The 114173-nt window shown below is 62.0% G+C and carries 104 protein-coding genes, 3 tRNA genes and 1 rRNA gene (2 of these 108 cut by a window edge); 41 read left to right on the forward strand and 67 right to left on the reverse strand.

Annotated features, from left to right (window positions below):
- Nucleotides 1-767: ribosomal RNA gene (locus NPS58_RS27595) — 16S ribosomal RNA — on the reverse strand (it extends 768 nt beyond the left edge of the window).
- 615 nt (nt 768-1382) lie between these two features.
- Between NPS58_RS27595 and rhtA the strand changes: the two genes are divergently transcribed.
- Both rhtA and NPS58_RS27605 read left to right on the forward strand, forming a co-directional pair.
- Entirely contained in the window at nt 1383-2270 is an 888-nt protein-coding gene (gene rhtA, locus NPS58_RS27600; RefSeq protein ID WP_274118371.1) for a threonine/homoserine exporter RhtA, read from the forward strand.
- Nucleotides 2271-2454: 184 nt separating this feature from the next.
- A complete protein-coding gene (locus NPS58_RS27605) occupies nt 2455-2736 on the forward strand; it encodes a hypothetical protein (RefSeq protein WP_274118372.1) in 282 nt (93 codons plus the stop codon).
- A 63-nt stretch (nt 2737-2799) separates the two neighbouring features.
- Here NPS58_RS27605 and NPS58_RS27610 read toward each other — a convergent pair whose 3' ends face one another.
- The gene (locus tag NPS58_RS27610; protein WP_274118373.1) at nt 2800-4608 is read right to left on the reverse strand and encodes an aminopeptidase P family protein; all 1809 of its coding nucleotides are present in this window, start codon (nt 4606-4608) and stop codon (nt 2800-2802) included.
- Nucleotides 4609-4807: 199 nt separating this feature from the next.
- Between NPS58_RS27610 and NPS58_RS27615 the strand changes: the two genes are divergently transcribed.
- Both NPS58_RS27615 and NPS58_RS27620 read left to right on the forward strand, forming a co-directional pair.
- A complete protein-coding gene (locus NPS58_RS27615) occupies nt 4808-5917 on the forward strand; it encodes a DUF3182 family protein (RefSeq protein ID WP_274118374.1) in 1110 nt (369 codons plus the stop codon).
- A complete protein-coding gene (locus tag NPS58_RS27620; protein ID WP_274118375.1) occupies nt 5904-6674 on the forward strand; it encodes an alpha/beta hydrolase family protein in 771 nt (256 codons plus the stop codon). Before NPS58_RS27615 ends, NPS58_RS27620 begins: the two co-directional genes overlap by 14 nt.
- Here the strand turns inward: NPS58_RS27620 and NPS58_RS27625 are convergent.
- From NPS58_RS27625 to NPS58_RS27635, 3 genes are all read right to left on the reverse strand, one after another.
- The gene (locus NPS58_RS27625; protein WP_274118376.1) at nt 6653-7030 is read right to left on the reverse strand and encodes an antibiotic biosynthesis monooxygenase; all 378 of its coding nucleotides are present in this window, start codon (nt 7028-7030) and stop codon (nt 6653-6655) included. The genes NPS58_RS27620 and NPS58_RS27625 overlap by 22 nt on opposite strands.
- Nucleotides 7031-7145: 115 nt before the next feature.
- Nucleotides 7146-8570, reverse strand: coding sequence for an FAD/NAD(P)-binding protein (locus NPS58_RS27630; protein WP_274118377.1), 1425 nt, complete (start codon nt 8568-8570; stop codon nt 7146-7148).
- 78 nt (nt 8571-8648) lie between these two features.
- Entirely contained in the window at nt 8649-9629 is a 981-nt protein-coding gene (locus NPS58_RS27635; protein WP_274118378.1) for a GlxA family transcriptional regulator, read from the reverse strand.
- Nucleotides 9630-9736: 107 nt separating this feature from the next.
- Here NPS58_RS27635 and NPS58_RS27640 point away from each other — a divergent pair, with 107 nt between their 5' ends.
- Nucleotides 9737-10294, forward strand: coding sequence for a cysteine hydrolase family protein (locus tag NPS58_RS27640; RefSeq protein ID WP_274118379.1), 558 nt, complete (start codon nt 9737-9739; stop codon nt 10292-10294).
- A 46-nt stretch (nt 10295-10340) separates the two neighbouring features.
- On the opposite strand, the gene NPS58_RS27645 is transcribed toward NPS58_RS27640, so the two are convergent.
- Nucleotides 10341-10904: a helix-turn-helix domain-containing protein gene (locus tag NPS58_RS27645; RefSeq protein ID WP_274118380.1), complete on the reverse strand. Its 564-nt coding sequence runs from the start codon at nt 10902-10904 to the stop codon at nt 10341-10343.
- 83 nt (nt 10905-10987) lie between these two features.
- On the opposite strand from NPS58_RS27645, the gene NPS58_RS27650 reads away from it, so the two are divergent.
- From NPS58_RS27650 to NPS58_RS27680, 7 genes are all read left to right on the forward strand, one after another.
- Nucleotides 10988-11935, forward strand: a complete 948-nt coding sequence (locus NPS58_RS27650; RefSeq protein ID WP_274118381.1) for a DMT family transporter — start codon at nt 10988-10990, stop codon at nt 11933-11935.
- A gap of 149 nt (nt 11936-12084) precedes the next feature.
- A complete protein-coding gene (locus NPS58_RS27655; RefSeq protein ID WP_274118382.1) occupies nt 12085-15000 on the forward strand; it encodes a monovalent cation/H+ antiporter subunit A in 2916 nt (971 codons plus the stop codon).
- Complete coding sequence (locus NPS58_RS27660) at nt 15000-15344, forward strand: Na+/H+ antiporter subunit C (protein WP_274118383.1); 345 nt, start codon at nt 15000-15002, stop codon at nt 15342-15344. The genes NPS58_RS27655 and NPS58_RS27660 overlap by 1 nt, the downstream gene beginning before the upstream one ends.
- Nucleotides 15341-17023 (forward strand): monovalent cation/H+ antiporter subunit D, encoded by a 1683-nt coding sequence (locus NPS58_RS27665; RefSeq protein ID WP_274118384.1) that lies wholly within the window; start codon nt 15341-15343, stop codon nt 17021-17023. Before NPS58_RS27660 ends, NPS58_RS27665 begins: the two co-directional genes overlap by 4 nt.
- Nucleotides 17020-17508, forward strand: a complete 489-nt coding sequence (locus NPS58_RS27670) for a Na+/H+ antiporter subunit E (protein WP_274118385.1) — start codon at nt 17020-17022, stop codon at nt 17506-17508. The genes NPS58_RS27665 and NPS58_RS27670 overlap by 4 nt, the downstream gene beginning before the upstream one ends.
- Nucleotides 17505-17783, forward strand: a complete 279-nt coding sequence (locus tag NPS58_RS27675; protein WP_028945266.1) for a K+/H+ antiporter subunit F — start codon at nt 17505-17507, stop codon at nt 17781-17783. Before NPS58_RS27670 ends, NPS58_RS27675 begins: the two co-directional genes overlap by 4 nt.
- Entirely contained in the window at nt 17780-18151 is a 372-nt protein-coding gene (locus NPS58_RS27680) for a Na+/H+ antiporter subunit G (protein WP_274118386.1), read from the forward strand. Before NPS58_RS27675 ends, NPS58_RS27680 begins: the two co-directional genes overlap by 4 nt.
- On the opposite strand, the gene NPS58_RS27685 is transcribed toward NPS58_RS27680, so the two are convergent.
- Together NPS58_RS27685 and NPS58_RS27690 are read right to left on the reverse strand one after the other, a co-directional pair.
- Nucleotides 18148-18354: a hypothetical protein gene (locus NPS58_RS27685; protein WP_274118387.1), complete on the reverse strand. Its 207-nt coding sequence runs from the start codon at nt 18352-18354 to the stop codon at nt 18148-18150. The two genes, NPS58_RS27680 and NPS58_RS27685, sit on opposite strands and share 4 nt — an antisense overlap.
- Nucleotides 18351-18821 carry a hypothetical protein gene (locus tag NPS58_RS27690; protein ID WP_274118388.1) on the reverse strand — a complete coding sequence of 157 codons (471 nt, stop codon included), beginning with the start codon at nt 18819-18821 and terminating at the stop codon, nt 18351-18353. Before NPS58_RS27690 ends, NPS58_RS27685 begins: the two co-directional genes overlap by 4 nt.
- Before the next feature lie 316 nt (nt 18822-19137).
- Here NPS58_RS27690 and NPS58_RS27695 point away from each other — a divergent pair, with 316 nt between their 5' ends.
- Nucleotides 19138-19344 carry a hypothetical protein gene (locus NPS58_RS27695; RefSeq protein WP_274118389.1) on the forward strand — a complete coding sequence of 69 codons (207 nt, stop codon included), beginning with the start codon at nt 19138-19140 and terminating at the stop codon, nt 19342-19344.
- Between the two features lie 12 nt (nt 19345-19356).
- On the opposite strand, the gene NPS58_RS27700 is transcribed toward NPS58_RS27695, so the two are convergent.
- The 15 genes from NPS58_RS27700 to NPS58_RS27770 form a co-directional block, all read right to left on the reverse strand.
- Nucleotides 19357-19572 (reverse strand): hypothetical protein, encoded by a 216-nt coding sequence (locus NPS58_RS27700; protein WP_274118390.1) that lies wholly within the window; start codon nt 19570-19572, stop codon nt 19357-19359.
- Nucleotides 19573-19687: 115 nt separating this feature from the next.
- Nucleotides 19688-21316: a methyl-accepting chemotaxis protein gene (locus NPS58_RS27705; RefSeq protein WP_425313155.1), complete on the reverse strand. Its 1629-nt coding sequence runs from the start codon at nt 21314-21316 to the stop codon at nt 19688-19690.
- Between the two features lie 145 nt (nt 21317-21461).
- Nucleotides 21462-21866, reverse strand: coding sequence for a TraR/DksA family transcriptional regulator (locus tag NPS58_RS27710; protein WP_028945272.1), 405 nt, complete (start codon nt 21864-21866; stop codon nt 21462-21464).
- A gap of 306 nt (nt 21867-22172) precedes the next feature.
- The gene (locus NPS58_RS27715) at nt 22173-23840 is read right to left on the reverse strand and encodes a PAS domain-containing hybrid sensor histidine kinase/response regulator (protein ID WP_274118392.1); all 1668 of its coding nucleotides are present in this window, start codon (nt 23838-23840) and stop codon (nt 22173-22175) included.
- Nucleotides 23824-24987: an alcohol dehydrogenase-like regulatory protein ErcA gene (ercA, locus tag NPS58_RS27720; protein WP_274118393.1), complete on the reverse strand. Its 1164-nt coding sequence runs from the start codon at nt 24985-24987 to the stop codon at nt 23824-23826. Before ercA ends, NPS58_RS27715 begins: the two co-directional genes overlap by 17 nt.
- Before the next feature lie 127 nt (nt 24988-25114).
- A complete protein-coding gene (pqqA, locus tag NPS58_RS27725) occupies nt 25115-25186 on the reverse strand; it encodes a pyrroloquinoline quinone precursor peptide PqqA (RefSeq protein WP_009394664.1) in 72 nt (23 codons plus the stop codon).
- Between the two features lie 110 nt (nt 25187-25296).
- Nucleotides 25297-26817 (reverse strand): acetaldehyde dehydrogenase ExaC, encoded by a 1521-nt coding sequence (exaC, locus tag NPS58_RS27730; protein ID WP_274118394.1) that lies wholly within the window; start codon nt 26815-26817, stop codon nt 25297-25299.
- A gap of 169 nt (nt 26818-26986) precedes the next feature.
- Nucleotides 26987-31558, reverse strand: coding sequence for a dermonecrotic toxin domain-containing protein (locus NPS58_RS27735; protein ID WP_274118395.1), 4572 nt, complete (start codon nt 31556-31558; stop codon nt 26987-26989).
- A 78-nt stretch (nt 31559-31636) separates the two neighbouring features.
- Nucleotides 31637-32410, reverse strand: a complete 774-nt coding sequence (locus NPS58_RS27740; protein WP_123568331.1) for an enoyl-CoA hydratase — start codon at nt 32408-32410, stop codon at nt 31637-31639.
- Nucleotides 32411-32424: 14 nt separating this feature from the next.
- The gene (locus NPS58_RS27745) at nt 32425-33552 is read right to left on the reverse strand and encodes an acyl-CoA dehydrogenase (RefSeq protein WP_274118396.1); all 1128 of its coding nucleotides are present in this window, start codon (nt 33550-33552) and stop codon (nt 32425-32427) included.
- 8 nt (nt 33553-33560) lie between these two features.
- On the reverse strand, nt 33561-34754 hold the full coding sequence (locus NPS58_RS27750; RefSeq protein ID WP_274118397.1) for an acetyl-CoA C-acyltransferase: 1194 nt from the start codon (nt 34752-34754) through the stop codon (nt 33561-33563).
- 20 nt (nt 34755-34774) lie between these two features.
- Nucleotides 34775-35542, reverse strand: coding sequence for an SDR family NAD(P)-dependent oxidoreductase (locus tag NPS58_RS27755; RefSeq protein ID WP_274118398.1), 768 nt, complete (start codon nt 35540-35542; stop codon nt 34775-34777).
- 12 nt (nt 35543-35554) lie between these two features.
- Nucleotides 35555-37207, reverse strand: coding sequence for an acyl-CoA synthetase (locus NPS58_RS27760; RefSeq protein ID WP_274118399.1), 1653 nt, complete (start codon nt 37205-37207; stop codon nt 35555-35557).
- A gap of 90 nt (nt 37208-37297) precedes the next feature.
- Entirely contained in the window at nt 37298-38338 is a 1041-nt protein-coding gene (locus NPS58_RS27765; RefSeq protein ID WP_274118400.1) for an AraC family transcriptional regulator, read from the reverse strand.
- A gap of 74 nt (nt 38339-38412) precedes the next feature.
- Nucleotides 38413-39276, reverse strand: a complete 864-nt coding sequence (locus NPS58_RS27770; RefSeq protein ID WP_274118401.1) for a LysR substrate-binding domain-containing protein — start codon at nt 39274-39276, stop codon at nt 38413-38415.
- A 112-nt stretch (nt 39277-39388) separates the two neighbouring features.
- Between NPS58_RS27770 and NPS58_RS27775 the strand changes: the two genes are divergently transcribed.
- The gene (locus NPS58_RS27775; protein ID WP_274118402.1) at nt 39389-40495 is read left to right on the forward strand and encodes a 2-aminoethylphosphonate--pyruvate transaminase; all 1107 of its coding nucleotides are present in this window, start codon (nt 39389-39391) and stop codon (nt 40493-40495) included.
- Between the two features lie 51 nt (nt 40496-40546).
- Complete coding sequence (phnX, locus tag NPS58_RS27780) at nt 40547-41374, forward strand: phosphonoacetaldehyde hydrolase (protein WP_274118403.1); 828 nt, start codon at nt 40547-40549, stop codon at nt 41372-41374.
- 86 nt (nt 41375-41460) lie between these two features.
- Here phnX and NPS58_RS27785 read toward each other — a convergent pair whose 3' ends face one another.
- Nucleotides 41461-42015, reverse strand: coding sequence for an NADPH-dependent FMN reductase (locus NPS58_RS27785; protein ID WP_274118404.1), 555 nt, complete (start codon nt 42013-42015; stop codon nt 41461-41463).
- A 150-nt stretch (nt 42016-42165) separates the two neighbouring features.
- Here NPS58_RS27785 and NPS58_RS27790 point away from each other — a divergent pair, with 150 nt between their 5' ends.
- Nucleotides 42166-42384, forward strand: coding sequence for a hypothetical protein (locus NPS58_RS27790; RefSeq protein ID WP_274118405.1), 219 nt, complete (start codon nt 42166-42168; stop codon nt 42382-42384).
- A gap of 6 nt (nt 42385-42390) precedes the next feature.
- On the opposite strand, the gene NPS58_RS27795 is transcribed toward NPS58_RS27790, so the two are convergent.
- The 4 genes from NPS58_RS27795 to NPS58_RS27810 form a co-directional block, all read right to left on the reverse strand.
- Complete coding sequence (locus NPS58_RS27795) at nt 42391-44646, reverse strand: arginine/lysine/ornithine decarboxylase (protein WP_274118406.1); 2256 nt, start codon at nt 44644-44646, stop codon at nt 42391-42393.
- Nucleotides 44647-44722: 76 nt separating this feature from the next.
- Nucleotides 44723-45466: a DNA polymerase III subunit epsilon gene (dnaQ, locus tag NPS58_RS27800; protein WP_274118568.1), complete on the reverse strand. Its 744-nt coding sequence runs from the start codon at nt 45464-45466 to the stop codon at nt 44723-44725.
- Between the two features lie 82 nt (nt 45467-45548).
- Nucleotides 45549-45992 carry a ribonuclease HI gene (gene rnhA / locus NPS58_RS27805; RefSeq protein ID WP_028945291.1) on the reverse strand — a complete coding sequence of 148 codons (444 nt, stop codon included), beginning with the start codon at nt 45990-45992 and terminating at the stop codon, nt 45549-45551.
- A gap of 48 nt (nt 45993-46040) precedes the next feature.
- Nucleotides 46041-46799, reverse strand: a complete 759-nt coding sequence (locus NPS58_RS27810) for a methyltransferase domain-containing protein (RefSeq protein WP_274118407.1) — start codon at nt 46797-46799, stop codon at nt 46041-46043.
- A 78-nt stretch (nt 46800-46877) separates the two neighbouring features.
- Here NPS58_RS27810 and gloB point away from each other — a divergent pair, with 78 nt between their 5' ends.
- The 7 genes from gloB to NPS58_RS27845 all read left to right on the forward strand — a co-directional run bounded on the left by gloB (nt 46878) and on the right by NPS58_RS27845 (nt 56706).
- Complete coding sequence (gene gloB, locus NPS58_RS27815) at nt 46878-47657, forward strand: hydroxyacylglutathione hydrolase (protein WP_274118408.1); 780 nt, start codon at nt 46878-46880, stop codon at nt 47655-47657.
- A gap of 99 nt (nt 47658-47756) precedes the next feature.
- Complete coding sequence (locus tag NPS58_RS27820; RefSeq protein ID WP_274118409.1) at nt 47757-49175, forward strand: lytic transglycosylase domain-containing protein; 1419 nt, start codon at nt 47757-47759, stop codon at nt 49173-49175.
- 122 nt (nt 49176-49297) lie between these two features.
- A complete protein-coding gene (locus NPS58_RS27825) occupies nt 49298-51130 on the forward strand; it encodes an extracellular solute-binding protein (RefSeq protein ID WP_274118410.1) in 1833 nt (610 codons plus the stop codon).
- Nucleotides 51127-52980: an extracellular solute-binding protein gene (locus NPS58_RS27830; RefSeq protein WP_274118411.1), complete on the forward strand. Its 1854-nt coding sequence runs from the start codon at nt 51127-51129 to the stop codon at nt 52978-52980. The genes NPS58_RS27825 and NPS58_RS27830 overlap by 4 nt, the downstream gene beginning before the upstream one ends.
- A gap of 1 nt (nt 52981) precedes the next feature.
- Nucleotides 52982-54055 (forward strand): microcin C ABC transporter permease YejB, encoded by a 1074-nt coding sequence (locus NPS58_RS27835; RefSeq protein ID WP_274118412.1) that lies wholly within the window; start codon nt 52982-52984, stop codon nt 54053-54055.
- Between the two features lies 1 nt (nt 54056).
- Nucleotides 54057-55076, forward strand: coding sequence for an ABC transporter permease (locus tag NPS58_RS27840; RefSeq protein WP_274118413.1), 1020 nt, complete (start codon nt 54057-54059; stop codon nt 55074-55076).
- A 1-nt stretch (nt 55077) separates the two neighbouring features.
- A complete protein-coding gene (locus NPS58_RS27845) occupies nt 55078-56706 on the forward strand; it encodes an ABC transporter ATP-binding protein (RefSeq protein WP_274118414.1) in 1629 nt (542 codons plus the stop codon).
- 88 nt (nt 56707-56794) lie between these two features.
- Here the strand turns inward: NPS58_RS27845 and NPS58_RS27850 are convergent, their stop codons facing one another.
- The 7 genes from NPS58_RS27850 to NPS58_RS27880 all read right to left on the reverse strand — a co-directional run bounded on the left by NPS58_RS27850 (nt 56795) and on the right by NPS58_RS27880 (nt 65833).
- Nucleotides 56795-58666 carry a SurA N-terminal domain-containing protein gene (locus tag NPS58_RS27850; RefSeq protein ID WP_274118415.1) on the reverse strand — a complete coding sequence of 624 codons (1872 nt, stop codon included), beginning with the start codon at nt 58664-58666 and terminating at the stop codon, nt 56795-56797.
- A gap of 197 nt (nt 58667-58863) precedes the next feature.
- The gene (locus NPS58_RS27855; RefSeq protein ID WP_010224366.1) at nt 58864-59136 is read right to left on the reverse strand and encodes an HU family DNA-binding protein; all 273 of its coding nucleotides are present in this window, start codon (nt 59134-59136) and stop codon (nt 58864-58866) included.
- A 147-nt stretch (nt 59137-59283) separates the two neighbouring features.
- Complete coding sequence (gene lon, locus NPS58_RS27860) at nt 59284-61680, reverse strand: endopeptidase La (protein ID WP_274118416.1); 2397 nt, start codon at nt 61678-61680, stop codon at nt 59284-59286.
- A gap of 150 nt (nt 61681-61830) precedes the next feature.
- Nucleotides 61831-63114 carry an ATP-dependent Clp protease ATP-binding subunit ClpX gene (clpX, locus tag NPS58_RS27865; RefSeq protein ID WP_028945302.1) on the reverse strand — a complete coding sequence of 428 codons (1284 nt, stop codon included), beginning with the start codon at nt 63112-63114 and terminating at the stop codon, nt 61831-61833.
- Nucleotides 63115-63220: 106 nt separating this feature from the next.
- Nucleotides 63221-63862: an ATP-dependent Clp endopeptidase proteolytic subunit ClpP gene (clpP, locus tag NPS58_RS27870; RefSeq protein ID WP_274118417.1), complete on the reverse strand. Its 642-nt coding sequence runs from the start codon at nt 63860-63862 to the stop codon at nt 63221-63223.
- A 91-nt stretch (nt 63863-63953) separates the two neighbouring features.
- Nucleotides 63954-65264: a trigger factor gene (gene tig / locus NPS58_RS27875; RefSeq protein ID WP_274118418.1), complete on the reverse strand. Its 1311-nt coding sequence runs from the start codon at nt 65262-65264 to the stop codon at nt 63954-63956.
- Between the two features lie 266 nt (nt 65265-65530).
- Complete coding sequence (locus NPS58_RS27880; protein WP_274118419.1) at nt 65531-65833, reverse strand: DUF6388 family protein; 303 nt, start codon at nt 65831-65833, stop codon at nt 65531-65533.
- 189 nt (nt 65834-66022) lie between these two features.
- On the opposite strand from NPS58_RS27880, the gene NPS58_RS27885 reads away from it, so the two are divergent.
- Together NPS58_RS27885 and NPS58_RS27890 are read left to right on the forward strand one after the other, a co-directional pair.
- Complete coding sequence (locus NPS58_RS27885) at nt 66023-66538, forward strand: sigma-70 family RNA polymerase sigma factor (RefSeq protein ID WP_274118420.1); 516 nt, start codon at nt 66023-66025, stop codon at nt 66536-66538.
- Nucleotides 66535-67488, forward strand: coding sequence for a FecR domain-containing protein (locus tag NPS58_RS27890; protein ID WP_274118421.1), 954 nt, complete (start codon nt 66535-66537; stop codon nt 67486-67488). The genes NPS58_RS27885 and NPS58_RS27890 overlap by 4 nt, the downstream gene beginning before the upstream one ends.
- A gap of 13 nt (nt 67489-67501) precedes the next feature.
- Here the strand turns inward: NPS58_RS27890 and NPS58_RS27895 are convergent, their stop codons facing one another.
- The 10 genes from NPS58_RS27895 to NPS58_RS27940 form a co-directional block, all read right to left on the reverse strand.
- Nucleotides 67502-68269, reverse strand: coding sequence for an ATP-binding cassette domain-containing protein (locus NPS58_RS27895; RefSeq protein ID WP_274118422.1), 768 nt, complete (start codon nt 68267-68269; stop codon nt 67502-67504).
- Between the two features lies 1 nt (nt 68270).
- Nucleotides 68271-69281 carry a FecCD family ABC transporter permease gene (locus NPS58_RS27900; protein ID WP_274118423.1) on the reverse strand — a complete coding sequence of 337 codons (1011 nt, stop codon included), beginning with the start codon at nt 69279-69281 and terminating at the stop codon, nt 68271-68273.
- Nucleotides 69278-70111, reverse strand: a complete 834-nt coding sequence (locus NPS58_RS27905; protein ID WP_274118424.1) for a heme/hemin ABC transporter substrate-binding protein — start codon at nt 70109-70111, stop codon at nt 69278-69280. The genes NPS58_RS27900 and NPS58_RS27905 overlap by 4 nt, the downstream gene beginning before the upstream one ends.
- Complete coding sequence (locus tag NPS58_RS27910; protein ID WP_274118425.1) at nt 70108-71052, reverse strand: ChuX/HutX family heme-like substrate-binding protein; 945 nt, start codon at nt 71050-71052, stop codon at nt 70108-70110. Before NPS58_RS27910 ends, NPS58_RS27905 begins: the two co-directional genes overlap by 4 nt.
- Nucleotides 71053-71078: 26 nt before the next feature.
- On the reverse strand, nt 71079-72011 hold the full coding sequence (locus tag NPS58_RS27915; RefSeq protein WP_274118426.1) for a ChaN family lipoprotein: 933 nt from the start codon (nt 72009-72011) through the stop codon (nt 71079-71081).
- Between the two features lie 24 nt (nt 72012-72035).
- Nucleotides 72036-74447 carry a TonB-dependent receptor gene (locus tag NPS58_RS27920; protein WP_274118427.1) on the reverse strand — a complete coding sequence of 804 codons (2412 nt, stop codon included), beginning with the start codon at nt 74445-74447 and terminating at the stop codon, nt 72036-72038.
- A gap of 117 nt (nt 74448-74564) precedes the next feature.
- Nucleotides 74565-75194, reverse strand: coding sequence for a class I SAM-dependent methyltransferase (locus NPS58_RS27925; RefSeq protein ID WP_274118428.1), 630 nt, complete (start codon nt 75192-75194; stop codon nt 74565-74567).
- Nucleotides 75195-75364: 170 nt separating this feature from the next.
- Nucleotides 75365-75449, reverse strand: a tRNA-Leu gene (locus NPS58_RS27930).
- Between the two features lie 54 nt (nt 75450-75503).
- Nucleotides 75504-75579: transfer RNA gene (locus tag NPS58_RS27935), tRNA-His, on the reverse strand.
- A gap of 41 nt (nt 75580-75620) precedes the next feature.
- A tRNA-Arg gene (locus NPS58_RS27940) sits at nt 75621-75697 on the reverse strand.
- Nucleotides 75698-75982: 285 nt separating this feature from the next.
- On the opposite strand from NPS58_RS27940, the gene folD reads away from it, so the two are divergent.
- Nucleotides 75983-76837, forward strand: a complete 855-nt coding sequence (gene folD, locus NPS58_RS27945; protein ID WP_274118429.1) for a bifunctional methylenetetrahydrofolate dehydrogenase/methenyltetrahydrofolate cyclohydrolase FolD — start codon at nt 75983-75985, stop codon at nt 76835-76837.
- Between the two features lie 102 nt (nt 76838-76939).
- Here the strand turns inward: folD and NPS58_RS27950 are convergent, their stop codons facing one another.
- Genes NPS58_RS27950 through NPS58_RS27975 form a run of 6 tightly spaced genes read right to left on the reverse strand, consistent with a single transcriptional unit; the run spans nt 76940 to nt 82878 of the window.
- Nucleotides 76940-78679, reverse strand: a complete 1740-nt coding sequence (locus tag NPS58_RS27950) for an ABC transporter substrate-binding protein (RefSeq protein ID WP_274118430.1) — start codon at nt 78677-78679, stop codon at nt 76940-76942.
- 50 nt (nt 78680-78729) lie between these two features.
- A complete protein-coding gene (locus NPS58_RS27955; RefSeq protein ID WP_274118431.1) occupies nt 78730-79002 on the reverse strand; it encodes a DUF2160 domain-containing protein in 273 nt (90 codons plus the stop codon).
- A gap of 11 nt (nt 79003-79013) precedes the next feature.
- Nucleotides 79014-79814: a carbohydrate ABC transporter permease gene (locus tag NPS58_RS27960; RefSeq protein WP_274118432.1), complete on the reverse strand. Its 801-nt coding sequence runs from the start codon at nt 79812-79814 to the stop codon at nt 79014-79016.
- 12 nt (nt 79815-79826) lie between these two features.
- Nucleotides 79827-80690, reverse strand: coding sequence for a carbohydrate ABC transporter permease (locus tag NPS58_RS27965; protein WP_274118433.1), 864 nt, complete (start codon nt 80688-80690; stop codon nt 79827-79829).
- Entirely contained in the window at nt 80687-81784 is a 1098-nt protein-coding gene (locus tag NPS58_RS27970; RefSeq protein WP_274118434.1) for an ABC transporter ATP-binding protein, read from the reverse strand. The genes NPS58_RS27965 and NPS58_RS27970 overlap by 4 nt, the downstream gene beginning before the upstream one ends.
- A complete protein-coding gene (locus NPS58_RS27975; protein ID WP_274118435.1) occupies nt 81784-82878 on the reverse strand; it encodes an ABC transporter ATP-binding protein in 1095 nt (364 codons plus the stop codon). Before NPS58_RS27975 ends, NPS58_RS27970 begins: the two co-directional genes overlap by 1 nt.
- 266 nt (nt 82879-83144) lie before the next feature.
- On the opposite strand from NPS58_RS27975, the gene NPS58_RS27980 reads away from it, so the two are divergent.
- The 8 genes from NPS58_RS27980 to NPS58_RS28015 all read left to right on the forward strand — a co-directional run bounded on the left by NPS58_RS27980 (nt 83145) and on the right by NPS58_RS28015 (nt 90971).
- Entirely contained in the window at nt 83145-84935 is a 1791-nt protein-coding gene (locus tag NPS58_RS27980; RefSeq protein ID WP_274118436.1) for a sigma-54-dependent Fis family transcriptional regulator, read from the forward strand.
- A gap of 156 nt (nt 84936-85091) precedes the next feature.
- A complete protein-coding gene (gene ctlX / locus NPS58_RS27985) occupies nt 85092-86009 on the forward strand; it encodes a citrulline utilization hydrolase CtlX (protein ID WP_274118437.1) in 918 nt (305 codons plus the stop codon).
- A gap of 20 nt (nt 86010-86029) precedes the next feature.
- Nucleotides 86030-87076 (forward strand): ornithine cyclodeaminase, encoded by a 1047-nt coding sequence (locus NPS58_RS27990; RefSeq protein WP_274118438.1) that lies wholly within the window; start codon nt 86030-86032, stop codon nt 87074-87076.
- Between the two features lie 248 nt (nt 87077-87324).
- On the forward strand, nt 87325-88104 hold the full coding sequence (locus tag NPS58_RS27995; protein WP_274118439.1) for an ABC transporter substrate-binding protein: 780 nt from the start codon (nt 87325-87327) through the stop codon (nt 88102-88104).
- A 72-nt stretch (nt 88105-88176) separates the two neighbouring features.
- Nucleotides 88177-88902 carry an ABC transporter permease gene (locus NPS58_RS28000; protein ID WP_274118440.1) on the forward strand — a complete coding sequence of 242 codons (726 nt, stop codon included), beginning with the start codon at nt 88177-88179 and terminating at the stop codon, nt 88900-88902.
- Complete coding sequence (locus NPS58_RS28005; protein ID WP_274118441.1) at nt 88899-89612, forward strand: ABC transporter permease; 714 nt, start codon at nt 88899-88901, stop codon at nt 89610-89612. The genes NPS58_RS28000 and NPS58_RS28005 overlap by 4 nt, the downstream gene beginning before the upstream one ends.
- 3 nt (nt 89613-89615) lie before the next feature.
- The gene (locus tag NPS58_RS28010; protein WP_274118442.1) at nt 89616-90464 is read left to right on the forward strand and encodes an ABC transporter ATP-binding protein; all 849 of its coding nucleotides are present in this window, start codon (nt 89616-89618) and stop codon (nt 90462-90464) included.
- 12 nt (nt 90465-90476) lie between these two features.
- Nucleotides 90477-90971 (forward strand): Lrp/AsnC family transcriptional regulator, encoded by a 495-nt coding sequence (locus NPS58_RS28015; RefSeq protein WP_274118443.1) that lies wholly within the window; start codon nt 90477-90479, stop codon nt 90969-90971.
- A 12-nt stretch (nt 90972-90983) separates the two neighbouring features.
- Here NPS58_RS28015 and NPS58_RS28020 read toward each other — a convergent pair whose 3' ends face one another.
- The 7 genes from NPS58_RS28020 to NPS58_RS28050 form a co-directional block, all read right to left on the reverse strand.
- The gene (locus NPS58_RS28020) at nt 90984-92036 is read right to left on the reverse strand and encodes an AI-2E family transporter (RefSeq protein WP_274118444.1); all 1053 of its coding nucleotides are present in this window, start codon (nt 92034-92036) and stop codon (nt 90984-90986) included.
- Between the two features lie 11 nt (nt 92037-92047).
- On the reverse strand, nt 92048-92842 hold the full coding sequence (locus NPS58_RS28025; protein WP_274118445.1) for a DUF4892 domain-containing protein: 795 nt from the start codon (nt 92840-92842) through the stop codon (nt 92048-92050).
- Nucleotides 92843-92957: 115 nt separating this feature from the next.
- Entirely contained in the window at nt 92958-93812 is an 855-nt protein-coding gene (locus NPS58_RS28030; RefSeq protein ID WP_274118446.1) for an alpha/beta hydrolase, read from the reverse strand.
- On the reverse strand, nt 93809-94603 hold the full coding sequence (locus tag NPS58_RS28035) for an alpha/beta fold hydrolase (protein ID WP_274118447.1): 795 nt from the start codon (nt 94601-94603) through the stop codon (nt 93809-93811). The genes NPS58_RS28030 and NPS58_RS28035 overlap by 4 nt, the downstream gene beginning before the upstream one ends.
- A gap of 141 nt (nt 94604-94744) precedes the next feature.
- A complete protein-coding gene (gene sixA, locus NPS58_RS28040; protein WP_274118448.1) occupies nt 94745-95200 on the reverse strand; it encodes a phosphohistidine phosphatase SixA in 456 nt (151 codons plus the stop codon).
- Nucleotides 95197-95544 carry a DUF4389 domain-containing protein gene (locus NPS58_RS28045; RefSeq protein WP_274118449.1) on the reverse strand — a complete coding sequence of 116 codons (348 nt, stop codon included), beginning with the start codon at nt 95542-95544 and terminating at the stop codon, nt 95197-95199. The genes sixA and NPS58_RS28045 overlap by 4 nt, the downstream gene beginning before the upstream one ends.
- Nucleotides 95545-95559: 15 nt before the next feature.
- Nucleotides 95560-96585 carry an NAD(P)H-dependent glycerol-3-phosphate dehydrogenase gene (locus NPS58_RS28050; protein ID WP_274118450.1) on the reverse strand — a complete coding sequence of 342 codons (1026 nt, stop codon included), beginning with the start codon at nt 96583-96585 and terminating at the stop codon, nt 95560-95562.
- Nucleotides 96586-96757: 172 nt separating this feature from the next.
- On the opposite strand from NPS58_RS28050, the gene NPS58_RS28055 reads away from it, so the two are divergent.
- The 5 genes from NPS58_RS28055 to fabB all read left to right on the forward strand — a co-directional run bounded on the left by NPS58_RS28055 (nt 96758) and on the right by fabB (nt 103649).
- A complete protein-coding gene (locus NPS58_RS28055) occupies nt 96758-98869 on the forward strand; it encodes a TonB-dependent receptor plug domain-containing protein (protein ID WP_274118451.1) in 2112 nt (703 codons plus the stop codon).
- Entirely contained in the window at nt 98869-99768 is a 900-nt protein-coding gene (locus NPS58_RS28060) for an ABC transporter substrate-binding protein (RefSeq protein WP_274118452.1), read from the forward strand. The genes NPS58_RS28055 and NPS58_RS28060 overlap by 1 nt, the downstream gene beginning before the upstream one ends.
- The gene (locus tag NPS58_RS28065) at nt 99765-101690 is read left to right on the forward strand and encodes a response regulator (RefSeq protein WP_274118453.1); all 1926 of its coding nucleotides are present in this window, start codon (nt 99765-99767) and stop codon (nt 101688-101690) included. The genes NPS58_RS28060 and NPS58_RS28065 overlap by 4 nt, the downstream gene beginning before the upstream one ends.
- A 211-nt stretch (nt 101691-101901) precedes the next feature.
- Nucleotides 101902-102417: a 3-hydroxyacyl-[acyl-carrier-protein] dehydratase FabA gene (gene fabA / locus NPS58_RS28070; protein WP_028945338.1), complete on the forward strand. Its 516-nt coding sequence runs from the start codon at nt 101902-101904 to the stop codon at nt 102415-102417.
- A gap of 11 nt (nt 102418-102428) precedes the next feature.
- Nucleotides 102429-103649, forward strand: coding sequence for a beta-ketoacyl-ACP synthase I (gene fabB, locus NPS58_RS28075; protein WP_274118454.1), 1221 nt, complete (start codon nt 102429-102431; stop codon nt 103647-103649).
- Between the two features lie 103 nt (nt 103650-103752).
- Here the strand turns inward: fabB and NPS58_RS28080 are convergent, their stop codons facing one another.
- The 3 genes from NPS58_RS28080 to NPS58_RS28090 all read right to left on the reverse strand — a co-directional run bounded on the left by NPS58_RS28080 (nt 103753) and on the right by NPS58_RS28090 (nt 107056).
- Nucleotides 103753-105378 carry a methyl-accepting chemotaxis protein gene (locus NPS58_RS28080; RefSeq protein ID WP_274118455.1) on the reverse strand — a complete coding sequence of 542 codons (1626 nt, stop codon included), beginning with the start codon at nt 105376-105378 and terminating at the stop codon, nt 103753-103755.
- Between the two features lie 139 nt (nt 105379-105517).
- Nucleotides 105518-105982 carry a DUF3859 domain-containing protein gene (locus NPS58_RS28085; RefSeq protein ID WP_274118456.1) on the reverse strand — a complete coding sequence of 155 codons (465 nt, stop codon included), beginning with the start codon at nt 105980-105982 and terminating at the stop codon, nt 105518-105520.
- Nucleotides 105983-106048: 66 nt separating this feature from the next.
- Nucleotides 106049-107056, reverse strand: a complete 1008-nt coding sequence (locus tag NPS58_RS28090; protein ID WP_274118457.1) for an amidohydrolase family protein — start codon at nt 107054-107056, stop codon at nt 106049-106051.
- A gap of 115 nt (nt 107057-107171) precedes the next feature.
- Between NPS58_RS28090 and NPS58_RS28095 the strand changes: the two genes are divergently transcribed.
- Entirely contained in the window at nt 107172-108032 is an 861-nt protein-coding gene (locus NPS58_RS28095) for a pirin family protein (RefSeq protein ID WP_274118458.1), read from the forward strand.
- A gap of 51 nt (nt 108033-108083) precedes the next feature.
- Here NPS58_RS28095 and NPS58_RS28100 read toward each other — a convergent pair whose 3' ends face one another.
- The 4 genes from NPS58_RS28100 to NPS58_RS28115 all read right to left on the reverse strand — a co-directional run bounded on the left by NPS58_RS28100 (nt 108084) and on the right by NPS58_RS28115 (nt 111806).
- A complete protein-coding gene (locus tag NPS58_RS28100) occupies nt 108084-108809 on the reverse strand; it encodes a dienelactone hydrolase family protein (RefSeq protein WP_274118459.1) in 726 nt (241 codons plus the stop codon).
- Nucleotides 108810-108867: 58 nt separating this feature from the next.
- A complete protein-coding gene (htpG, locus tag NPS58_RS28105) occupies nt 108868-110772 on the reverse strand; it encodes a molecular chaperone HtpG (RefSeq protein WP_274118460.1) in 1905 nt (634 codons plus the stop codon).
- 105 nt (nt 110773-110877) lie between these two features.
- Nucleotides 110878-111339 (reverse strand): PaaI family thioesterase, encoded by a 462-nt coding sequence (locus NPS58_RS28110; RefSeq protein ID WP_274118461.1) that lies wholly within the window; start codon nt 111337-111339, stop codon nt 110878-110880.
- Entirely contained in the window at nt 111336-111806 is a 471-nt protein-coding gene (locus NPS58_RS28115) for a PaaI family thioesterase (protein WP_274118462.1), read from the reverse strand. The genes NPS58_RS28110 and NPS58_RS28115 overlap by 4 nt, the downstream gene beginning before the upstream one ends.
- A 155-nt stretch (nt 111807-111961) precedes the next feature.
- Between NPS58_RS28115 and NPS58_RS28120 the strand changes: the two genes are divergently transcribed.
- Nucleotides 111962-112231 carry a hypothetical protein gene (locus tag NPS58_RS28120; protein WP_274118463.1) on the forward strand — a complete coding sequence of 90 codons (270 nt, stop codon included), beginning with the start codon at nt 111962-111964 and terminating at the stop codon, nt 112229-112231.
- 71 nt (nt 112232-112302) lie between these two features.
- Here the strand turns inward: NPS58_RS28120 and NPS58_RS28125 are convergent, their stop codons facing one another.
- Nucleotides 112303-113046, reverse strand: a complete 744-nt coding sequence (locus NPS58_RS28125; RefSeq protein WP_274118464.1) for a DUF599 domain-containing protein — start codon at nt 113044-113046, stop codon at nt 112303-112305.
- 189 nt (nt 113047-113235) lie between these two features.
- On the reverse strand, nt 113236-114173 hold the 3' portion of the coding sequence (brnQ, locus tag NPS58_RS28130; RefSeq protein WP_274118465.1) for a branched-chain amino acid transport system II carrier protein. 376 nt of this gene lie beyond the right edge of the window; only the last 938 of its 1314 coding nucleotides appear in the window; its start codon lies beyond the right edge, outside the window; its stop codon occupies nt 113236-113238.

Here is a 114173-nt window from a genome sequence, read left to right on the forward strand (position 1 = left end):
CCACGCTTTCGCACCTCAGTGTCAGTATGAGCCCAGGTGGTCGCCTTCGCCACTGGTGTTCCTTCCTATATCTACGCATTTCACCGCTACACAGGAAATTCCACCACCCTCTGCCCTACTCTAGCTCGCCAGTTTTGGATGCAGTTCCCAGGTTGAGCCCGGGGATTTCACATCCAACTTAACGAACCACCTACGCGCGCTTTACGCCCAGTAATTCCGATTAACGCTTGCACCCTCTGTATTACCGCGGCTGCTGGCACAGAGTTAGCCGGTGCTTATTCTGTCGGTAACGTCAAAACACTAACGTATTAGGTTAATGCCCTTCCTCCCAACTTAAAGTGCTTTACAATCCGAAGACCTTCTTCACACACGCGGCATGGCTGGATCAGGCTTTCGCCCATTGTCCAATATTCCCCACTGCTGCCTCCGTAGGAGTCTGGACCGTGTCTCAGTTCCAGTGTGACTGATCATCCTCTCAGACCAGTTACGGATCGTCGCCTTGGTGAGCCATTACCTCACCAACTAGCTAATCCGACCTAGGCTCATCTGATAGCGCAAGGCCCGAAGGTCCCCTGCTTTCTCCCGTAGGACGTATGCGGTATTAGCGTTCCTTTCGAAACGTTGTCCCCCACTACCAGGCAGATTCCTAGGTATTACTCACCCGTCCGCCGCTGAATCAAGGAGCAAGCTCCCGTCATCCGCTCGACTTGCATGTGTTAGGCCTGCCGCCAGCGTTCAATCTGAGCCATGATCAAACTCTTCAGTTCAATACTGCTTGGGTTTTGAGAAAACCCTAAACTTGGCTCAGCAATCTCAAATGACTTATTCGAAGTCTTTCGACTTCTCGTGTAGCCACTTGTGATGCTGATAATCTTTTTGACTATCAGTCTGAGCTCACAAGCACCCACACGAATTGCTTGATTCGATTGTTAAAGAGCGTTGGCCGAAGTCTTTCGCTTCAACCGAGGCGCGCATTCTACGCTTTCCTCAGAGTGTGTCAAGCGTTTATTTTGAAGTTTTTTAGCAAAAGCCTTTCAACTTCAACCGCTTAACTCGCTGCGATCTCTCGTCAGCGGGAGGCGAATTCTACAGCGTTTCAATTCGCTGTCAACCACCTTTTCACCGCTGCCGACCTTTCGATCGAAGCCCCTCCAGCACCACCTGAAACCGCTAACTCTTTGAAACTCAAGAAGTTTTCGGTTCCGACTACGCCGGAAGTGGGGCGAATTATAGAGAAACTAAATGGCGCGTCAAGGATTAATTGCAAAGCCGGCAAATAAAAGAAAAATGCGCACTATATTGCTCACAGCTACCACATTAAGCATCATAAGCCTGGCCTCGACCTTGTGCGCCCTTCTACTAATAAGGAATACCCACCCTCGATGAACGCCCAACCCCGCAGCCTGGCCGCCACGCTGTTCCCCATCGGCCTGCTGCTGATCGCCATGGCCTCTATACAGTCCGGCGCATCCCTGGCCAAGAGCATGTTCCCGATCGTAGGCGCACAAGGCACCACGACCCTGCGCTTGATCTTCGCCAGCGTCATCATGCTGTTGCTCCTGCGTCCGTGGCGCGCGCGCCTGACCGCCAGCACCCTGCGCACTGTCATCATCTATGGCATGGCCCTGGGTGGCATGAACTTCCTCTTCTATATGTCGTTGCGCACGGTGCCTCTGGGCATTGCCGTCGCACTCGAATTCACAGGCCCCCTCGCCGTCGCGCTCTACGCCTCGCGCCGGGCCGTCGACTTTCTCTGGATCGGGCTTGCCGTAATCGGCCTGCTACTGTTGATCCCCATCGGCCAGACGGGCAGCGGTATCGACCTGGTCGGTGCCGGCTACGCCTTGGGGGCTGGTGTGTGTTGGGCGCTGTACATTCTGTATGGCCAAAAGGCAGGCGCCGAAAACGGTATCCAGACAGCCGCCCTGGGAGTGATGATCGCTGCGCTCTTTGTCGCCCCGATCGGCATCGCCCACGCTGGCAGCGCCTTGCTCACGCCGGCCCTGCTACCTATCGCCCTGGGTGTGGCGATATTGTCCACGGCCCTGCCCTACAGCCTCGAGATGGTCGCCCTTACGCGCATGCCCGCCAGGACCTTCGGCACTTTGATGAGTATCGAACCCGCCTTCGGTGCGCTTTCTGGGCTACTGTTCCTGGGCGAGGTGTTGACTACAGCGCAATGGCTGGCCATTGCCGCCATCATTACTGCATCAGTAGGCGCTACGCTGTCGATGCGCAAAGAAACGCCGGCACTGGTCGCCGCCGACTGATTTGAGAAATATTTGCATTTAAATCGGAACGGAACATTGTGCCACGCCGCCTGCGTCTTTAAGCTGTCATCTTACGTCAACCTTGAAGCTATCTAATTGACAAGACATGGACGCAATCGAGCATCAGGAAGACGCTACACGCATTAGACCCGGGCGATAGATCCGGTACGTATTAAGGACGGGAATGAAACGAATTTTGCTCATCCTGGCTATGTTGGCCATTGCCGGGTGTGCGGCGACTGCAAAAACCGAAGTCAAGCGCGGCAAGAAGGGCCTGCACATCAATTGCTCAGGCCTGTCGTCGTCCTGGGACAAGTGCTATAGCAAAGCGACGGTGGCCTGCGGGGAAAAAGGCTACAAAGTCATCGCGCGCTCAGGTGAAGACGATGCCGAGCCCGGCGACTATCTCTTCGGGCTCAATCCCGCTGGCTACACCAGTCGCAGCATGATCGTGATCTGCAAATAAGCCCTGTTCATAAAAAACGGCAGCCCCCAGGCTGCCGTTTTCATTTATAGAACGCGCTCGTGCTCAGAGCGCTTGGGTGCGTACCTGCAACCACTGCAGGGCGCTACCGTCGAGCAACGGCGCCAGGCGCTCGCGCACCTGCTGGTGATAGTCATTTAGCCAACTGCGCTCCTGCTCGCTCAGCAGCTCTGGCAGCAAGCAGCGCGTATCAATCGGGCATAGCGTGAGGGTTTCGAACTCAAGGAAATCACCAAACTCGCTACGCCCCAGCTCACGGTTGAACACCAGGTTCTCGATTCGAACGCCCCACCGCCCTGGACGATAGGTGCCCGGCTCGATCGAGGTAATCATCCCCGCCTGCATGGCGGTCTGGGGCGCCGGGTTGGCTTGATACGCGATGACTTGCGGCCCTTCATGCACATTCATGAAGTAACCGACCCCATGCCCGGTTCCGTGCCCATAATCGACCTGGTCAGCCCAGATCGGCGCCCGTGCGATGGCATCGAGCAATGGCGAAAGAATGCCACGCGGAAAGCGAGCCCGCGACAACGCGATCACACCCTTGAGCACCCGCGTACAATCCTGCTTCTGCTCAAAGCTGGGCGTGCCCACCGGCACCATGCGGGTGATGTCTGTCGTACCGCCGAGATACTGCCCGCCCGAGTCGATCAGCAGCAGCCCATCACCCTCGATAGACGCATGCGACGCTTCGGTGGCGCGATAGTGTGGCATGGCGCCATTGGCGTTGAACGCAGCGATGGTCGAGAAGCTCAGCGAAACGAAGCCCGGACGGCGGGCTCGGGCTGCACTGAGCCGCTCATCGACCGTCAACTCAGTGACCGGCTCGCGTCCAAGTGCCGACTCCAGCCAGGCAAAAAACTCGCACAGTGCGGCGCCGTCCTGCTCCATTACCCTGCGAATATGCAGCACATCCTCTGCGCTTTTCCGTGACTTGGCCAAGGTCGTCGGGTTGGGTCCCTCGACCAGTTGCACTTCTGGTTGCAACTGGCCGATCAAGCCACAGGTGACCCGCGCCGGATCGACCAGCAATCGGCTACCCGGCGCAATTGCGGCGAGGCCCGCCTGGATAGCGTCGTAGTCACGTACTTCTATACCGTCGAGTTCCAATACCTGCCTTAGTTGCGATTCGAGCTTGCCCGGTGCAACGAACAGGATCGCCTGCTCCTCGCTGACCAACGCGAAGGCCACGAACACCGGGTTGTAAGAGACATCACTACCACGCAGGTTGAACAACCAGGCAATGTCGTCAAGCGTCGCAATAAAGTGCCAGCCAGCGCCGCGCTCGCGCATTGCCTCGCGCAGCTGGGCAAGCTTCTGACCACGTGTCACGGTCGCTTCGGGAGGCAAGTGCTGATACACCGGGCAATTTGGCAGTGCTGGACGATCGCGCCATACCTGGGCGAGCAGATCCTGGTCGGTCAACAAGCGTGCACTACGAGCAGCGAGGCGATCTTCAAGCTGGCGCGCCGACGCCAGCGCCATCACGGCACCATCCACCGCCACCACCCCTGCCTCCGGGGTCTGCTCGGCCAGCCAGTCCAGCGGCCCCGGACTGCCGGGTCGCAGCTTCATCAATTCGATAGTGCTACCGGCAAGCTCTCGCTCCGCCTGCTCCCAATAACGGCTGTCAGCCCAGAGTCCGGCGAAATCTGCGGTTACGACCAAGGTACCCACCGAGCCGTGGAAACCGGAAAGCCACTGCCTGCCCTGCCAATATTCCGGCAGGTACTCGGAGAGGTGCGGGTCTGCCGAAGGTACCAACAGAGCAAAAATGCCTTGCCGGTCAATCAACTGGCGAATAGCTGCCAGGCGTGCGGTAACCGCTTCCTGCGTTGAAGACTGAGTATTCATGCTGACTCCTGCTACCACGGCATCCGATGTTTTAGGCGCAGATAATGGAACAGCCTTCAGTCCCCGGCAACCGCCCGGCAGGATTGATCCCTTCTTCCGTCGATCCTGCGCAGTGAACTTCCAGGCCCCTGAGCCTTCACAACTCTTAGAGCCCTTCACAAGCAAACCCTGCAAGCGCCTAGCTGCCGAGGATGCATCCATGCCCCGTTCGACCGATCTGAAACAAGGTGTCGTACTACTCGACACCCGCGAGCACACCCCGGAACACGAACACAGCGTGCACCTCAAGCTTGCCGAGCGTCTGGCGCAATTGCTCCAGACCCAGGTCGTTACTCCCAGCCGGCCGCCTACGCTACGTGACAACTTTTATTACCTGCCCACCGAAACCCTCGTCGACCCGGCGCACTGCCGGGCGCTGGGAATTAGCTCGACCGCGGACTTGTTCGGTGGCGTGGTGAGCCATCCGTACATGGCAACCAAGGCGATTTCTCATCCGCTACCGGCCAATGCCCGCTTCCCCCTCGGCTGGACCGACGACTTTGCCCGCCAGGCCAGCGACGCCTTGCTGCGCGGCTACACCGTCTTCAGCGTGGAGGACGCTACCCAGGCGGCGGCGCTGTTACTGCGCGAGGGCCCGCTGCGGATCAAGCCCGTACGCGCCACGGCGGGGCGAGGTCAAACGGTGGTCACCTCAATGCATGAGGTTGAACAAGCGCTGCAAGGCCTGGACAGACAGGAGCTTGCACTCTGGGGCTTGACCCTGGAGGAGAACCTGACCCAGGTACAGACCTTCAGCGTCGGCCAGGCGCTGGTTGCCGGGATCCTGTGCAGCTATTACGGCACCCAACAACTGACACGCGACCACGACGGCGAAGAAATCTATGGCGGCTCGGACCTGGTTCTGGTGCGTGGCGACTACGACACGTTGCTGCAATTGGAACTCGAGGATCACCTGCGCCTGGCCATCACCCAGGCCAGAACCTACGAGTTGGCAGCCTTCCACACCCTTCCAGGGTTCATGGCCTCACGGCGCAACTACGACGTCGCACTCGGCCTCAACGACCAAGGCAAAGCGCGCAGTGGCGTACTCGAACAATCCTGGCGCATTGGAGGCGCAAGCAGTGCCGAGGTCCTGGCGCTGCAGGCATTTGCTGCGGATCCGGCACTCACACGTATCCGCGCCTCCACCCATGAAGCATTCGACACGCCTGAGCTGCCCGCCGATGCGACCATCTTCTATCAGGGGGACGACAGTGAAATCGGAAGAATCTGCAAGTACGCACGGATCCGCGACTATGACCATCCATAGTGAGCCGATCGAAATCCGGGTCGATGACGAGAGCATTGCCGGCACCATCGTCAGCCCCGGCGACAAGATACCCGGCATTCTCTTTGTCCACGGCTGGGGCGGCAGCCAGCAGCGTGACCTGGCGCGGGCCAAACAGATAACCGGCCTGGGTTGTGTGTGCATGACCTTCGACTTGCGCGGTCATGAGAAGACCGAAAGTCAGCGCCTGAGCGTCACCCGTGAACAGAACCTGGCAGACCTGGTGGCCGCTTACGACCGCCTGGTCAGCCACCCTGCGGTCGACACCAGCGCTATCGCCGTGATCGGCAGCAGCTACGGGGGCTACCTGGCGACCCTGCTGACCGCCTTGCGGCCGGTCAAGTGGCTGGCCATGCGCGTGCCAGCGCTGTACTGGGACGATGAATGGACAATGCCCAAGCAGGGCCTTGATCGCAAGCGCCTGACCGATTACCGCCGCCAGCCCTTGGGCCCGGCCGATAATCGTGCGCTGGGAGCTTGCGCCGAATTTGCCGGTGACGTGCTGCTGGTCGAATCAGAACAGGACGACTATGTGCCCCACAGCACGCTGATGAGCTACCGCTCGGCGTTCGTCAGTGCCCATTCCCTGACACACCGGATCGTCGACGGCGCCGACCATGCGCTCTCCAGTGACCGCAGCCAGAAAGCCTACAGCTCAATCCTCACGGCCTGGATCAGCGAAATGGTCATCGGTGCCCGCCTCGACCATTACCCGCATCATTCACCCTGGTACTCCTGAGGCGGCAACGGGCAATGCAAGCCGTCCGAGGTGCTGCGCACCAGGCTGCTGAATGTCTGGAAGGCAGCAAAGTTGACACCTTTGGCCTGGTGCTGGCGGATCAGTTGCAGGAACGGCTCCTGCTCGAAGCTGCTGGTCGCCGCCTCCCAGGCATTGCGAGACTGCCATTGCAGGTATTGCAGTACACGGCTGCCATCATCGCTGGCCTGGACGCTCGCACCCATCAACCCCGAATGCCTCGACGCCAACATCTCGCTGCGCTCAACCAACGCCTGGACCAAGGCGTGCTGGCAAGCGGGCATCACCTCGAACTCGATCATCTGGGTAAAGCACAAGCGACGCTCTGAAACCATCATGGGCACCTCTCCCTGCCAGTAAACTTGCGATGCAACGGCACGCAGGGTAAAACCTCGAGTTAACTCAAGGTCAAGAAGTTTCTCAGTGCCTGGAGCCCGGCCCGGATACCGCCGTTCAGCCCTGAACGGCGGCCAGGCGCAAGGCCAGGGCCTTGGCCTGCAAGGCAACATCGGTTACCGCGGTGCTTTCCCACCACATCCCGCGCAGCGGCGGGCCCAATGCAAACAGCCGATCGCTGAAGTGGCCGTCGGCCTGCTGCACGGCCCCGCCAGCGTCGGAGGCGATCCCCAGGGCCAATGGCCCCGATCGAACCAGCCGACGCTGCAGCAGTTGCCGGGGCAAGGCACGATCCACCCGCCGCCAGTCGTACTCGATGCCGCTGGAGTTGATCAATGCCGCGCCTTCAATCTCCCTGATCGTCGACTGGCCACGAAACCGCACGGCAATGGTCGGCGACACGCCAGGCGCCGATATCACGCGCTGAAGCGAGGCGGCATGAACCTGCAAGCGGCCCTCTTGCAACAAACGCTGCAACAACGCCTCTCCCTGGGGTGGAGAGCGATGGTGATGACTTTCCCACCACGGGCGCACATGGCGCACGAACTGTCGGCGCTGGCGGTCACTGGCCTGGCTCCAGAGCCTTGCTATGTGCACTCGCACCGTGTCCAGCGGCGCCTGCCAGTCAATGCCCTGCGCCTGTGCCTGTCGGCATTCGGCGCGCAACACACGCAGTAATTGCAGCGGGCTGCGCACATCGGGATCGGTGGCGAGAAAGTCGTTCCAGGCGGGTGGCTGGCGTCGCACCTGAGGCAACAGCCCATGCCGGGAGAACACCTCGATGGGCCCCCGGTGCCCCGCCACATCGAGAGAGACCAGTGCATCGACCATGGTCAGGCCAGAACCGATGATCAACACCCGCCCCTGCGGGTCGAGCTTGCCCATGGCCGTGACATCCCAAGGGTCCACCGAAGCTGCGTTGAAACTGTCGTCATCGATCCGCGCCGTACGGGCCGCCGCGAACATGCCGGTGGCCAGCACGGCGCGGGCGCCACGCAAGGATCTGCCATCGGCCAAGGTGACAACGACGCCCTGCTCTTCCATCTGCAGGTCGATCGCCTCGGCCTTTACATGCTCAAGCCACGACCCATGCCGCTCAGCCCACGCCTGGGCTTCGGCCAAGCGCTGGCGTGCATAACAGCCGAACAACCCCCGCGGTGGGAACAGCTCGGCTACTGGCACTTCCTGCTGGGCAGCTTCGGGCCACCCTCCGGCGGCGATGTGTTGCTCAAGCCATTGGGTGAGATCGTCGGCGTTGTCCGGATCGACGCTCATCCGCGCAGCATTGCCGTTAAGGGTGTGGCCCAACTGAGTGGCGCTGTAGGCCTCACCGCGGCCCAGCTCGGGGCGCGGCTCGATGACCATCACCCGGCGGCGGCCAGGTTGACGCAGCAATTGCGCGCCCAGCAGGGCGCCACTGAGTCCACCGCCAATGATCAGCACGTCGACGCTCGAGGGTTCGGGTTGCTGGGGTGCACTCATGGGCATCTCCGTCTGGTTTGCCGGCAATAATAAGCAGGCGAATCCGGAAAAAGCAGCCACACCGGTACCAAAGTAGGATCAGCCAGTGTTACCCGCCATCTGGCGGCGGTAGTCGCTGGGAGCAACACCTGTGACCTTGAAGAACACTTTTCGAAAGGCACCCGGGTCCTGGTAGCCCACCCCCCAGGCGATCTGATCGATGCTGCGGTTGGTGAACTCGAGCATTCGGCAGGCACGACCAACGCGCACTTGTTGGCAGTACTCGGTGGGTTTCAACCCCGTGGCACTGCGAAACCGGCGCAGAAAAGTACGGGATTCCAATCCGGCGCAATCGGCCATCGCGGCAAGGTTCACATCCCGCGCCCCACTGCTTTGCAGCCAATGCTGGACCTTGAGCACCGCTTCGTCACCATGATCCAGGCGCGGTGCAAACACGCTCCCCGGCCGCTTTGCCGCGGGAACGCGCTCCACCGCCAGGAAGCGCGCGGTCTCCGCTGCCAGCGTTTCGCCCAGGTGGCGCTCGATCAGTTTCAACCCCAGGTCGGTCCAGGCCATTAGGCCAGCCGAGGTGATGATGTCGCCATCGTCGAGCAACGGCAGGTTGGCCTCCACCTTGACCTTGGGGAAACGCTCAGCCAGGGATTGGGCGAAATTCCAGTGTGTGGTGGCTGCCCGGCCATCCAGCAGGCCACTGGCAGCGATGAAAAACACACCGACACACACCGAGACCAGCAACACGCCACTACCGTGCCAGTTACGCAGGTCCTGGCAATAGCATTCGAGTAGCTCCGGCGACGGCGCCTGGGTCAGGCTTGGTGGAATGATCATCACACGAGGGGCACAGGGGCCGCCGGGATGGCTGTCGAATGACACCGCCAGCTGTCGTCCCTCGCCCTCACTCCAATGGGTGACACGCAGTATCGGCCGCTCCAGGGCGCCCAGGTCATGGCGCAGGCGAGTGGCCACGGCAAACAGGTCGGTCAGCCCATGCACCGCTGCCATCTGTGCGCCGGGATAGACCAGCAAGCCGATCTCCAGCACATCGCCCCCTTTAGCCATTGTCAGTTTTTCCCGCCAAATTGTCGTTCGCGCCAATCCGCAAGCGCACCGCTCAAGCCTATAACTATCACCTCGACGCAACCACTCCCCCACACGAGGCTTTTGCAATGAGCAAGCACGCACTGATCGTCATTGATATTCAGAACGACTACTTTCCGGGCGGCAAATGGGCCCTGGATGGCGCGGACTCAGCCGCTGACAATGCCGCGAGAATCCTCGCGGCCGCGCGCGCCAAGGGCGACCTGGTAGTGCATGTACGCCATGAGTTCGAGTCCAGCGACGCGCCGTTCTTCACCCCGGGTTCCGAAGGCGCCCAGATCCACCCCAAGGCGGCAGCCCTGCCGGGCGAACCGGTGGTGCTCAAGCACAAGGTCAATGCTTTCCTCGACACCAACCTCAAATCGCTGCTGGACCAGCACGAGACCGAGGCGGTGACTGTCATCGGCAGCATGAGCCATATGTGCATCGATGCCGCCACCCGCGCCGCCGCCGACTTCGGCTATGCCACCACGGTGATCCATGACGCCTGCGCCACCCGCTCGCAAGCGTTCAACGGCGTGACCACCCCGGCCGCCCAGGTCCATGCCACCTACATGGCCTCGTTGGCATTCGGCTATGCCCAAGTGGTTTCAACCCAGGACTACCTGGCAAGCAATACTCGATAACCTGAGCGCTCTGGCCCGCTCCTGTGGGAGCGGGCTTGTCCAGCGATCAAATCACCACATTGCGCACGAATCGCGTCGCAACATCGTCCTCGTTGCAGTACGCATGCACTCGATTGCTGGCATAACTGAAAAAATCCCCCGCCTGAAGCACATGGCGCTGATCTTCGATGATCAGAGTCAGGTAACCTTCAAACACATACAGCTGCTCACTCCAGCCATCGGCATCGGCTTCACACTGATAGGTCTCACCTGGCTCGAGGCGCCACTCCCACAGCTCCACCTCCCGGCTGGCCAGCGAACTCGCCAGCAGTACGGCCTTGCTTCCAGGGTGAACGCCGGTCCAGGCAAGCTCGTTGATTCGACTCGGGTCGCGGTTGTCCGGGGCCTGGATCAAGTCGGTAAAGGCAACATCGAGCGCCTCGGCAATACGATCCAGGGTCGTCAGGCTGACGTTCTTCTCGCCCGCCTCGATGGCCACCAGCATGCGTCGGCTGACCCCGGATTTTTCTGCCAGGGCACTCTGGCTGAGCTCGGCGGCATGACGCAGGCGGCGGATGTTCTGGCTGACGTGTTGCAGCACCGAGGCGCGCTGGCTGGAATCTTTGTGCACTATATTGCTCACTGATGGGATTTGCGCAGTATACTGCCCACTTCGCCGCAATTGTGCGTCGCTCCTCTTCCGTGTGCAAGGCCATGACCCCGACCAACACTCCCGAACGCCCTTCCGTTTCCTTCCGGCTGAGCAAGGCCGAACTGGTCCTGGTGTTTATCACCATGCTCTGGGGCGGTACATTTTTGCTGGTGCACAACGTCATGACGGTGAGTGGGCCGATGTTCTTCGTCGGCCTGCGCTTTGCCTTTGCCGCGGCATTCGTCGGCCTGGTGTCGGCTCGTGCCCTGTCGGGACTCACCGCGACCGAACTCAAGGCCGGCGTGCTGATCGGTGTCTCGATCATGCTGGGGTACGGTTTGCAAACCTATGGACTGCAGACCATCAGCAGCAGCCAGTCAGCATTCATCACTGCGCTGTACGTGCCGTTCGTGCCCTTGCTGCAATGGCTGGTGCTGGGCCGCCGCCCTGGCCTGATGCCGACGCTTGGGATCGGCCTGGCATTTTTCGGCCTGATGTTGCTGGCCGGGCCTGAAGGTGGCTCGCTGCACATGAGTGCAGGCGAGATTGCCACCCTGGTCAGTGCGGTGGCCATCGCCGCGGAAATCATTCTGATCAGCCGCTACGCCGGCAAAGTCGATGTGCGCAGGGTGACCGTGGTTCAACTGGCGACCGCCTCGGCGTTGTCGTTCCTGATGGTCGTCCCCACCCAGGAGCCAATACCGGATTTCTCCTGGCTGCTGTTGCTCAGCGCCCTTGGCCTGGGCGCGATGAGCGCGGTGATCCAGGTCGCGATGAACTGGGCCCAGAAGTCGGTTTCGCCAACCCGGGCCACCTTGATCTACGCCGGGGAACCGGTATGGGCCGGTGTGGTCGGGCGCATTGCCGGCGAACGCCTGCCGGGCATTGCCCTGGTCGGCGGCCTGTTGATCGTGATTGCGGTGATCGTCAGCGAGCTGAAAATCAAGCGCCGAGCGCCGGAACCCGCGGTGCACGAAAGCACGGGCCATGAACAAGAAGCCGGCCGCTAGTTGGCAAAACCGGTCTATCCTTTGAAAAAAACTGTTATAAAAAAATCGTTTAATACGCCGTGTTTGTAGGATTCTGGCACAGCTTCTGTGTTGGTGATCGACAAAGCGCCACGTATGATCCGTAACAAACTCCTGCAGATTAGAAATCTATGTCCTTGATAGTGCTACTGCTTCTGCCGTTCGTCGGCAGCTGCCTGGCGGCTGTCTTGCCGCACAACGCACGTAACAGCGAGTCGCTGCTGGCGGGCCTCGTCGCCCTGGTCGGCACCGTCCAGGTCGCCTTGTTGTATCCGCAGATCGCCCACGGGGGCGTGATACGCGAAGAATTCCTGTGGTTGCCGAGCCTTGGCCTGAACCTGGTCCTGCGCATGGACGGCTTCGCCTGGCTGTTCTCCCTGCTGGTGCTGGGCATCGGCACCCTGGTGTCGCTGTATGCGCGCTACTACATGTCGCCGCAGGATCCGGTGCCGCGCTTCTTCGCCTTCTTCCTGGCCTTCATGGGCGCAATGCTCGGCCTGGTGATCTCCGGCAACCTGATCCAGATCGTGTTCTTCTGGGAACTGACCAGCCTGTTCTCGTTCCTGCTGATTGGCTATTGGCACCACCGCGCCGATGCCCGTCGTGGCGCCTACATGGCCCTGATGGTCACCGGTGCCGGTGGCTTGTGCCTGCTGGCGGGGGTACTGCTGCTCGGCCATGTGGTCGGCAGCTACGACCTGGACAAGGTCCTCGCTGCCGGCGAGCAGATTCGTAGCCACGCCTTGTATCCCGTCCTGCTTCCCTTGATTCTCCTCGGCGCCCTGACCAAGAGCGCACAGTTTCCCTTCCATTTCTGGCTGCCCCATGCCATGGCGGCGCCGACGCCGGTCTCGGCCTATCTGCACTCGGCCACCATGGTCAAGGCCGGGGTGTTTCTACTCGCGCGCCTGTGGCCGGTACTCTCCGGCAGTGAAGAGTGGTTCTGGATCGTCGGTGGCGCCGGTGCCTGTACCCTGCTGCTCGGGGCTTTCGCCGCCATGTTCCAGAATGACCTCAAGGGTCTGCTGGCCTACTCCACCATCAGCCACCTGGGCCTGATCACCCTGCTGCTGGGACTGAACAGCCCGCTGGCAGCCGTCGCGGCGGTGTTCCACATTCTCAACCATGCCACCTTCAAGGCCTCGCTGTTCATGGCCGCCGGCATCATCGACCATGAAAGCGGTACCCGTGACATTCGCCGCCTCAGCGGCCTGTTCCGGCTGATCCCGTTCACCGCGACCCTGGCCATGGTGGCCAGTGCATCCATGGCCGGGGTACCGCTGATGAACGGTTTCCTGTCCAAGGAAATGTTCTTCGCCGAAACCGTGTTCATCACCTCCAGCGCCTGGATCGAAACGGCCCTGCCGGTCATCGCCACCCTGGCCGGGACCTTCAGCGTGGCCTATGCCTTGCGCTTTACCGTCGATGTCTTCTTCGGCCCGCCCGCTACCGACCTGCCCCACACCCCGCACGAACCGCCGCGCTGGATGCGTGCCCCGGTTGAATTGCTGGTGTTGACCTGCCTGGTGGTGGGCATGTTCCCTGCCCAATCGGTGGGACCACTGCTTGCCGCCGCGGCCCTGCCGGTGGTGGGTGGCACCTTGCCGGAGTACAGCCTGGCCATCTGGCATGGCTGGAATGCACCACTGATCATGAGCCTGATCGCCATGAGTGGCGGTGTGCTGCTCTACCTGTTGCTGCGCAACCAGCTCAAGCTCGGACGTTTCCCTCAACCGCCATTGATCGAACGTTTCAACGGCAAGCGCCTGTTCGAGCATGGCCAGGTGCTGCTGATGCGCATGGCGCGGCGCATCGAGCGCACCCTGACCACCCGACGCCTGCAAAAGCAGCTGTTCATGCTGGTGCTGGCCGCCCTGCTGGCCGGCCTGCTGCCGATGCTGCAGAGCGGGCTGAGCTGGGGCGATCGTCCGAAAATCCCGGGTTCCGGCGTGTTCGTCATGCTCTGGCTGATCGCCATTGCCTGCGCCCTGGGCGCGGCCTGGCAAGCCAAGTACCACCGTCTGGCGGCACTGACCATGGTCAGCGTCTGCGGCCTGATGACCTGCATCACCTTCGTCTGGTTCTCGGCACCCGACCTGGCACTCACCCAACTGGTGGTCGAAGTGGTCACCACCGTCCTGATCCTGCTCGGCCTGCGCTGGCTGCCCCGGCGTATCGAGGGTGTTTCGCCCTTGCCTGGCAGCCAGGAGCGGGCGCGCCTGCGGCGCCTGCGCGACCTCATCCTCGCGGTGATGGTCGGTGCCGGGATGGCATTGCTGTCCTACGCGATGCTGACCCGGCCGACCCCCAACATCATCTCGTCGTTCTACCTGAGCCGGGCACTGCCTGAAGGGGGTGGCTCGAATGTGGTCAACGTCATGCTGGTGGACTTCCGCGGCTTCGACACCCTCGGCGAGGTGACCGTACTGGTGGCAGTGGCCCTGGCCGTATTCGCCCTGTTGCGTCGCTTCCGCCCGCCCCGCGAAAGCATGCAGTTGCCTGCCCAGCAACGTCTGCTGGCACCCGACGTAGTCACCGACCTGGTCAACCCGCGCCAGGCTGCCGACACGGCCCTGGGCTTCATGATGGTGCCGGCTGTGCTTGTACGCCTGCTGCTGCCGATCGCCCTGGTGGTATCGATGTATCTGTTCATGCGCGGGCACAACCAGCCTGGCGGCGGCTTCGTCGCCGGCCTGGTGATGTCGGTCGCCTTCATCCTCCAATACATGGTCGCCGGTACCCAGTGGGTCGAGGCGCAAATGAGCTTGCGTCCGCTGCGTTGGATGGGGATGGGCCTGCTGTGCGCCACCCTCACCGGCGGCGGCGCGATGCTGCTTGGCTACCCTTTCCTGACCACCCATACCGTCCACCTGCACCTGCCGCTGCTGGGTGATATCCATGTGGCCAGTGCGTTGTTCTTCGATATCGGCATCTTCACCGTGGTGGTCGGCTCGACCCTGTTGATCCTCACTGCCCTGGCCCACCAGTCGGTACGTGGACACCGCCCCGCCAGCCAGCCCAAAGCCACTCAGACAGGAGCCGCCTGATGGAAGAAGTCATCGCAATCGCCATTGGTGTGCTTGCCGCCTCCGGAGTCTGGTTGATCCTGCGGCCACGGACGTTCCAGGTGGTGATGGGGCTGTGCCTGCTGTCCTATGGCGTCAACCTGTTCATCTTCAGCATGGGTAGCCTGTTCATCGGCAAGGAACCGATCATCAAGGATGGCGTGCCCCAGGACCTGCTCCACTACACCGATCCGCTGCCCCAGGCCCTGGTACTCACCGCCATCGTCATCAGCTTCGCCATGACCGCACTGTTCCTGGTAGTGCTCCTGGCGTCGCGCGGGCTGACCGGCACCGACCACGTCGATGGCCGGGAGTCCAACGAATGAGTTTCATGAACCAACTGATCATCGCCCCTATCCTGCTGCCGTTGCTGACGGCAGCATTGATGCTGCTGCTGGGCGAGAAGCGCCGTCCACTCAAGGCCCGTCTCAACCTGTTCTCCAGCCTGCTGGGGCTGGCGATCTCGATCACCTTGCTGCTCTGGGTCCAGGGTCAGGGCCAGGCCAGCTCCATCGGGGTCTACTTGCCCGGCAACTGGCCGGCGCCGTTTGGCATCGTGCTGGTAGTCGACCGTCTATCTGCACTGATGCTGGTGCTGACCGGGATCGTCGGGGTCAGCGCCCTGCTGTTTGCCATGGCCCGCTGGGACGGCGCCGGGGCCAGCTTCCACGCCTTGTTCCAGATCCAGCTGATGGGCCTGTACGGCGCCTTCCTGACCGCCGACCTGTTCAACCTGTTCGTGTTCTTCGAAGTCCTGCTGGCGGCGTCCTATGGCCTGCTGCTGCATGGTTCGGGACGGGCACGGGTCAAGGCTGGCCTGCATTATATCGCCATAAACCTGTTCGCCTCGTCGCTGTTCCTGGTTGGCGCAGCCATGCTCTACGGCGTCACCGGCACCCTGAACATGGCCGACCTGGCCGTAAAAATCCCGCTGGTGCCCGAAGCCGATCGCGGCTTGTTGCATGCAGGCGCGGCGATTCTGGCCACCGCCTTCCTGGCCAAGGCGGGAATCTGGCCGTTGAACTTCTGGCTGGTGCCGGCCTATTCCGCCGCCAGCGCTCCCGTGGCCGCATTGTTTGCGATCATGACCAAGGTAGGCATCTATACCGTGCTTCGCCTGTGGACCTTGCTGTTTTCCGGGCAGGCCGGCGCCTCGGCCTTCTTCGGTGGCGAGTGGCTGATCTATGGTGGCCTGGCAACCCTGGCCTGTGCCGCGGTGTCGATCCTCGCTGCCCAGCGCCTGGAACGTATGGCCAGCCTGAGCATCCTGGTATCGGCAGGCACCCTGATGGCGGCCATCGGCTTCGGCCAAGTGGCGCTGACCGCAGGCGCCCTGTTCTACCTGGTGAGCTCCACCCTGGCGCTGTGCACCCTGTTCCTGCTGGCGGAACTGATCGAGCGCTCCCGCTCGGCCAACGAGCTGCCACTCGATGACGACGATTGCCACCCTTCGCCGCTGGAGTCGTTGCATCCCCCCAAGGGCATCAACCTCGATGACGAGCAGAAGGCCGTGATCGGCCAAGTGATCCCCTGGACCATGGCCTTCCTCGGTTTGAGCTTCATCGCTTGTGCGCTGTTGATCATCGGCATGCCACCCCTCTCGGGCTTCATCGGCAAGGTCAACCTGATCGCTGCGCTGTTCAACCCCCAAGGGCTGGGTGTTGCCCCCGAGCAAGCGCTTTCGGTACAGGGCTGGACCCTGGTCGCGCTGCTGGTGCTCTCGGGGCTGGCGTCGCTGATCGCCATGACGCGGGTTGGCATCCAACGCTTCTGGACCCCTCAGGAACGCCCTTCACCCCTATTGCGGCGCTTCGAGTGCATCCCCATCGTTGCTTTGCTCGGCCTGTGCATTGCCTTGAGCGTGCGTGCAGAGCCCCTGCTGCGCTACACCCAGGACACCGCCGCCAGCCTGCAGGACCCAGGGCAATACATCAGCGCCGTATTCGGCACCCGGGCGATCCCCGGACCGACCACCCAGGCCACCAGCGTACAGGTGCAACCATGAAGCGCCTGTTCCCTGCCCCCCTGCTGTCGTTGTCGTTGTGGCTGCTGTGGCTGGTCCTGAACGTCTCGGTAAGCCCCGGCAACCTGTTGCTGGGGGCCTTGCTGGGGTTTTTCGCGCCCATTCTGATGGCACCGCTGCGGCCCTTGTCGGCGCGCATCCGCCACCCCGGGACTATTGTGCGCCTGATCGTGCGAGTCGGCCTCGACGTGCTCATCTCCAATCTTCAGGTTGCCAAGGGCGTCTGGACGGCCAAGCGCTGCCCGCCTCGCTCGCGTTTCGTCCACATCCCACTGGAGCTGCGCGATGCTCACGGCCTGGCGGCGCTGTCGATGATCACCACCGTGGTCCCAGGCACCATCTGGTCGGAGCTGGCACTCGACCGCAGCGTCCTGCTGTTGCATGTGTTCGACCTGGAAGACGAAGCGCAGTTTATCGAGCACTTCAAACACACCTATGAACGCCCGCTGATGGAGATCTTCGAATGACAGGCCTGCTTGCCAACGCCATTCTCGCCAGCCTGTTCATTTTTGCACTGGCCATGGCCCTGACCCTGTTCCGACTGTTTCGCGGCCCATCGGCCCAGGACCGCGTCCTGGCGCTGGACTACCTGTATATCCTGGCCATGCTGACGATGCTGGTGCTCGGCATCCGCTATGCCAGTGATACCTACTTTGAAGGGGCGCTGCTGATCGCCTTGTTCGGCTTTGTCGGCTCGTTCGCCCTGGCCAAGTTCCTGCTGCGCGGAGAGGTGATCGAATGAACAACCTGAACGAATTGCCGTTCTGGGTCGAGGTAGTGGTCGCCGTCCTGTTGCTGCTCAGCAGTCTGTTTTCCCTGAGCGGAGCACTGGGCCTGATTCGCCTGAAAGACTTCTTTCAGCGCATGCACCCGCCGGCCCTGGCCTCGACCCTGGGCACCTGGTGTGTCGCTCTGGCCTCGATCCTGTACTTCTCGACGCTCAAGCAAGGACCGGTGCTGCACGCCTGGCTGATCCCGATCCTGATGGCAATCACCGTGCCGGTGACCACCTTGTTGCTGGCCCGGGCCGCGCTGTTTCGCAAGCGCATGGCAGGTGACAAGGTTCCGGGGGAAATCAGCAGCACACGCGACCGGGCAACCAAGGCCTAAGTCGTCAGCCTTTGCAGCTCACGACGAACCATCGCCGCATATTCAGGTGGGCCCAGCTGATACAGCTGGGTGGCGACCCAATCGAACCACGCCCCTTGCAGATGCGGACGCTGCGCCAGCCATTGCTCGGCCTGCTCTCGCGCCTTGGCCTGGTGGCAGGCATGAAACTCGGCGCGACCGCCGGACTCGGCCGGTACGTTCACTCGCTGGCCTTGAAGGTGATCAGCTCACCCTTGCGCCATTTGGCGGCCTTGCCCGTGGCAGTCTTCAGCGTTTTGCTCAAACCTTCCTGCAACTGCTGGTGCGCTGCAAAAACCATCACCACGCCCTGACCTTCACGCAGGACGATACCTTCGCCCTCAGGCACCGAGACAAACGCATAGTCGCCCAGGCCATAGACGGTCAGTTTGATTTCACGAAAACGAATTTCCAGCTTGCCACCTTCACGACTGGGCAACACGGCGGCACGAAAATGATCGCCGACCTTGAGTTCCAGACGTTGTTTGTCATCGACCACCATTGCCACTTCAGTATCGATTTCGGCCATATACAGGCCTTCCGCGTTTTGCTCGGTGACATACACAAAACGCGATTGAAACTGTTTGACCAATTTGGCCCGAAGATCGCCCAGTACAAACAGGGCATGGGTATCCAGATTACTGACTGCCAATGAAAAATTCCTCAAAACCGATTACACGACGCCGCCACACGGACACCAAGGTTCCGTGAAGCACCGGCACTTCAATTTGAAGTCTGAAAGACTAGTGGATAAGCGTACGAATAGTCTGGGCTGGCAGGCGCGCACGCGAGCGGGATTCTTTACCCTTTTCTGCCAGTCCAGGCCGGGTGGTGGATGTTCAGCAAATTTCCTCAATCAGAAAAGCCATGTCTGACAGCACTAGCGCAATAAAAATGCGATAGATGAACGCAGGCTCTTCAACAAAATGAGTGCCGGAAAATCATCCGCAATACACCGGGGAGTGAATATGCACGAAAACACCGAATTACGTCGAGAGGGCAATACCCATTCCCGTGCAGATTGTTCTACCACTACGGTGTCGACACCCCGCTATGTGGTAATCCCTGCCGGCAAGGCATTCTTCCACGTTACCGAACATGCCACCGGAAGAGTCAGGGGCTTTCGTTGTGAGCACAACCAGGCCTGCGCCCTGGCCCGTTACCTGGAAAGTTGACGGGTATTACCCTCAGCCGGCCTGACAGGCCACGTCGGGCCGGCTGCCTGCATTCAACTGCTCAAGCCATGCCGCACGGCATTCCTGAGCTTCAGTACGACTGGCAAAGGCCGTACCACGGCGCTCGCCGTTGACCAGTACCACCCAGCATATCCGCTTGCCCAATACCTGCAGCGACTGGGGCACACCACTACCGATCATCACCGCTACATCGACTTGGCTATGCATCATTCCCTCCGGAATTTATTAGCAACCTAACGATATAGCCATGATAAGGCCTGCACCGCAGCGGAAAAAGCTATCCACCGCATAGCTGTTTTGCATCAGCGGTAACAAAGCTGACTCAATTGAACACCGCTTGCTGCGGACGGTAGCCCAGCCGCAACCCACCCCAATGACGCCCCTTGACCCGGATCGGCACCGAAAGATCGTGCATCAGCTCCCCCGTGTCACGGGTGTACGTTTGTAGCAGCACTGCCTGCTGGTGGCTGCCGCAACGAATCCCGGTACGGTCGTCGAACTTGCGCTTGCTGCGATTGTGCGCGGTGTCCACGGCCTCATCCCCGGTCAACGGCTGGTTGAATGCCGTGTTATGGGTCGGTACGTAGCCTTGCTGGGTACAGGCAATCGCGAACACCAGCCCTTCATGCTGCTTGAGCAAGGGCTCCTGGATGGCGGGCAGGACCTGATCGGTATAGCGGTCGAAACGCGTCTGGTAGCGTGCCGGCGCGGTGCCCGCGATGTGCTGGTAATGACGATCGAACAAGTCCTCCAGGCCAATTCGCCCCTGGGCAATGTCAGCTTCGAATTGTGCCGCGATCTGCTGGGCACCTTGACGTGCAAGGTCGTACACACGCTGGTGGTAATCATCCAGGCCGACTTCCGCCAGTCGTTCGCTGATGCTTTCAGCCTGGCCCTCCAGTTGCACCGCGGCCTGGGCCAGCCGCTGGGTTTGCTGGTCGCTGGCCTGCAGGTCGCTGCGCATGCGCGCCACCGCCTGAAACAGGCTGTCCAGTTGCACCCGGTTGGTCTCGGTACCCTCGGCGATCTCGCCGATCTGCTGCTCCACGCCGGCAGCCAGGCCGGCGATGCTGTCCAGTTGCTCACCGGTGTGCTCGACCTGGTCGACACCGCTATGCAGGTCATCGGACAAGGCGCGAATCTGCTCGACCACCTGGGCCGTACGCTGCTGAATGTCGGCGACCATCAGGCCAACCTCTTGCGTGGCAGTGGCAGTGCGCCCGGCCAAGCCGCGAACCTCATCGGCCACCACGGCAAAGCCACGGCCATGTTCCCCTGCCCTGGCCGCCTCGATGGCGGCGTTCAGCGCCAACAGGTTGGTCTGGCTGGCGATGGCCTGAATCACCAGGGTCACCCGGGCGATGTCTTCGCTGCGCTGGTGCAAAGCCTCGATCAGCTCGCGGCTGGCAGTGGCACGTGCGCTCAAGTGGTGCATCCGCTGGATCGACTCCGCCAGCACCACGCGCCCGCTGGCGCTGCTCTGGTGAGCGGTGCGAGCGGCGACCAAGGCATGCTGGCTCAGTTGCGAGGTGGCCTTCTCGGTGCCGATCATGACTTCGGCACTGCTGACAATCTGCACAGCAGCGTCCAACTGCGACTGCAACTTGCTCGCCAATTGCTGCACCGAGAACGCCACGCCCGCCGCCGACAGCGCGTTGTGGCTGGTGGTCTTGGCAAGGTCGCGGGTCAGCTCGCCCAGCGGGTCGCTGGCAGCCTCGACAACGGCAGCCGGTTTGCGCAGGCGAGGTGCCCACAGGACCAGCACTGCCAGCGGCAAGCACACATAGAACGACACATCGGCAAAGGCCATGGCTGCCAATACCCCCACCAGCACCAGGCTTTGCAGCAACAGCGTCGACCAGGGCGTAGCAACACTCGAAGTAGCTTCGGGCTCCAGCAAGTCACCAGAAAGCGATCCATTTCGCGGCATGTTCGGGCTCCAACGCAGCATGTTGTTATTGTGCGGCCATTAAAAGCCACTATAACGCCATTATCCATGCTCCTTTCGGTGTACAGCCTTTACCATTGATGCAGGGCAACAAACGCAAAAACCCCGGGGAGCGATCCCCGGGGTTTTTGTTGGACACCCGTGTCTGTCAGGCTTGACGCTGGTGCTTGTCGATCTGCTCGTGACGCTCTTGAGCTTCGATGCAGTACTTGGTGGTCGGGCTGATCAGCAGGCGCTTCAGGCCGATCGGCTCACCGCTGTCGTCACACCAGCCGAAGCTCTCGTCGGCGATACGGCCCAGCGCCATCTCCAGTTGCGGCAGCAAACGCTGATCACGTTCGATCGCGTTGACCAACCAGTGGCGCTCTTCTTCGACCGAGGCGGCGTCGGCAGGATCGGCAGGCGTATCCAGGCTTTCGATGGTTACACGGCTTTGCTCGATGCGCTCATGGGTCTCAACCTTCATCGACTGCAGCAGCGCGGTGAAGTAAGCCAGTTGCTCAGCGTTCATGTAGTCATCGGCCGGCATGGCCAGCAACTTTTCCTTTGTCATTGATTTCTCTATAAAAAATACGTGCATTAAGGCGAATCGGGTGCTCCTGGCGAACAACTCGCCAGCAGCGGAATTCTTCAAGCACCATCCGGCACTCAATTTACAGGGGGCGGCAGTCTACGGCCGAGATTCGCACTGGGCAACAGGAATGACGGTGCAATTGACCGAAAAGGCCCACAAGTGCTTCCCCTGGCGCGGGTTTATAACAAAAAAACCACCTGCGCGGCGCTTTCCTGGGGACAAACGGTGTATTGGCGACAAAAAGCTTGTAACAAATTCTCGCGTGCCACTATCAGTGCGTTTGCTTCAACCGAGCAACTGGCTCAACACCGCACGCAACTTGCCTGGCTTCACCGGTTTGTTCAGCAACGGTGCGCCGAGGCGTTGCATGGCCCGGCGACTCTGCTCGCTGCGATCCGCCGTGATCATCACGGCGGCGATGCGCTGACCAAAATAACCGCGCAGGTCACGCACCACCTCGCACCCGGTCACCCCGTGATCGAGGTGAAAATCCGCCAGGATCAGCTCCGGTGCCCGCCCCGCAAGTACCGCCAATGCTTCGCTATAGTCGGCCGCAGTGACCACCTCGCACCCCCACTGCTGCAGCAGCGCTGCCATGCTTTGCTGGATACTCGACTCGTTGTCGAGTACCAACAGGCGTCGCCCCGGCAATGGGTCGCCGAGGGCGGTGTGCGCCAGGGCCGTCGCGGCAGGAACGTGCGGCAGGTGTGCCGACAACGGCACCTCGATGCTGAACACCGAGCCACAGCCCGGCCAGGAACGCACCTGTACTCGATACTCGAGAATGCGCGCAATGCGCTCGACGATGGCCAGGCCCAGCCCCACCCCCTTGCGGTCGGCGGCGCGCCCCACGTCCAGCTGGTTGAACTCGAGGAAAATCGATTGCAGGCGATCCGCAGCAATACCGCGCCCGGTATCCCAGACCTCCAGCCGCACATGTTCGCCCTGGCGGCGGGCACCGAGCAGAATCTGCCCCTGCTCGGTGTAGCGGCAGGCGTTGCTGATAAAGTTGCGCAAAATCCGCGTCAACAGGCGCAGATCGGTACGCACGGCCAAGCGGCCGCTGCGCACCCGCAAGCCCAGGCCGGCAGCCTCGGCCACTGGCTGGAACTCCGAGGCCAGGGGCGCCAGCACTTCGTCCAGGCTGTAGAGGTCAAGGTCCGGCTTGATCGCGGCCTGATCCAGCCGGGAGATATCCAGCAGGTCGGTCAGCAAGTCTTCGGCACCTTCCAGCGCCTGGTGCGCGCGCTCGACCAACTGCTGCTCGGCACCGGGCAAACGGCGCTCGCGCAGCGTGGAAATCAGCAGCCGCGCCGCATTGAGGGGTTGCAACAGATCATGACTGGCGGCGGCCAGGTACTTGTCCTTGCTGCGATTGGCCGCCTGGGCGGCGTCACGCGCCTCGATCAGTTCGTTGGTGCGCTCCGCGACCCGTTGTTCCAGTTGATCGTTGAGCTGCTGCAGACGTTGCTGGGCCAGTTTGCGCTCGGTGATATCGGCCACGAAGCCTTCCACCACGCCCGGCTCGTCGGGGCGCAACAGCAGGTTCATCAGCACGTCGATATGGCTGCCGTCACGCCGGCGCAACTGGGTCTCATACCCGAGCAGCGCTTGTTCGCGTTGCAACGACTGGGCGATGGCCAGCAGCTCGTCCTGGCCTCCGGCAAACAGGTGGCTGGCCAGGTCCCGGCGCGAGAGCAGCAGCGCAGGTGCATCGGGGTAGCCCAGCATGCGTGCCAGCGCCGGGTTGGCAGCGCGCATGCCATCGACAAGGCTGGCCTGGAAAATCCCGTGCACGGCATGCTCGAACAGCCACTTGTAGCGATTGCGCTCGGCTTCCAGTTCCTCCAGGCGTACCGCCAACTCCGGATAATGACTTTTGCGTACGGTGTGATTGCTCAGCCCCAACAGCCCGGCCAGGGCATCACCCTGTGGGTCAGAGGGCCTCGCCATACACCACCTCGACATCGCGCTGGCTCGAGCTGCGCGGGTTGGTGAGGATGCAGGGGTCGTGCATGGCGTGCTGCGACAAGAACGGAATGTCCGTCGTCCCTACCCCATGCAGGCTCAAGGTTTCATGGAAGCCAACCGCATGCTTGAGGGCGATCAGGTGCTCGACCAGGCGCTGGCTGATCTGCTTGTGGTTGAGGCCACGACAGTCGATGCCCAAGGTCTGTGCGATGACTTTGAAGCGATCGGGCGCGGCGCTGTAGTTGAAGGCCACCACGTGCTCGACCAGCACCGCGTTGCACAGCCCATGCGGCAAGTCGAGAAACCCGCCCAGGCTATGGGACATGGCATGCACCGCACCGAGAATCGCATTGGAAAACGCGAGCCCGGCCTGCATGCTGCCGAGCATGATTTTTTCCCGCAGGGCGATATCGCCCGGGTTGGCGATCATCTCCACCAGGTTACCGTTGATCAGGCGCATGGCTTCCAGGGCATGAGGGTCGGTCAAGGGGCCATGGCCGGTGGATACGAATGCCTCGATGGCGTGGACCAGCGCGTCGATGCCGGTACAGGCCGACAAGAACGGGTCCATGCTCAGAGTGGTCTGCGGGTCGATCAACGACACATCGGGCACCACCGCCTTGCTGACGATGGAAAACTTCATTCGCTCCTGTTGGTTGGAGATGATCACGAACTGAGATACGTCGGCTGATGTGCCGGCGGTGGTGGGGATGAGGATCAAGGGGGGGCTGGGCACGCGGATAGTGTCAACGCCTTCGAACTCGAGAATGTGCCGACCATGGGCCACCACGATGCCGATGCCCTTGGCACAGTCCATCGGGCTGCCACCGCCGACAGCGACGATCACGTCGCATTGCTCGCTGCGATAGCGCTCGGAGCCGCTCATCACCTCTTCGACCCGAGGATTGGGCGAGACGTCGGTGTACAGACAGTAGTCGATCCCCTGCCCTTGCAGGCTGGCCTCGATATCGGCGACCCAGCCAGCGGCGATCACGCCCGGGTCGCTGACCAGCAGTACCTTGCGCGCGCCGAAGGTTCTGGCGTAGTTGGCCACATGATGTCGGCAACCGGCGCCAAAGATGATTTCCGGGGAAACGAATTTGCGCAACTGGCTCAATTTCGGGCTCATGCGACGCCTGTATTGTTGTTGTAGTCGTAAGCGCCAGCCTACTGCATCCGGGTATGAATGCAATCAGGCCCAAAGGGCCTGAAACGACAACGCCGGCTACTGCAAGCAGCAACCGGCGCCAGAGGGATCAACGATTGGCGAAGTACATCGTCACTTCAAATCCGATTCGCAGATCAGTGAACGCAGGCTTTTTCCACATAGGTCCATCCTCGTCTGGCACCACAGGATTGCGGTGCTTCTATTAATACACCGTTGCCGGTGCGGGTCGAATGCTACTTTGGAAGCGATTTGGTACAGCTACCCGGACGATCAGAAGAACCCCAGCGGATTGATGTCGTAACTGACCAGCAGGTTCTTGGTCTGCTGGTAGTGATCGAGCATCATCTTGTGGGTCTCGCGACCGACCCCGGATTTCTTGTAGCCACCGAACGCGGCATGGGCCGGGTACAGGTGGTAGCAGTTTGTCCACACGCGGCCCGCCTTGATGCCGCGGCCCATGCGGTAGGCGCGGTTGATGTCACGGGTCCACACACCGGCGCCCAACCCGAACTCGGTGTCGTTGGCGATGGCCAGCGCCTCGGCCTCGTCCTTGAAGGTGGTCACGCCTACCACCGGCCCGAAGATCTCCTCCTGGAACACGCGCATCTGGTTATGCCCCTTGAGCAGGGTCGGCTGGATGTAATAGCCGGTGGCCAGGTCACCGCTCAAGCGCTCGCTGTCGCCACCGGCCAGTACTTGCGCGCCCTCCTCCCTGGCGATCTGCAGGTAGGAAAGAATCTTGTCGTATTGCTGTTCAGAGGCTTGGGCACCCACCATGGTCTCGGTATCCAGGGGGTTGCCGCGCTTGATCTGGGCGATCTTCTTCAGCACCTGTTCCATGAACGGCTCGTAGATCGACTCCTGCACCAGGGCCCGTGACGGGCACGTACAGACCTCCCCCTGGTTGAAGAACGCCAGCACCAGGCCTTCGGCAGCTTTCTCGATGAACGCAGGTTCGGCCTGCATGATGTCGTCGAAGAAAATGTTTGGCGATTTGCCACCCAGTTCCACCGTGGACGGGATGATGTTCTCGGCCGCGCACTTGAGAATGTGCGACCCCACCGGGGTCGAGCCGGTGAAGGCGATCTTGGCGATGCGCTTGCTGGTCGCCAGGGCTTCACCCGCTTCGCGACCATAGCCCTGCACGATGTTCAGCACCCCCGCCGGCAGCAGGTCGCCCACCAACTCGGCGAACACAGTGATCGACAGCGGCGTCTGCTCGGCCGGCTTGAGCACCACGCAGTTGCCGGCGGCCAGGGCCGGGGCCAGTTTCCAGGCTGCCATCAGCAGCGGGAAGTTCCACGGAATGATTTGCCCGACCACACCGAGCGGCTCGTGGAAATGGTACGCCGCAGTCAGCTCGTTGATTTCGGCGGCACTGCCTTCCTGGGCGCGGATGCAGCCGGCAAAGTAGCGAAAGTGATCGGCGGCCAGCGGCACATCGGCATTGAGTGTCTCGCGAATGGCCTTGCCGTTGTCCCAGGTTTCGCTGATGGCCAATACCTCCAGGTGTTCCTCGATACGGTCGGCAATCTTCAGCAAGATCCGCGAACGCTCTTGCACCGAGGTACGCCCCCAGGCATCGGCAGCAGCATGGGCAGCGTCCAGGGCCCGCTCGATGTCGTCAGCATTGGAGCGCGGAAACTCGGCAATCGGCTGGCCATTGACCGGAGAACTGTTGGTGAAGTACTGGCCACTGAGCGGTGCGACGAATTCACCCCCGATGTAGTTGCCATAACGTGACTTGAAGTGGGCGATTGCATCCGGCGTACCGGGGGCTGCGTAGATCATGATGGGACCTCTGCTGATCGAGACCTGTCGCAACGACAGGCAGTGACTCGATCTTAGTCAGCGAGGCGGGCAGCACGAATCGGCCCTTGGCAGGGAACGGCTAGTCATTTGGTAGTAAGGAAAAGACCGGGGTGGCGAGCAGCCCTTGCTCGCCACCCCGGCGAACACACTAGAGATTCAGGAACAAGGCACGGGCAGATGCCAGATCGATCTGACTACGGTAGACCTGGATCACCACCTGGTTGTTCTGCTCCTTCTTGACCTGATACTGCCCGCCACTGAACCGCTGTTCACGGGTTTTAAGGTGCGCTGCGGTGAAATCGCTGCTCTGCGTCTCCAAACTCGCATAGTGGAAGTGGGCAAACCACAGGGGCTGGCCGGCCTTGTCGCTGATCACGTACTCCTGCAGATAATCCTGGGGGAATCCTTTGCGCCGGGCACTCGGCTCGCGCCCCTTGGTCCGGGCAATACTGATCTCGCCCTGTGCCTTGAGGTAGGCAACACGGCTGACCGTAGGAGGTTGCACTTTGGCGATGGTGATGCGCAGCTCACGGCCGAGCTCGCGCATTGCGGTCGCTTTGTCGCTCAAGGCCTTGGCCTCGATCGCCGCATCATGCCCGCTGGTGGCACGGTCGACCTCGTTCTGCACCGTCAGGGCCTCTTCGATATCCTGGGCCAGTGCTTCCAGTGGGCCTGCTTGCTGCACCAGGATCTCCTCCATCTCCACCCCAATGCTTGCCGTCCTGGCTTGGCTGCGGGCCCGCTGCATCTGCCGTTCCGCTGTGCTCAACAACTTGCCGGCACGCTTGAGCAGATTGCCAAGGCTTGCTCGCGTAGCTGGCGGTACTTCGGGCGCGACAACCGGCTGCCATACGCCTGCTTCGGTGGTTTCCTCATAACGTGCCAGCTCCGTGTTCTCGAGCGGGTCAAGCACAACCACTGTATCCGGTTTACCGCCAGACCCTTTGCGCCGCTGGCCGACCACACTGCCCCGATTACGGGTCTTGATCACCGTATGCTTGCCTGTCCCTGGCAAGGCCGGTTCATCGCCCGATTGCATCCGAATGTGCTGCGCCAGCTCGGTCTCGGCCTCTTGCAACAACGTTTGCAGCGTGCGGATGTACACCTCGATGGGCGACTTGACGGCCTCGACCCGGCCCCCTGCCTGATAACTGCGCGCGTCCTCCAGGGCAACGGCAAAGTTGCGCGCGCTGCCATCCAGCACATCGATTCGCTCCTGCTGGGTGAACGAGGTATCTCCATCGAGGGTACCCTGCATCTGCAAGCCAACGCATGCCGATTTCACTGAGTCTCTCAACTGCCAACTATCTACCTGATCCACCTCCAGGATCAGGACACCCTGCATAGTTAGATCACTGGACTGCCAGTGTCTGTAGGTAGCGCTCTTGCTGATCTGCTTGTCGATTTCACTGGCCAGCGAAGGCCCGTCCGGGAATAAATCACCCAATTGCCGACGTACATCGCGGATGGCTTCGAAATGCCCAAGGACCTCATCAATGATGGTTTTACCACGTCGACACAGCGCCATGAGCTGACCATGCCTGAGCGCATCATGGTCCACCGCGCCTTGCTGCCCCTGATGCGAACCTTTGCCGTCACGCAGGGCCCGGGCAAGCTTCATGGTGTCCCTGAACTGCAAGCGCAACACATGCACGAGCTGGACTTGAGTGCCCGCCAGCTCAAATAGGTTGCTCGCTCGGGCCCGACTGAAGTTGACCTGACTCTTCAATTGATTCAGTGCCATGAAGCTTTCGTCGGCCTGGGTCAACCGCCGGCAGTGTGCACGCATATTGTCGATGTAGCGCTGTAGCGTCTCGGCACTGGGGTGTTCGTCGAGGACCAACTGGGCCTGGTCCTGCTCCAACTGCGCAAGCGCCCCATCGTGCTCGAGGGAAAGGTCAGCCAACACCCGTTCCAACGCGGATACCCGCTGCCTGTTCGCCTCGCGCATTTGCTCGATGCGACGATTGAGCGGCATGCCTGCGCGTAACCGCAAGCCAAGGTCGAAGACCCAGATACCCGGAGAGGTTTGACGCAACCAGGGCCCGAGCTGCCCTTGCGCACCGACGACCCGTGTTCCTTCGTCATTGATGATGACTTCGTACACGCTTCCCTCCACGCTCACCCACAGACGCTCAGCATGCAAGTACAACCCTTGTCGAGGCCCGCGGGGAAACGGTTGACCAAGTTGAGCCAACCTCCAACCAGCCTTCAGCGGCGTCAGTGCTTCACGCTGAGCCAGGCTCAAGCGCTGATTGGCAGACGCCCAAGTGAAGTCCAGGCCATCCAGTATCGCGCCGGAAGGCGAACTCATCGCATGCCCGGAAGTGGTATCGATACTGGGCAGCGGCAACAACGAAGCACCGGCCTCCAGCGGGCGTGCCGGGGCACTTGACATCGCTGGCTCGGTCCTGAATGCGAACAGAGCCGCTGCAACATTGAAAAGCAGTTCGGCCAGCCGCTCACACTCATTCTCATCTTGCTGCACAGCACTTTGATGACTGGCAAACATCTGCACCATCCAGGCCGAAACAGTCACCAGACCATTGAAAAAGGGCAGCAACGTGTTGAACATCTGCCAGCCGAACTCTTCATAAGCCAGCCAGCGGTTCTCGCTATTGGACACCGACTGGGACTCGGCCCGGGCCACCAACTCCTTCGCACTGGAAATGTAGAGATGCTCAAGGATGTTGTCGCAAAGGGCCGTCTCCCCCAACGTGGCGGGTGCCGGCACTTCGATCGGCGAGAACTCCGAGCCAGGTAGAAAACGCACGATGTGCGGCTGCTCAAAGCCACCCCTGGCATAGATCGGATGCACCTTTTCATCCAGGCGTGACAGCACGTCATCATGCAACTCCCCTACATCGCACAGTGCCTCGAAGAAGGCCTGACAGCTGGTGAATTCACGCAACGGCTGACGATGCAAGGGTCGGTACAACACACAAGGCCCACTGCCGCCCACCCGGTCATCGATCAAATACGTATTGAGGGCGACATCCGCCTTGGCGCCTGCACGGCGCAGGAACGACAACGGCCGCATCCGCGCCAGCGCAGGGGCGCCGGGCACAGGGTCAAAGACAGCCTTCACCAACTTGACGCCACGGGAGGTAAAACCGTTTGATTTGCGCAGGTACTGTTCCAGGGCCAGCAGTGGCAATTGCACCCGCACCTGATCAATGAACAACGCCTGACGCGCCACGCGGGCCGGTGCATCGTCCAGCAGTTTCTGGCGTAGCAAATCCGGGTACACCTTGCCCAGGTCCAGGCGACTCACCAAGCTTTCAAGATAGTGGCGCGTCAGCCAATCGGGCACAGTACCGCCTGCGCGCAGGTGCACCATTACCTTACCGGCCCGCAATACCGAGAGGTTTTCGAGCGCAAGCTGCACCAGGCTAAAGCGCACTTCCTTGATCGAGCCGACGGGGAACAGCGTGTCACCGATGCCGGCCCCCGCCGCATTCACCTGCTCGTTGACCACCTCCACGTCCTCCAGATCCAATGCCGACGCTTGTGGGTGATCGGCCAGAATCGCGGCGTGTACCGCACCTCTGGCGTACTCGATAATCTCCGGTATGTCATACAAGAACGATTTCCCCGCACTTCGCCGCTGCACACCGGCCAACCGCACCAGGCCATTGGCGTAGGCACGGCGATCGACGTCCGCGCTCTGCTGCAGCCACGCTGGCAACTGGCTCTGGTACAGCTCCCGGAGCTGGCGTTGATTGACCTCGCAGATTTCGATCAGTGACGAGGCTTCATCCAGGTCCTGCTCCAACGACTGCGCCCGAGGGGAATCGGCACCAAGGGACGCCTGGGCAATACGGTCGATCAACAACAACTGTTGCTCGAACAGCATTGTCGCCTGGGCCTGGAACATCGGCCAGGGGGTCCTGTGCAGGCTCAACCTGAAAAAAGGTACGTGTGGCCGCCGCCCACGCAGCAGAGTCGTGACCAGCGCCAGGCGAGAATCGAAACGATACAATCGGCCCGCCAGGGTATAGACCAGCACCACCGTGCGCTGCTTCTCGGGTAACGGCCGCTCGATCACCAGCGCGCTGGCCAATTCCGGATCCAGCCCCCATCTGATCATTGCATCGAGATTCAGCAGCCAAACCTCGCTGTCTTTCATGTTCGCCCATTCCGCGCGCTGCGCCTCCTCAGGGAACGCCGCCATCGCCTTCGCCGTGGCTGCCTCCAGAGGGTCCAGGGCACCGGCACTGAGTTCAAGATCGGCAGCCCTGACAAACTCGTCGTGCAAATATTTCACCAGCCATGCCCATGGGCTGCTTGCCTGACCCCTGCCATTGCTCCAGAAAGCGGTCAGGGCGCTCTTGTACTCTTCGAGCAGGAACGGCCCGCACTCGTTGAGCAACGTCTCGACGGCATGCAGGTCAACGTCAGCGGCACGCGGGGTGAGAGAATTGAGGTCGGTGCTCAGCACATCGATGCCGGCACCGAGATTGAAGTTGGATGCCTGGCAATAGCGACCGATCAAGGCGTCGGCCAGGCTGTACAGGTGCCAGCCCTGTGTGGGCAATGCCCGGTACAGCGTTAGCGTGGAAGGAACAGGTCCGCCGATTTGGCGCTCACGCCATTGCTGCTCGATTACCTGGACGGCGACCTCACGCAGCGAGGGTCGAAGGGCGAAGTGCCGGGCAATCGGGCCGCAGAGCGTGGCACTCAGGGCCATCTGGCCGAGGGGGGATGGGTTCAGTGTCATGAGCAAGCTTCCTGTTGCTGAAAGGAAGCTGCATTTCACTACCGCCCACCCTCGCCCAGGTGGTACATGCTGCTAGATTCAGCGGTCCTTGAACTGCGCCTCGCGCTTGGCGATGAACGCAGCCATGCCCTCTTTCTGGTCTTCGGTGGCGAAGGCGGCATGGAACACCCGGCGCTCGAATCGCACGCCTTCGGCGAGGTTGACTTCAAAGGCGCGGTTGACGCTCTCCTTGACCATCATGGTCATCGGGATCGACTTGCTGGCGATGGTGGCAGCCACTTTCAGCGCTTCTTCAAGGAGTTCCGCCTGCGGTACCACACGTGCCACCAGGCCTGCGCGCTCGGCCTCTTCGGCGCCCATCAGGCGGCCGCTCAGGCACAGCTCCATGGCCTTGGCCTTACCCACCGCGCGGGTCAGGCGCTGGGTGCCGCCCATGCCTGGCAGCACGCCGAGGTTGATCTCGGGCTGGCCGAACTTGGCATTGTCGCCCGCGAGGATGAAGTCGCACATCATGGCCAGCTCGCAACCGCCCCCAAGGGCAAAGCCGGACACGGCCGCGATAATCGGCTTGCGACGATTGGCGATGCGGTCGGCATCGCTGAACAGGTCATCGACGTAGATCTGCGGGTAGCGCAGGTCGGCCATTTCCTTGATGTCGGCGCCCGCGGCGAAGGCCTTGGCCGACCCTGTCAGCACCACGCAACCGATGTTCGGGTCAGCTTCGAGCTGGTCCAGCGCCTGGTTGATCTCGCCAACGATCTGCGCATTGAGCGCATTGAGCGCCTGCGGGCGGTTGAGGGTGATCAGGCCGACCTTGCCGTGGATGTCCAACAGAATGGTTTCGAAACTCATGCAAGCTGCTCCCTTCAAAGATTGCGCGCAATGACCATGCGCTGAATATCGCTGGTGCCTTCATAAATCTGGCAGACCCGCACATCGCGGTAGATGCGCTCCAGCGGAAAGTCACTCAGATAGCCATAACCGCCCAGTGTCTGCAAGGCATCCGAACAGACCTTTTCGGCCATTTCCGAGGCAAAAAGCTTGGCCATCGAGGCTTCGACCAGCGCCGGACGCCCGGCATCACGCAGTGCAGCGGCATGCTGGACCATCTGCCGGGCCACGGCGACGCGGGTGGCCATGTCGGCCAGGCGAAATGCCACGGCCTGGTGCTCGATCAGCGGCTTGCCGAAGCTCTGGCGCTCGCGGGCATAGTCACGCGCCACTTCGAAGGCAGCGCGGGCCATGCCCACCGATTGCGAAGCGATACCGATACGCCCGCCCTCGAGGTTGGCCAGGGCGATCTTGTAGCCTTCGCCTTCCTCGCCCAGACGGTTGGCCACCGGCACACGCACGTCATCGAAAACGATCTGGCAGGTGTCGGAGGCATGCTGGCCGAGCTTGTCTTCCACTCGCGCTACCTGGTAGCCCGGCGAGTCGGTCGGCACGATAAAGGCACTGATACCGCGCTTGCCGGCTGCAGGGTCGGTGACGGCGAACACGATCACCACCCCGGCGTTCTGGCCGGAGGTGATGAACTGCTTGCAGCCATTGAGCACGTAGTGATCGCCGTCGCGCCGGGCCCGGGTCTTCAGGCTGCTGGCATCGGAGCCGGCCTGGGGTTCGGTGAGGGCGAAAGCACCGAGCATCTGGCCGCTGGCCAGCGGCACGAGAAACTGCTGCTTCTGCGCGTCGCTGCCAAACTTGAGGATCGGCACACACCCCACCGAGTTGTGCACGCTCATGATGGTCGAGCAGGCGCCGTCGCCCGCCGCGATCTCTTCGAGGGCCATGGCATAGGCTACATAGCCGGTATCGCTACCGCCCCACTGCTCCGGCACCAGCATGCCGAACAGGCCCAGCTCGGCCATCTCGGCGATGGCTTCCTTGGGGAAGCGGTGCTCGCGGTCCCACTGTTCGGCGAACGGGCGCAGCCGTTCCTGGGCGAATTGGCGGACCGCGTCACTGATTTGCTGTTGTTCGTCGTTAACTAGCATGGTGCACCTCAGTACAGACACTCGACGGCCATGGCCGTGGCTTCACCGCCGCCGATGCAGATGGCAGCCACACCGCGGTGCAGGCCTTTCTGGCGAAGGGCGGCAAGCAATGTGACAAGAATGCGCGCGCCCGAGGCGCCGATCGGATGGCCCAGGGCGCACGCCCCGCCGTGGATGTTGACCTTGTCGTGGGGCAGGTCCAGGTGCTTCATTGCCGCCAGGGTGACCACGGCGAAGGCTTCATTGATTTCGAACAGATCGACCTCGGCCAGGTTCCAGCCGGTACGCTTGAGCAGCTTGTCGATGGCGCCGATCGGCGCGGTGGGGAACAGGGCCGGGGTGTCTGCGAACGCAGCATGGCCATGAATCACCGCCAATGGCTTGAGCCCCTGTTTTTCGGCCTGGGAGCGGCGCATCAGCACCAGCGCCGCGGCACCGTCGGAGATGGAGCTGGAGTTGGCCGCGGTGACGCTGCCGCCGTCACGGAAGGCCGGCTTGAGTTGTGGGATCTTGTCCAGGCGGGCCTTGGGCGGTTGCTCGTCGTCGCTGATCAGGCGCTGCTCTTTACCCACGGTCACTTGCACCGGAACGATCTCGCTGGCGAAGCTGCCATCCTTGATCGCCTGCTGCGCACGGGTCAGCGAAGCGATGGCGAAATCATCCTGCTGCTGACGGGTGAAGCCATTGTGCTCGGCGCAGTCCTCGGCAAAGGTGCCCATCAGGCGGCCCTTGTCGTAGGCATCCTCCAAGCCGTCGAAGAACATGTGGTCGATGATTTTGCCGTGGCCCATGCGGTAGCCGCTGCGAGCCTTGTCCAGCAGGTAGGGGGCGTTGGACATGCTCTCCATTCCACCGGCCACCACCACATCGGCGCTGCCGGCCAGCAGCAGGTCGTGGGCCATGATGGCTGCCTGCATGCCAGAGCCGCACATCTTGTTCAGGGTGGTGCAGGTGGTGCTCTTGTTCAGGCCTGCGCCCAGGGCAGCCTGGCGCGCGGGTGCCTGACCGAGGCCAGCCGGCAGTACGCAGCCGAACAGCACCTGTTCGACGCTGTCCGGTGTCACCCCGGCACGCTCGACGGCGGCGCGGATGGCGGCGGCGCCCAGTTGCGGCGCGGTGAGGCTTTTCAGGTCGCCCTGCAAGCCGCCCATGGGCGTGCGCACGGCACTGACAATAACGATCGGATCGTTGGCAAGGGTCATGATGTTCCGTCCTCCTGCAATTATTTGGCGGCCATGCGCAAGGCGCCGTCGAGACGGATCACCTCGCCATTGAGCATGCTGTTTTCCATGATGTGGCGAGCCAGTGCCGCATATTCCTGCGGGCGGCCCAGGCGCGGCGGGAACGGCACGCCAGCAGCCAGTGAGTCGCGCACTTCCTGGGTCATGCCGGCCATCATCGGGGTTTCGAAAATACCCGGGGCGATGGTCATGACGCGAATGCCGAAGCGCGCCAGTTCGCGTGCGGCGGGCAAGGTCAGGCTGGCGATGGCGCCCTTGGAGGCGGCGTAGGCTGCCTGGCCGATCTGGCCGTCGTAGGCGGCAATCGAGGCGGTGTTGATGATCACCCCACGCTCGCCTTCGCTGCTGGCCTCGCCTTCGGCCATGGCCGCGGCGGCCAGTCGCAGCAGGTTGAAGCTGCCGATCAGGTTGACGTTGATCACCCGGCTGAAGCTGTCCAGGCCATGCGGGCCGTTCTTGCCCAGCACCTTCTCGGCGCCGACGATACCGGCGCAGTTGATCAGACCGTGCAGGCTGCCGAACGCAGTCACTGCGGCATCGACCGCGGCCTTGGCGGCGTCTTCCTGGCTGATGTCGGCAACCACGAAGCGTGCCTTGGGACCCAACGCTTGTGCCTTAGCGGCAACCGCCTGGGCATTGAGGTCGACCAGCATCACCTGGGCGCCGGCCTCGATGAGCATCTGGGCGGTAGCAGCGCCCAGGCCCGAGGCCCCGCCGCTGACGATAAAGTTCTTGTTGGCAATCTGCATGATGATCGTTCCTCAGGCGCTGGCGGTCTGGGCCAGCGCGGCTTGTTGTTTGGCGATTTCCTGATTGCGCAGGATGAAGCGCTGCAGCTTGCCGCTCGGGGTCTTGGGCAGCTCGCCGACGAATTCGATTTCCCGTGGGTAGGCATGGGCGTAGAGGCGCTGGCGCACGTGCTGTTTCAGCTCTTCAGCCAACGCTTCGCTGGGCTGCCGGCCGGTGGCCAGCACCACGAAGGCCTTGATCAGCTCGGTACGTTCCGGGTCCGGTTTGCCGACCACGGCCGCCTCGATGACCGCCGGGTGCTCGATCAATGCGCTCTCGACATCGAAAGGCCCCACCCGGTAACCGGACGTGGTGATCACATCGTCGCTGCGACCGACAAAGCTGATGCTGCCATCGGTGTTGAGCTCGACGGTGTCGCCGCTGAGGTAGTACTTGCCGACGAAGGACTTGGTCGGCAGACCATGGTAGCCACCGAACCAGCACAGCGGTGACTGCTCGCGGTCCACCGCCAGAATGCCCGGCTGCCCCGCTGGCAACTCGCTGTGCTGCTCATCGAGTACCACGATGCGATGCCCGGGAATGGCAAAGCCGGCCGACCCCAGGTGTACCGGATGTTCCAGGCCGTGATGGTTGCACAACACCATGCCCAGTTCGGTCTGGCCGTAATGGTCGTGGATGGTCACGTCCAGCTCGTCGGCGAACCAGCGGATCACTTCCGGGTTCAGCGGCTCGCCGGCGCTGCTGACCACCCGCAGGCGACCTTTGATCGGCGCACTGAACTCACTACCGGCGGCGATCAGCAAGCGGTAGGCCGTGGGCGACCCGGCCAGGTTGCTGATGGCGTATTTGTTGATCACCCGACAGGTACTTTCGACACTGAACGGTCCGTCGAAAAAGGTCGTCGCGTGCCCCAGCGCCAGCGGGCCGGTGACCGCGTAATAAAGACCGTAGGCCCAGCCTGGGTCGGCCAGGTTCCAGAAGTTGTCCTCGGGGCGCAGGTCGATGGCATCGCGCATGTAGCCCTGGAACGCGACAATCGCCCGCAGCGGCACTTCCAGTGGCTTGGCAGGGCCGGTGGTACCTGAGGTGAACATCAGGAGAAACGGTGCATCGCACCCCAGCAGCACGGGCTCGCAGTCCGTGCTGGCGGCATTGAGGGCGGTATGGAAATCCAGGTCGGTGGAGCTTGCCTGCGCATTGACGCAGATGATCGTCGGGCAGCCGTGCACGTCATCGAGCTTGCTGCGGTTGAGCGGCTCGGTCACCACCACTTTCGCCCCGGACTGCTCCAGGCGGTGCTCGATGGCCTTGGGCCCGAACGCGGTGAACAGGGGTTGGTAGACCGCACCCAGGCGCCAGGTGGCAAGGACCGTGACCAGCAGTTCTACGGTGCGCGGCATCAAGCCTGCAACCCGATCGCCGGCGCCGACGCCCTGGCTCTTGAGCACGTTGGCCAGACGTGCGGCAGCCTCTTGCAACTGCTCGAAGCTGTACTGCGCGCTGTTGCCATCGCGGCTTTCACAGTTCAGTGCTATGCGGTTGTCACCGACATGCCGGTCACAGCACTCGACACAGGCATTGAGTGCTTCCAGGCTGCCCTGCAGTACAGTTGCAGCGGTCTGCTGGTAGTTGAAACCTTTCGCTGCGCCGCGGTAATCACGCATCGCCAGACTCCTCGTTTTTTATTGTTGGAATAAAACGAATGATCTGGAGATAGTCGCGCTAGAGCCGGGGCGCGACAATGGCCAAAGCTGTCAATCTGGATGACTGGTTTGGCGTTCGCCGTGGCCTTGTCCGATCAACGTGCGGTAATGGCCCGGATTGCAGCCGTACCATTTGCGAAAGGCCTTGTAGAAGGAACTGCTGTCGGCAAAGCCCAGGCGGTCGGCAATTTCGGCAAAGCTCACCTGGTCCTCGGCCAGCCAGGCAATCGCCAGTTCCTTGCGCACACTGTCCTTGAGGCCTTGGTAGGTCTGGCCCTCTTCGGCCAGGCGGCGGCGCAGGGTCGAGGCCGAAATGCACAACTGCTGGGCCTGGCCTTCAGTCTCGGGCCACTCGCCCGCCGGCACTTGGCGCAGCGATGCCTTGATGCGCCGGGCCAGGCTCGAAGGGTCGCGGTACTTGACCAGAATGTTGCCAGGCGCCTCGGCAAGGAACCGTTGCAGCTCCTCCGGGGTGCGTTTGAGCGGCAGGTCCAGGCAGTCGGCGGCAAAGATCATGCGCGTGCGTGGACGGCCGAACTGCAGGTTCTCCGAGAACATCACCCGGTAATCGTCGCAGAACGGCGGCTCATCGCAGCGCAGCTCGATGGCCAGGATCGGAATGCGTCGACCGGCCAGCCAGCAGGCCACACCGTGGACGATCATCCAGAAGGTGAAGTAGGTAAAGGGCCGGCGTGGCGTCTCCTGGGGCTCGCCGATGACGATTTCGGCCAGGCTCTGCTGGCGCACCAGCACCGGTTGCAGGTGCTCGAGCATCAGCCCCAGGAACGCCAGGGCGGTTTCGAGCGCCGCACCCAGGGAGGGCTGGGTCATCGACGAACGGCACAGAAACGCCAGGCTGCCGGTGCGCAGCCCGCGCGGGTCCATGCAGAAGAATTCATCGTGGCAACGACGTGCCAACAGGCGCCAGAGCTCTGCATAGGCACTGGCCGGTACGCGGGCGTCGGCCTCGTGCAACTGCGTCGGGTCAATGCCGACGCGACTGAGCATGGCCTGGCTGGGTGCGCCTGGGGCGCAACTTTGCAACAGCGCCTCGCGCACCAGTTGCATGGAGATGGTGTCTTTCTCCGCCATCAGCAGTCGTTCGCCTTGCCTGTCATTGTTTGAGCGCCATCTTAGGGACACGCCCGGAAAATACCAGCCTTGCTTCACGCCGTGGTGGCAAGGCTCAGGAACGCCTGGATCAGGCGCAGTTCACGGCGCCGCTCGAGGCAGCCGATCATGTGCCGGTTGGCCAGGCCCGGGCCGGCCATGGGCCGGGCGACCACCCGTGGGTCATGGCTGATTTCAACCGAGGAGACAATGCCGATACCCAACTCTGCCGCCACCGCCTCGGTCACCGCCTCCCGGCTGTCCAGCTCGAGCAATACCCGTGGCTGCACCTGGGCCTCGCTGCACGCCTGGTCGAAGGTGCGCCGGGTGATCGAACTGGGCTCGCGCAACACCATGATCTGCTGGTTCAGCGCACTGATCTGCAAGGCCCAGGGCTCCCGGGCCCAGGGGTGGCTCGACGGTAGCAAGGCGCAGATCCGCGAGTCGCCAAGGCTTTGCAGGTGCAGGCCCTTGCGTGGCTCCACTTCCGTCATTACCGCCACATCGGCATGTTCGGACAGCAATGCAGCCAGGGTTTCCTGAGCATTGCCCAGGCGCAGGTTGACGGTGACGCCCGGGTAGCGCGCGCGCAATTTAGCCAGCATCGGCATGACTCGGTGCGGGCCGTCGGCGGCCACCTCCAGGCGCCCGGTCAGCAACTGGCGATTGGCCTCGAGCATGGCCTGGGCTTCTTCGGCCAGGCCGAACATCGCCCGGGTGATCGCCGCCAGGCGAATCCCCTCCTCGGTCAGCTCGACCCGACGCGCGGTACGCCGCAGCAGGGTGATCTGATAGTGCTCCTCCAGTGCCTTGATATGCCCGGTGACCGCCGGCTGGCTGATGAAGAGGCGGCTGGCCGCACGGGTAAAGCTGCCCTCGCGGGCGACGGCATCGAAAGCGCGGAGCTGGAACAGGTTCATATCTATCGGCCTGACTTATGGCTGGCATAACAACAAACAATTTGATTGATGACGCTCAGAATTGCAACTTAGGCCCCGTAGATTCAGCCCACCGCTTGTGAGGACCACCGGAATGAGTAACGCCCCGATCCTGCTGACCCCCGGCCCCCTGACCACCTCTGCCCGTACCCGCCAAGCAATGATGGTGGACTGGGGCTCCTGGGACCGTGACTTCAACGAACTGACCGCCAGCCTGTGCGAGCAACTGCTGGCCATCGTCAGCGGCGCCGACAGTCACCACTGCGTTCCCCTGCAAGGCAGCGGCACGTTTGCGGTGGAAGCCGCCATCGGCACCCTGGTGCCGCGTGACGGCAAGGTCCTGGTGTTGATCAATGGCGCCTACGGCCAGCGCCTGGCAAAGATCTGCAAGGTACTGGGCCGCGCCTACAGCACCTTCGAAACCGCCGAAGACGAACCGACCACGGCAGCCGACGTCGACCGCCTGCTGGCCGCCGACAACAGCATCACTCACGTGGCGCTGATCCATTGCGAGACCAGCACCGGCATCCTCAACCCGCTGCCAGAAATTGCCCAGGTCATTGCCCGTCACGGCAAGCGCTTGATCATCGACGCCATGAGCTCCTTCGGCGCCTTGCCGATCGACGCCCGCGAAGTACCGTTCGATGCCCTTATCGCCGCCTCCGGCAAATGCCTGGAAGGTGTACCCGGCATGGGCTTCGTGTTTGCCAATAAAGGCTCGCTGGCCGCCGCCGAAGGCAACTCGCCGTCGCTGGCCATGGACCTGCAGGACCAGCACGCCTATATGGCCAAGACCGGCCAGTGGCGCTTCACCCCACCGACCCACGTGGTGGCGGCGCTGCATGAAGCCCTGCTGCAGTACAACGAAGAAGGTGGCCTGCCGGCCCGTCACCAACGCTACGCCAGCAACTGCAAGGCCCTGCTCGACGGCATGGCCGCCATTGGCCTGCGCAGCTTCCTGCCCGCCGAAATCCAGGCCCCGATCATCGTCACCTTCCACGCCCCGAAAGACCCGCGCTACCAGTTCAAGGATTTCTACGAACGCGTCAAGGCCAAGGGTTTCATCCTTTATCCCGGCAAGCTGACCCAGGTCGAAACCTTCCGCGTCGGCTGCATCGGCTGCGTCGGCCCGGACGGCATGCAAGCGGCGGTCAATGCCGTGGCCGAGGTGCTGCGTGAAATGGAAGTGCTGGAAATCTGAAGTCTGCCCTTTACCTGACCTGCGAACCGACCCGCTAAAGGAACTCTTTACATGAACTACAGCAACCCGACTCAACTGCAAGCCGCCATCCTCGACTGGGCCGGCACCGTGGTCGACTTTGGCTCCTTTGCCCCGACCCAGATCTTTGTCGAGGCCTTCGCCGAGTTCGACGTCGAAGTCTCCATCGAAGAAGCCCGCGGCCCGATGGGCATGGGCAAGTGGGACCACATCCGCACCCTGTGCGACCAACCGCAAATTGCCGAACGCTATCGCAAGGTATTCGGCCGGACCCCGACCGACGACGATGTCACCGCCATTTACAACCGCTTCATGCCGCTGCAGATCGAGAAGATCGCCGTGCACTCGGCGCTGATCCCGGGCGCTCTGGACACCTTGACAGGCCTGCGCAGCGAAGGCCTGAAAATCGGCTCTTGCTCCGGTTACCCGAAAGTGGTGATGGACAAGGTCGTGGAGCTGGCCGCGCAGAACGGCTACGTAGCCGACCATGTGGTTGCCACCGATGAGACCCCCAACGGTCGTCCGTGGCCGGCCCAGGCCCTGGCCAACGTGATCGCCCTGGGCATCGACGATGTAGCTGCCTGCGTGAAGGTCGACGACACGGTGCCGGGCATTCTCGAAGGCCGCCGTGCCGGCATGTGGACCGTGGCACTGGTGTGCTCGGGCAATGCCCTGGGCCTGACCTACGAAGGGTATCGCGCCCTGGCTTCGGACAAACTCGACAGCGAGCGCAAGCGTATTCACGCCCTGTTCGAAGGCTCGCGCCCGCACTACTTGATCGACACCATCAATGAACTGCCGGAGGTGATTGCCGATATCAACCGTCGCCTGGCCAAAGGTGAGATGCCGCAGGCGGTGTAAAGCGCCTGGGTTACCTGCCGCAAACGCCAGAAGCCGAGGTCAATGCCTCGGCTTCTGGCGTTTTCAGCGCAACGGCGTCGAACCACTCACCCCTGGTGACGTTCGACCCACGCCGCATATTTGTCGATAACAGTCTGCAGGAACGGCCGGACTTTCTCCGAGAGCTTGCCGCTGTCATCGAACAGCGTCGCAGCCCCACCGATATAGGCCTCGGGCTGCTGCATGCAGGGCACATCGAGGAACACCAGCGACTGGCGCAGATGATGGTTGGCACCAAAACCGCCCACCGCCCCCGGCGACACACTGATCACCGCCCCCGGCTTGCCGCTCCAGGCGCTTTGGCCATAGGGTCGCGACCCCACGTCAATGGCGTTTTTCAGTACGCCCGGCACCGAGCGGTTGTACTCCGGCGTCACGAACAGTACCGCATCGCTGTTGCGGATCTGCTCGCGGAAGGTCTTGTAGGCAGCCGGTGGGTCGACATCGATGTCTTCGTTATAAAGCGGCAGGTCGCCGATTTCGACGATTGTCAACTTGAGATTCGAGGGCGCAAGCTCTGCCAGCGCACGGGCGACCTTGCGATTGTAGGACTCCTTGCGCAAGCTGCCGACGACAACGGCAACCGAATACACCTGGCTCATGGCAATTTCCTGACGTGAAAGGTATAGGAAGTTGTAGGTATAGATGATCCCATCCGGTACTGAAGTTTTTTTCCCAGTAGGCAAAACTTACCCGGCAAAACAGTGGTCTATGCCTGACAGATTCTTACTTCTTCAGAGGTTGCACGGTAAATGACAGCAGTACTGGTCGGACAGTTTCATGCACGGGACGCAGAAGGCCGCATCTATCCCGTCCATGAGTTTCAGGAAGCCACCCTCGAATCCGACGGTAGTGCCGCATCCCTGCCTATCACTACCTATAAGTTGGCCATCGGCGACCGGGTCAACCACCTGGGCGAAGATCGGTTCGAGCTGGCCCGCACGGGCGTAGAGATCATCCGCATTCCCTGAACGGCTTCAGGCCTTGATGCAATCGACGGTATAGACCCGCCCCTGCTCGAGGGTCTCGTGCTGCAGGCCATGCACGTCGGCGACAAAACCCGGAAACCCCGTGTCGAAGGCTGCCGCGAAGGCCAGGTAGTCGATGATCGCGTGGGTTGCCTCGGTAAAACGCTCGCCAGGCATGATCAACGGGATACCCGGAGGATAAGGCACCAGCATCACCGCACTGATACGCCCCAGCAGTTGATCGATCGGTACGGCCTCCACTTCGGCGCGTACCAGTTTGTCGTAGGCATCGGCGGGTTTCATCACCACGTCTGGCAAGCGGGTGAACAGGCGCTTGAGCTGCTTGGCAGTGGCGTTGCTGCGGTAACAGGCGTGCAGTTGGTCACACAGATCACGCAGGCCCAGGCCCTGGTAGCGCACAGGGTCGAGCCGGGCGACGCAGGGCAGGCAATCGAGCAGGTCGATGTTGGCGTCATAACTGCGCTTGAACTCCAGGAGCTCGGTCAGCAAGGTGCTCCACTTGCCCTTGGTGATGCCCATGGAAAACAACACCAGGAAGGTGTAGAGCCCGGTTTTCTCCACCACCAGCCCCCGTTCCCAGAGAAACTTGCTGACCACCGCCGCCGGAATACCGTGCTCACTCAAGGCCCCGCCAGCATTGAGACCGGGCATCACCAGGGTGACCTTGATCGGGTCGAGCAGCACGTAGTCATCGCCGACATCACCAAAACCGTGCCACTCGGCCTGCGGTTGCAACAGCCAGTCCTGGGTGTGTACCTGCTGCGCACCCTCGACCTGCGGGGGTTGCCAGATACTGAACCACCAGTCATCGGCGGCCAGGTGCTCGCGCAGCTTGGCCATCGCCCGGCGAAAGCCCAGTGCCTCGTCGAACATTTCCTGCAGCAGCGAACGACCGGCCGGGCCTTCCATCATCGTCGACGCTACATCCAGGGAGGCCAGGATGCTGTATTGCGGCGAGGTCGAGATATGCATCATGAAGGCCTCGTTGAAGCGGTCGCGGTCCAGTTGCCGGGCGCCCCCGTCCTGCACATGGATCATCGAGGCCTGGCTGAAGGCTGCCAGCAGCTTGTGGGTCGAGTGGGTACTGAACACCAGCGGGCTGTCGGCGCTGCGCGAGGTGCCCATGGCAAATCGACCGGCAAAGAACTCGTGAAAGGCCGCATAGGCATACCAGGCTTCATCGAAATGCAGCACTTCGACGCTATTGCCGAGTGTCTGCTTGATCAACTCGGCGTTGTAGCACAGGCCGTCATAGGTGGAATTGGTCACCACCGCCATCTTGACCTTGGCATTGCGCCCCTTGGCCAGCGGATTGTCCTGGATCTTGGCGCGTATCGACGCGGGACTGAACTCGCTCAGGGGGATGGGCCCGATGATGCCCAGCTCGTTGCGCTCCGGGCACAGGTACAAGGGAATGGCACCAGTCATGATGATCGCGTGCACCACCGACTTGTGACAGTTGCGGTCCACCAATACCAGGTCGTCGCGCCCGACCATCGAATGCCAGACGATCTTGTTGGCGGTCGAGGTGCCATTGATCACGAAGAAGGTGTGATCCGCACCAAAATTCTTTGCCGCCCGGGCTTCGGCTGCCGCCAAGGGACCGGTGTGGTCGAGCAGCGAACCCAGTTCGGGCACCGATACCGACAAGTCCGAGCGCAACGTGTTTTCACCAAAGAACTGATGGAACGCCAGCCCCACCGGGCTTTTGCGGTAGGCCACGCCGCCACCGTGTCCCGGCGTATGCCACGAGTAGTTGGATTGCGCGGTGTGTTGCACCAGCGCCTTGAAGAACGGCGGCAGCAACCCGTCCAGATACGTGTGCGCTGCGCGCGCAACCTGGCGGGCCAAGAACGGTACGGTGTCTTCGAACAGGTAAAGGATGCCGCGCAGCTGGTTCAGCTCGCTCATGACATCGGCAGGGGCGTTTTCCAGTGTCACCTGCTCGCCCAGCGCGAAGATCGGCAAGTGCGGCGCGCGCAGCCGCGCCAGGCGGATCAGGTCGACCAGATTTTGCAAGAGATGGGTGTTTTCACCGGCGCCTTCGGCGGCGATCAACATGCAGGCAAGGCCGTGATGGCTGGAAACAACCTGCCGGCCTTCGGCGTAGTCGGTGGCGGCAAGAATGGTGAAGCCGTCCTGGGCCAGCTCCTGGGCAATACCGCGTACTCGTTCGCCCGCGACCGTATCGGCCTTGATATCGCGGTGAACGATCAGGACAGGAAACTTGAGGTCCTTGTACATGAGGGGGCGCCTGCTGCGAATGACGGTCGGTCATTTCAGGGTAGAAGCTGGCTCGCCCCCTTGCGCGACGATTGCCTCAGTTGGCCTCGGACAGCTGTTGCCACAATGCCGGGCCGCCGGCCGATTTGGCGATGGCTTCCAGGCGGGCCACGTGGGCTTCCAGTTCCTGCTCGGTGGCGTGGATGATCCGACCTGGCTGGCGACCCACCAGGCGACGGATTTCGCTGCCGCGGTTGTCTTCGCTGTTTTCCTCGCCATCAGCCCCCTGCCCGGCCAGCGACAAGCTGGTCTGGCCACCGGTCATGTTCAGGTAGACGTCGGCCAGCAGCTCCGAGTCGAGCAAGGCGCCGTGCAGGTCACGACCGGAGTTGTCGACGCCATAGCGCTTGCACAATGCGTCGAGGCTGTTGCGCTGCCCGGGATGGCGGCCACGCGCCATGACCAGGGTATCGAGGATGGTGCAGTGCTGGGAGATATCGGCGCGATCAGGCTGACCGACCAGGGCGAACTCGTTGTTGATGAAGCCAACGTCGAACGCCGCGTTGTGGATGATCAGCTGGGCGCCCTGGATGAACTCGAAGAACTCATCGGCAACTTCGGCAAAGCGAGGCTTGTCGACCAGGAAGGCATCGGTGATGCCGTGAACGCCGATGGCGCCTTCGTCACTTTCGCGATCCGGCTGCAGGTAGACGTGAAAGTGCCGGCCGGTGAGGCGCCTGCCGATCAGCTCGACACAGCCGATCTCGATGATCCGGTGGCCGTCGGTGACCGGCATACCGGTGGTTTCGGTGTCCAAGACGACCGACCTGTTGTTCTGAATCTCCACGCCGGTGGTCTCCTGTTGCGTACAGCGGTCTGGTGAAAGCCGGGCATTCTACCTCAGCGTGATGCCGGTGTGCGCTTCAACGCCCGCGCAGCTCTTCTACTCCACGGTTGGCCAGTTGGTCGGCACGCTCGTTGCCGTGGTGCCCGACATGCCCGCGCACCCACTTCCAGGAGACCTTGTGGCGATTGACCTGCTCATCGAGCAATTGCCAGAGATCGGCGTTCTTGACAGGTTCCTTGGCAGCCGTCTTCCAGCCGCGCTTCTTCCAGTTGACCATCCACTCGGTGATACCCTTCATCACGTACTGGGAGTCGGTGACCAACAACACTTCGCACTCGCGCTTGAGCGCTTCAAGCCCCTTGATCGCGGCCATCAGCTCCATGCGATTGTTGGTGGTGTTGGGCTCGCCGCCCCACAACTCTTTCTCGACTCCCTTGCACACCATCAGCACACCCCAGCCGCCAGGGCCGGGATTGCCCTTGCAGGCACCATCGGTAAAGATTTCGACGCTATCGCTCATGTACAGCCTTTTTAGCAGTGGGGACACCCGCGCCCAGGGGGCCCGGGCTCAAGGTTCGGAATGGCGCCGGTTGACCTTGGCCATCGGCAATGGCAGCAGTTTGCCCATTGGCTCACGGCGCTCCAGGCGTAGTGGCCGCAAGCCGACCACCATCTTGCGCGCCACCAACAGGTAGACACCGCCACCGGCGCCCTGCCAGCCACCGGCAACCCGCTCCCAACCGGCCAGGCGCTGTTGCCAGGCGGGGGACGCAAGCGGCGGACGATAGCACCCGAAGCGGCGTTTCTCCAGCGCAAAACCCAGCAGGTTGAGCCAGTCCCCGACGCGCGATGGGGAAATGCAGCGGGCCTTGCGCAAGGCATCGTGGGCGAACACGCGGCGCACGCCCCAACTGCTCCAGGGGTTGATGCCGATGATCAGCAGATGCCCGCCCGGCCGAACGCTGCTGGCCGCTTCGCGCAACAGTCCATGGGGCGACAGGCTGAAGTCCAGGCCATGCTGGAGCACCACCACGTCGGCGGCATGCTCGCTCAGCGGCCAGGCCTGCTCCTCGCAGACGATCTCGACACCTGGCAACGGTGCGCCCAGGCGCACGTTGCGTTGTACCTGCGGGGCCTTGGGTGGCGCCTCGGCACAGGGGCCGTAGTGCACCAGGTAGCCGCCGAAGTAGCGCCCCAATTCTTCTTCGAGCAGGCGTTGCTCTTCGTGAAGCATCAACTGCCCCAGGGGGCCGGCGAACCAGTCGCGGGCCAGGCTGATCAGCTCCAGCCACTGCGGATCGGCCTGGGCAAAGGCTTGATCGGTCATTGCAGTCTCCCTTGAGGTTCTCGACAGCGTGCATAGCTACTAAGATGCACCCATGTCCAACGTTTGGCGAATCGCACCATGATACAGATCGATGCCCTACCCGCTTTCACCGATAACTACATCTGGTTGTTACAGGATTCTGCCAACCAGCGCTGTGCGGTGGTCGACCCGGGCGATGCGGCGCCGGTGCTGGCCTGGCTCGAGGCGCATCCGGGATGGCAACTGAGCGACATTCTTGTCACCCATCACCATCATGACCACGTCGGTGGGGTCGAGCAGCTCAAGGCCGCTACCGGCGCCCGTGTGTGCGGCCCGGCCCACGAGCGCATCCCCGGCCGCGACCTGGCCCTGGACGACAATGCCAGCGTGCGCGTTCTGGGCCTGGATTTCCAGATCATTGCCGTGCCCGGCCATACCCTTGGGCACATTGCCTACTTTTGCGGTGAGCGCAGCACGCCCCTGCTGTTTTGTGGCGACACCCTGTTCGCGGCCGGTTGCGGGCGCCTGTTCGAGGGTACGCCCGAGCAGATGCACCACTCGCTGCAGCGGCTGGCCGCGTTGCCTGCACAAACCCAGGTGTATTGCACCCATGAATACACTTTGAGCAACCTGCGCTTTGCCAAGGCGGTCGAACCTGGGAACCAGCACATTGCCCAACGCTTCGACGACGTTACCCAACTGCGGGCGCAGGATCGCATCACGTTGCCATCAACCCTGGCACTGGAAAAGCTCACCAATCCGTTCCTGCGCACTACCGAAACATCCGTTAAAGAAAAACTAGACGAACGGAGTGGCTCGATAAACCCCACGCCAAGTGCTGTTTTTGCTGGCTTGAGGGCTTGGAAGGACACGTTCTAAACAGCCGCTGCTAGGACCTGGAAGTTCTCAAAGGTTGACCACAGGGGGGCTGCTTTCTAGAATCGCCCGACATTTTTGCCCGGAACTTTGTCCCAGCCAATGTCGTCGACTAGCCGCAGAACCTTCAATTCCGTCGCCCTGACGCGCCTGGCCCAAGCCAGCGTGCTGGCCCTGGCCGCCACCCTGGTGGGCTGCCAGAGCACCCGTCAGATCGACGAATCCGAGAGCGTTCGCGCGCACAACTACCAGGCGCGGATGAAGCAGAAGCCAGTGTTCGTCCCGGTCCAGCAAGCCGAACAAGCGCCCCAGGATGTCTGGGAGCGCATGCGCCAGGGCTTTGCCCTGCAAGACGACATGGCCGTCAACCCGCGCATCGAACAGCAACGCTTGTGGTTCGCCAGCAACCCCTCCTTCCTGGAAAACGCCGGCGACCGTGGCAGCCTGTACATTCACTACATCGTCGAGCGTCTCGAAGAGCGCAACATGCCGTTGGAGCTGGCCCTGCTGCCGGCAATCGAAAGCGCCTACAACCCCATGGCCTATTCACGGGCCCATGCAGTGGGGCTTTGGCAATTCATCCCCTCCACCGGCCGCTACTTCAACCTGCGCCAGACACGCTTCTATGATGGCCGACGCGACATTACCGCCTCGACCAACGCGGCACTGAACTACCTGACCCGCCTGCACGACATGTTCAACGGCGACTGGCTGCTGGCACTGGCGGCCTACAATGCAGGTGAAGGTACGGTCAGCCGGGCAATCGAGCGCAACGAAAAGCTCGGCCTGCCGACCGACTACTGGAACCTGCCGCTACCCCAGGAAACCCGCGACTACGTACCCAAGCTGCTGGCCCTCTCGCAGGTGGTCATGACGCCGCAAGCCTATGGCGTCAACCTCAACCCGATTGCCAACGAACCCTATTTCGAAGCCGTCGCGATCAAGGACCGCCTGGATCTGTCACGGGTCGCAGCCCTGGCCGAGATCGACGAAGACGAATTGTTCCAGCTCAACCCGGCCTTCAAGAAGCGCATGACCGTCGATGGCCCCCAGCAGTTGCTGGTCCCCACCGCCAAGGCGCAGTTGCTGACCGCCAGCCTGTCGAACATGAAGCCTGAAGAGCTGCTGTCGTTGCAGCCGAAAAAAGCCGTGTTCGAGGCTGCCCTCGCCGAAGCGTCGGCCCCCACGGCAACCCGCAACACCCGCTACCGGGTCAAGCGTGGCGACAGCCTGGGCGCCATTGCCAAGGCCAACAAGGTAAGCGTCAAGGACCTGCAGCGCTGGAACAAGCTTTCCGGCCACAGCCTCAAGGCTGGCCAGACCCTGGTGATGCAAGGTGCACAGCCGGTCCAGGGCAAGAACTCGAAAAAACCCACCCAGTACAAGGTTCGCAAAGGCGACTCCCTGTACCTGGTCGCCAAGCGTTTCAACGTCGAGATGCAGCATCTCAAACGCTGGAATCCACGCAGCGGCCACGCCCTCAAGCCAGGCCAGACCCTGACGGTCTACGTACCGCATTGAGCACAAGGCGCCAGCCGATGACTGGCGCTGTCTCACGCATCCTGGCGGCCTCTTTTTCCAGCCCATACAAGCTGTTACTGTAGCTGGAATAAAGCCCAAGCCGCCTGGATCGGATCGCCGACTTGATACGTCCCCTCCTGTTGCTGTCATTCAGCCTGGCCTTGAGCTTTCCCGCGGGCGCGACAATCACCGAAAGCCACGGTTACGCCCAGTTCGGCACGCTCAAGTACCCAGCCAAATTCACCCACTTCGACTGGGTCAATCCGCAAGCGCCCAAGGGCGGCACCTTGCGTGCCATGGCTTTTGGCACCTTCGATACCCTCAACCCCTACACGTTCAAGGGTTCAAGCCCGGTCACCACCCCCAACTTCCTGCAGTACGGGGTCAACGAGCTCAACGAAACCCTCATGGTCGGTACCGGCCAGTACGACCCCTCGGGTGATGAACCCACCTCCAGCTATGGACTGATCGCAGGCTCCGTCGAGTACAGCGACGACCGCAGCTGGGTGGTTTTCAACTTGCGCCCTGAAGCCCGATTTCACGACGGCCATCCGATAACCGCCAGTGATGTGGCGTTCTCGTACCGCACCCTGCTCAAGGAAGGTCACCCGATCTACCGCACCAACCTGCAGGAAGTGCAGCGGGTCGACATTCTCAACCCGCGCCGAATCCGTTTTGTGTTCAAGCGCGCGGGCAACCCATTGCTGATCCTGCGCCTGGGCGAAATGCCGGTGCTGCCGGCGCATTACTGGAAGGGCCGCGACTTCAAGGCCACCACCTTCGAGCCCCCTTTGGGCAGCGGTCCCTACCGCATCACCCAGGTCCAGCCGGGGCGCCGACTGGTGTTCGAGCGGGTCAAGGACTACTGGGGCAAGGACTTGGCCGTCAATCGCGGTAAATACAATTTTGCCCGGGTCGAGTACGAGTTCTATCGCGACGCCGCCGTTGCCTTCGAAGCCTTCAAGGCGGGCGAATTCGATATCTATATCGAGCACCAGGCCAAGAATTGGGCCAACGGCTACAACTTCCCGGCCGTGCGTCGCGGCGAGGTGATCAAGGCGCAGATCCCGCACAAGATCCCGACCCAGACCCAGGGCCTGTTCATGAACAGCCGCCGCGCCGCCTTCAGCGATGCGCGGGTGCGTCAGGCGCTGGGCCTGATGCTGGACTTCGAATGGACAAACCGCGCCCTGTTCAGCAGTGCCTACCGTCGCGCCAGCAGCTATTACCCCAACAGTGAGTTTGCTGCCAGCGGCCTGCCGGTGGGCAAGGAATGGCTGCTGCTTGCCCCCTACCGCGATCAATTGCCCGCGGCCCTGTTCACCGAGCCCTACAAGGTCAGCCACACCGACGGCCGCGGCATCAACCGCCAGACTCTGCGCCAGGCCCTCGACCTGTTGGCCCGGGCTGGCTGGAAACTGAACGGCCAGCGCCTGCTCGACAGCCACGGCAAACCCTTGAAACTCGAATTGCTGCTGGTTAATCCGAACCTTGAACGGATCCTGCAACCTTATGTCGAAAATCTCGCCAGCATCGGCATCGAGGCGCGCTTGCGTACCGTGGACCGGGCCCAGTACAAACAACGCCTGGACCAATTCGATTTCGACATGATTCTAATGACCCTGAACCAGACCCTCAGCCCCGGCCTCGAACAATGGTTGTACTTTCACTCGAGCCAGGCCGCGACCAAGGGAAGCAAGAACTATGCTGGCGTGAAGGACCCGGTGGTCGACCACCTGCTCGACACCCTGCTGGCCGCCCAAAGCCGCGATGAACAAGTGGCAGCGGCACGCGCCCTGGACCGGGTATTGCTCTGGCACTACTACATGATCCCCAACTGGTATCTGGACAATCACCGCCTGGCCTACCGCAACCGGTTCGCCTTCGTCACCACGCCGCCCTATACCCTGGGGCTCAACAGCTGGTGGATAAAGCCTTCGGAGAAAGCCCAATGACGTCACTGCACCGCCTGCGCCTGAAGGCCTGCGCCCTGCTGCTGGCCTGCTTCGGTGCCCAGGCACTGGCCGCCCCGCAACATGCCCTGACGCTGTATGACGAGCCCCCAAAGTACCCGGCCAACTTCAAGCACTTCGACTACGTCAACCCGGATGCGCCCAAGGGCGGTACCTTCCGCCAGACCGGCTTTGGCGGTTTCGACAGCCTCAATCCGTTCATCAACAAAGGTGTCTCGGCCGATGACATTTCGCTGATCTACGACACGCTGATGACCCAGAGCCTGGACGAGCCGTTCACCGAATACGGCCTGGTCGCCGGCAAGATCGAAAAGGCCCCGGACAACAGCTGGGTACGCTTCTACCTGCGCCCCGAAGCCCGTTTCCATGACGGCCACCCGATCCATGCCGAAGACGTGGTGTTCACCTTCAATACCCTGATCAAGAGCGGCGCCCCGCTGTTTCGCGGCTATTACGCCGATGTCGCCGAAGTGATCGCCGAAGACCCGCAACGCGTGCTGTTCAAGTTCAAGCACAGCAACAATCGCGAACTGCCACTGATCCTCGGCCAGTTGCCGGTGCTGCCCAAGCACTGGTGGGAGAATCGCGATTTCACCAGGGGCAACCTGGAAATCCCGCTGGGCAGCGGCCCGTACAAGGTCGCCGAGGTCAAGGCCGGACGCTCGATCCGCTACGAGCGGGTCAAGGACTACTGGGGCAAGGACCTGGCCGTCAACCGCGGTTTCTACAACTTCGACGTGATGACCACCGACTATTACCGCGACAGCTCCGTGGCGCTGGAAGCACTCAAGGCCGGGCAGTTCGACTATCGCCTGGAAACCGCGGCCAAAAGCTGGGCCACCGCCTACGACGTGCCCGCCGTGCGGCAGAAACGCCTGATCCTCGAAGAACTGCCCAATGGCAATCCGACCGGCATGCAGGGTTTCGTCTATAACATCCGCCGCCCTGTGTTCCAGGACGTGCGCGTGCGCGAAGCGCTGAGCCTGCTGTTGGACTTCGAGTGGACCAACAAGCAACTGTTCAATGGCGCCTATACCCGCACCGGCAGCTACTTCGAGAACTCGGAAATGGCCGCCCAAGGCCTGCCGGATGCGGCAGAGCTGAAAATTCTCGAACCCCTGCGCGGCAAGATTCCCGAGCAGGTCTTCACCCAGGCCTTTGCCAACCCGGTCACCGATGGCAGCGGCATGATCCGCGAGCAACAGCGCAAGGCCTACAAACTCCTGCAGGAGGCTGGTTGGCGCATCGTCGACGACAAGATGGTCGACACCCAGGGCAAACCGGTCTCCATCGAATTCCTGCTGGCCCAGACCGAGTTCGAACGCATCCTGCTGCCCTTCAAGCGCAACCTCGCCGACCTGGGCATCGACCTGGTGATCCGCCGGGTCGACGTCTCCCAGTACATCAATCGCCTGCGCTCCCGTGACTTCGACATGATTGTCGGCGGCTATCCCCAATCCAACTCACCCGGCAACGAGCAGCGCGAGTTCTGGCAGAGCGCGGCGGCCGACAATCCGGGCAGCCGCAACTTCATCGGCTTGAAGGACCCGGCCATCGACAGCCTGGTCGAAGGCCTGATCAACGCCGACTCCAGGCAAAGCCTGATCGAATACTGCCGTGCCCTGGACCGAGTGCTGCAGTGGGGCTACTACGTGATCCCCAACTGGCATATCAAGACCTGGCGCGTGGCGTACTGGAACCATATCGGCCACCCGAAGGTGTCGCCCAAGTACGACATCGGCATCAATACCTGGTGGATCAAGCCGGACGTCCAACCGGCCGTGCAAGTGACACCTGCGCCTGAAGCACCACCTGCCGAAGGGGCACGCTAGGATGCTGGCTTATATCTTTCGCCGCTTGCTGCTGATCATCCCGACACTGCTGGGCATCCTGATCATCAACTTCGTGATCATCCAGGCTGCCCCCGGCGGCCCGGTCGAGCAGATGATCGCCAAACTCGAGGGCTTCGAAGGCGCCACCAGCCGCATTGCCGGTGGCGGGGCCGAGGTGTCGGTGGCGGGCTCCAACTATCGCGGCGCCCAGGGGCTGGACCCGGCCCTGATCAAGGAAATCGAAAAGATGTACGGCTTCGACAAGTCGGCGCCGGAACGCTTGTGGATCATGATCAAGAACTATGCCCGGCTCGACTTTGGCGACAGCTTCTTTCGCGACGCCAAGGTCATCGACCTGATCGTCGAGAAAATGCCGGTATCGATCTCCCTGGGACTGTGGAGCACGCTGATCATGTACCTGGTCTCGATCCCCCTGGGGATCGCCAAGGCCACTCGCCACGGCAGCCACTTCGACGTCTGGACCAGTTCGGCGATCATCATCGGCTATGCCATTCCGGCGTTCCTGTTCGCCATCCTGCTGATCGTGCTGTTCGCAGGCGGCAGCTACCTGGACTGGTTCCCGTTGCGCGGCCTGACCTCGAACAACTTCGACGAACTGAGCACCACCGGCAAGATCCTCGACTACTTCTGGCACCTGGTGCTGCCGGTGACGGCCCTGGTGATCGGCAACTTCGCCACCATGACCCTGCTGACCAAAAACAGCTTCCTCGACGAAATCAACAAACAGTACGTGGTCACCGCCAAGGCCAAGGGCCTGAGCCCGAACCGGGTGCTCTACGGCCATGTATTTCGCAACGCCATGCTGCTGGTGATCGCCGGCTTCCCCTCGGCCTTCATCGGTATTTTCTTTACCGGCTCGCTGCTGATCGAGGTGATCTTCTCTCTCGACGGCCTGGGCCTGATGAGCTTCGAGGCAGCCATCAACCGCGACTACCCGGTGGTCTTCGGCACCTTGTTCATCTTCACCCTGCTTGGCCTGGTGGTGAAGCTGATCGGCGACCTGACCTACACCCTGGTCGATCCACGCATCGACTTCGCCAGCCGGGAGAACTGAGATGAACCTGTCCCCTCTCAATCGCCGGCGCTTCGAGCGCTTCAAGGCCAACCGCCGCGGCTGGTGGTCGCTGTGGCTGTTCCTGATCCTGTTCGGCCTGAGCCTGGGCGCCGAACTGATCGCCAACGACAAACCGCTGGCCGTGAGCTACGACGGCGAATGGTATTTCCCAGCGCTCAAGCGCTACCCGGAAACCACCTTTGGCGGTGAGTTCCCCCTGGAAGCCAACTACAAGAGCCCCTACATCCGCGAACTGCTGGCCGCCAAGGACAGCTGGGTGCTATGGGCGCCGATTCCATTCAGCTACCAGAGCATCAACTACGACCTCAAGGTACCCGCCCCTGCACCGCCTTCGACGCAAAACTGGCTGGGCACCGACGACCAGGGCCGCGACGTGCTGGCGCGAGTGATCTACGGCTTTCGTATCTCTGTGCTGTTCGCCCTCACTTTGACCATTCTCAGCTCTATCATCGGCGTGCTTGCCGGCGCCCTGCAGGGCTTCTATGGCGGCTGGGTGGACCTGGCCGGCCAGCGGTTCCTGGAGATCTGGTCCGGCTTGCCGGTGCTGTATCTGCTGATCATCCTCGCAAGCTTCGTCCAGCCCAACTTCTGGTGGCTGCTGGGCATCATGCTGCTGTTCTCGTGGATGAGCCTGGTGGACGTGGTACGCGCCGAATTCCTGCGTGGGCGCAACCTTGAATATGTACGGGCAGCACGTGCCCTGGGGATGCAGGACGGGCCGATCATGTTCCGCCATATTCTGCCCAACGCCATGATCTCGACCATGACCTTCATGCCGTTCATCCTCACCGGCGCCATCGGTACCCTGACCGCCCTGGACTTCCTGGGCTTCGGCCTGCCACCGGGCGCACCCTCCCTGGGTGAGTTGGTCGCCCAGGGCAAGTCCAACCTGCAGGCGCCCTGGCTGGGCATCAGCGCCTTCGCCGTACTGGCCCTGATGCTCAGCTTGCTGGTGTTCATCGGTGAGTCCGCCCGCGATGCCTTCGACCCGAGGAAATGACATGAGCAACGAAACCTTGATCGAAGTGCGCGACCTGGCCGTCGAGTTCATTACCGGCGAGCAGGTCCAGCGCGTGGTCGAAGGCATCAGCTTCGACATCCGCCGTGGCGAGACCCTGGCACTGGTCGGCGAGAGCGGCTCGGGCAAGTCGGTCACCGCCCACTCGATTCTGCGCCTGCTGCCCTATCCCCTGGCCCGGCATCCGTCCGGCACCATCCATTACGAAGGCAAGGATTTGCTCACCCTGGACGAGAAGCAGATGCGCCGCATCCGCGGCAATCGCATCGCGATGATCTTCCAGGAGCCGATGACCTCGCTCAACCCGCTGCACAATATCGAAAAGCAGATCAACGAGATCCTGCTGCTGCACAAGGGCCTGCGCGGCAAGGCGGCCACTGAGCGCACCCTGGAGCTACTCGACCTGGTAGGCATCCCGGAGCCCCACAAACGCCTCAAAGCCCTGCCACACGAGCTCTCAGGCGGCCAGAGGCAGCGCGTGATGATCGCCATGGCCCTGGCCAACGAGCCCGAGCTGCTTATTGCCGACGAACCGACCACCGCCCTGGATGTGACGGTCCAGCTCAAGATCCTCGAACTGCTCAAGTCGCTGCAGGCACGCCTGGGAATGGCCCTGCTGCTGATCAGCCATGACCTCAACCTGGTCAAGCGCGTTGCCCACAGGGTGTGCGTGATGCAGCGCGGCTGCATCGTCGAGCAGGCCGACTGTGCCACGCTGTTCAAGAGCCCGAAGCACGCCTACACCCAGATGCTGCTCGGCGCCGAGCCCAGTGGCGGCCCGGCCGACAACCCGGCGGGCAAGCCCATGCTGGAAGTCAACGACCTGCGTGTATGGTTCCCGATCAAGAAAGGCCTGTTGCGGCGCACGGTCGATCACGTCAAGGCGGTCGATGGCATCAACTTCAGCCTGCCCCAGGGTCAAACGCTGGGCATCGTGGGCGAAAGCGGCTCAGGCAAGTCGACCCTGGGCCTGGCCATCCTTCGCCTGCTGGGCAGCCAGGGCGACATTCGCTTCCAGGGCACCGCGCTCCAGGGCCTGAGCCAGCAACAGGTGCGGCCGCTGCGCCGACAGATGCAGGTGGTCTTCCAGGACCCCTTCGGCAGCCTCAGCCCACGCATGTGCGTCAGCGACATCGTGGGCGAAGGGCTGCGCATTCATCGCATCGGCACCGCGGCGGAGCAGGAGCAGGCAATCATCGCCGCCCTGCAGGAGGTGGGGCTCGATCCCCAGGCCCGCCACCGCTACCCCCACGAGTTCTCCGGTGGCCAACGCCAGCGCATCGCCATCGCCCGGGCCCTGGTACTCAAGCCGGCACTGATCCTGCTCGACGAGCCCACCTCGGCCCTGGACCGTACGGTACAGCGCCAAGTGGTCGAGCTACTGCGCTCACTGCAGACCAAGTACAACCTCACCTACCTGTTCATCAGTCACGACCTGGCGGTGGTCAAGGCGCTGAGCCATCAACTGATGGTGGTCAAGCAAGGCAAGGTGGTCGAGCAAGGGGCGGCAGCCGACATCTTTGCCGCCCCGCAGCACACCTATACCCGGCAACTGCTGGAGGCGGCCTTCCTGGCCCCTGTGGGAGCGAGTTTGGCTGGCGATGCGATGTGACAGGTAGGTCGCTTTCGCGGGGCAAGCCCGCTCCTGCAGAAACAGAAAAGGCCGCATAAGCGGCCTTTTCTGTTTGTAGCGACAGCACTCAGTAGCGAGTAATGTCCGCCTTGGCTTCCAACTGCTTGCGGTACGCCGCAAAGTCCTGCTGACCAGCACGGGAAGCGAGGAACTGACGATAGTTCGCCTTCTCTTCTTCGGTGGCTGCAGTGCCTTCGTTCACGCCGTTCAGGCGCAACACCACCAGGCTGCCGTCCTGGAGCGTCACGCTACCGTAGACAGGCTTGTCCTTGGCTTCAGGCTTGCCCATGCGGAACAGCGCCTGCAACTCGACCGGGTCGATACCTTCCTGGTTGCGCGAGACCGCTTCCTGGACCTTCCAGCTCTGGCCTTCCTGGGTAGCGGCCAGCGGGATGCTGCCGTCACGCAGGCCGGCGATCAGTGCATCAGCCTTGGCTTTCACCGCGGCGGTTGCCTGCTCACGGGCCAGGTGCTTGCGGATGCTGTCCGACACTACTTCCAGGCTCAGTTGCTCCGGCTTGCGGTGCTCTTTGACACGCAGCACGACAATGGTTTCCGGATCCAGCTCGATGGCAGTGCTGTTGGCACCCTCTTCCAGAACTTCGGTACTGAAAGCGGCCTGGATCACGGAGCGGTTGGCGGTGATGCCTTCGCCACCCTCACGGCCGAATGCAGGTGCAGTCTGCACCTTCAGGTTCAGCTCCTGGGCTGGCTGGGCGAGGTCCGAGGCTTCGAACGCGGCGTCCTCGAGCTGCTTGGTCACCTCGACAAAGCGCTGCTCGACCTGCTGGGTCTTGAGTTCGCGGGTCAGTTTGTCTTTCAGGCTGGCAAAGCTCGGCACTTCGGGTGCCTGGACATCGAGCAGCTTGATCAGGTGATAGCCGTATTCGGTACGCACCGGCGCCGAGACCTGATCCTTGTTCAGCGCATACAGCGCCTCTTCGAAGGCAGGATCGTAGACACCCTGACCGGCATAACCAAGGTCACCACCGTTGTTGGCCGAACCCGGATCCTGGGAGAACTCCTTGGCCAGCGTGGCAAAGTCTTCACCCTTGGTCAGGCGCTGCTGGATTTCTTCAGCTTTTGCCTTGGCCTGGGCATCGCTCACCTTGTCATTGACCTCAATGAGGATGTGAGCGGCATGGCGCTGCTCGGCAAGGTTGGCGATCTCTTTCTCGTACAGCGCCTTGAGCTCGTCTTCGTCTACCTTGACCTGGTCGAAGAAGGCGGACTTCTTCAGCTCGATGTAGTCGATCACGACCTGATCAGGGGACATGAATTCCTTGGCGTGCTCATCGTAGTGCGCCTTGATCTGCTCATCGGTGACCTTGATCGAAGCCGGGTCGGCCTTGAAGGTCAGCGAAGCGAAATCACGGGTCTGCTTTTCAAGGCGTGCAAAGGCATTGACCTGGTCGTCGGTGACAAAACCACTACCGGCGAGGCCTGCACGCAATTGACCGATGAGCATCTCCTGAGCCAGCAGTTCGCGGAATTGCAGACGGCCGTAGCCCATCTGGCGAATGGCCTGGTCGAAACGGTCGGCACTGAACTTGCCATCCACCTGGAACTCCGGTGTTTGCAGGATCAGTTGATCGAGTGCGGCTTCGGAGAAAGCGAACTTGGCGTCTTCGGCGCCCTGGAGCAGCAACTTGCGATCGATCAGCCCCTTGAGTGCCGCCTCGCGCAGCAGCTTCTCGTCGAGCAGCGCCGGGTCGAAATCCCGGCCCAGCTGTTGCATCAGCTGCCGACGTTGCATGTCGACGGCCTGGCTCAGCTCGTTCTGGCTAATGGTTTCCCCATTGACCTTGGCAGCATCCTGGCTGTGGGTTGTGGCCTGGAAGATGGCATCGAAGCCGGTCAGCGCCATCAAGGCTACGATGACACCGATGATGGTCTTGGCAATCCAACCTTGTGAATTGTCCCTGATATTCTGCAGCATGCGTCCCCCAGAAACGGTTGTACTGAATAAAACAACCGTGGAGCGTGGGTAGAGTCCTGATAGAAGAAAGGCGCATCCGAGGATGCGCCTTCTCGTAACCAGCCAAACATCAGGTGCCTTTGGGCGCTTCCCCGATGTCAAGCAGCCAGGCCAGGCAGGTGCCTGGCCCGGTTAGGCGTAAGCCTGAAGGAAGCGACTTAGTTGACGGCTTCTTTCAGTGCCTTGCCAGCCTTGAAGCCTGGCTTCTTGGCAGCAGGGATTTCCAGAGTCTTGCCGGTTTGCGGGTTGCGGCCGGTGCGAGCTGGGCGGTCGGTGACGGAGAAGGTACCAAAACCTACCAGTACCACGGAATCACCTGCCTTCAGGGCGCCGGTGACGGATTCGATTACTGCGTCCAGCGCCTTACCAGCGCTAGCTTTCGAAATATCAGCAGATGCGGCGATAGCGTCAATCAGTTCCGACTTGTTCACTCTAAGTCCCCTTATATCTCTATTGAGTTTGTTTCTAAGTATGTAATGAAAAGCTAAACGAGCGCTGGGTGGCCTGTTGACACTTAAGTGCCGCTTTATAACAAGGGCCTGAAAATACTGTCAAGAAAGCCCCCAGCCGAATACGTACTAATGCGTGCTAATTCTTTCCTTGGAATCGCTGTCGCGCTTTTCATCCTTGGCGACAATCTCGGGAGCCACATCTGGCAAGGGCTCCGGGGCGTATTGCAGCGCAATTTGGAGGACTTCGTCAATCCATTTGACCGGTTTAATCTGTAGATCCTGCTTAATATTCTCAGGAATTTCCTTCAAATCACGCACATTCTCTTCAGGAATGATCACGGTCTTGATTCCACCGCGGTGCGCCGCCAGCAATTTCTCTTTAAGACCGCCAATGGCCAGCACCTGCCCACGCAGGGTAATTTCACCGGTCATGGCCACATCGGCCCGTACCGGAATCTGCGTCAGCGCCGAAACCAGGGCAGTGCACATGCCGATACCGGCACTCGGACCATCCTTGGGAGTGGCGCCTTCAGGCATGTGGATGTGGGTGTCGCGCTTCTCGTGGAAGTCGGCAGGAATACCCAGGCTTCTTGCCCGGCTGCGCACCACTGTCTGCGCGGCGGTGATCGACTCGACCATCACATCGCCCAACGAGCCGGTCTTGATCAACTGGCCCTTGCCCGGAATCACGGCCGCTTCGATGGTCAGCAACTCGCCACCGACCTGGGTCCAGGCCAGGCCCGTGACCTGGCCGACCTGGTCCTGCTGCTCTGCCAGGCCGTAACGGAACTTGCGCACCCCGAGGAAGTGCTCCAGCTGCTCGCCGGTGACCTTGACCGCCACTTGCTTGAGGCCGGCATGCTCCTTGACCACCTTACGGCAGACCTTGGCGATCTGGCGCTCCAGGCCCCGCACGCCCGCTTCACGGGTGTAGTAGCGGATGATGTCGCGGATGGCCGACACGTCGACTTCCAGCTCGCCCTTCTTGAGGCCGTTGGCCTTGATCTGCTTGGGCGTCAGGTACTTGACCGCGATGTTGATCTTTTCGTCTTCGGTGTAGCCCGGCAGACGAATGACTTCCATCCGGTCCAGCAACGCTGGCGGAATGTTCATCGAGTTGGAGGTGCAGAGGAACATCACATCGGAAAGGTCGTAGTCGACTTCCAGGTAGTGATCGTTGAAGTTGTGGTTCTGCTCTGGATCGAGCACCTCGAGCAGCGCCGAGGCCGGATCGCCACGCATGTCGCTGCCCATCTTATCGATTTCGTCCAGCAGGAACAGCGGATTGCGTACGCCCACCTTGGTCATTTTCTGGATCAAGCGACCCGGCATCGAACCGATGTAGGTACGACGGTGGCCACGAATCTCGGCCTCATCGCGCACACCGCCCAGGGCCATGCGCACGAACTTGCGGTTGGTGGCACTGGCGATCGACTCGGCCAGGGACGTTTTACCCACACCCGGCGGCCCAACCAGGCACAGCACGGGGCCACGGATCTTCTTCACACGCTTCTGTACGGCGAGGTACTCGAGGATACGCTCCTTGACCTCCTCCAGGCCGTAATGGTCGGCATCGAGGATTTCTTCAGCCTTGGCCAGGTCCAGGCGCACCTTGCTCTGGGCCTTCCACGGCACTTGCACCAGCCAGTCCAGGTAAGAACGCACCACGGTGGCTTCGGCAGACATCGGCGACATCTGCTTCAGCTTGTTCAGCTCGGCCTGGGCCTTGGCATAGGCGTCCTTCGGCAGGCCGGCGGCGTCGAGGCGCTTTTTCAGCTCTTCGACTTCGTTGTGGCCTTCTTCACTGTCGCCCAGCTCTTTCTGAATGGCCTTCATTTGCTCATTCAGGTAGTACTCGCGCTGGCTGCGCTCCATCTGTTTCTTGACGCGACCACGGATGCGCTTCTCGACCTGCAGCAGGTCGATTTCAGCATCCAGCAGCGCCATGACATGCTCGACGCGGGTCGGCAGGTCGAGAATTTCGAGGATTTCCTGCTTCTGCTCGATCTTCAGGGCCATGTGCGCGGCCATGGTGTCGACCAGGCGCCCTGGCTCATCGATGCTGTTGAGCGACGACAGGACTTCAGCCGGGACTTTCTTGCCCAGCTGAACGTATTGTTCAAATTGTGACAACAAGCTACGAACGAAGACTTCAGACTCGCGCTCGGCGGTCTGCGACTCGTCGATGAGCGAGACTTCGGCACGGATATGGCCGTCGACTTCGTTGAAACGCTCAACCGCACCGCGCTGCTCACCCTCGACCAGCACCTTGACGGTGCCATCGGGCAGTTTGAGCAGTTGCAGGACAGTGGCAATGGTACCGACACGGTACAGGGCGTCTTCGCCAGGATCGTCGTCAGCGGGGTTCTTCTGGGCCAGCAGGAGGATCTGCTTTTCGCCCGTCATTGCGGCCTCGAGGGCTTCGATGGACTTCTCGCGACCCACGAACAGTGGGATAACCATGTGCGGATAGACGACGACATCGCGCAATGGCAAAAGAGGCAAGTCGAGGGTGGTCTTCATGATTTCGCCTCTACAGCGGCCTTATGGCCGGAAACCGGTGGAATTTGAGCGTGAAGTTAATGTGGGGGCAGGCCCGCAAAAAAACAAGCTCCACGACAGGAAAAGCAAAGGGGCCCGAAGGCCCCTTGCAGATTCGAGCCGTTTGGCGACTCAGACGTCGGGTGCAGCCTTGGCTTGCGGCTCGCTGTTCTCATAGATCAACAGCGGCTGCGAAGAGCCATCGATGACGCTCTCGTCGATCACCACCTTGCTGACATCCTTCTGCGAAGGAATCTCGTACATGGTGTCGAGCAGGATGCCTTCGAGGATCGAGCGCAGGCCACGAGCACCCGTCTTGCGCTCCAGGGCCTTGCGGGCCACGGACTTGAGCGCATCACTGCGGAACTCGAGGTCTACACCTTCCATTTCGAACAGCTTGGCGTACTGCTTGGTGAGGGCATTCTTCGGCTCGGTGAGAATCTGCATCAAGGCAGCTTCGTCGAGTTCGTCGAGGGTAGCCAGCACCGGCAGACGACCCACGAATTCCGGGATCAGACCGAACTTGACCAGATCGTCAGGCTCGACCTCACGCAGCGATTCGCCAACCTTCTTGCCTTCCTGCTTGCTGCGCACTTCGGCACCGAAGCCGATGCCGCCGCGGGTGGAACGGTTCTGGATGACCTTTTCCAGGCCCGAGAACGCACCACCGCAGATGAACAGGATGTTACGCGTATCGACCTGCAGGAACTCCTGCTGCGGATGCTTGCGGCCACCTTGCGGCGGAACCGAGGCAACCGTGCCTTCGATCAGCTTGAGCAGCGCCTGCTGCACGCCCTCGCCCGAGACGTCACGGGTGATGGACGGGTTGTCCGACTTGCGCGAGATCTTGTCGATTTCGTCGATGTAGACAATGCCCATCTGGGCCTTTTCCACGTCGTAGTCGCACTTTTGCAGCAATTTCTGAATGATGTTCTCGACGTCCTCACCCACGTAACCGGCTTCGGTCAGGGTGGTGGCATCGGCGATGGTGAACGGTACATTCAACAGACGCGCGAGGGTTTCGGCGAGCAGGGTCTTACCCGAGCCCGTCGGACCGATCAACAGGATGTTACTCTTGCCGAGTTCGACGTCGTCGTTCTTCTTGTCGCGTTGGTTCAGGCGCTTGTAGTGGTTGTACACCGCTACCGCCAGTACCTTTTTGGCACGTTCCTGACCAATGACGTACTGGTCCAGGATGGTGCTGATTTCTTTCGGCGAAGGCAGTTTATGCGCGCTGCTTTCGGCCTGGGCTTCCTGCACCTCCTCACGGATGATGTCGTTGCACAGGTCGACGCACTCGTCGCAGATAAATACCGAGGGGCCGGCAATCAACTTGCGCACTTCGTGCTGGCTTTTGCCGCAGAAGGAGCAATAGAGCAATTTGCCGTTGTCCTCGCCGTTACGGGTGTCAGTCATTCGATCGATCCAATCCGGTAGGCTTGCAACACAAGATGAAGGCAATTGCGGGCTTTTTCAAGTCCGCAGGTGGCGAGAAGGCCCGGCCACCTGCTTTGGCGCCTTGTCAGACAGCCATTTGCCGCTTGTCGTGAACCGAGTCGATCAGGCCGTACTCGGCGGCACGTTGCGCGCTCATGAAATTGTCGCGATTGGTATCGCGCTCGATGGTCTCCAGGTCCTGCCCGGTGTGGTAGGCCAGCAGCTCGTTCAGACGCGACTTGATCTGCAGGATTTCCTTGGCATGGATCTCGATATCCGAGGCCTGACCCTGGAAGCCACCCAGTGGCTGGTGAATCATTACCCGCGAGTTCGGCAGGCAGTGACGCTTGCCCTTGGCACCGGCGGCGAGCAGGAAGGCGCCCATGGAGCACGCCTGACCGATACAGGTCGTGGAGACGTCGGGCTTGATGAACTGCATGGTGTCGTAGATCGACATGCCCGCAGTCACCGAACCGCCCGGCGAGTTGATGTAGAGATGGATATCCTTGTCCGGGTTTTCCGCTTCAAGGAACAGCAGTTGCGCTGCAATCAGGTTGGCCATGTAGTCCTCTACCGGGCCCACCAGAAAGATCACCCGCTCCTTCAGGAGGCGCGAGTAGATGTCATAGGCGCGTTCGCCACGAGCGGATTGCTCGATAACCATCGGGACCAGGCCGCCTGCGGCCTGGATGTCAGAGCTCTGCTGATAATAAGAATTGCGGGACATGTCCTGCACTCACTCCCAAATAGTCATGTCTTGAATACGCACAAGCCAGCTCGAAGGCTGGCTTGTGGTGTTTTCCTACGAGAGAAGGAAATCAGTCAGCGGCAGGAGCCTGCGCTGGCTTGACAGCTTCTTCGTACGAGACCGATTTGTCGGTCACAGTCGCTTTCTGCAGAACAGTATCCACAACTTGTTCTTCCAGCACAACCGAACGGACTTCGTTCAGCTGCTGGTCGTTCTTGTAGTACCAGGCAACGACCTGCTCAGGCTCCTGGTAGGCCGAGGCCATTTCCTGGATCATTTCGCGAACGCGATCTTCGTCTGGCTTGAGTTCGTTCTGCTTGACCACTTCAGCAACGATCAGACCCAGTACGACGCGGCGCTTGGCTTGCTCTTCGAACAGCTCGGCCGGCAGTTGCTCAGGCTTGATGTTGCCACCGAACTGCTGAACCGCTTGAACGCGCAGGCGGTTGACTTCGTTTTCCAGCAGGGCCTTCGGCACTTCGATCGGGTTGGCAGCCAGCAGGCCGTCCATTACCTGGTTCTTGATCTTGGTCTTGATGGCCTGACGCAGTTCGCGCTCCATGTTCTTGCGAACTTCGGTGCGGAAACCTTCCAGGGTCGCTTCCTTGATACCGAACTGGGCGAAGAACTCTTCGGTCAGCTCTGGCAGCTTAGGCTCGGAAACGCTGTTGACGGTAACGGTGAACTCGGCGGCTTTGCCAGCCAGGTCCAGGTTCTGGTAGTCCTCTGGGAAGGTCAGGTTCAGAACGCGCTCTTCACCGGCCTTGGCACCGACCAGGCCTTCTTCGAAGCCTGGGATCATGCGACCCGAGCCCAGTACCAGCTGGGTGCCCTTGGCCGAACCACCGGCGAACACTTCACCGTCGACCTTGCCGACGAAGTCGATGTTCAGCTGGTCTTCGTTCTGGGCAGCGCGGTCGGTGGCTTCAAAACGGACGTTCTGCTTGCGCAGGACTTCCAGCATGTTGTCCAGGTCGGCATCGGCCACTTCGGCGCTCAGGCGCTCGACGGCGATCGAGTCGAAACCGGCAACGGTGAACTCAGGGAATACTTCGAAAATCGCGACGTATTCCAGGTCCTTGCCCTTTTCGAACGACTTTGGCTCGACGGCAGGGGCGCCAGCCGGGTTCAGCTTCTGCTCAACCACGGCTTCGTAGAAGGAAGCCTGAACCAGGTCGCCGAAGGCTTCCTGACGGGCAGCGTCTTCGTAGCGCTGACGGATCACGCTCATCGGCACTTTGCCAGGACGGAAGCCTGGAACCTTGGCGCGACGGGCAGTCTGTTGCAGACGCTTGTTGACTTCGGTCTCGACGCGCTCTGCCGGAACGGCGATGGTCATGCGACGCTCGAGAGCAGAAGTATTTTCAACAGAAACTTGCATGGATATTCCTCGTTGCACAGACGTTAGCCGGCGATACCCGACTCCAGAATCAAGGGCAAGCATTCTAGTGGCTCAAAGGCCAGAAGTCACCCCGTTCAAGACGACGGGAAAGCACGCCGGTCCATTTCATTTACAGCCCCTGGCAAAAACCTTGCCCAGGGGCGCTCAAGACCCGCTATCCAAGGCCTGGCCGCTACCGCAACTCACGGAGAACGCCAGGCCCCGGGTAGCCAGAAATAGTTGTCAAAACACTACAAAACCGGGCCTCAGGGCGCCGACTCGTCTATCTCGTTGATACCGCAATATTCTTCCCACCCCATTCCCAGGGCCTGGGCCACTTCCCGGTGCACCTCAAGACGCATGGCCTTTAGCTCGTCTTCGGAGCCGGCGATCAGTTGCAGGGTCAACTCCCAAGGTTCGAGCCCCTGCTCCTGGGCGGCATCCTCGAACGCCCATTCGATCTGCTGTTGCTGCTCATGCGCGCTGAGCCCGGCGATCTCTTCGAGCAACTGCGGATTGGCCTGGGCGAAGCGCTGCAATGCGCTGGCCTGGCGTTCTTTTGAAATCATGGAGCGGTCCTCATCCCAGCTTGCCGTTGACCACGGCCTCAACCGGCTGAAATCTATCAGCTTTTGGCCCCTTGTCACCAGTACACGGCGCTCCAGGCCAGTATTCGGGCAAACACAATTCAATACCACCTGATAATGATAATCGTTATACTGCGCCATCATTTTGCTCCATACCGGCCCAGCATCACGATGGCACCCCTCCCTACCCCTGCTTCGCCCAACGCCTGCCTGCAAACGCTCTACCAGGACCACCATCATTGGCTGCACCGCTGGCTGCGCCAACGCATCGGTTGCCCCGAGCACGCTGCAGACATTGCCCAGGACACCTTCCTGAGTATCCTCAGCGCCAAGGACCTGTTCCACATCCGCGAACCGCGCTCGTTCCTGTCGACTGTCGCCCGCCGCCTGATGGCCAATGTCTATCGGCGCCGGCTTGTCGAACAAGCGTATCTCGAGGCACTGGCCTGCTTGCCCGAGGCCGTGGAGCCTTCCCCCGAGGTCCGCGTGCTGGCCCTTGAAGCGCTGACCCTGCTCGACCGCATGCTCGATGCCCTGCCTTGGAAGGTGCGCGAGGCGTTTCTGCTCTCTCACCTGCAAGGCTTGAAGATCGCCGACATCGCCCAGCGCCTGCAGGTCAGTACGAGATCGGTGAAGCTGTACCTGGTGCGCGCCAACCAACACTGCTTTTTTGCCCAACTGCCATGAGCCCTTGCGCCCCGTTCAACGCCCGCACCAGCCGCGAAGCCGCCCAGTGGCTGACAGAAACCATGGACGGCCCGCTCAACCCCGAACAGGAACAGGCGCTGGACCGCTGGCGCATTGCCGACCCTGAAAACGAGCGGGCCTGGCAGCACATCCAAGCCTTTCGTCGACGCCTGACGGGGCTTGACCCTCGAGCCGGCTACCAAAGCCTGTCCAAAGGCCAGGGCAGCAGCCGTCGCAGTGCAATCAAGACCTTGGCCCTGCTGGGTCTGTTCGGCGGTGCCGGGCAATTGCTCTACCGCAGCCAGTCGCCCTCGGGCCTTGTCTACTGCAACGGTGCCAGCTCGCCTCGCAACGTGAACCTGGCGGACGGTAGCCAGCTGACACTGGATGCCGAGACCGAAGTGGTGGCGCAACTGACCCACCAGCACCGACGCCTGCTGCTCAACAACGGCCGCTTGCTGGTCAATAGCGGACACGCCCCCAGCTACGCATCCGCCCCGTTGAGCGTCGTGACACCCCAAGGCAGCGTCCAGGCGCTGGGTACGCGCTTTCTGGTCGAGCTGTCGAATGACAGCACCCAGGTGTCACTGTTCGAAGGCAGCGTGGAACTCCAACCGCTCAAGGCCCCCTCCGGCACCGTGCGCCTGAGCCCCGGACAGTGCGGCCACCTGGATATCCGACAGGCCAGCGTACCTGCACGCGTCGCAACCGAGCCCGCCTGGAGCAAAGGCCTGCTGGTGGCCGAAGACATGCGCCTGGATGCCTTTATCCGGCAACTGGCGCGGTATCGCCCTGGCCTGTTGCGCTGCACCGACGAAGTAGCCGGCCTGCGTATTTCAGGGGTCTACCCCTTGGCCGACAGCGACGCCGTGCTCCATGCCGTGGCTCATGCCCTGCCGATCCAGGTGCAGCGGCGCTCGAACTACTGGGTCACGCTGAGCGCCCGCTGAACGGACAGTGCGCTCAGACCAGCAGGTCGATCCGCACCCCCTGGGGCTGAGCGACCTCAACCCTGACCTGCGCCCCGAATACCTCGGCGATGCGCTGTTCACTGAGCACCTGCGCCGGCGCACCCTCGGCACACAACCTACCCTGATCCAGCAGCCACAATCGGTCGCAATAGCGCGCCGCCAGATTAAGGTCGTGCAGCACGCAGACCACCGCCATGCGCGGGGAGCGAGCCAGCGAACGCAGAACCCGCATCAGGTTTTGCTGCTGGCCGATATCCAGGGCACTGGTAGGCTCGTCGAGCAGCAGCAGGCGCCCGGGGTGATTACCCTCCTCTTCGCCATAAGGACTGATCGCCAGTTGGTTCATAGCCCGGGCGATGGTCACCCGCTGCAGCTCCCCGCCCGACAAGGACAACACGCCGCGCGCCAATAAATGACGGATATCCAGGGCATCGATGATCCTGCAGCAAGGCTCGCCACTGTGCTGCTGCCCGAGCTGGATAAACTCCAGCACCTGCCAGTCAAACACGCTGTCCATCTGCTGGGTGACCAAGGCACGCCGGGCGGCCAGTTGTTGCGCGCTGTAGTCGGACAACGGGCGGCCCATCAGATGTACCTCGCCACTGGCAGGCTGGGTGTAGCCGGACATCAGCGAGAGCAAGGTACTTTTGCCGGCGCCATTGGGCCCGATCAAGCCGAGCAGTTGCCCTTCCTTTATAGAGGCCTTCACCGGTGCCAGTGCAAACGGCTGCGCCAGGCCGACATCGATCAGTTCAAGCATCTCAAAACTCCCGCACCTTGCGCCCAAGCAGCAGCCATAAAAAGTAGGGCCCACCGATCACACTGGTGACCAGGCCAACCGGAATTTCTGCAGGGCTGGTCAGGCTCCTGGCCAGGGTGTCGGCCAGCAAAAGCAGGATGGCGCCACACAGCATCGACGCCGGGATCAGCAAGCGATGCCCAGGCCCGAAGTACAAGCGCAGGCAATGCGGCACCAGCAGGCCGATAAAGCCGATGATCCCGGTCAGCGCCACACACAGCCCGACGCCCAGCGACGAGGCCAGCACGACACGGCTTTTCAAGCGATCCGCGTTCAGGCCCGCGGCATGGGCCGACATCTCACCCAACTGGAACAGGTCCAGGTCCGAGGCGCAGCGCGCCAGCACCCACAACGCCGGCGGCAGCACCAGGCATGCCACGCTCAAGGTCGACCATTGCGCACTGCTCAGGCTACCCATGCCCCACAGGCTCAGCTGGCGCAGCTGCTCTTCGCTGGCGATGTAGGCAAGAATGCCGCCGACGGCGCCGGTCAGGGTATTGATGACGAGCCCGGCCAGCAGCAGGGTAATGGTGGATTCACGCCCCCGATTACCACGTCCGATGCGAAAGATCACCACGGTCACCAGCAAGGCGCCGATAAAGCCTGCGAAAAACTGCCCGTACAACTCAAAGCCCGGTAGCCGACCGTTGACCAGCACTACCCAGATCGACACGGCAAGCCCAGCGCCACTGGCCTGCCCGAGCAGGGTCGGGTCGGCCAGCGGGTTTCGAAACAGTCCCTGCATGGCGGTACCGCCCGCCGCCAGCGTGGAGCCCACCAGCACCGCCAGCAACAGGCGCGGCAAGCGAACCTCATACCAGATCTGCCACTCCAGTGGCGCCGGCAACACCCCAACAAGAATTGCCGGCGACAACCCGATGCTGCCCACCAGCGAGCACACCACCAGCAACAGACTCAACCCCGCCAGCATCAATACCAGGGGGTGCACCGAAGCACCTTGAATACGGATCATGGGAACAAGGCTCCGGCATCGCGGCGCAACTGCAGCATGGCCTGCACAGTACGGGGCCCCAGGTTCAGCAACGCCTGGTCATCGACCTGAACCAGGCGACGCTGCTGCCCGGCGGGCGTATGCGCCAGGCCACCGAGCTTCCAGAGATTATCTTCGCCCCCCAGAGCCTCCAGGCCTGCCTTGCTGACAATGACGAAGTCGGGCGCCAGCGCCACCATGGCCTCTGCCGCCACCTGCTTGTAGGCGTTGAACGGGGCGCTGTTTTCGATGCCGGCCTGCTCGAGCGCAGCATGGGCCTCGGTGCCACGCCCCATGATCAAGGGTGTCATGCCCGCACGGTTGAAAATGAACAACGCTTTGCGGCCTTTGAGCCTCGGTATCCTGGCAAGCTCGGCAGCCAGCCGCTGCTGCTCCGCGATCAATGGCTGCCCTTGCGCCTGGCGGTCCATCACTCGGGCGACCTGGTCGATCTTAGCGGGTATGTCGCCGATACCCTTGCCACGGGCGACGCTGATCACTTCCAGGTCCAGGCTTTCGAGCTGACGCAGGACGATCACCGGTCGCGCCGCATCGCTGATCAACACACGCTGCGGCTTGAGGGCCAGAATTCCTTCGGCCGACAATTGACGCAGATACCCCACCGACGGCAGGTTGGCGATCGCTGGCGGATAACGGCTGGAGTCGTCCCGACCGACCAGCCTCTCGCCCGCCTCCAGACGCTCGACGATTTCCGCCAGGTCATTGCCAACCACCAACGTATCGGCCCTTTCAGCTGCGGCGAACGCACCCACGCTGACAAACAGCCATACGGCAAGACAGCACCTTTTCATTGCCCCGCCTCCAGTGCATCCAGCCACTGGCGCCAGGCCGCCTGCTCTGGCTCACCGGCCGGACGACGGGCAAAAACCTGAACGATCAAGCGCTGCTCGGCATCGAACAATTCAAGACTGGTCACCCCTCCGAGCCCGCTGGGCTTGTGCACGCGCCAGGTCTGCGCCGCCTCGGCGTCTTCTATGCTGAAGCAGGTTGCCGCGGCCAGCGTCGTTGCGGGCATCTCGAACACCAGGCGGCCCTCATGAACCTGCATGCCCGACAACTGCCCGGTAAAAATCTGCACACTGCCCGCGCTGTACACAAACAACATCAACTCCAGCCCACTCCCTGCCAGTTGACCGAACAATGCGACCGGACGCCTCTCGGCCAGGCGACGGGCGAACTGAGGCGCTACCAATTCATTACCTTCGTAGCGCGTCAGGCCATGGCGCTTGAGCAAGGCAAAATGCTCATGCACATTGCTCATTGCCGCCCACTCTTCCACCAAGCCCGGTATGTACAGCTCACGCTTGGTGAAAGGCTCTCTTACCGCAAAAGCAGGTCGGCACTCCACGCAACGACCGTACAATTGCGCCCAATCCGCAGAAGAAGACTCAGGCACCGACATCAGGCACAGCAACCGTCTGCCGTGACGATCGAAGACGTTCAGGCCATAAGTGCCAGTAGCTGCATCATGAGACACGCCCATCCAGTACCAGGCACGCAGATTCAGGCGCAAGTCCAAGCCATCTTCGCCAATCACCAGGCCCGCCTCACTGATATCGTCGGACTGCGGGTAGCGCCCCAGCTGCTCGATCCAGGCATGGCTGGCCGGGGTTCGGGTGAGCACCGGGCCCAGGGTATGCAGCTGTGCGGCCACCTCCACGGCAGGAAAGTCCAGGTGCAAACAATCGGCGGCCGGGTGGGTATCGTGTTCGATTGCGATCATTTCGGTCATCGGTAAATTCCTTGTAGGGATCAGGCTCAATGCGTGGGGGTCGAGGCAGGCAGATCGCACTCGGCAGGCGCGGCCAGCAGCGATGCGCCCTCTGCATCGTGGGCAGGTAACAGCCACAGATAGTCTGCATCGGTGCTGCTCGGTGCGTGGCCTTGCTCGCTGATCACCAGCACCTTGAGCCCGGGATCCTGCGGCCCCTTGAGCAAGTACTGGGGCGCACCCTGGCTCTTCAGGGTGTGCAAGGTACCGGCGAACAACAGCCGCGGCGCCTCGGCGCGGTCGAGCACCTGGGCCATGCGCAGGTCGCGGGCATGCTGTATGGCGAGCATGCCGGTCAGGCGCTGGTCGTCGATCTGGCCACAGTGCATGCGCAGGATGTACTCGCGCTGGCGCGCAGCAATCGCGGGCGTGGGAAACAGCCCGTCAACCTCAGCCTGCGGGGTGTTCATCAAGCGCTTGCGCTCGGCAGCCGAGAGGTTGCCCGCCATCAGCGGATACGGTGCCGGCATCAACGCCTGGACCAACCCACCGTACTGCTCCCACGACCAGCGCTCATCCCACTGCATGATCTGGCGCAAGCGCGGCGCACGCACCTGATTGCCCTGGCGCAGCCAGGCCTGCACATCGGCCACCGGACGCTGCTGGTCGCTGTCGAGCATCTCCAGCACCACCGCGCCATGAGCACGGCGTTCGGCCAGGCGGGCGACCAGCCACTGCTCGATCAAATGGTGGGCCAGATTGTCATGCACCTCGCCGACCATCAGTGTGCTGGCAGGCGCCAGCGCATCGAGCAACTCGTGCGCACTGACCTGCCGGCCGCTGCTGAGCTCGACAATCGCCCCCCACTGCGCAATCTTCGCCTCCATCGAGGCGTAGACCGCGTCTTGTGGCGAGGTGTTGACACTGGCACACCCCATCAGCAGCGCCAGGCACAGCGCCGCGAATCCTTGCTTGTACATAGAAAGCTCCCCGACCTGTGCCACTCAATACTCGAAGGTGAAGCCGACCGAAGCGGTGCGGCCGCGACCGGTGCCACGGTCCAGCGAGGCGGACATGATCGAGTCCACCGAGGCGTTGTAGCTGTAGACCTTGTTGGCAACGTTCTCGACGTTGAAGAACACACTCAGGTTTTTCTGCACCTGCAGGCTGCCGTACACATCCCAGAGCACACCGGTAGAAGGCGTTTTCTTGGTTTCATACCAGTCCCAGCTTTCTTCGGCCGAGCCCGAGTACTCGCCGCGCGCACCGAGCACCAGGCGCTCGTCGAACCAGCGGGTGCCGATATCCAGGGTCCAGTAGCGGTCCGGCTGACTGTTGATGTCTTCAAGCTCGATGCCCGAGGTGGTCGGCGCCTTAGTGGTGGCGCGGGTCCAGGACAGGTTGGTATAGAAGAAGCCGACGTCGTAGCGACCTTCCACCTCGTAGCCATCCATGCGCACTTGCTCGGGCCAGTTGACCCAGTTCATCTTCGCCGAGTACTCGCCTTCGTCATCGACAATGTCGAAGGACTGCGGGGTGATGTAGCCGTCGATCTTGCTGATGAAGCGGTTGATCTTCAGTTGCCCGTAGTCCGAATCGCCGAGCAACCCGGCGCGGCTGAAGTTGACCCCGAACTCATAGTTGGTGGACCGCTCCTGGCGCAGGAACGGGTTGGCCCCTACTCCGTCGGCATCACTGGCATCGGCTTCGAGCGGGACTTTTTCGAAGAATATTTCCTGCACCCGCGGCGCCCGCGTGGTACGCGACCAACTGGTATAGAGCTGCATCCAGTCATACGGCTTCACGGCAAAGCCGACGCGCGGATTGAAACTGTGTTCGCGGCGGGTCACATCGATATCGCCGCCCCCGATCTCCAGGCACTGGCCGATGATCGAGCACTTGGGTACGTGGCCGCTGACCTTGTAGCCGTCGTAGTGCCCAGCCAGGGTCAGGGCATAGATGTCGTAGTTGAGTTCCAGGGTGCTGAACACACTGTGGGTGGCCTGCTTGCCTTCGGGGTTGGCGCCACGCTTTTCCGGCGTCTTGGCGACGAAGTCATCGGTGTAGTAGCGGGCGCCGTTGCTCCAACTGGCTTCGACCACGCCCAGGTTGAAGCGACTGATGTTGGTGAAGTCGAAGCCGTGGGCATCGTCGCGGGTCTTTCGGCCTATATAGCTGGAGTCTTCTACCGGCGGGTACTCGAGCTCGGTCTTGTTCTGGTAGGCATTGACCGTCAGGCTCACCCATTCGCTATAGGGGGTGTAGGCGTATTTGGCGCGGTAGGTTTCGTTATCCAGCTGCCAGGGGTAGTTGTGATAGAACTCGTTGCGGTACTTGACCCCGCTCAAGTCCAGGCGGTGCATATCATTGGGTTGCAGGCGCAGCTTGAGCAGGCCGGAGCGCGGACTCTGCTTTGTGGTGTCGTACTCGTTGGTCTGTCCGGAGCTGGTCTCGTACTCGCCGGTCTGGGTACTGCTGACGGCCGCGACGATGCCGTAGACACCATCGACATCTTCAGGTTGCGTCCTGGCGCCTGCGGCGAACATGCGGGTGTTGCCGTAACCGTTGTTGCCGGTGCGGTAGGTGGAACGAAAGCCGATGCGGTGATCCGGCTTGACGATATCATCGATATCGAAGGTACGAAAATTCGCCGTACCGCCCAGGGTGTTCGCCCCTTCGGCGCCATCTACCGCGCCACGCTGCACATCGACACCGGCCAGCAGGTTGGGATCAACGAACGCCATCGGCCCGCCCGAACCGTGGCCTGCGTTATTGCGAAAGGTCTGGGTGACGCCATCGATCATGGTATTGACCCGCCCAAGACCGGACAGGCCGCGAATGTTGACCGACACCCCGGGCTGACTGCGCGAATGCATGGTGTAGGTACCGGGCATCGAGCGCACCAGGCTGTTGAGATCCTGGCGCTCCGGATGCGCTTCGCGACTGCTCTGGATCGCCCCCGGCCGCTCGGCCAGCGCCCCGACCATGGTCGGCGCCACTTCCAGCGCATCGGAGCGCTGCTCGTTGACCCGCAGCACATAGGTGCGGTCCTTGAGCCGCTCGATCCACAGGCCCGTGCCCATCAACAGCAGGTCGAAGGCTTCCTTGACGGTGTAGTCACCGTTGAGCCCCTGGGTGCTGCGGTTTTCGCTCAGTTCAGGGGCGTAGGTCAGCATGATGCCGGTTGCGCCGGCGAGCTGGTTCAAGGCGGGCGCCAGCGGGCCGGAAACAATCTCGTAATGCTTGCGGGCGCTGGCCTGCTGGGCGGCTTTCACCTCGCCCGCCATCACCGCCGAACCCGCTGTCATCCCGACTGCCAGCGCCAGGGCTGTCAGCGCGCCACGCGCCGCCTTCGCTGCCTTGCCCTTGTTGTTGTGCTGCAACCGCTGCACGGCGGCTGGCTGTGTGCTCTTCACTTGGCGCTCCCTGAACATTGAAAAATGATCTTTGTAGAGAGGTCACGTGAAGGCGCAAAAAAGGGAAATGAAAATCAGAATTATTTAATAAATTGCGTTCGGCGATGATCGCTTGAGTTACCGAGCCCCACCAGACATCGGCTTTTTCGCAATAAAGTCGAACCGGTGCCAGTGCTTGAAACCCTGCATGCAGGGTCCATCTTCTTCATGCTCATGAAAAAACTCCAGCTCCAGGCCTTCGAACAGCGTCCGGGCTTGAGCTTGTGTCTGGAAACTCATGAATGGCCGCCCAGCCCAGCTATCCCTGTCGCCAAACAGATTTCCCGCAAAAACAGCCCCGGGCTCCAACGCAGACAAAACATTCTTCCATAAGGCGGCGAAATGCTCCGGATGGCAAAACGGCAAGGCCATACCGGCAAACACAAGTGAACACGCCGGTAATGGCACCAGGTTTTCAAACGCCTGCACAACTGCATGCAATTGCCCCTGCGGGAAGCCCTCGCCCATTGCCGTTACCCGATTGATCGCACTTTCTTCACGATCAATCGCCAGTACATGCCAACCGTTCTCAAGCAAAAACCTGCTGTCATTACCGGCGCCGCATCCAAGATCCACTGCCTGCCGGCCAACTACGTCGGTACCGATCCGGGGCAAGGCTGCCCGAAGCAGCGCTGAAGCCGGACGACCCTCATGGTGCTCGTAGTAAACCCGCCAATTGGCTGACCTGCCTGTGCGTGTGATGTCCATGTCTTTGTCCACGACGAATATCCAGAAAGCAAAAACCCGGAATTCTGGCAGAAATCAGTAGGGGGATGCGACCGAGGGAGGAAAGTGAAGCGCTAGAAACGAAAAAAGCCGCTCCAGGCGGCTTTTTCTGTGCTTTCTCGCACTTCAGCGAAGGGCGGTGAAAGCTTGGATGGTGCGGACGAAGAGACTCGAACTCTTACAGCTTGCGCCGCTGGAACCTAAATCCAGTGTGTCTACCAATTTCACCACGTCCGCATGAAGCTTTTAAAGCAAAGGCGCCAGATTTTCATCAGGCGCCTTTCTGGAATATGGGGTGGACGATGGGGATCGAACCCACGACAACAGGAGTCACAATCCTGTGCTCTACCAACTGAGCTACGCCCACCATATTGCATTTACCGCTTTACTTGTGCCTAAGCTGCCTATTGGCGCACCCGGCAGGACTCGAACCTGCGACCATCCGCTTAGAAGGCGGATGCTCTATCCAGCTGAGCTACGGGCGCATATTTAATCTGCTTTCTGTTACGATTACAAATTAACTTTTAGCCGTACCGAACAAGCTACCAAATCCGCTCATTCTGCCTGACCTTGCTAACCAGTGCTAGGCTCTGCCCGACAAGTGCGACGAATGTTATAGACGAGTGGTTAGGTCGTCAACTCTTTTTTCAAAAAAATTCATTTTATTTAAGGGCTTAGGGGAATTGCCGGACCAAGCGCCTTTGCCCTCGGGCCCCTTCATGCGAGAATGCGCGCTCTTTTTATTCCCTCTCGATGGTTAATCACGCGTCATGACTGCACACCTTATCGACGGCAAGGCGATCGCCGCCAACCTGCGCCAGCAGATCGCCCAACGTGTCGTGGAGCGTCGCCAGCAAGGCCTGCGTACGCCTGGCCTGGCGGTGATCCTGGTCGGCACCGACCCCGCCTCTCAAGTCTATGTCTCGCACAAGCGTAAAGATTGTGAAGAGGTCGGCTTTATCTCCCAGGCCTTCGACCTGCCCAGCGAGACCACCCAACAGGCCCTGACCGACCTGATCGATCGCCTCAATGATGATGCGAACATCGACGGTATCCTGCTGCAGTTGCCATTGCCTGCCCACCTGGATGCATCGCTGCTGCTCGAGCGTATCCGCCCGGACAAGGACGTCGATGGTTTCCACCCTTATAACGTCGGCCGCCTGGCCCAGCGTATCCCGCTGCTGCGCCCGTGCACGCCCAAAGGCATCATGGCCCTGCTCGAAAGCACCGGCCAGGACCTGTACGGCATGAACGCCGTTGTCGTCGGCGCCTCGAACATCGTCGGTCGTCCGATGGCCATGGAGCTGCTGCTGGCAGGCTGCACCGTGACCGTGACCCACCGCTTCACCAAGGACCTGGCCGGCCACGTCGGCCGTGCCGACCTTGTGGTGGTTGCCGCCGGCAAGCCGGGCCTGGTCAAGGGCGAGTGGATCAAGGAAGGCGCGATTGTCATCGACGTCGGCATCAACCGCCAGGACGATGGCAAGCTGGTCGGCGACGTGGTCTACGAGACTGCCCTGCCCCGCGCCGGCTGGATCACGCCGGTGCCAGGTGGCGTCGGGCCGATGACCCGCGCCTGCCTGCTGGAGAACACCTTGTATGCAGCGGAAACACTGCACAAGTAAGCGGTGAACCGAGCAACGAAAAAACGGCATCTGTGAAGATGCCGTTTTTTTGTGCCTGGCCGATCACACAGCACGGCAGGAGCGAGCTTGCCCTGCGATGAATTACTTGCGCGCTGCGTCCCAGGACTTAAGCAGCTCGCTGTAGCTGACGGTCTCGCCTTTGGGCTTCTCGTTGGCAAGCTTGGGCTTGGGTGCGCCCGGTTGGTCGAACCAGTACTGCGCATCGCGCTCCGGGTTCAGCTTGGGCGCGCAGGTGGCCTGGGCCTTGGAGCGCTCCAGCCGTTCCAGGATGCGGTCCTGGTCGCGGGCCAGGCCGTCGAGGGCTTGTTGCGGGGTCTTCTCGCCGCTGGCGGCTTCGGCGATATGGGTCCACCACAACTGGGCCAGGCGCGGGTAGTCCGGCACGTTGGTACCGGTGGGCGTCCATTGCACCCGTGCCGGGCTGCGGTAGAACTCAACCAGGCCGCCGAGCTTGGGCGCCAGGTCGGTCATGGCCTGGGAGTTGATGTCCGACTCGCGGATCGGCGTCAGGCCAACGATGGTCTTCTTCAGCGACACTGTCTTGGAGGTCACGAACTGGGCGTACAGCCAGGCCGCCAGGCGCTGTTTCTCAGGCGTCGACTTGAGGAAGGTCCAGGATCCGGCATCCTGGTACCCAAGCTTCATCCCCTCCTCCCAGTACGGCCCCTTTGGCGAAGGCGCCATGCGCCATTTCGGCGTACCGTCGGCGTTCATCACCGGCAGGCCAGGCTTGGTCATGTCGGCGGTAAAGGCGGTGTACCAGAAGATCTGCTGGGCGATGTTGCCCTGGGACGGCACCGGCCCCGATTCCGAGAAGGTCATGCCCTGGGCTTCGGGCGGCGCATAGGCACGCATCCAGTCGACGTACTTCTGGGTCGCGTAGACCGCCGCCGGGCCATTGGTGTCGCCACCGCGGGTCACGCTGGAGCCCACCGGATGGCAGTCTTCGACGCGAATGCCCCACTCATCCACCGGCAAGCCATTGGGCAGTCCCTTGTCGCCACCCCCGGCCATGGAGAACCAGGCATCGGTGAAGCGCCAGCCCAGCGACGGGTCTTTCTTGCCGTAGTCCATGTGCCCGTAGACGCGCTTGCCGTCGATTTCCTTCACGTCTTCACTGAAGAACTTGGCGATGTCTTCATAGGCCGACCAGTTCACCGGCACACCGAGCTCATAGCCATACTTTTCCTTGAACTTGGCCTTGAGGTCCGGCCGGTCGAACCAGTCGGCACGGAACCAGTAGAGGTTGGCGAACTGCTGGTCGGGCAACTGGTAGATCTTGCCGTCCGGAGCGGTGGTGAACGAGATACCGATGAAGTCCTTCAGGTCCAGGGTGGGCGATGTGTAGTCCTTGCCTTCGTTGGCCATGAGGTCGGTGATCGACTCGGTCTTGCCGTAGCGAAAATGCGTGCCGATCAAGTCCGAGTCGTTGACCCAGCCGTCGTAGATGTTCTTGTCCGACTGCATCTGGGTTTGCAGCTTTTCCACCACATCGCCTTCCTGCAGCAGGTCGTGGGTCAGCTTGATACCGGTGATTTCACTGAAGGCCTTGGCCAGCACCTTGGATTCATATTCATGGGTGGCGATGGTTTCCGACACCACGTTGATCTTCATGCCACGAAACGGCTCGGACGCCTTGATGAACCACTTGAGCTCCTCGAGCTGTTGCTCCGGGGTCAGGGTCGATGGCTTGAACTCGCTGCCGATCCATTTCTTTGCCGCATCCTCATAGGCGTCGGCCCAGGCATTGGCGTGGAAGCTGCCCAGTACGAGCAACGCGGCCAGGGTCAAATGTCGCCGGTTCTTGTTGTTGTCGAACATCGTGATCTCCCGATTGTGTATTCCCACGGAGCCTGACCGAACCTGTCCGGTTAACCCCAACGCATCACCACCAACAGCCACACCAATGACAGCAGCGAGGCCACCCAGATGTTCCAGTCGCTGATCCCGATCACCAGCAAGTGCAGGTAGGCGCTGCCCAGCAGCCCGATGAACAAGCGGTCGCCACGGGTCGTGGCAATCGGCAGGAAGCCCCGGCGCTCAACGCAGGGGCTGCGCAATTCGAACAGGGTCATGCCCACCAGCAACAGGCCGATTGCCGTGAAGAACAACGCCGTCGGCAGGGTCCAGGCCATCCACTCCATCGCAAGCCTCCTCAGACCCGACCCAGGGCAAAGCCCTTGGCCACGTGATTACGGACAAACCAGATCACCAGCATGCCCGGCAAAATCGTCAACACCCCGGCCGCCGCCAGCACGCCCCAGTCAATGCCCGAGGCCGACACCGTACGCGTCATCACCGCGGCAATCGGCTTGGCGTTCACCGAGGTCAGCGTGCGCGCCAGCAGCAACTCGACCCAGGAAAACATGAAGCAGAAGAACGCCGTCACGCCGATGCCCGAGCCAATCAACGGCACGAAGATCTTCACGAAAAAGCGTGGAAAGCTGTAGCCATCGATATAGGCGGTCTCATCGATTTCCTTCGGTACCCCGGACATGAAGCCCTCGAGAATCCACACCGCCAGCGGCACGTTGAACAGGCAATGGGCCAGGGCCACGGCAATGTGGGTGTCGAACAGGCCGATGGACGAATACAGCTGGAAGAACGGCAGCAAAAAGACCGCCGGCGGCGCCATACGGTTGGTCAAAAGCCAGAAGAACAGGTGCTTGTCGCCCAGAAAGCGGTAGCGTGAAAAGGCATAGGCCGCCGGCAGGGCCACACTCAGGGAAATCACCGTATTCAGGCATACGTAGTACAACGAGTTGATGTAGCCGCTGTACCAGCTGGGGTCGGTGAAGATCACCCGGTAGTTGTCGAAGGTAAACGCCTGGGGCCACAGGGTCAGGCCGCCGAGGATCTCGGTGTTGCTCTTGAACGACATGTTCAGCAGCCAGTAGATCGGCACCAGCAGGAACAGGATGTACAGCAACAACGGCAGCGTCTTGCGCAGGCTCATGAGGGCCGCCTCCTAGTCTTTGTCGGCATGGGTCATGGCGGTGTAGAACAGCCACGACACCAGCAGGATGATCAGGAAGTACACCAGCGAGAACGCCGCCGCCGGCCCCAGGTCGAACTGCCCTACCGCCATTTGCGTGAGGGTCTGGCTGAGAAAGGTGGTGGCATTGCCCGGCCCGCCACCGGTGAGCACGAACGGCTCGGTGTAGATCATGAAGCTGTCCATGAATCGCAGCATCACCGCGATCAGCAGCACGTTCTTCATCTTTGGCAGCTGGATATGCCGGAACACCGCCCAGGCCGAAGCGCGATCGATGCGCGCAGCCTGGTAGTACACGTCCGGGATCGCCCGCAAGCCCGAGTAGCACAGCAGCGCCACCAGCGACGTCCAGTGCCACACATCCATCACCAGCACCGTCACCCAGGCGTCCATGGTGTTGGCCGCATAGTTGTAGTTGATCCCCAACTGGTTGAGCGAGGCACCCAGCAGGCCGATGTCGGCACGACCGAAGATTTGCCAGATGGTGCCCACCACGTTCCAAGGGATCAGCAATGGAATCGCCATGACGATCAGGCACAGCGAGGACCAGCGCCCCTTGGTCGGCATGGTCAAGGCGATGGCGATCCCCAGCGGAATCTCGATCAGCAGCACGCAGCCCGAATAGATGAACTGGCGCAGTAACGAGTCGTGCAGGCGCGGGTCCTGGAGCACCTGGCGGTACCAGTCGGCGCCGACGAAGTAGCGGCTGGACTGGTCGAAAATGTCCTGCACCGAGTAGTTGACCACCGTCATCATCGGTACCACGGCGCTGAACGCCACCAGCAGGAACACCGGCAACACCAGCCACCAGGCCTTGTTGTTGGGCACCTTGTTCATGACGTGGCCTCCACCAGTACATCGTCGGCATACAGCATCAACCACTGGGCCGGAAAGCTGATCCAGGCGTGCCCTTCAGGCACCAGGCGATCTTCACCAAGGCGCACCTTGAGCGCCACGCCCTCGAGCTCCAGGGTCAGGATCCGGTAGGTGCCCAGGTCTTCGATATCCACCACGCGCGCCTCGAACGCATCCTCGAAAGGCGCCTCGCGCACTTGGATGAACTCGGGGCGGATACCGACCTGCAAGCGCGCCGCGGGCAGATCCTGCAGGCGCTCGCGCAGCGATGCCGGCAGTGGCAGCTCGATCGCGCCAAAGCGCACACCGCCCCCCTGCACCTGCACATCGATCAGGTTCATCCCCGGGCTGCCGATGAAGTAGCCGACGAAGGTGTGGCGTGGCCGCTCGAACAGCTCGCGCGGGGTACCGAACTGAACGATCTGGCCCCCATACATCACGGCGATCTTGTCGGCGAAGGTCGAGGCCTCCAGCTGATCGTGGGTGACGTAGATCATGGTGATGTTGAACTGCTCGTGGATCTGCTTGAGCTTGCGCCGCAGCTTCCACTTCAGGTGCGGGTCGATCACCGTCAACGGCTCATCGAACAGGATCGCCGACACATCGTCGCGCACCAGGCCACGCCCCATCGAGACCTTCTGCTTTTCGTCGGCGCTCAGGTTGCGGGCTTTCCTTTTCAGTGCCGGGCCCAGGTCGAGCACCTCGGCGATTTCTGCCACCTTGCTGCGCACCCGCGCCTCATCCATGCCTTGGTTACGCAGGGGAAAGGCCAGGTTGTCGAACACGCTCATGGTGTCGTAGACCACCGGGAACTGGAACACCTGGGCAATGTTGCGCGCCTGGGGCGTCAGCTCATTGACCACCCTGCCATCGAACAGCACCTGGCCCTGGGACGGTCGCAGCAGCCCGGAGATGATATTGAGCAAGGTCGACTTGCCGCAGCCCGAAGGCCCCAGCAAGGCATAGGCGCCGCCCTGCTCCCACACGTGGTCAAGCTCGCGCAAGGCGTAGTCATCGGCACCGCCTGGCGTGCGGCCATAGCTGTGGGCCAGGTGCTGCAGGCGAATTTCGGCCATCAGGCAACCCTCGCTTCACGGGCGCCCGGCGCCTGCACCAGGTTCCCGGCGCCATCGAATACAAACAACTTGTGCGTGGGAATGAACACCCGGATCGGCGCATCGACGTTGTATTCATGCACGCCGGGCAGGTGCAGGATGAGGCGAAAGTGCTCGTTGCGCACATGCAGGAAGGTTTCCGAACCGCTGATTTCCGCAAGCTCCACCAGTACCGCCAGCTCCAGGTCATCTTCGTTGGAGGGCACCAGGCTGATATGGCTGGGGCGCACACCAAATCGGTACTCGCCGTCGCCGATACGGCGCAGATCGGCGTTCATGGCAAAGTGCACCGCCCCGGCAAAGCTCACTTCATTGCCGTTGATGCGCCCCGGTATCAGGTTGATGGGCGGCTCGGAAAACAACTCCGCCGCCAGCACCGTACGCGGCTGGTGGTAGACCTGGGCGGTGGGGCCACTCTGCACGATATGGCCTTCATGCAGGATCGTGGTGGTACCGCCCAGGGCCAGCGCCTCGTTGGGTTCGGTGGTGGCATACACGGCAATACAGTGACGCTGGGCGAACAACACGCGCATCTCCTGGCGCAGTTCTTCGCGCAGCTTGTAGTCCAGGTTCACCAGCGGCTCGTCGAACAGGATCAACTCTGCATCCTTGACCAGCGCCCGGGCCATGGCCGTGCGTTGTTGCTGGCCGCCGGAGAGCTCCAGGGGCATGCGCTTGAGAAATGCCTCGATGCGCAGCATCTGCGCCGTCTGGTGCACCTTGTGGCGAATTTCTTCTTCGCTCACCCGTGCCTGGCGCAGCGGCGAGGCGATGTTCTCGAAGACGCTCAGGGTCGGGTAATTGATGAACTGCTGGTAGACCATCGAGACATTGCGCTGGCGCACCGGCCGGCCGGTGACATCGACCCCGTTCATCAATACCCGGCCTTGGTCCGGGCGATCCAGGCCGGCCATCAGCCGCATCAGGCTGGTCTTGCCCGACAGCGTGCGGCCAAGCAGGACGTTGAACGACCCCGGCTCGAAACTGAGGGTGGCATCGACAATCCAGCGCTGGTTATCGACGGTGCGACTGACGTGCTCCAGCGTTAGCGACATGGGCGGCCCTGGTTGTTGTGATCGGACAGGCGTTTGCACGTTGGCAACATAGCCAGAGCCAGAACCGTGCCAGTACCGTATGCGTGCGATAAGCCGTTGTACCTGCGGAGTTTTTCCTGCAGCCCGGGTATTTGCCCGTTCACTACTGAACACAAATGAACAGCAGGTGCTGAACACATGAACAGCCTGTGCATTGACAATGAACAGGACTGAACAACACTGGATCACACAAAAACAACAACGCTGCCCCGGCAGAGGGAAGGCCCATGGCCGCATCCGCCCCCACCCATGCCCAGCTGATCCAGGCGTCCTGGACGCGCTGTCGCGAGTACGGCCTGGCGCCGCAGAGCACACCCGACTTCGACCAACTTTCCGGCGCGAACCTTGGCGAGTTGCTCGAGCGCCAACAGACGTTGTTGCGCACCACGCGCGACGAAGTCATGCCGCAGTTCAGTCACCTGCTGGGCAACTCCAGTTATCTGATCATGCTCAGTGATGAACACGGCCGCTTGCTGGACACCTGGGGTACCCGGCGCTTCATCGACCCGCGCCAACAGCACGGCTTCGCCGCCGGCGCCCGCTGGCTGGAGCAGGGTGTGGGCACCAATGCCATCGGCACCGCCCTGGCCTGCAGCCAGGCCGTGCATGTGGGCCAGGATGAACACTTCCTCACCCTCAACCGCTACATGGCCAGCGCCGCTGCGCCGCTGATCGACGCCGAGCGCCGCCTGATCGGGGTGCTCGATGTATCCAGCGACAGCTACCTGCCCGCCTCGCAAACCCTGGGCCTGGTGCGGATGATGAGCCAGAGCCTGGAAAATCGCCTGATCATGGCCCGCTACGCCGGGCAGTGCCGACAACTGAGCTTCAACTCGGGCTCGAACAACCTCGACAGCCAATGGGCCGGCCTGCTGCTGTTCGATGAGCAGGGGCGCATCCTCGCCGCCAACCGCCGAGCCGACAGCCTGCTCGGCCAGGCGCCCCTGCAGCAGCGTCTCGAGCAGGTGTTCCAGACACCCCTGAGCGAGCTGCTCAAACATTCACCGGGTGAGCCCTTTGCCGTGCAGGTCGCCGGCCGCAACCGCTTTCATTGTTTGTTGCATCAGCCGCAGGAGCGGCCCGCCACGCCCGCCGCCGAGCCCCCCGCGCCCGCGGGCGACCCGCGCATTGGCAAGGCCTTGCGCCAGGCTGGCCTGCTCCTGGAAAAAGACATCCCGCTGTTGATCCAGGGCGAAACCGGGGTCGGCAAGGAGGTGTTCGTCAAGACCCTGCACGCCGCCAGCAGTCGTCGCCACCAGCCGTTGATTGCCGTGAACTGCGCCGCCATTCCTTCGGAGCTGGTGGAGTCGGAGCTGTTCGGCTATGAGAAAGGCGCCTTCACCGGCGCCCATCACAAGGGCAATCCGGGCCTGATTCGCAAGGCCGACCACGGAGTCGTCTTTCTCGACGAAATCGGCGACATGCCGCTTTCGACCCAGGCGCGGTTGCTACGCTTTCTTCAAGAACGCAGCATCCAGCCGCTGGGCAGCGGCGAGCCGGTACCGGTGGATATCCGAGTGGTCTCGGCCACCCACCAGGATTTGCCCGCGCTGGTACGCCAGGGCCGCTTTCGCCAGGACCTGTACTACCGCATCGCCGGCCTCGACCTGACCTTGCCGCCGCTGCGCGAACGCAGCGACCGCCTGGCCCTGATCGAGCAGATCCACCAGCAGCACCGCGGCCCTGGAGCGCCAGCGCATCTGAGTAGCAAGGTCCTGCAGCACCTGTTGCAACATCCGTGGCCGGGCAACCTGCGCCAGTTGAGCAGCACCTTGCAGGTGGCCCTGGCCCTGGCCGACGGCCAGCCCGTCGCCCTGGAGCATTTGCCGGACAGTTTCTTTGCCGAAGCCGCTGCAGTGCCGTGTGCCCAACCCGTAGCCGACCAAGAGGACCTCAGCCTGCGCCTGCAGGCGCTCAATGGCAACGTATCGGCCCTGGCCCGGGACCTGGGGATCAGCCGTACCACCCTCTACAAGCGCCTGCGCGACCTCGCGGGGCAAGCCCGCTCCCAACGGTAGGAGCGGCCTTGCCCCGCGATTGTCACACCGCAGCCGAATCCGCTGTCACACCCCGGATTTCAGCTTTACCGGCTGAGTGCCCGCCGCGCTTCAGCCGGGATTTATCCCCCGCCGCATCGACAATACCCATACCGCCAACCCCGGATGCGTGCCTCGATGCAAACAACAAATACAGTCTTGATGATCCGCCCGGCGCGGTTCGCCTTCAACCCGGACACCGCCCTGAACAACCGCTTTCAACAAGCGCTGCTCGACCCTGACCGGGCACAGCAGAAAGCGCTGGAAGAGTTCGATGATTACGTCGAAACCCTGCGCCAGCATGGCGTCGAGGTCCTGGTGGTGCAGGACACCCCGGCCCCCCACACCCCCGATTCGATCTTCCCCAACAACTGGTGGAGCAGCCACGCCGACGGCAGCCTGGTGCTCTACCCGATGGAGGGCCAGAACCGCCGCCTGGAGCGCAGCAAAGGGGTGCTCAAGGTGCTGGAAGAACGTTTCGCCGTCCGTCAGACCATCGATCTGAGCCCGCTGGAACAGCAGAGTATGTATCTGGAAGGGACCGGCAGCATGGTCCTGGATCGCCAGCACCGGATCAGCTACGCCTGCCATTCCGGTCGCACCCACACCCAGGCCCTGCGCCTGTTCGCCGAACAGCTCGACTACCGCCTGTGCGTGTTCCACGCCGTCGACCGGCACCAGGCGCCGATCTATCACAGCAACGTGATGATGAGCGTGGGTCGCGGGCTCTCGGTGGTCTGCCTGCAGGCCCTGCCCGACGCCGACGAGCGCCGCGCCCTCGAGCTCTCATTGCGCGACACCGGCAAGGACATCCTGGCCCTGGACTTCGACCAGCTCGAAGGCTTTGCCGGCAACATGCTCGAAGTCCACGACAAACAGGGCCAGCCGCTGCTGGTGATGTCGCGCAGCGCCTGGCGCTCGCTGTCGGGCCAACAACGCCGCCAGGTCGAGCAGCACAGCCACCCAGTGGTGGTGAACATTGACCATATCGAACGCATCGGCGGCGGCAGCGCCCGCTGCATGCTCGCCGAAGTGCACCTGCCGGTGCGCCACTGATTACAACAAAGGAGTTCATCATGACCCGCTACATCGACATTACCGACCTCAGCCACCTGGTGGCACGCAAGGGCCTTGGCACCTGCATCAGCGAGATGGCCGAGTACATTCGTGAGGACTACCTGCGCTGGCACGACTTCGAAAAATGCGCACGCCTGGCCAACCATTCGCCCGACGGCGTGATCGAATTGATGCCGGTGTCCGACGCCAGCCTCTACGCCTTCAAATACGTCAATGGCCACCCCAAGAACACCCAGCGCGGCATGCTCACTGTCATGGCCTTCGGCGCCCTGGGCGATGTCGATACCGGCGCGCCGGTGCTGCTCAGCGAAATGACCCTGACCACAGCGATTCGCACTGCCGCCACCTCGGCCCTGGCCGCGCGCTACCTGGCGCGCCCCGATAGCCGGCGCATGGCGCTGATCGGCAACGGCTCGCAGAGCGAATTCCAGGCCCTGGCCTTCCACACCTTGCTGGGTATAGACGAGATCAGCCTGTACGACCTCGACCCTGAAGCCAGCGCCAAACTGGTGGCCAACCTCAGCGCCTTCGCCCAGCTCAAGGTGACCGTTGCAAGCTCGGTGGCCGAAGCGGTGCGCGGCGCCGACATCGTCACCACCGTGACCGCCGACAAAACCTACGCCACCATCCTCACTCCCGACATGATCGAACCCGGCATGCACCTCAACGCCGTCGGCGGCGACTGCCCCGGCAAGACCGAGCTGCACCGCGACATCGTCGAGCGCGCGCGGGTGATCGTCGAGTACGAGCCGCAAAGCCGTATTGAAGGTGAGATCCAGCAGATGCCTGCCGATTCGCCGACCACCGAATTCTGGCAGGTAGTCAACGGCCAGGTGCCGGGCCGCGAGAATGCCGGGCAAGTCACCCTGTTCGATTCGGTCGGCTTTGCCCTGGAAGACTACTCGGCGCTGCGCTACGTGCTGGATGTGGCCACCGCGCTGGACATCGGCCACGACATTGCCCTGGTGCCCGAGCTCGCGAACCCCAAGGACCTGTTTGCGCTGTTGCGCCAGCCTTTGGCCTGCGCCCAGAAAAAACGCGCCTGAAGCACCTCGGCTGCGCCGCGCCGACGCGCGGCGCAACCGTAACCGCTGTGATTCGAACCCAAACAGGAGGTCGCGCAGCGAATTCGGCTGCAAATAAACCCTCAACAGCAAAATCCGGCAGCCGACGCCGGTAGAAACGACACAAAAAAATCGTCGCCATCGCGCATTCTTGGCCCGACCGATCAGTCACTGACGGACCGATGCGCTCCACTGCCCTACATCAATTATAAAACTCAGGGATTACCACCATGACTTCGCTGCGCAAGCTCCTCGGCGTGCTGCTCCTTCCTTTGTGCGTGAACAGTGTCCAGGCCAAGGAATGGACTGAAATCCGCTTCGGCGTATACCCCGAATATCCCCCCTTCGAATCCGTCGCCGCCGATGGCAGCCTGCAAGGCTTCGACATCGAACTGGGCAATGCCATCTGTGCCAAGCTGCAGGTCAAGTGCACCTGGGTACATAACGAATTCGACGGAATGATCCCGGCCCTGCGGGCGCGCAAGTTCGACGCGATCATGTCGTCGATGGCCGTGACCCCGGCGCGACTCAAGCAGATCGACTTCAGCGCCCGGCTGTTCCTGAGCCCCACCTCGGTAATCGTGCGCAAGGGCGCCGACTTCGGCGACACCCCCGAATCGCTCAAGGGCAAGCAGGTCGGTGTATTGCAGGGCTCGCTGCAAGAGGCCTACGCCCGGGCCAAACTGGCGCCGCTGGGTGCCCAGGTCAAGGCCTACCAGGCCCAGGATCAGAACTACGCCGACCTGGTCAACGGACGCCTGGACGCCACCCTCACCGACAAGCTCGAAGCCCAGCTCAACTTCCTGTCCCGACCGGAAGGCGCCGACTTCCAGAGCGGCCCGGCGATCAAGGACCCGACCCTGCCGCTGGACATCGCCATGGGCCTGCGCAAGAACGACACCGAGCTCAAGGCCCTGCTCGACAAGGGCATTGCCGCGGTACACGCCGACGGTACCTTCGCCGCGATCCAGAAGAAGTACGTAGGCGACCTGGATATCTACAACGATTGATTCGCACGCCGCCGGCCTGGCTTGCCTGGCCGGCGCTGCGCCTTGTCTTGTGTGCTGACGAGAGCCTTCCCTGTGAACAACTTTTTCCAATCTACCGGCTGGCACGCCTTGAGCTTGCAGGGCTTCGGCCCGCTGTTGCTGCAAGGCACCTGGATGACCGTGAAGCTTGCCCTGCTATCGTTGGCCCTGAGCCTGGCCCTGGGCCTGCTCGGTGCCAGCGCCAAACTCTCGCGCCTGCCGGCGCTGCGCCTGCCGGCCACCCTCTACACCACCCTGATTCGCAGCGTGCCGGACCTGGTGCTGATCCTGCTGATCTTCTACACCCTGCAACTGTGGCTCAACGATGTGACCGAGCTGCTGGGCTGGGACTACTTCCAAATCGACCCCTTCACGGCCGGGGTCATCACCCTGGGCTTTATCTACGGTGCCTACTTCACCGAGAACTTTCGCGGGGCGATCCTCAGCGTGCCGGCAGGTCAACTGGAGGCGGCCACCGCCTACGGCCTGAGCCGTGCGCAGCGGTTTCGCCTGGTGCTGTTCCCGCAACTGATGCGCTTTGCCCTGCCAGGTCTCGGCAACAACTGGCTGGTGCTGCTCAAGTCCACCGCCCTGGTGTCGATCATCGGCCTCGCCGACCTTGTGAAGGCTGCGCAGAACGCCGGCAAGACCACCAACAACACCCTGTACTTCCTGATCATCGCGGGGCTGGTCTACCTGCTCATCACCACCCTTTCCAATCGCCTGTTCAAGCACCTTGAGCGGCGCTACAACACCGGCATCAAGGAGCTGGCACGATGATCGAGCTGATTCAGGAATACGGTCTCGCCTACCTCTACAGCGATGGCGCCGGGCTGTCCGGGCTGGCCATGACCCTGTGGTTGTTCATCGTCACCATGGTCGTGGGCTTCGTGCTGTCGCTGCCCCTTGCCCTGGCGCGGGTGTCGCGCAACCTGTGGCTGCGCTGGCCGGTAGAGGTGTACACCTTCGTGTTTCGCGGCACGCCGCTCTATATCCAGCTGTTGATCTGCTACACCGGCCTGTATGGCCTTGAGGTGGTGCGCGAGCACACCCTGCTCGACCAGTTCTTTCGCAACGCCCTGAACTGCACCCTGTTGGCCTTCGTGCTCAACACCTGTGCCTACACCGTGGAGATTTTCGCCGGGGCCATTCGCAACATCCCCCATGGCGAGATCGAGGCGGCCCAGGCCTATGGCCTGCACGGCTGGCGCCTGAACCTGTTCGTGGTACTGCCGGCTGCCCTGCGTCGTTCACTGCCGGCCTACAGCAATGAACTGATCCTGATGCTGCACGCCACCTCCCTGGCCTTTACCGCCACCATCGCCGACATCCTCAAGGTGGCCCGGGACGCCAACGCCGCCACCTTCCTGACCTTTCAGGCCTTTGGGGTGGCGGCGTTGCTGTACATGTTGCTGTCTTTTGCATTGGTCGGCGGCTTTCGCCTGGCCGAACGACGCTGGATGCGTTTCCTTGTTCCTGCCCGAGGCTAAACCATGACCCTTTGCGCAACCTCCTTGTCGACCGCCACTCCCCCTGCCCACCGCCCCAGCCCGCGTATCGCGGCCGTGACCCAGGACGCCACGGTCAAGCTCAGCGTCCAGGACTTGCATAAAAGCTATGGCGAACACCAGGTCCTCAAGGGCGTATCCGTCAATGCTCGCAAGGGTGATGTGATCAGCCTGATCGGCGCCAGCGGCTCGGGCAAGAGCACCCTGCTGCGTTGCATCAACTTCCTCGAACAACCCGATGCCGGCGTGATCACCCTCGACGAGCAACGCATCGAAATGCGCCAGGGTCGTACCGGCACCCGCGCGCCACACCCCGCACAACTGCAGGACCTGCGCACGCGACTGGCGATGGTGTTCCAGCACTTCAACCTCTGGAGCCACATGACGGTACTGGAGAACATCTGCCTGGCGCCCCGGCGCGTGCTGGGCGTCAGCGCCGAAGACGCCCAGGCGCGGGCACGCAAGTACCTGGACAAGGTCGGCCTGCCAGCCCGCGCCGCCGACCAGTACCCGGCGTTCCTGTCCGGTGGCCAGCAGCAACGGGTGGCCATCGCCAGGGCTTTGGCCATGGAGCCGGAGATCATTCTGTTCGACGAGCCCACCTCGGCGCTCGACCCGGAGCTGGTCGGCGAAGTGCTCAAAGTGATACAGACGCTGGCCGAGGAAGGTCGTACCATGCTCATGGTCACCCACGAGATGGGTTTTGCCCGTCAAGTGTCGAGCCAGGTGTTGTTCTTGCATCAGGGCCGGGTCGAGGAACAAGGAAGCGCCGAGATACTTGACCAGCCGCAGAGCGAACGCCTGCAGCAATTTCTTTCCAACCGTTTGAAGTGAAGCCGAACCTGCATGGATACCAAGGTCAACAGCCCACACGCCACGCCGCCTCTGGACCGGATCGACGAAGCGATCATCGACGTGCTGCGCCATAACGGGCGCATCACCTACGAGAAGCTTTCGTCACTGGTACACCTCACCCCCCGACCGTGCCTGGAGCGGGTGCGCAAACTGGAAAGACGGGGAGTGATTCGCGGCTATGGGGCGATCATCGATGTGCAGATGGTCTCGCCGGGGCTGTCGTTGCTGGTGCTGGTAGCCCTGTCGAACCAGAGCGGGCGCAGTGCGCAAAAAGCCTTCGAGGCGTGCGTGCGGGCCTGTCCGCAGGTGTTCGATTGCCAGTTGATCAGTGGCCATTTCGACTACAGCCTGCGCATGCGCTGCCGCGACATGGAGCACTACCGTGTGCTGACCGAAACCTGGATGAACAACGACGAACTGCATATCGACAAGCTGGTGGCGCATCCGGAGCTGGCGGTAGTGAAAAACACCGCCCCCCAGCTCTGAACACCCCCTGACTCAGACGCGTGGCGGCACTTGCTGCTCGCTACGCGTCCAGTCCAGCAACAGGCTGTAGGCCACCGCCAGCAGGGTCGGGCCGATAAACAGACCGATGAAGCCAAAGGCCAGCAAGCCGCCAAACACCCCCAGCAGCACGATCACCAATGGAAGGTTGCCACCGCGGCTGATCAGGTAAGGCTTGAGCACGTTGTCCACGCCACTGATGATGAACGTGCCCCAGATCCCGAGAAAGACCGCCATGCCGTACTCACCCTGCCAGGCCAGCCAGGCGGTGGCCGGTACCCAGGCCAGCGGTGGCCCCATGGGAATCAGGCTAAGCATGAAGGTGACAATGGCCAGCACCAGCGCACCCGGGACGCCGGCAATCAGGAAGCCGATCAGGGCCAGGACCGCCTGGGCCGCCGCCGTCCCGATCACACCGTTGACCACCCGCTGTACCGTGCCGGCGACCAACTCCAGGTAATACTCGGCGCGCTCGCCAATCAACCGCTCCAGCAGGCGCAGCACGAACGCCGCAAGTCGCGGCCCGTCGCGGTAGAAGAAGAACACGAACACCAGGCTCAGGGTCAGCTCTAGGATCCCGCCGCCGATCTGCGCGCTGCGTGCCAGCAACCAGTTGCCGACCTGCCCCAGGTACGGCTTTACCGTTGTCAGCAAGGCCGCCCCCTGCTGGTCGATGGTGTCCCACATCCCCACCAGCCTTGGCCCCACCAACGGCACGCCGCCCAGCCAGCCCGGGGCATCCGGCAGGCCGTCGACCTGTACATCGCGCACGAACGCCGTGGCATCGCGAATATGGTCGGCCAGGTTGAAGCCAAGCCACACCAGCGGCAGGGCCACCAGCAGTATCCACAAGGTGGTCAGCAGGCCGGCGGCAAGGATTTCGCGACCACCGAGCAGACGGGTCAGCAGGCGCATCAGCGGCCAGCTGGCATAGGCCAGGATGGCGCCCCAGAGCAGCGCCGACATGAACGGGGCCATCACCCACAGGCCTGCACCGAGCAGGGCGAGCAGGATGATCTGTACCAGCAGGCGATCATTGTTGGGCATGCGCTTCTCGCTCAACGAATCAGTTCGACGTGAAAGCCGTCGGTCTTGGCATCACCCACCTCAAGCCTGGCCATGCGCACACCGGCCTTGCCCAGTTGCTCGCGCCAGGCCTCGGCCTGGCCGCCGCTCAGGGTTACACGCAAGGTGCTGTCCAGGTTCAGGCTGCGGCCCAGCAGCGTGACCCAGGCCTCCTGGGGCTCACCCAGATCAGGGTAGTCGAGCTTGCCGGTGTCGCGCAGCTCACGCAGCACCGTGGCCGGGGTCGGCAGCACCTCACCCAGGGGCGCGTCGGCGACGAACTCTTCTACGTGAAGGTAGGCGCGCTTGTTGCCGCGCGTGATGCTGTAGAGGGCAACCAGGGTGTTGCTCTGCTCGGCGGAGCGGCGCAACAGGATGAAGGCTTGTTGATCGTCCGCGCCACCCAGCCGGGAATTCTTGAATACCTCATTGGCCCACAGGCTGTTTTCGCCACAATCGCGGGCCTGGCACCAGAACAACGGGTAGCCGCCGTCCTGCTGCAGGGCTTCACGGGCTGCCGTGAAGGCTTCATTGGCGCTGCGCTCGGGCGGCAGCTCATAGGTGATGGAACTGACCTGACCACGGGATTCGATCTTGCCTTCGGTGCGCAACTGGCCGCTGATCTTGCGCAAGGAGCCCAGCGGATAGATCCGCTCCTGGTCGGCGGCGCTGCGTTCGACCACCACCTTGGCGTCGACCGGCACCGGCAGCCCTTCGGCCAGCAGCGGCGCACTTAACAGCACGGCGAAACTCGCCGCTACTGCGTGTCCATAGCGTTTGATACTCATCGGCAGGCCACGCCGCACGGGGCGCCAAGGCTGAATATGGGTGAAACGTTGTCGTGCTTGTTCATGGTTGTCTCCCTGTTCAACCCGCCAAGCCTCGACAGTTGCCCGCCGCAAGTCAAGAAATGCCAAAAAACTGATTGAAACAGTCTGCAACAAGCGTTGCACCGTTCTCGTCGTTCAAGTGCAAGTGGTGGCCGCCAGGCAGTTGTTCCCAGGCAAACGGGAGCTGCTCCAGCAGATCGGTGTGGCGGGCCAACATGCCATCGGAAGCGACCACCAATTTAGCCGGGCAGGCGATACGCTGAACGAAGCTGAGCGCCTGGGCCTGGCTCAGGCGCACGGGTGACGGCAGGGTCAGCCGGCTGTCGCTGCGCCACGAATAACCACCCGCCACTGGCATCACCCCACGCTGGGCCAGCAGCTCGGCCGCTTCGCGGCTGACCGCCACTTGCCCGAGCATCCGCGCCTCCACCGCCCGCTCCAGGGTCGGGTGCACGCCCTTGCGCTTGCCGTCCAGGCGCAACTGCGCTTGCAGGGCCATGCCCATGCGTTCGGCGGCATCTTCGGGACCACCGGTGGGCGGGATCACCCCGTCGATCAGGGCAAGCCGGGTCACCCGCTCGGGCAGCGAGCCTGCCAGCACCACCGAGACAATCGCCCCGAGCGAATGCCCCAGCAGGGCGAAACGCTCCCAGCCCATCTGCTCGGCAACCCGCAACACATCATGGGCGTAGTCCCACAGGGCATAGCCCGCCCCGGGTGGGCGATGCGCGGAGTAGCCATGACCGGCCAGGTCGAGCGCGACGATGCGCAGCCCCGCCAGCCTGGGTGCCAGCCGGGCAAAACTGTTGGCATTGTCCAGCCAGCCATGCAGCGCGATTACCGGTTGCCCGTCGGCAGGGCCGAACAGATGCGCCGCCAGTTCGATGTGCCCCAGGTTCAGACGGATTTCTTCGACACCGTGGCTCATGCCTGCCGCTCCTGCCAACGCCCCAACAGGCCCCTGATCAGCCGGGCGGTGTCATCGGGCCGCTCCAGCGGGAACATGTGGCCGCCCGGCAGGCTGTGGTACTCCCCCAGGGGCAGGCGTCGTACTTCGCGGGCATGGTGCTGCCTTACTATCCGGCTGTGGCTGCCACGCACCATCGCCAGCGGCACCTGCAACTGCTGGGCAGGTCCTGGGCGGGTGTGAGGAATGCTGCGGTAGATGCTGATTTCCGTGGCCGGGTCAAAACTCAACCGCAGCGACTCGCCCTCCTGGCGCAACCCATGCTGCAGGTACGCCTCCAGGCACTCGGGGTCGAACCCGCGGAACAGGGTCTTGCTGGCAAAGTACGCCCGCGCCTGCTCCAGGTCGGGGAACGCCTCCCGGCGCCCGAGGGTGCGGCCAGCCGGGGTGATCCTGTCGATAAAACCCCAGCGCTTGGCCAGTTGCAGGAGCCAGCGCTCGGGTTGGGTCAGTACGGGCGAGTCGAGCATCACTACCCCGCGGTAGCGCTCGGGGCAACGCAATGCGGCGTGCAAGTGCAGCACGCCGCCCAGGGAATGCCCCACACCCCATACGGGTTCGGGAAGTTGTTCGAGGTGATGGATCAGCTCATCGACCAGCGTCTGCCAGTTGTCATCCACCGGAAAGCGCGGGTCGTGGGCATGTTGTGGCAAGTGGCTCACGGTGTAGTCCGGGCCGAGGCCAGCAAAGAGCTTGCCGTAGGTGGCCGAAGGAAAACCGTTGGCGTGAGCGAAAAAGACCTGTTGCGACATACCCGGCAATCCGTAGGAAAAACACGTCTTGATTGTCCGCAACTGGCCAGGGCCGGGCAATGACCGTAACAGCCATCGGCGACGGCACTCCGGTCACGTGGGCCCGGGCCCTGCCACCGGAGTACCCCGAAGGCTGCCGCGTCAGGCGTGGGTCATGCTGCGCAGGGTCATCAACCCGGCCAGTGGCCAGTCGCCTTCAAGTTGCGCAAGGCTGGCAGTACCCATGCCTTCGGCGGCGCGGCTATGGCCGTGCTGGAGCATGCCGACCAGGTTCCCTACCAGAGGCTGATGGCTGACCAGCAGCACATGCTCAAGGCCCAGGGCATCGAGCGCGGCAATGACCTGGCCCGGCTCGGTGTCGGGGGTGAGCCAGGGCACAGTCACCACCGATTTATCGAAACCCAGGGCCTCGTGCACCAGCGCCGCGGTTTGTTGCGCCCGAACGTAAGGGCTGGCCAGGATCGCCTGCAGGGGCTGGCCCAGCAGGTGGGCCGCGCTGCGCAGCACTTGCTCACGGCCGTGGGCCGTGAGGTTGCGCTCGGCATCGCTACGGGCGCGGGGCTCAGCCTCGCCGTGACGCAAGACCCAGAGCTTCACAGCTTGGGCTCCTCGTCACGCACCGGGTGCGGTGCCGGCGGGACGCTATGGGCCGCTTCGCCTTCCGGCGCGCGGGGCGCTGGCCAGTCGGCGAACGGCCAGGGCTTCTGGTCGGTATGAAACGTGCCGAAACGGCCGATCTGGGCCAGGAACTGGCTCAGGCTATCGCCGAAATTCATCAGGCTGGCACTGGGTGCGCCATAGATCAGACGGTAGATCAGTTGCACCAGTACCAGGCCGCCCAAAAGGGTCTGCGCCACTTGCCACACCAGCAAGAACACCAGCATCCACAGCACGCGCAAAATGATCGACTCGCGCTGGGCCTGGTTGGGGGATTCGTTCATGTGTTGCTCCTGTACTCAGTTGAAACCGCTGGTGGAGATGAAGTCGACATCGGTTTTCGGCTCGGCGCGCATCAACAGCTCGATCACCTGGGTCAGGGTACGGCCCTCGAAGAGAATCGCATGCAGGCCGGCCACCAGGGGCATGTACACCTGCACCTGCTGCGCCTTGACCTTCAGCACCTTGAGGGTGTTGACCCCCTCGGCGACTTCGCCCAGGCGATTGACCGCCTCCTCCAAGCTCAAGCCTTGCCCCAGGGCGTAGCCTACCTGGTAGTTGCGGCTCTTGGGCGAGGAGCAGGTCACGATCAGGTCACCAACACCGGCAAGCCCGAGGAAAGTCATGGGATTGGCCCCCTGACTGACGGCAAAGCGGGTCATCTCGGCCAGCGCGCGGGTGATCAGCATGCTCTTGGTGTTCTCGCCCATGCCCAGGGCCACGGCCATGCCGGCGATGATCGCGTAGACGTTCTTCAGTGCCCCGCCCAACTCGACTCCGAAGCGGTCGCCGCTGGCATACACGCGAAAGGTGCGCCCGTGCAGTACGGCCTGCACGCGCTGGCAGAGCGCTTCGTCTTCACTGGCCACCACGGTGGCGGTGAGGGCGTGCTCGGCGACTTCACGCGCAAGGTTGGGCCCCGACAGCACGCCGATACGCGCTTGTGGCGCAATTTCTTCGAGAATCTGGCTCATCAGCTTGAAGCTTTGCGCCTCGATGCCCTTGGTCAGGCTGACCAGCATCTTGCCCGTGAGCAACTGCGCATGGGGTGCCAGCACGCTGCGCAGGGCGCTGGAAGGCAACGCGACGAAGATCAGTTCGCAGTCGTTCAAGGTGGCCAGCAGGTCGTTGACCGGCTCGACCCCAGGGTGGATCTTCACTCCCTTGAGGTAGCGCGGGTTTTCCCGGTTGTCGCGCATGGCCTGGGCCTGCTCGGGATCACGCATCCATTGGCGTACCGCGATGCCGTTTTGCGCCAGCAGATTCGCCACGGCGGTCCCGAAACTTCCGCCTCCCAGAACTGCAACCGGCTGCTGTTCAGTCATATTCAATCCGTTAAAACCAATAATAGTGGCGACCCTCGCATTATACGGAGCGACAGGGCCAGAGCCAGCGCCAGATCAGCAAATTGACGCGCGCATTGCCCTGCCTGGCGACTGGAAAATACTCGCCACTCGGTTAACATGCCCGGCTTTAACCCGATACCAAGGCCACACCGTGTCATTTGGCCCGCCCTCTTCGCGCCCTGCCGTACTGTTGACCGCCCTGTTGAGCGCCCCTGCGGTAGCCGACGACCTGTTCGTGGACACCCAGGCCATGCCCCAGGTGCTGACCGCCACTCGGCTCAAGCAATCGCCGGCCGCCGTGCCCGGCAGCATGACCGTGCTCGACAGCGCCCTGATTCGTGCCAGCGGCGCCCGCGATGTTCCTGAACTGCTGCGCCTGGTGCCGGGGATGATGATCGGCTACGGCGCCGCCAACCAGCCGACGGTCAATTACCACGGCAGCAACGTCAACGACGCCAGGCGCATGCAGGTGTTGATCGACGGCCGCTCGGTGTACCGCGCAGGCCTGGCCACGGTCGACTGGAGCGACATCCCCCTGGCCATGGAGGACATCGAGCGCATCGAGGTGTTCCGTGGCCCGAACACCGTCAGCTACGGCGCCAACGCGCTGATGGCGGTGGTCAACATCCGCACCCGCAAGCCGGCCGACAGCCACGGTACCCGCCTGAAGGTCACCCGCGGCCAGCGCGGCATCAACGACTGGTACGCAAGCCAGGGGACCGGCTGGGAAGACGGCGACCTGCGCCTATCGCTCTCGGGCATGCAAGACGACGGTTTCGATGAAGACCGCTACGGCCACGACTACCGCGACAGCCGCCGGCTCAACCGCCTGAACCTCAGCGTCAGCCATGCCCTGGCGAGCAACCAGAGCCTGGACTGGCAACTGGCGGTCAAAGAAGGCAGCAACCAGCGCCCCTACACCTATCAGCCGGTGTTCTATGGCGTCACCGAAAATGGTGACAATTCCGATGTCAACGCCAAGAACTACGCTGGCTCTGTGCGCTGGAACATCGACCTGAACCCCGAGCACAGCCTGTACGTGCAAGGCACCACCCAGCACTGGGAGCGCAAGCAGGTGTGGCGTGCCTGTGATGCAGCGATGTCGTTCAGCCCGCAATTGACCCGGCTGTGGCAGCTCGACCCCAACTACGCCGAGCAGGTAGCGCGCAACATCCTCGCCCCGCTACCGGCTGCCAGCGCAGAAAAATACGCCCTGGCAAGCGAAGCCCAGCAACAGTGGCGCAACGGCGGCTCTGACCAGGTGTGCGGCGACATCGACCAGAGCACGCGGGAAACCCGCATGGACCTGGAGCTGCAGGACACCCTGAGCCTGTCCGACAGCCTGCGTCTGGTCAGCGGCGTCAACTATCGCTATGACCGGGCCGATTCGCAGACCTTTTTCAACGGCAGCCTGGACGACAGCACCTGGCGCCTGTTCGGCCACCTGGAATGGCGCGCCAGCGAGCACTGGATCCTCCAGGGCGGCGCGATGTTCGAGGATGCCCGGCTGTCCGGCAGCTCGCTGACGCCGCGCGTGGCGGTGAACTACCTGATCACCCCACGCCATGGCCTGCGCGCGGTGTACTCCGAGGCGGTACGCTCACCCGACATGTTCGAGAACAACGTCAACTGGAGCTATCAGGTCAATAACCTGAGCCCGGCAGCGTTCGGCCAGACCAGCGCCCGCTATTTCGTCAGGACGCGAGGGCCGGGCGACCTGGACCAGGAGCGCATGCGTTCGCGCGAACTGGGCTATAACGGTTACTTCGCCGACGCCGATATCAGCGTTGACCTCAAGCTGTTCTACGATGAAATCACCGGCATGATCAGTGAGCCGCTGCGCAACAACCAATACATTGCCAGCAACAGCAACAAGGCCCGTTTCAGCGGTACCGAGGCGCAGGTGGACTGGCAGCTGAACCCCGCCGATCGCCTGCGCCTGACCTACGCTCACGTCGATGCCTGGGCGAGCAACGCTGCCGACCGCCAAATGAGCGCCCACAACAGTGGCTCTGCCGGTTGGCTGCGCAACTGGGGCCAGGGCTGGTCCAGTGCCCTCTTCTATTACGGGGACGATGCGCTGAACCAATACCGCTTCGAACGGCTGGACCTGCGCGTTGCCAAGCAGATCACCTGGGATCGCACCCAACTCGAGCTTGCGGGCATGCTCCAGCAGCGCCTGGACAATGAGCCCACCAGCAACATCGACAACTACTACGACAGCCGCCATGTCCTGTACTTCAGTGCGGAGCTGACATTCTGATGCGCCTGCTGCGGCGCTGGCTGCTGCTTATATGCCTGTGGCCACTGGGCGGGCCTTCGGCCAGTGAGATCCTGCTCACCGCGAGCCAGGACGGCCCCAGCGTCGAGCAATTTGTGCAAGCACTGCGCGAGCGTCGCCCCACCGACACGGTACGCTTCGTGCCGGTCGATAAGCTTGCCCGCCCGGCCAATCTCGACCCGGCCATACGGCTGATCCTGCTCGACAGCGCCAGCCTTGAGTGGCGCCTGACCGAAAACCCCGGCCCGCCCGCCCTGGCGCTGCGCGTGAGCCGAGTGCAAGCGGAAAAGCGCCTGGGCAAACTGCGCCCGGCCTACCTGAGCCTGCTGTGGAGCGACCCGCCGCTGGATCGCCAGTTGCGCCTGACCCGCTACCTGCTGCCCCAGGCCCGTCGCATTGGCGTGCTGTATGGCCAGCACAGCCAGTTCTTGCTCGAAGAGTTGCGCCGCGCCGCCCAGCCCATGGGCCTTGAGATTGTCGCCCAGGCCTGGCCAGACCTGCGCGACAGCCGTCCTTTGCAAACCCTGCTGCAAAACAGTGATGTATTGCTGGGCATCGACGACCCCCAGCTGTACAACCCCAAGACGGCCAAGAACCTGTTGCTCAGCAGCTACGCCCGACAAATGGCGCTGATCGGCCCCACCGCCGGCTTTGTCCGCGCCGGCAGCCTGGCCAGCACTTTGAGCGACCAGGACGACTGGCTGGCGGAGCTTGACCGCCTGCTCGACCAATCACCCGGCAAATGGCCCCGGGCCCAGTACCCGACGCACTTCCACGTCGTCGGCAACCAGCAGGTTGCCCGCGCCCTGGGGGTCGAGACCATTGATCCGCTGGCCGCCGCGCGCGCCCTGACCCTGGCCGAAGGAGAACGCAGACCATGAGGCGACGCCTGAGCTGGGACATCCATACCCGCACGCAGATCATCAGCCTGGGCCCTGCCTTGTTGCTGACCTTGCTGCTGATCAGCTTCTTTACTTTCGTGCGCATCCAGGACCTGCGCCAGGAGCTCAATCACACCGGCCAGTTGATTGCCAACCAACTGGCACCGGCCTCCGAGTACGGCGTGATCGCCGGCAACGACGAAGTGCTCGAAAGCCTGATGCGCGCCACCTTGAGCATTCCCCACGTACGCTTTCTCGAGGTACAGGACAGCAGCAACCACATCCTGGTGTATGTCGAACAGCCGGATGAACACGCCAACCGCGCCCAGCAGGTCGAGGTGTTCCAGGCACCCATTCGCCTGCAGCAGATCCGCCTGGACAACGACTTTCTGCCCAGCGGCAAGCAGCCGGTGAAGAACATCGGTGACGACTACCTGGGAAGGGTCATCGTCGGCATGTCCAATGACGCCTTCAGCCAGCGCCAGCAGGAGATCGTGATCAAGGCCGCGATCCTTGCCTTGTTCGCCCTGCTCTTTACCTTTTTGCTGGCCCGGCGCCTGGCCATGAGCCTGGCCAAGCCGATCAGCGAGATGGGCCATGCGGTCAAGGCTATCCAGCAGGGCGACTTCAACGCCCCGCTGCCGGTGGTCGACGACAGTGAACTGGGCCATCTGGCCCAGCACATCAACAACCTCGCCTGCGCCCTGGCCCAGGCCAGCCACGAGCAGCAGCAGGCGATGTCGCAGCTGATCCAGGCCCGCGAGGAGGCCGAACAGGCCAACAGAGCCAAGTCCGACTTCCTGGCCATGATGAGCCATGAACTGCGCACGCCCATGAATGGCGTCCTGGGCATGCTGCAATTGCTGGAAACCACGACCTTGAGCGAAGAGCAGGCCGAGTACACCGCGGTGGCCACCGAATCGACCGGGCATCTGCTGAAGGTGATCAACGATATTCTCGACTTCTCGCGGATCGAGCGAACCAACCTCGAACTGGAACACATCAACTTCAACCTGGGCGAACTGATCGGCAGTAGCGTGCAGTCGTTCCAGCACCTGGCAGCCCAACGCGGCCTGGACCTGATCCTGCTGTTGCCGCCGGGCATGGAGCAGCTCCACGTGGTGGGCGACCCTACGCGCATCCGCCAGATCCTGCTCAACCTGATCGGCAATGCCTTGAAGTTCACCGAGCACGGCAGCGTGCGTATCGAGCCGCGCTGGCAGGTGCTCGACCGCCAGTTGATCTGGTTCGGCTGTGCGGTACACGACACCGGTATCGGCATCGACAGCAAACGCCTGGAAACCATGTTCGTTGCCTTCCAGCAGGCCGACAGCTCGATATCCCGCCGCTATGGCGGCACGGGCCTGGGCCTGTCGATCGCCCGTACCCTGGCCGAACGAATGGGCGGCACCCTGCGCGGCGAGAGCCGTGAAGGCCTCGGCTCGACCTTCACCCTGGAGATGCCGCTGGCGTTGGCAGACCAGCCCTCGACCCGCGTGCCCAGCCTGGTCGGCGACGCAGAAGATGAAGGCCAGGGCCGACGCATCCTGCTGGTGGAGGACAACCCGGTGAACCAGACCGTGATCGAAGCCATGCTGCGCAGCCTGGGGTTCGAGGTCTGCGTGGCGGTGGACGGCGCCCAGGCGGTGACCCAGGTCGCCCGCCAGCGCTTTGCCGCTACCCTGATGGATTGCCGCCTGCCGATTCTCGATGGCTACGAGGCCACCCGGCGCATTCGCCAGCTACCGCAGGCCGCCGCCATGCCGATCATCGCCCTGACTGCCAATGCCTTGCAGGGCGATCGTGAACGCTGCCTGAACGCGGGAATGAACGATTACCTGGCCAAGCCCTTCAAACGAACTGATTTGCAGCAGATTCTTCTGCGATGGCTGCCCGATCAGTCAGCTGCGACTGGCGATTAATCTGAAATTGCGGCAGTCTTATGGACTGGACAGGCCCCTCGAAAGGCCTGAAAATAAAATTTCAGTGCACAAGTGTACTTCTTTGCCCCGTGCGCTGTGACTTTCACTACAACGCAATAGTCTATGTGTAGGCTGCCGCCCCAAGCACAAGCGTTTTGGGTCGGCCGGGAAGATTCGCCCCCTGCCGCACGGGGACTATTGAGGAGCTCGCATGACCAAACAAAACGCCTTTACTCGGGAAGACCTGCTGCGCTGCAGTCGCGGTGAGCTGTTCGGCCCAGGTAACGCGCAACTGCCCGCCCCGAATATGCTGATGGTGGATCGCATCACCCACATCAGCCAGGAAGGCGGCAAGTACGGCAAAGGTGAATTGGTCGCCGAGCTGGATATCAATCCGGACCTGTGGTTCTTCGCCTGCCACTTCGAAGGTGATCCGGTGATGCCGGGCTGCCTGGGCCTGGACGCCATGTGGCAACTGGTCGGTTTCTTCCTCGGCTGGCAAGGCCTGCCAGGCCGCGGTCGCGCCCTGGGTTCGGGCGAAGTGAAATTCTTTGGCCAGGTCCTGCCGACCGCCCAGAAAGTCACTTACAACATTCATATCAAGCGCGTCCTCAAGGGCAAGCTGAACATGGCCATCGCCGATGGTTCGGTCAGCGTCGACGGTCGCGAGATCTACACCGCCGAAGGCCTCCGGGTCGGCGTATTCACCTCCACTGACAACTTCTAAGGGTTATCCGCATGCGCCGCGTCGTTATCACTGGTCTGGGCATTGTTTCGTGCCTGGGCAATGACAAAGAGACCGTCTCCGCCAACCTGCGTGCAAGCCGCCCTGGCATCCGATTCAACCCGGAATATGCCGAAATGGGTCTGCGTAGCCAGGTTTCCGGCTCCATTGACCTCAACCTCGAAGAACTGATCGACCGCAAAGTCTTCCGTTTCGTTGGTCACGCCGCCGCCTATGCCTACCTGGCAATGGCCGACGCGATCAAGGATTCGGGCCTGACCGAAGAACAGGTGTCCAACCCGCGTACCGGCCTGATCGCAGGCTCCGGCGGCGCGTCGACCCTGAACCAGATGGAAGCGCTGGACATCCTGCGCGAAAAAGGCGTCAAGCGCGTTGGCCCGTACCGCGTCACCCGGACCATGAGCAGCACCGTCTCGGCGTGCCTGGCCACCCCGTTCAAGATCAAGGGCCTGAACTACTCCATCGCCTCGGCCTGCGCCACCAGCGCACACTGCATCGGCACCGCGATGGAACAGATCCAGATGGGCAAGCAAGACATCGTTTTCGCCGGTGGCGGTGAAGAAGAACATTGGAGCCAGTCGTTCCTGTTCGACGCCATGGGCGCTCTGTCCAGCAAGCGCAACGATGCCCCGGAAAAAGCCTCCCGCGCCTACGACAACGACCGTGATGGCTTTGTCATCGCCGGTGGTGGTGGCATGGTCGTGGTTGAAGAGCTGGAACACGCTCTGGCCCGTGGCGCCAAGATCTACGCAGAAATCGTCGGCTACGGTGCTACTTCCGATGGCTACGACATGGTCGCCCCGAGTGGCGAAGGCGCCATCCGCTGCATGCAGATGGCCATGTCCACCGTCGACGCCCCGATCGACTACCTGAACACCCACGGCACCTCGACGCCGGTCGGCGACGTTGCCGAGATCAAGGGCGTTCGTGAAGTGTTCGGCGACAAGGCCCCAGCCATCAGCTCGACCAAGAGCCTGTCTGGACACTCGCTGGGCGCCGCCGGCGTTCACGAAGCGATCTACTGCATGCTGATGATGGAAGGCAACTTCATCGCCGGCTCCGCGAACATCGACGAGCTGGACCCAGCGGTTGCCGATATGCCGATCCTGACCAAGACCCAGGAAAACGCCAAGATCGACACCGTGATGAGCAACAGCTTCGGTTTCGGCGGCACCAACGCCACCCTGGTGCTCAAGCGCTGGGAAGGCAAGTAAGGGCTACCCCCTTATGTGAAAACGCCCCGACTGGTTCGGGGCGTTTTTGTTTCTGCTTCCAACCCTCGGTAGGAACGGGCCTACCGATCAAGCTGCCCCCGGCTCACACTGAAAACCTCCCCACCAATCCATTCAACTCGATCGCCAACTGCGACAACGCCTGGCTGGCCGCATTGGTCTGGTTGGCGCCTGCCGAGGTCTGCAGCGCCAGGTCGCGAATATTGGTCAGGTTGCGATCCACCTCCCGCGCCACCTGCGCCTGCTGCTCGGAAGCACTGGCAATGACCAGGTTGCGCTCGTTGATCAGGCTGATGGCCGTGGCGATCTCATCCAGCGCCACCCCGGCCGCATGAGCACCGTCCAGGGTGACACGGGCGCGCTCATTGCTCTGCTGCATGCCCGATACCGCACGGTCGGTACCCTGCTGGATGCCGTCGATCATCTGTTCGATTTCCCGGGTCGATTGCTGGGTACGGTGCGCCAGCGCCCGCACCTCATCGGCCACCACGGCAAAGCCGCGCCCGGCATCACCGGCACGGGCGGCCTCGATGGCTGCGTTGAGCGCCAGCAGGTTGGTCTGCTCGGCAATGGCGCCGATCACATCCAGTACCTTGGTGATGCCATGCACCTGCTGCGCCAGTTGCTCGACCTCTTCGGCATTGGAGGTGACGCCCGCCGCCAGCGATTCGATCGAAGCGACGGTCAGACGCACTTGCTCGCGACCCTGCCTGGCAATCCGGTCCGACTCACGGGACGCCTCGGAGGTGGCCACGGCATTGCTCGCCACCTCCTCCACCGCGGTGGTCATCTGGTTGACCGCGGTAGCGGCCTGCTCGATTTCCTGGTTCTGCTGCATCAGGCCACGGGTCGCATCCTCGGTCACCGCGCTGAGTTCTTCAGAGGCCGAAGCCAGTTGGTTGGACGAATCGGAAATCCGTCCAATGGTATCGCGCAGGCTCTGCTGCATCTGCCTGAGGGCCGACAGCAGTCGGGCTGGTTCATCCTTGCCCTGCACTGCGATCTGCGGGGTCAGGTCTCCGGTGGCGACCACCTCGGCCACCTGCACGGACTGGGCCAGCGGCCGAACGATACTGCGCGTCAGGGTCAATGCCAGCACCACCGTCAGCACCAGGGCGGACAGCAGCAGGACAATCACCCAGACCCGGGCGGTGCCGTATACCGACGCAGCAAGATCGGTGGCGACATTGGCGTGATGGTTGTTGAGGGCGATCAGTTCGTTGAGGGTGGCGGTCAGCTGGTCGGCCAGCTGGTTCAATTCGCCATTGACCAGCGCAACAGCGGCCTCGACCTGGGCCTGCGCCGAGAGTTGTGTCACCTGGGACTGCAGGCCGAAGTACTGCTGCTCGAGCTTCAGGTAACGATCAAACAACGTTTGCTCTTCAGGCAGAACGATCAGCGCCTGGTACTGCTGCTGTGCCTTCAACAGCCCGGCCTTGATCTCTTCGACACGCACCGTGTTCTGCTGCTGCGCCTGTGGGTCGCGATTGACCAGCAGGCGTAGCGTCAGTGCACGGATGCGCATGGTGTCCTGGGCCATCTGCCCGACAGCGATCACACTGGGCAGCCAGTTGCTGTCGACCTGCTCGGACTGCTGGCGCATGCTGCTCATCTGCAGCAAGGCGAAGCCGCCCAGGGCAAATACCAATAGGGCTACCAGGCCAAAGCCGAGCGCTGCCCTGGGAGCAATATTGATGTTTCTCAGACTCATACGCTGGCTCCTTCGAAAAGCTGCTGCACCGGATGCTGCAGTCCTTGCTTCTAGAAGGTATCGGCCGCTGGAAAATTTGCGTAAGACGAAAAAGTGATATCAAAACGCCTTATCCTCACAACGCCAGCGGCAGACTGTCTCAGCGTACGGTAAAGCGCTGCTCGGCCAGCAGGCGATCGCCCTGGAAGACCATGAAATGCCACTGCCCCGGTACCACTTCATGGTGTTCGGTGAACTCATAGGCCATCACGTCCTGGGCAGCGCCCGGCACCAGCTTTTGCACCACTTCGAATTTGTCATGGCGCTTGCCGTCCGGGGTGCGTACGCCCGGCGTGAGGTACAGCAGCGTCAGCGGCGTGTCTTCGGCCACCTTGCCTTCCAGGCGGTAGCGCATGCCGAACTTGCTGCCCAGGCGCGCCGGAATCTCTTCGGTCTGCTGGATGGTCTGGTTGCTCATGGTCAGCACGCGTTCGCCGGGCTGGAAGTTCTGGTGGCGGGTTTCGAACAGGCCGTACTCGATCGGGCCCTGGACACGAACCTCGGCACCGGCCAGGCCACTGACCAGCAAAAGCCCGCACACAGCACTGAAACGACTGAAAAACATGGTGCACTCCATCAGGGTTGATGGCGGCAGGCTATGACACCGGCATGACAGGCTGATGACAATCCGTCACTCGCGCCGCTTGGGCAGCACGGCAAGAAAGTTGTCGCGCGCGACTTTTTGCGCCACCTCGGCCGGCAAGGCATCGAGGAAGGGGTCGAAGCCGTGCAACTGCTCGCCCAGGCTGCCAAACCGCCCCACCACGTCGGACCCGAGCATGAAGCGCTCTGGGAAGCGTTCCACCAGCTTGAGCCATGGCACCCTGGGCTTGCCCTTTTCGTCCAGCAGATAGGGCTGCAGCACGCTCCAGGACAGGTCGATGTACAGGTTGGGGTAGGCTTCGAGCATGCGCGATAGCGTTGGCAAGAGAAAATCCAGCTCGGTCTGGTGACGGTGGATCTCCATGCTGGTGCCGGCATGGGCCCAGATGAAACGCGTGTGCGGATGATTACGCAGCGGCTCTTCGATTTCCGCCAGGTACAAAGGGTTACGCTCGCGCTTGGAGGTGATGTTGGAATGGACCAGCACCGGCAGGTCCTGCTCGGCGGCCAGGTGATAGATGCGGGTCATGGCTTCATTGTTGGCCCGGGGCGTATCGCCGGTGGTCAGTGCGGTAAGGTCATCATGGCGGGTGAACACTTCGCCAATGCCCTGCCACAGCCCAGGGTACAGCTCGAGCATGCGTTCGATATGCGCCACGGCATTCTTGTCCACCGGGTTGAAGCCGGTCAGGAAGGGATGGAAGCGTTGCCGCTGGGCGGGCGTGAGTTTTTCCAGCGCGGCGGCCACATAGGTATCGGTGGCGCTGTACCAGTAGGCATCGGCATCGTCGCCTGCGTAGTAGCGTGGGCGCTTGGGTTCATCCTCGTGCCATTTTTTTGCGACCGGAATGCCGGAGATCATCGACTGCTCGATGCGCGCCTGGTCCATGGCTTCCAGCAGCGCTTGCATGCCCTCGCTTTCCTGGAAGAAGTCCACGTAATGCAGATGCGCATCGCTGTAGTGATACTCCCGTGCCTGCGCGCCCTGCAGCATCAATCCCATCAACAGCATCAAGCCCATGCCCCTGGCGAACATTGCACATTCCTTCCTGGCGATTCAGACAGGGTAGACCGGCCACCGCGCCGCACAGTTCAGCCACGGCCGCGAACAAGCTATGATCCTGGCAATAATTCCCGGCCTGGAGCCCACCGTGAGCATTCCCCTGGTCATCCGTCCTCGCGCCGAATCGGTCGAAGGGCAACCCATCCTGCGCCCACTGCCGTCGGCCCAAAGCCGCAGCGTGGGGCCGTTCGTGTTCTTCGATCACATGCTCGAAACCGACTACGCCCCGGGATGTGGCGTGAACATCCGCCAGCACCCGCATATCGGCCTGTCTACCCTCACCTACCTGTTCGAAGGCGAGCTGTTGCACAAGGACAGCCTGGGCTCCGACCAACGGGTCAAGGCCGGGGAAGTCAGCTGGATGACCGCCGGACGCGGTGTGGCCCATATCGAGCGCACCCCCGCCGACCTGCTGGCAAGCGGCTCACGGCTGCATGGCCTGCAGGTGTGGCTGGCCTCTCCCAGGGAGGCCGAACAAGGCGAAAGCCACTACAGTCACCACCCCGCCCCCAGCCTGCCGGTCAGCGACAGCCTGGGCGTGAACATTCGCCTGATCGCCGGCAACGGGTTCTGCCTGCAGTCGCCGGTGCCAGTGCTCTCTCCCACCCTCTATGCCCTGGTGCGGATGCAAGCCGCCACGACCTTGACCATCCCGACCGAACACGCCGAGCGCGCCCTGTATGTACTGGAGGGGGACGTGAGCCTGAACGACGAGATCGTGGAGCCGCGCAGCCTGGTGATACTGCCGCAAGGGGAAGAAATGAGCCTGTATGCCGACAGCGAAAGCCAGCTGGTGCTGTTTGGCGGCGCGCCCCTGGACGGACCACGGCGGATGAACTGGAACTTTGTGGCCAGCGATCCTGCACTGATCGATCAGGCGCGGACGCGTTGGGCGGCGGGTGACTGGCCGACGGTGCCGGGGGAAAGTGAGCGGATCGAGCTGCCTTGAATGGGCAAGCCCGCCCCCAACAGTGGGAGCGGGCTTGCCCCGCGATGCGGCTTACGCCTTGAACACTTCATCCAGCAAATTGAACATCGCCTTGAACGCCCGCTTGGACGTACGCGCGTCGTACTTCATCTTGCCGGGGATGTTGGCCGCAGTGTCGGTAAAGGAGTGCACCGCACCGCCATAGCTGATCAACTGCCAATCCACCTTGGCCGCATCCATCTCGGCCTCGAAGGCCGGCATTTGCTCCTTGGGTACGAACGGATCGGCAGCGCCATGCAGTACCAGCATCGACGCCTTGGTCTTGCCTTCCTGTGCCGGCAGCGGAGTATCGAGGGTGCCGTGGAACGAGACTGCTGCCTGCAAGCGGTCATCCGCACGGGCCAGCTCCAGCGCGCAGCAACCGCCGAAGCAGAAGCCGAATGTGGCCAGCTTGCCCGGCTCCAGCACTGCCCGCGACTGCCCCAGCAACTGATCCAGCGCCTCTTTCATGCGCTTGCGCAGCTCGACACGATCATCCTTGAGCGGCGTCATCGCCGCCCCGGCTTCGTCCATGTTCGAAGGCCGCAGCGTCTGCCCGTAGATGTCGGCGATCAGTACCACATACCCCTGGGCAGCGACTTCCTTGGCAAGGCGTTCCGCGCCCTCGCCAATACCCATCCAGTTGGGGGCCATCAACAGCCCGGGTTGCCCTGCAGCACCCTGGGTGTAGACCAGGCGACTCTCATAGGCTTTGCCGGCAACATGATAGACCAGCGACTCGATTGTGACTTTGCTCATGCAGTCCTCTCCTTGCACCATGAAAAAAGCCCGCCGAAGCGGGCTTTCCTGACTCTACTTAAGCCGACAATTCGACCAGCAGCTTGTTCAAGCGACGAACGTATGCCGCCGGGTCCTTCAAGCTGTCACCCGCCGCCAGGGCGGCCTGGTCGAAGAGGATGTGCGAGAAGTCGGCGAAACGGTCTTCGCTCTGCTCGTTGTCCAGTTTCTCGATCAGCGGATGGCCAGGGTTGAATTCGAAGATCGGCTTGGAATCCGGCACCTTCTGGCCGCTGGCTTCGAGAATCTGGCGCATCTGCAAGCCCAGGTCCTGTTCACCGATGGCCAGGATCGCAGGCGAGTCGGTCAGGCGGTGCGACACACGCACTTCGCTGACGCTTTCACCCAAGGCAGCCTTGAGACGCTCGACCAGGCCTTCCTTCTCCTTGGCGACTTCTTCCTGGGCCTTCTTGTCTTCTTCAGAATCCAGCTTGCCCAGGTCCAGGTCACCACGGGCGACGTCGACAAAGCTCTTGCCGTCGAATTCGCTCAGGTAGCTCATCAGCCATTCGTCGATGCGGTCGGTCAGCAGCAGCACTTCGATGCCTTTCTTGCGGAAGACTTCCAGGTGCGGGCTGTTCTTGACCTGCGCGTAGGACTCGCCGGTGAGGAAGTAGATCTTGTCCTGGCCTTCCTTGGCACGGGCCAGGTAGTCGGCCAGGGAAACGCTCTGCTCACCGCTGTCATCGCTGGTGGAGGCGAAGCGCAGCAGACCGGCGATTTTCTCCTTGTTGGCGAAGTCTTCGGCCGGACCTTCTTTCATCACCTGGCCAAAGTTCTTCCAGAAGCCCTTGTACTGCTCAGGCTCGTTCTTGGCCAGCTTCTCGAGCATGTCCAGTACGCGCTTGGTCAGGGCCGACTTCATCGAGTCGATGATCGGGTCTTTCTGCAGGATTTCCCGCGAGACGTTCAACGACAGGTCGTTGGAGTCGACCACACCCTTGATGAAACGCAGGTACAGCGGCAGGAACGACTCGGCCTGATCCATGACGAACACGCGCTGCACGTACAGCTTCAGGCCGCGCGGTGCTTCGCGCTGGTACAGGTCGAACGGCGCACGGGCCGGTACGTACAGCAGCGAGTTGTACTCGAGCTTGCCTTCGACCTTGTTGTGGCTCCAGGCCAGCGGGTTTTCGAAGTCGTGACCGATGTGCTTGTAGAACTCCTGGTATTCCTCGTCCTTGATCTCGGTACGCGGACGGGTCCACAGGGCGCTGGCACGGTTGACGGTTTCCCACTCCAGGGCCGGCTTCTCTTCGCCTTCAGCGGCGTCGACCTGCTTTGGCAGCTCGATCGGCAGGGCGATGTGATCGGAGTATTTCTTGATGATGTTGCGCAGACGCCAGCCGTCGGCGAATTCTTCTTCGCCCTTTTTCAGGTGCAGGACGATGCGCGTGCCGCGGTCGGCCTTGTCGATGGTGGCGACTTCAAACTCACCCTCGCCCTTGGACGACCAGTGCACACCCTCGGCGGCTGGCTGACCGGCACGACGGCTGAATACATCGACCTTGTCGGCAACGATAAAGGCCGAGTAGAAGCCCACGCCAAACTGGCCGATGAGGTGCGAATCCTTTTTCTGGTCACCGGTGAGGTTTTTCATGAAGTCGGCAGTGCCGGACTTGGCGATGGTGCCCAGGTGGGTGATCACGTCCTCGCGGCTCATGCCGATGCCGTTGTCTTCGAGGGTGACGGTGTTGGCATCCTTGTCGAAGCTGACGCGAATTTTCAGCTCGGCGCCGCCTTCGAGCAGCTCAGGCTTGGCCAGCGCTTCGAAACGCAGTTTGTCGACGGCATCGGAAGCGTTGGAAATCAGTTCGCGAAGGAAGATTTCCTTGTTCGAGTACAAGGAATGGATCATGAGGTGCAGCAGTTGCTTCACCTCGGTCTGGAAGCCCAGGGTTTCTTTTTGAGTTTCCACACTCATGGTCTTCAACACTCCAATCTGATGGCAGTTGTCGCTCGGCAGGCGAACCCGATGGCCCAGGCCTGCTTTTACGGCGGGATGTCCTGCAGATGGGGGCACGGGATGCTATTTCAAGGGCGAGGTCATTTCTTCGATCTTGAAATGGGCGCGTGCGGTGGCAATGGGTTCGCTCTGGCTGCCCTGCCAGGCGGTGATTGCGACGTTGGTCACACGCCGCCCCTGGCGCCACAGCTGGCATTGGGCGTAGGTGTCGCGAAAATGCCCGGCACGCAGGTAATCGATGGAAAAGTCGATGATCTTCGGAATCGCCGCACTTTCACTGAAAATCATCAGGTACAGCGCAGCCGACAATTCCATGAAGCCAGCAATTACCCCACCATGAATCGCCGGCAACAAGGGGTTGCCGATGTTGTCCTTGCTGGCCGGCAGGCAAAACAGCAAGTCATCTCCCTGGCGACTGCATTGCATACCGATCAGGGTGGCATAGGGAATCAGCGCCAGGAGCGGCTGGTAGTCGCCTTCGGCGTGAGCCTGACGCAGTTGCTGGTGCACTTCTGGCGGGATCATTGCCCTGGTTCCTTGAGACGCTTGCCAAAGTTCAGGCCACCCTTCACCCCCTTGCCCAGGCGCATGAAGGTGCCCACCACCTGGGCAATGGGCTGCCCGGGGTCGTCCTGGTAGGCCATGCCGCGGGTGAAGATCACGTCACGGGTGACCCGGTAGCATTGGGCATAGCCGTAGATGTCCTGACCGGCCTTGGCCGAATGCATGTAGTCGATACGCAGGTCCAGAGTCGGGCAAACCTCGAACTCGGCAAGGGCACACAGGGTAGCCATGCCGCAAGTCGTGTCCATCAGAGTGGTCAACGCCCCGCCATGAATGGCACCGGTCTGTGGATTGCCTACAATGTTTGCCGAGTACGGCAGCACCAGAGTCATACCCTGGGAGTCGGCATGATGAACACGCATCTGCAGTAGCCGACAGTGAGGCAAGGCTGAGAGAAAGCGTTCAGCCGTGGCCATTAAGTCACTCATATCATCAAGGCCCCGGGGGTAATCGCTGCAATGCACAAGGCTGAAAAAAAGTCCATATAGATCCAGCAGTTATATATCTTTGAAACGGGCGGAACTTCTATTGGTTACTTGCGCTCAAAGGAACAAGCAACTTATTCCCACAAGGAGAAACACCCATGCGTAAACCTTTTGCTTTTGCCGTAATGCTGGCCGCCGCCCTGGGTCTCGCTGCTTGCGATAAAGCCAGCGAAGACAAGGCTCAGGATGCTGCGCAACATACCGAGAACGCTCAGCAGAAGATGGACGAAGCTCAGGATAAAGTGAACGAAGCTGCAAAAGAAAACGCCGAAGCTGCCAAAGACAGTGCTGAAGCGCAACAGAAGGCCGCCGAAGAAGCCGCACCTGCTGTGCCGGCCACTCCAGCACCTGCTGAGCCTGCCAAGTAAGTACGCAACAGGCATAAAAAACCCGACGCATGTCGGGTTTTTTTATGCCTGTTTATCGCGCTTTTAACGATTCAGTTAATACTGCCCTCTTTAGGGGTATCGAGCACGGGCGCCTCGGTGGGAGTAAATACCATCACATCCAGCACATCGGAATGAAACTCCCGGCGATACAGCACCAATACCACCCCTGCGCTCATCAGCATGAACAACCAGGGGCTGATAAACCAACTCAGCATGGCCATGCCGAAATAATAGGAACGCAGACCGAAGTTGAACTGGTTGGCCGCCATTGAAATAACCCGGGCAGCGCGCTGCGCAAAGGCCTTGCGCTCGAGCTCGCTGACGTGACGCTCACCCACCATCGGCGCCGAACCCACCAGGATGGCGGCGAAGTTGTACTGACGCATGCACCAGCTGAAAGTGAAGAACGCATAGACAAATACGGTCGCCAGGCACAGCAGCTTGATTTCCGACATGCCCTGGGACGCCTGCTGGACCAGCGGCAAATCCGCCAACAGCGACACCGCACGGTCCGAGGCGCCCAGTACGGTCAGAATGCCGGCCAGGATAATCAAGGTGCTCGAAGCGAAGAATGAGGCGTTACGCTCCAGATTGCCGATCACGCTGGCATCGGCGATGCGGTTGTCGCGCATCAGCATGCGGCGCATCCAGTCCTCACGGTACAGGTGCAGCACGCTGGCCAGACACGCCGTGTCCCGACCCTTCCAGGTGGCATAGCGGGTATAGCCGCCCCAACAGATCACGAACCAGCAGACTGCCAGCAAATGGATCAGGTTACTTTGTATGAAGCTCATTCAAGGTTCCGGTAAAGGGTTTCGTGCACAGTAAAGCCCATTGACCCGCTTTCGACGCTTAGCCAGGAAAAAAGACACGTCTGTAGGCCAGAAACGAAAAAGCCCCGCACCCTTTCGGATGCGGGGCTCTGGAATCTACCCTGCCCGGCGCGTATTGGCTTGTGGCCTGCGCCGTGCCCAGTTCGATTCTCAGGCCAGCGCTTCGCGCGGCTTGCCCAGCAGACGGTCGCAGACCACGGCCACGGCCAGGGTCACCACCGACGGGACCAGCCAGGCCAGCCCCTGCTCGCTCAATGGCAGGTGCGACAGAGCATCCGGCAGCATGGTGGCCAGTTGAGTACCCTTGATCGCATCGACCATTCCGAACAACAGCGATACCCCCATGACCGGAGCCAGGATACGCACCTGGGAATTCCACAGCTCCCTGCAGAAGCTCAGGCCCACGACCACGATGCACGGCGGGTAGATGGCCGTCAGCACCGGGATCGAGAACGCGATCAACTTATCCAGGCCCAGGTTGGAGATCAGCAGCGAGAAGCTGCAGAGAATCACCACCAGGGTCCGGTAGGACAGTGGCAATACCTGGCTGAAGTACTCGGCACAGGCGCAGGTCAGGCCCACGGCAGTCACCAGGCATGCCAGGGCGATCAACACTGCGAGGAAACCACTGCCCAACGAACCGAAGGTGTGCTGCACATAAGCGTGCAATACCGCCGCCCCGTTGGTGGCGCCCGCGGCGATCTCGTGGCTGCTCGCACCCAGGCGGAACAGGCTGATGTACACCAGCGCCAGGCCGACACCGGCGATCAGGCCGGCGATGATGGCATAGCGGGTGATCAACCTGGGCGACTCGACGCCGCGGGACCGGATGGCGTTGACGATGACGATGCCGAACACCAGCGCGCCCAGGGTGTCCATGGTCAGGTAGCCATTGATGAAGCCCTGGGAGAACGCCGAGGCCTGGTAGGCAGGCTCTGCATCACCGCTGGTGCCCGCCGGCAGCATGAACGCTGCAATGCCCAGGGCAGCCAGGGCAATGATCTTCAGCGGTGCCAGGAAGCGGCCCACGGTATCGAGCAGCTTGCCGGGATACATCGACACGGCCAGCACGACCACGAAGTACACCA

The sequence above is a fragment of the Pseudomonas putida genome, from assembly GCF_028682455.1.
Taxonomy (GTDB): Bacteria; Pseudomonadota; Gammaproteobacteria; order Pseudomonadales; family Pseudomonadaceae; genus Aquipseudomonas; species Aquipseudomonas putida_AA.

Coding starts and splice junctions, on each gene's coding strand:
- NPS58_RS27820 (WP_274118409.1), top strand. CDS start 47,757: ATGTCGTCGACTAGCCGCAGAACCTTCAATTCCGTCGCCCTGACGCGC.
- NPS58_RS27610 (WP_274118373.1), bottom strand. CDS start 4,608: ATGAATACTCAGTCTTCAACGCAGGAAGCGGTTACCGCACGCCTGGCA.
- NPS58_RS27650 (WP_274118381.1), top strand. CDS start 10,988: ATGACCCCGACCAACACTCCCGAACGCCCTTCCGTTTCCTTCCGGCTG.
- NPS58_RS27790 (WP_274118405.1), top strand. CDS start 42,166: ATGACAGCAGTACTGGTCGGACAGTTTCATGCACGGGACGCAGAAGGC.
- folD (WP_274118429.1), top strand. CDS start 75,983: ATGACTGCACACCTTATCGACGGCAAGGCGATCGCCGCCAACCTGCGC.
- NPS58_RS28090 (WP_274118457.1), bottom strand. CDS start 107,056: ATGTTCGCCAGGGGCATGGGCTTGATGCTGTTGATGGGATTGATGCTG.
- NPS58_RS27975 (WP_274118435.1), bottom strand. CDS start 82,878: ATGTCGCTAACGCTGGAGCACGTCAGTCGCACCGTCGATAACCAGCGC.
- NPS58_RS27910 (WP_274118425.1), bottom strand. CDS start 71,052: ATGACCGAAATGATCGCAATCGAACACGATACCCACCCGGCCGCCGAT.
- NPS58_RS27740 (WP_123568331.1), bottom strand. CDS start 32,410: ATGAGTTTCGAAACCATTCTGTTGGACATCCACGGCAAGGTCGGCCTG.
- NPS58_RS27960 (WP_274118432.1), bottom strand. CDS start 79,814: ATGAGCCTGCGCAAGACGCTGCCGTTGTTGCTGTACATCCTGTTCCTG.
- NPS58_RS27840 (WP_274118413.1), top strand. CDS start 54,057: ATGAACCTGTCCCCTCTCAATCGCCGGCGCTTCGAGCGCTTCAAGGCC.
- NPS58_RS28050 (WP_274118450.1), bottom strand. CDS start 96,585: ATGACTGAACAGCAGCCGGTTGCAGTTCTGGGAGGCGGAAGTTTCGGG.
- NPS58_RS27705 (WP_425313155.1), bottom strand. CDS start 21,316: ATGCTGCGTTGGAGCCCGAACATGCCGCGAAATGGATCGCTTTCTGGT.
- NPS58_RS27750 (WP_274118397.1), bottom strand. CDS start 34,754: ATGACCCTTGCCAACGATCCGATCGTTATTGTCAGTGCCGTGCGCACG.
- NPS58_RS27615 (WP_274118374.1), top strand. CDS start 4,808: ATGCCCCGTTCGACCGATCTGAAACAAGGTGTCGTACTACTCGACACC.
- ercA (WP_274118393.1), bottom strand. CDS start 24,987: ATGAGCCCGAAATTGAGCCAGTTGCGCAAATTCGTTTCCCCGGAAATC.
- rhtA (WP_274118371.1), top strand. CDS start 1,383: ATGAACGCCCAACCCCGCAGCCTGGCCGCCACGCTGTTCCCCATCGGC.
- NPS58_RS27760 (WP_274118399.1), bottom strand. CDS start 37,207: ATGCGTGATTACCGCGGCGCAGCGAAAGGTTTCAACTACCAGCAGACC.
- NPS58_RS27655 (WP_274118382.1), top strand. CDS start 12,085: ATGTCCTTGATAGTGCTACTGCTTCTGCCGTTCGTCGGCAGCTGCCTG.
- lon (WP_274118416.1), bottom strand. CDS start 61,680: ATGAAGACCACCCTCGACTTGCCTCTTTTGCCATTGCGCGATGTCGTC.
- NPS58_RS27675 (WP_028945266.1), top strand. CDS start 17,505: ATGACAGGCCTGCTTGCCAACGCCATTCTCGCCAGCCTGTTCATTTTT.
- NPS58_RS28010 (WP_274118442.1), top strand. CDS start 89,616: ATGACCCTTTGCGCAACCTCCTTGTCGACCGCCACTCCCCCTGCCCAC.
- NPS58_RS27835 (WP_274118412.1), top strand. CDS start 52,982: ATGCTGGCTTATATCTTTCGCCGCTTGCTGCTGATCATCCCGACACTG.
- NPS58_RS27785 (WP_274118404.1), bottom strand. CDS start 42,015: ATGAGCCAGGTGTATTCGGTTGCCGTTGTCGTCGGCAGCTTGCGCAAG.
- NPS58_RS27915 (WP_274118426.1), bottom strand. CDS start 72,011: ATGTACAAGCAAGGATTCGCGGCGCTGTGCCTGGCGCTGCTGATGGGG.
- NPS58_RS27765 (WP_274118400.1), bottom strand. CDS start 38,338: ATGGCGGAGAAAGACACCATCTCCATGCAACTGGTGCGCGAGGCGCTG.
- NPS58_RS27950 (WP_274118430.1), bottom strand. CDS start 78,679: ATGTTCGACAACAACAAGAACCGGCGACATTTGACCCTGGCCGCGTTG.
- NPS58_RS27970 (WP_274118434.1), bottom strand. CDS start 81,784: ATGGCCGAAATTCGCCTGCAGCACCTGGCCCACAGCTATGGCCGCACG.
- NPS58_RS27635 (WP_274118378.1), bottom strand. CDS start 9,629: ATGGCTAAAGGGGGCGATGTGCTGGAGATCGGCTTGCTGGTCTATCCC.
- NPS58_RS28100 (WP_274118459.1), bottom strand. CDS start 108,809: ATGAGCAAAGTCACAATCGAGTCGCTGGTCTATCATGTTGCCGGCAAA.
- NPS58_RS28035 (WP_274118447.1), bottom strand. CDS start 94,603: ATGTCGCAACAGGTCTTTTTCGCTCACGCCAACGGTTTTCCTTCGGCC.
- NPS58_RS28110 (WP_274118461.1), bottom strand. CDS start 111,339: ATGATCCCGCCAGAAGTGCACCAGCAACTGCGTCAGGCTCACGCCGAA.
- NPS58_RS27980 (WP_274118436.1), top strand. CDS start 83,145: ATGGCCGCATCCGCCCCCACCCATGCCCAGCTGATCCAGGCGTCCTGG.
- NPS58_RS27660 (WP_274118383.1), top strand. CDS start 15,000: ATGGAAGAAGTCATCGCAATCGCCATTGGTGTGCTTGCCGCCTCCGGA.
- tig (WP_274118418.1), bottom strand. CDS start 65,264: ATGCAAGTTTCTGTTGAAAATACTTCTGCTCTCGAGCGTCGCATGACC.
- rnhA (WP_028945291.1), bottom strand. CDS start 45,992: ATGAGCGATAGCGTCGAAATCTTTACCGATGGTGCCTGCAAGGGCAAT.
- htpG (WP_274118460.1), bottom strand. CDS start 110,772: ATGAGTGTGGAAACTCAAAAAGAAACCCTGGGCTTCCAGACCGAGGTG.
- ctlX (WP_274118437.1), top strand. CDS start 85,092: ATGCAAACAACAAATACAGTCTTGATGATCCGCCCGGCGCGGTTCGCC.
- NPS58_RS27890 (WP_274118421.1), top strand. CDS start 66,535: ATGAGCCCTTGCGCCCCGTTCAACGCCCGCACCAGCCGCGAAGCCGCC.
- NPS58_RS27880 (WP_274118419.1), bottom strand. CDS start 65,833: ATGATTTCAAAAGAACGCCAGGCCAGCGCATTGCAGCGCTTCGCCCAG.
- NPS58_RS28120 (WP_274118463.1), top strand. CDS start 111,962: ATGCGTAAACCTTTTGCTTTTGCCGTAATGCTGGCCGCCGCCCTGGGT.
- NPS58_RS27715 (WP_274118392.1), bottom strand. CDS start 23,840: ATGGCGAGGCCCTCTGACCCACAGGGTGATGCCCTGGCCGGGCTGTTG.
- gloB (WP_274118408.1), top strand. CDS start 46,878: ATGATACAGATCGATGCCCTACCCGCTTTCACCGATAACTACATCTGG.
- NPS58_RS27620 (WP_274118375.1), top strand. CDS start 5,904: ATGACCATCCATAGTGAGCCGATCGAAATCCGGGTCGATGACGAGAGC.
- NPS58_RS27850 (WP_274118415.1), bottom strand. CDS start 58,666: ATGCTGCAGAATATCAGGGACAATTCACAAGGTTGGATTGCCAAGACC.
- NPS58_RS28125 (WP_274118464.1), bottom strand. CDS start 113,046: ATGAGCTTCATACAAAGTAACCTGATCCATTTGCTGGCAGTCTGCTGG.
- NPS58_RS27885 (WP_274118420.1), top strand. CDS start 66,023: ATGGCACCCCTCCCTACCCCTGCTTCGCCCAACGCCTGCCTGCAAACG.
- NPS58_RS27965 (WP_274118433.1), bottom strand. CDS start 80,690: ATGAACAAGGTGCCCAACAACAAGGCCTGGTGGCTGGTGTTGCCGGTG.
- NPS58_RS27810 (WP_274118407.1), bottom strand. CDS start 46,799: ATGACCGATCAAGCCTTTGCCCAGGCCGATCCGCAGTGGCTGGAGCTG.
- clpP (WP_274118417.1), bottom strand. CDS start 63,862: ATGTCCCGCAATTCTTATTATCAGCAGAGCTCTGACATCCAGGCCGCA.
- NPS58_RS27795 (WP_274118406.1), bottom strand. CDS start 44,646: ATGTACAAGGACCTCAAGTTTCCTGTCCTGATCGTTCACCGCGATATC.
- NPS58_RS27710 (WP_028945272.1), bottom strand. CDS start 21,866: ATGACAAAGGAAAAGTTGCTGGCCATGCCGGCCGATGACTACATGAAC.
- NPS58_RS28030 (WP_274118446.1), bottom strand. CDS start 93,812: ATGAGCCACGGTGTCGAAGAAATCCGTCTGAACCTGGGGCACATCGAA.
- NPS58_RS27775 (WP_274118402.1), top strand. CDS start 39,389: ATGAGTAACGCCCCGATCCTGCTGACCCCCGGCCCCCTGACCACCTCT.
- NPS58_RS27700 (WP_274118390.1), bottom strand. CDS start 19,572: ATGCATAGCCAAGTCGATGTAGCGGTGATGATCGGTAGTGGTGTGCCC.
- NPS58_RS28005 (WP_274118441.1), top strand. CDS start 88,899: ATGATCGAGCTGATTCAGGAATACGGTCTCGCCTACCTCTACAGCGAT.
- NPS58_RS28020 (WP_274118444.1), bottom strand. CDS start 92,036: ATGCCCAACAATGATCGCCTGCTGGTACAGATCATCCTGCTCGCCCTG.
- exaC (WP_274118394.1), bottom strand. CDS start 26,817: ATGATCTACGCAGCCCCCGGTACGCCGGATGCAATCGCCCACTTCAAG.
- NPS58_RS27735 (WP_274118395.1), bottom strand. CDS start 31,558: ATGACACTGAACCCATCCCCCCTCGGCCAGATGGCCCTGAGTGCCACG.
- NPS58_RS27905 (WP_274118424.1), bottom strand. CDS start 70,111: ATGAAAAGGTGCTGTCTTGCCGTATGGCTGTTTGTCAGCGTGGGTGCG.
- NPS58_RS28025 (WP_274118445.1), bottom strand. CDS start 92,842: ATGAGTATCAAACGCTATGGACACGCAGTAGCGGCGAGTTTCGCCGTG.
- NPS58_RS28065 (WP_274118453.1), top strand. CDS start 99,765: ATGAGGCGACGCCTGAGCTGGGACATCCATACCCGCACGCAGATCATC.
- NPS58_RS27845 (WP_274118414.1), top strand. CDS start 55,078: ATGAGCAACGAAACCTTGATCGAAGTGCGCGACCTGGCCGTCGAGTTC.
- NPS58_RS27630 (WP_274118377.1), bottom strand. CDS start 8,570: ATGAGTGCACCCCAGCAACCCGAACCCTCGAGCGTCGACGTGCTGATC.
- phnX (WP_274118403.1), top strand. CDS start 40,547: ATGAACTACAGCAACCCGACTCAACTGCAAGCCGCCATCCTCGACTGG.
- NPS58_RS27665 (WP_274118384.1), top strand. CDS start 15,341: ATGAGTTTCATGAACCAACTGATCATCGCCCCTATCCTGCTGCCGTTG.
- NPS58_RS27770 (WP_274118401.1), bottom strand. CDS start 39,276: ATGAACCTGTTCCAGCTCCGCGCTTTCGATGCCGTCGCCCGCGAGGGC.
- NPS58_RS27640 (WP_274118379.1), top strand. CDS start 9,737: ATGAGCAAGCACGCACTGATCGTCATTGATATTCAGAACGACTACTTT.
- NPS58_RS27990 (WP_274118438.1), top strand. CDS start 86,030: ATGACCCGCTACATCGACATTACCGACCTCAGCCACCTGGTGGCACGC.
- fabB (WP_274118454.1), top strand. CDS start 102,429: ATGCGCCGCGTCGTTATCACTGGTCTGGGCATTGTTTCGTGCCTGGGC.
- NPS58_RS27955 (WP_274118431.1), bottom strand. CDS start 79,002: ATGGAGTGGATGGCCTGGACCCTGCCGACGGCGTTGTTCTTCACGGCA.
- NPS58_RS27605 (WP_274118372.1), top strand. CDS start 2,455: ATGAAACGAATTTTGCTCATCCTGGCTATGTTGGCCATTGCCGGGTGT.
- NPS58_RS27900 (WP_274118423.1), bottom strand. CDS start 69,281: ATGATCCGTATTCAAGGTGCTTCGGTGCACCCCCTGGTATTGATGCTG.
- NPS58_RS28085 (WP_274118456.1), bottom strand. CDS start 105,982: ATGTTTTTCAGTCGTTTCAGTGCTGTGTGCGGGCTTTTGCTGGTCAGT.
- NPS58_RS27680 (WP_274118386.1), top strand. CDS start 17,780: ATGAACAACCTGAACGAATTGCCGTTCTGGGTCGAGGTAGTGGTCGCC.
- NPS58_RS28115 (WP_274118462.1), bottom strand. CDS start 111,806: ATGAGTGACTTAATGGCCACGGCTGAACGCTTTCTCTCAGCCTTGCCT.
- NPS58_RS27830 (WP_274118411.1), top strand. CDS start 51,127: ATGACGTCACTGCACCGCCTGCGCCTGAAGGCCTGCGCCCTGCTGCTG.
- NPS58_RS28080 (WP_274118455.1), bottom strand. CDS start 105,378: ATGAGTCTGAGAAACATCAATATTGCTCCCAGGGCAGCGCTCGGCTTT.
- NPS58_RS27625 (WP_274118376.1), bottom strand. CDS start 7,030: ATGATGGTTTCAGAGCGTCGCTTGTGCTTTACCCAGATGATCGAGTTC.
- NPS58_RS28015 (WP_274118443.1), top strand. CDS start 90,477: ATGGATACCAAGGTCAACAGCCCACACGCCACGCCGCCTCTGGACCGG.
- NPS58_RS28045 (WP_274118449.1), bottom strand. CDS start 95,544: ATGAACGAATCCCCCAACCAGGCCCAGCGCGAGTCGATCATTTTGCGC.
- NPS58_RS27895 (WP_274118422.1), bottom strand. CDS start 68,269: ATGCTTGAACTGATCGATGTCGGCCTGGCGCAGCCGTTTGCACTGGCA.
- NPS58_RS27755 (WP_274118398.1), bottom strand. CDS start 35,542: ATGCAGATTGCCAACAAGAACTTTATCGTCAGCGGCGGGGCCTCGGGC.
- NPS58_RS27995 (WP_274118439.1), top strand. CDS start 87,325: ATGACTTCGCTGCGCAAGCTCCTCGGCGTGCTGCTCCTTCCTTTGTGC.
- NPS58_RS27745 (WP_274118396.1), bottom strand. CDS start 33,552: ATGCTAGTTAACGACGAACAACAGCAAATCAGTGACGCGGTCCGCCAA.
- NPS58_RS27925 (WP_274118428.1), bottom strand. CDS start 75,194: ATGGACATCACACGCACAGGCAGGTCAGCCAATTGGCGGGTTTACTAC.
- fabA (WP_028945338.1), top strand. CDS start 101,902: ATGACCAAACAAAACGCCTTTACTCGGGAAGACCTGCTGCGCTGCAGT.
- NPS58_RS27670 (WP_274118385.1), top strand. CDS start 17,020: ATGAAGCGCCTGTTCCCTGCCCCCCTGCTGTCGTTGTCGTTGTGGCTG.
- NPS58_RS28060 (WP_274118452.1), top strand. CDS start 98,869: ATGCGCCTGCTGCGGCGCTGGCTGCTGCTTATATGCCTGTGGCCACTG.
- clpX (WP_028945302.1), bottom strand. CDS start 63,114: ATGACTGACACCCGTAACGGCGAGGACAACGGCAAATTGCTCTATTGC.
- NPS58_RS27695 (WP_274118389.1), top strand. CDS start 19,138: ATGCACGAAAACACCGAATTACGTCGAGAGGGCAATACCCATTCCCGT.